86 protein-coding genes, 1 tRNA gene and 2 pseudogenes (1 of these 89 running past the window's edge) are annotated in these 115,343 nt (G+C 70.7%); 45 read left to right on the top strand and 44 right to left on the bottom strand.

Features of this window, described 5'->3' with window-relative positions:
• A protein-coding gene (trpD, locus tag OG519_RS14980; protein ID WP_405583459.1) for an anthranilate phosphoribosyltransferase crosses the window boundary here: on the bottom strand, window positions 1-9 show its 5' portion. It extends 1,251 nt beyond the left edge of the window; 9 of the gene's 1,260 nt are visible here — the first part of the coding sequence; the start codon lies at window positions 7-9; its stop codon lies beyond the left edge, outside the window.
• The gene (locus OG519_RS14975; RefSeq protein ID WP_405583457.1) at window positions 6-1,316 is read right to left on the bottom strand and encodes a nucleotide sugar dehydrogenase; all 1,311 of its coding nucleotides are present in this window, start codon (window positions 1,314-1,316) and stop codon (window positions 6-8) included. Before OG519_RS14975 ends, trpD begins: the two co-directional genes overlap by 4 nt.
• Window positions 1,317-1,793: 477 nt before the next feature.
• On the opposite strand from OG519_RS14975, the gene OG519_RS14970 reads away from it, so the two are divergent.
• Window positions 1,794-3,284, top strand: coding sequence for a PLP-dependent aminotransferase family protein (locus OG519_RS14970; protein WP_405583455.1), 1,491 nt, complete (start codon window positions 1,794-1,796; stop codon window positions 3,282-3,284).
• Between the two features lie 312 nt (window positions 3,285-3,596).
• On the opposite strand, the gene OG519_RS14965 is transcribed toward OG519_RS14970, so the two are convergent.
• The gene (locus tag OG519_RS14965) at window positions 3,597-4,220 is read right to left on the bottom strand and encodes a phosphoribosylanthranilate isomerase (RefSeq protein WP_405583453.1); all 624 of its coding nucleotides are present in this window, start codon (window positions 4,218-4,220) and stop codon (window positions 3,597-3,599) included.
• 247 nt (window positions 4,221-4,467) lie between these two features.
• On the opposite strand from OG519_RS14965, the gene OG519_RS14960 reads away from it, so the two are divergent.
• The gene (locus tag OG519_RS14960; RefSeq protein ID WP_405583451.1) at window positions 4,468-5,388 is read left to right on the top strand and encodes a DMT family transporter; all 921 of its coding nucleotides are present in this window, start codon (window positions 4,468-4,470) and stop codon (window positions 5,386-5,388) included.
• 72 nt (window positions 5,389-5,460) lie between these two features.
• On the opposite strand, the gene OG519_RS14955 is transcribed toward OG519_RS14960, so the two are convergent.
• The 8 genes and pseudogenes from OG519_RS14955 to OG519_RS14920 form a co-directional block, all read right to left on the bottom strand.
• Window positions 5,461-6,810, bottom strand: coding sequence for an MFS transporter (locus tag OG519_RS14955; protein WP_405583449.1), 1,350 nt, complete (start codon window positions 6,808-6,810; stop codon window positions 5,461-5,463).
• On the bottom strand, window positions 6,803-8,122 hold the full coding sequence (locus OG519_RS14950; RefSeq protein WP_405583447.1) for an acetyl-CoA carboxylase biotin carboxylase subunit family protein: 1,320 nt from the start codon (window positions 8,120-8,122) through the stop codon (window positions 6,803-6,805). Before OG519_RS14950 ends, OG519_RS14955 begins: the two co-directional genes overlap by 8 nt.
• A gap of 12 nt (window positions 8,123-8,134) precedes the next feature.
• The gene (locus OG519_RS14945; protein WP_405583445.1) at window positions 8,135-9,442 is read right to left on the bottom strand and encodes an ATP-grasp domain-containing protein; all 1,308 of its coding nucleotides are present in this window, start codon (window positions 9,440-9,442) and stop codon (window positions 8,135-8,137) included.
• Window positions 9,436-10,461: a hypothetical protein gene (locus tag OG519_RS14940; RefSeq protein ID WP_405583443.1), complete on the bottom strand. Its 1,026-nt coding sequence runs from the start codon at window positions 10,459-10,461 to the stop codon at window positions 9,436-9,438. The genes OG519_RS14945 and OG519_RS14940 overlap by 7 nt, the downstream gene beginning before the upstream one ends.
• 200 nt (window positions 10,462-10,661) lie before the next feature.
• Window positions 10,662-11,675 (bottom strand): aldo/keto reductase, encoded by a 1,014-nt coding sequence (locus OG519_RS14935; RefSeq protein WP_405583441.1) that lies wholly within the window; start codon window positions 11,673-11,675, stop codon window positions 10,662-10,664.
• Window positions 11,676-12,003: 328 nt separating this feature from the next.
• Window positions 12,004-13,932 (bottom strand): N-acetylmuramoyl-L-alanine amidase, encoded by a 1,929-nt coding sequence (locus tag OG519_RS14930; RefSeq protein ID WP_405583439.1) that lies wholly within the window; start codon window positions 13,930-13,932, stop codon window positions 12,004-12,006.
• Window positions 13,933-14,593: 661 nt separating this feature from the next.
• Window positions 14,594-14,863: pseudogene (locus tag OG519_RS14925) on the bottom strand (DoxX family protein); the annotation flags it as partial.
• A complete protein-coding gene (locus OG519_RS14920; RefSeq protein WP_405583437.1) occupies window positions 14,803-15,726 on the bottom strand; it encodes an ATP-grasp domain-containing protein in 924 nt (307 codons plus the stop codon). The gene OG519_RS14920 and the pseudogene OG519_RS14925, both read right to left, overlap by 61 nt.
• Before the next feature lie 296 nt (window positions 15,727-16,022).
• Here OG519_RS14920 and OG519_RS14915 point away from each other — a divergent pair, with 296 nt between their 5' ends.
• Both OG519_RS14915 and OG519_RS14910 read left to right on the top strand, forming a co-directional pair.
• Window positions 16,023-16,418, top strand: coding sequence for a hypothetical protein (locus OG519_RS14915; protein ID WP_405583435.1), 396 nt, complete (start codon window positions 16,023-16,025; stop codon window positions 16,416-16,418).
• A gap of 11 nt (window positions 16,419-16,429) precedes the next feature.
• Window positions 16,430-19,090 carry a caspase family protein gene (locus OG519_RS14910; protein ID WP_405583433.1) on the top strand — a complete coding sequence of 887 codons (2,661 nt, stop codon included), beginning with the start codon at window positions 16,430-16,432 and terminating at the stop codon, window positions 19,088-19,090.
• Between the two features lie 124 nt (window positions 19,091-19,214).
• On the opposite strand, the gene OG519_RS14905 is transcribed toward OG519_RS14910, so the two are convergent.
• Window positions 19,215-20,387, bottom strand: a complete 1,173-nt coding sequence (locus OG519_RS14905; RefSeq protein WP_405583431.1) for a serine hydrolase domain-containing protein — start codon at window positions 20,385-20,387, stop codon at window positions 19,215-19,217.
• 327 nt (window positions 20,388-20,714) lie between these two features.
• On the opposite strand from OG519_RS14905, the gene OG519_RS14900 reads away from it, so the two are divergent.
• Window positions 20,715-21,350 (top strand): hypothetical protein, encoded by a 636-nt coding sequence (locus tag OG519_RS14900; RefSeq protein ID WP_405583429.1) that lies wholly within the window; start codon window positions 20,715-20,717, stop codon window positions 21,348-21,350.
• 78 nt (window positions 21,351-21,428) lie between these two features.
• Here the strand turns inward: OG519_RS14900 and OG519_RS14895 are convergent, their stop codons facing one another.
• Window positions 21,429-22,571 (bottom strand): hypothetical protein, encoded by a 1,143-nt coding sequence (locus tag OG519_RS14895; protein WP_405583427.1) that lies wholly within the window; start codon window positions 22,569-22,571, stop codon window positions 21,429-21,431.
• A gap of 170 nt (window positions 22,572-22,741) precedes the next feature.
• On the bottom strand, window positions 22,742-23,617 hold the full coding sequence (locus OG519_RS14890) for a patatin-like phospholipase family protein (protein WP_405583425.1): 876 nt from the start codon (window positions 23,615-23,617) through the stop codon (window positions 22,742-22,744).
• Window positions 23,618-23,906: 289 nt separating this feature from the next.
• On the opposite strand from OG519_RS14890, the gene OG519_RS14885 reads away from it, so the two are divergent.
• The 16 genes from OG519_RS14885 to OG519_RS14810 all read left to right on the top strand — a co-directional run bounded on the left by OG519_RS14885 (window position 23,907) and on the right by OG519_RS14810 (window position 42,917).
• Entirely contained in the window at window positions 23,907-24,599 is a 693-nt protein-coding gene (locus OG519_RS14885; RefSeq protein WP_405583423.1) for a DUF4232 domain-containing protein, read from the top strand.
• A 247-nt stretch (window positions 24,600-24,846) separates the two neighbouring features.
• Window positions 24,847-26,442: a phage tail sheath family protein gene (locus tag OG519_RS14880; RefSeq protein WP_405583421.1), complete on the top strand. Its 1,596-nt coding sequence runs from the start codon at window positions 24,847-24,849 to the stop codon at window positions 26,440-26,442.
• A gap of 92 nt (window positions 26,443-26,534) precedes the next feature.
• Window positions 26,535-26,978, top strand: a complete 444-nt coding sequence (locus tag OG519_RS14875; protein WP_405583419.1) for a phage tail protein — start codon at window positions 26,535-26,537, stop codon at window positions 26,976-26,978.
• Window positions 26,978-27,490 carry a hypothetical protein gene (locus tag OG519_RS14870; protein ID WP_405583418.1) on the top strand — a complete coding sequence of 171 codons (513 nt, stop codon included), beginning with the start codon at window positions 26,978-26,980 and terminating at the stop codon, window positions 27,488-27,490. The genes OG519_RS14875 and OG519_RS14870 overlap by 1 nt, the downstream gene beginning before the upstream one ends.
• Window positions 27,487-27,645 (top strand): DUF6760 family protein, encoded by a 159-nt coding sequence (locus tag OG519_RS14865; protein ID WP_405583416.1) that lies wholly within the window; start codon window positions 27,487-27,489, stop codon window positions 27,643-27,645. Before OG519_RS14870 ends, OG519_RS14865 begins: the two co-directional genes overlap by 4 nt.
• A gap of 2,090 nt (window positions 27,646-29,735) precedes the next feature.
• A complete protein-coding gene (locus tag OG519_RS14860) occupies window positions 29,736-31,445 on the top strand; it encodes a hypothetical protein (protein ID WP_405583414.1) in 1,710 nt (569 codons plus the stop codon).
• Between the two features lie 167 nt (window positions 31,446-31,612).
• Entirely contained in the window at window positions 31,613-32,050 is a 438-nt protein-coding gene (locus OG519_RS14855) for a phage tail protein (RefSeq protein ID WP_405583412.1), read from the top strand.
• On the top strand, window positions 32,050-32,769 hold the full coding sequence (locus tag OG519_RS14850) for a LysM peptidoglycan-binding domain-containing protein (protein ID WP_405583410.1): 720 nt from the start codon (window positions 32,050-32,052) through the stop codon (window positions 32,767-32,769). Before OG519_RS14855 ends, OG519_RS14850 begins: the two co-directional genes overlap by 1 nt.
• On the top strand, window positions 32,769-34,646 hold the full coding sequence (locus tag OG519_RS14845; protein WP_405583408.1) for a VgrG-related protein: 1,878 nt from the start codon (window positions 32,769-32,771) through the stop codon (window positions 34,644-34,646). Before OG519_RS14850 ends, OG519_RS14845 begins: the two co-directional genes overlap by 1 nt.
• Entirely contained in the window at window positions 34,646-35,083 is a 438-nt protein-coding gene (locus OG519_RS14840) for a GPW/gp25 family protein (protein ID WP_405583406.1), read from the top strand. Before OG519_RS14845 ends, OG519_RS14840 begins: the two co-directional genes overlap by 1 nt.
• The gene (locus OG519_RS14835; protein ID WP_405583404.1) at window positions 35,083-37,041 is read left to right on the top strand and encodes a putative baseplate assembly protein; all 1,959 of its coding nucleotides are present in this window, start codon (window positions 35,083-35,085) and stop codon (window positions 37,039-37,041) included. The genes OG519_RS14840 and OG519_RS14835 overlap by 1 nt, the downstream gene beginning before the upstream one ends.
• Window positions 37,038-37,595: a phage tail protein gene (locus OG519_RS14830; protein ID WP_405583402.1), complete on the top strand. Its 558-nt coding sequence runs from the start codon at window positions 37,038-37,040 to the stop codon at window positions 37,593-37,595. The genes OG519_RS14835 and OG519_RS14830 overlap by 4 nt, the downstream gene beginning before the upstream one ends.
• A complete protein-coding gene (locus OG519_RS14825) occupies window positions 37,592-39,151 on the top strand; it encodes an NADase-type glycan-binding domain-containing protein (protein ID WP_405583400.1) in 1,560 nt (519 codons plus the stop codon). The genes OG519_RS14830 and OG519_RS14825 overlap by 4 nt, the downstream gene beginning before the upstream one ends.
• A gap of 108 nt (window positions 39,152-39,259) precedes the next feature.
• The gene (locus tag OG519_RS14820; RefSeq protein WP_405583398.1) at window positions 39,260-39,946 is read left to right on the top strand and encodes a response regulator transcription factor; all 687 of its coding nucleotides are present in this window, start codon (window positions 39,260-39,262) and stop codon (window positions 39,944-39,946) included.
• 143 nt (window positions 39,947-40,089) lie between these two features.
• Window positions 40,090-40,743 carry a DUF4255 domain-containing protein gene (locus tag OG519_RS14815; protein WP_405583396.1) on the top strand — a complete coding sequence of 218 codons (654 nt, stop codon included), beginning with the start codon at window positions 40,090-40,092 and terminating at the stop codon, window positions 40,741-40,743.
• Entirely contained in the window at window positions 40,740-42,917 is a 2,178-nt protein-coding gene (locus OG519_RS14810; RefSeq protein WP_405583394.1) for an ATP-binding protein, read from the top strand. Before OG519_RS14815 ends, OG519_RS14810 begins: the two co-directional genes overlap by 4 nt.
• Window positions 42,918-43,010: 93 nt before the next feature.
• On the opposite strand, the gene OG519_RS14805 is transcribed toward OG519_RS14810, so the two are convergent.
• Window positions 43,011-44,414: a hydrolase gene (locus OG519_RS14805; RefSeq protein WP_405583392.1), complete on the bottom strand. Its 1,404-nt coding sequence runs from the start codon at window positions 44,412-44,414 to the stop codon at window positions 43,011-43,013.
• A 183-nt stretch (window positions 44,415-44,597) separates the two neighbouring features.
• On the opposite strand from OG519_RS14805, the gene OG519_RS14800 reads away from it, so the two are divergent.
• On the top strand, window positions 44,598-45,311 hold the full coding sequence (locus tag OG519_RS14800; protein ID WP_405583390.1) for a DUF4157 domain-containing protein: 714 nt from the start codon (window positions 44,598-44,600) through the stop codon (window positions 45,309-45,311).
• A gap of 216 nt (window positions 45,312-45,527) precedes the next feature.
• On the opposite strand, the gene OG519_RS14795 is transcribed toward OG519_RS14800, so the two are convergent.
• Window positions 45,528-46,085 (bottom strand): hypothetical protein, encoded by a 558-nt coding sequence (locus tag OG519_RS14795; protein WP_405583388.1) that lies wholly within the window; start codon window positions 46,083-46,085, stop codon window positions 45,528-45,530.
• Window positions 46,086-46,403: 318 nt separating this feature from the next.
• Here OG519_RS14795 and OG519_RS14790 point away from each other — a divergent pair, with 318 nt between their 5' ends.
• Entirely contained in the window at window positions 46,404-47,129 is a 726-nt protein-coding gene (locus tag OG519_RS14790) for a TetR/AcrR family transcriptional regulator (protein ID WP_405592732.1), read from the top strand.
• Window positions 47,130-47,820: 691 nt separating this feature from the next.
• Window positions 47,821-48,954 carry a chitinase gene (locus OG519_RS14785; RefSeq protein ID WP_405583386.1) on the top strand — a complete coding sequence of 378 codons (1,134 nt, stop codon included), beginning with the start codon at window positions 47,821-47,823 and terminating at the stop codon, window positions 48,952-48,954.
• Window positions 48,955-49,347: 393 nt separating this feature from the next.
• On the opposite strand, the gene OG519_RS14780 is transcribed toward OG519_RS14785, so the two are convergent.
• Together OG519_RS14780 and OG519_RS14775 are read right to left on the bottom strand one after the other, a co-directional pair.
• Window positions 49,348-50,802, bottom strand: a complete 1,455-nt coding sequence (locus tag OG519_RS14780) for a glycosyl hydrolase family 8 (RefSeq protein WP_405583384.1) — start codon at window positions 50,800-50,802, stop codon at window positions 49,348-49,350.
• 816 nt (window positions 50,803-51,618) lie between these two features.
• Entirely contained in the window at window positions 51,619-52,251 is a 633-nt protein-coding gene (locus tag OG519_RS14775) for a class I SAM-dependent methyltransferase (RefSeq protein WP_405583382.1), read from the bottom strand.
• Between the two features lie 76 nt (window positions 52,252-52,327).
• Here OG519_RS14775 and OG519_RS14770 point away from each other — a divergent pair, with 76 nt between their 5' ends.
• Window positions 52,328-52,990: a TetR/AcrR family transcriptional regulator gene (locus tag OG519_RS14770; protein WP_405583380.1), complete on the top strand. Its 663-nt coding sequence runs from the start codon at window positions 52,328-52,330 to the stop codon at window positions 52,988-52,990.
• Window positions 52,991-53,043: 53 nt separating this feature from the next.
• Here the strand turns inward: OG519_RS14770 and OG519_RS14765 are convergent, their stop codons facing one another.
• From OG519_RS14765 to OG519_RS14740, 6 genes and pseudogenes are all read right to left on the bottom strand, one after another.
• A complete protein-coding gene (locus OG519_RS14765) occupies window positions 53,044-54,306 on the bottom strand; it encodes a TIGR02679 family protein (RefSeq protein WP_405583378.1) in 1,263 nt (420 codons plus the stop codon).
• On the bottom strand, window positions 54,303-58,538 hold the full coding sequence (locus OG519_RS14760) for a TIGR02680 family protein (RefSeq protein WP_405583376.1): 4,236 nt from the start codon (window positions 58,536-58,538) through the stop codon (window positions 54,303-54,305). Before OG519_RS14760 ends, OG519_RS14765 begins: the two co-directional genes overlap by 4 nt.
• Entirely contained in the window at window positions 58,535-59,860 is a 1,326-nt protein-coding gene (locus OG519_RS14755; protein WP_405583374.1) for a TIGR02678 family protein, read from the bottom strand. Before OG519_RS14755 ends, OG519_RS14760 begins: the two co-directional genes overlap by 4 nt.
• Window positions 59,857-61,485, bottom strand: coding sequence for a TIGR02677 family protein (locus OG519_RS14750; protein WP_405583372.1), 1,629 nt, complete (start codon window positions 61,483-61,485; stop codon window positions 59,857-59,859). Before OG519_RS14750 ends, OG519_RS14755 begins: the two co-directional genes overlap by 4 nt.
• 257 nt (window positions 61,486-61,742) lie before the next feature.
• Window positions 61,743-62,161, bottom strand: a pseudogene (locus tag OG519_RS14745) (ADP-ribosylglycohydrolase family protein); the annotation flags it as partial.
• Window positions 62,162-62,475: 314 nt separating this feature from the next.
• Window positions 62,476-64,047 carry a hypothetical protein gene (locus OG519_RS14740; RefSeq protein ID WP_405583370.1) on the bottom strand — a complete coding sequence of 524 codons (1,572 nt, stop codon included), beginning with the start codon at window positions 64,045-64,047 and terminating at the stop codon, window positions 62,476-62,478.
• A 187-nt stretch (window positions 64,048-64,234) separates the two neighbouring features.
• Between OG519_RS14740 and OG519_RS14735 the strand changes: the two genes are divergently transcribed.
• The gene (locus OG519_RS14735) at window positions 64,235-64,930 is read left to right on the top strand and encodes a DUF899 family protein (protein WP_405583368.1); all 696 of its coding nucleotides are present in this window, start codon (window positions 64,235-64,237) and stop codon (window positions 64,928-64,930) included.
• Window positions 64,931-65,049: 119 nt separating this feature from the next.
• Here the strand turns inward: OG519_RS14735 and OG519_RS14730 are convergent, their stop codons facing one another.
• On the bottom strand, window positions 65,050-66,450 hold the full coding sequence (locus tag OG519_RS14730) for a hypothetical protein (protein ID WP_405583366.1): 1,401 nt from the start codon (window positions 66,448-66,450) through the stop codon (window positions 65,050-65,052).
• Window positions 66,451-66,901: 451 nt separating this feature from the next.
• On the opposite strand from OG519_RS14730, the gene OG519_RS14725 reads away from it, so the two are divergent.
• Complete coding sequence (locus OG519_RS14725) at window positions 66,902-67,438, top strand: hypothetical protein (RefSeq protein ID WP_405583364.1); 537 nt, start codon at window positions 66,902-66,904, stop codon at window positions 67,436-67,438.
• 484 nt (window positions 67,439-67,922) lie between these two features.
• Here OG519_RS14725 and OG519_RS14720 read toward each other — a convergent pair whose 3' ends face one another.
• On the bottom strand, window positions 67,923-68,321 hold the full coding sequence (locus OG519_RS14720) for a hypothetical protein (protein WP_405583363.1): 399 nt from the start codon (window positions 68,319-68,321) through the stop codon (window positions 67,923-67,925).
• A complete protein-coding gene (locus tag OG519_RS14715; RefSeq protein ID WP_405583362.1) occupies window positions 68,318-68,605 on the bottom strand; it encodes a hypothetical protein in 288 nt (95 codons plus the stop codon). The genes OG519_RS14720 and OG519_RS14715 overlap by 4 nt, the downstream gene beginning before the upstream one ends.
• A 196-nt stretch (window positions 68,606-68,801) precedes the next feature.
• On the opposite strand from OG519_RS14715, the gene OG519_RS14710 reads away from it, so the two are divergent.
• From OG519_RS14710 to OG519_RS14680, 7 genes are all read left to right on the top strand, one after another.
• Window positions 68,802-70,268: an ATP-binding protein gene (locus OG519_RS14710; protein WP_405583360.1), complete on the top strand. Its 1,467-nt coding sequence runs from the start codon at window positions 68,802-68,804 to the stop codon at window positions 70,266-70,268.
• Between the two features lie 255 nt (window positions 70,269-70,523).
• Entirely contained in the window at window positions 70,524-73,517 is a 2,994-nt protein-coding gene (locus tag OG519_RS14705; RefSeq protein WP_405583358.1) for an SNF2-related protein, read from the top strand.
• Window positions 73,514-74,836 carry an SWIM zinc finger family protein gene (locus OG519_RS14700; protein ID WP_405583356.1) on the top strand — a complete coding sequence of 441 codons (1,323 nt, stop codon included), beginning with the start codon at window positions 73,514-73,516 and terminating at the stop codon, window positions 74,834-74,836. The genes OG519_RS14705 and OG519_RS14700 overlap by 4 nt, the downstream gene beginning before the upstream one ends.
• A gap of 203 nt (window positions 74,837-75,039) precedes the next feature.
• Window positions 75,040-76,590, top strand: coding sequence for a TIGR02677 family protein (locus OG519_RS14695; RefSeq protein ID WP_405583354.1), 1,551 nt, complete (start codon window positions 75,040-75,042; stop codon window positions 76,588-76,590).
• Window positions 76,587-77,888: a TIGR02678 family protein gene (locus tag OG519_RS14690; protein ID WP_405583352.1), complete on the top strand. Its 1,302-nt coding sequence runs from the start codon at window positions 76,587-76,589 to the stop codon at window positions 77,886-77,888. Before OG519_RS14695 ends, OG519_RS14690 begins: the two co-directional genes overlap by 4 nt.
• Window positions 77,885-82,123: a TIGR02680 family protein gene (locus OG519_RS14685; RefSeq protein WP_405583350.1), complete on the top strand. Its 4,239-nt coding sequence runs from the start codon at window positions 77,885-77,887 to the stop codon at window positions 82,121-82,123. Before OG519_RS14690 ends, OG519_RS14685 begins: the two co-directional genes overlap by 4 nt.
• Window positions 82,120-83,382: a TIGR02679 family protein gene (locus OG519_RS14680; protein WP_405583348.1), complete on the top strand. Its 1,263-nt coding sequence runs from the start codon at window positions 82,120-82,122 to the stop codon at window positions 83,380-83,382. Before OG519_RS14685 ends, OG519_RS14680 begins: the two co-directional genes overlap by 4 nt.
• Window positions 83,383-83,766: 384 nt before the next feature.
• Here OG519_RS14680 and OG519_RS14675 read toward each other — a convergent pair whose 3' ends face one another.
• Window positions 83,767-85,074, bottom strand: coding sequence for a hypothetical protein (locus OG519_RS14675; RefSeq protein ID WP_405583346.1), 1,308 nt, complete (start codon window positions 85,072-85,074; stop codon window positions 83,767-83,769).
• 802 nt (window positions 85,075-85,876) lie between these two features.
• On the opposite strand from OG519_RS14675, the gene OG519_RS14670 reads away from it, so the two are divergent.
• Window positions 85,877-86,005: a DUF6408 family protein gene (locus OG519_RS14670; RefSeq protein ID WP_405583344.1), complete on the top strand. Its 129-nt coding sequence runs from the start codon at window positions 85,877-85,879 to the stop codon at window positions 86,003-86,005.
• A 138-nt stretch (window positions 86,006-86,143) separates the two neighbouring features.
• On the opposite strand, the gene OG519_RS14665 is transcribed toward OG519_RS14670, so the two are convergent.
• The 7 genes from OG519_RS14665 to OG519_RS14635 form a co-directional block, all read right to left on the bottom strand.
• Entirely contained in the window at window positions 86,144-88,276 is a 2,133-nt protein-coding gene (locus OG519_RS14665) for a DUF2075 domain-containing protein (protein ID WP_405592730.1), read from the bottom strand.
• A 157-nt stretch (window positions 88,277-88,433) separates the two neighbouring features.
• Window positions 88,434-90,320: a DNA/RNA helicase domain-containing protein gene (locus OG519_RS14660; RefSeq protein ID WP_405583342.1), complete on the bottom strand. Its 1,887-nt coding sequence runs from the start codon at window positions 90,318-90,320 to the stop codon at window positions 88,434-88,436.
• Window positions 90,321-90,783: 463 nt separating this feature from the next.
• Complete coding sequence (locus OG519_RS14655; RefSeq protein WP_405583340.1) at window positions 90,784-94,173, bottom strand: DUF499 domain-containing protein; 3,390 nt, start codon at window positions 94,171-94,173, stop codon at window positions 90,784-90,786.
• Window positions 94,174-94,274: 101 nt separating this feature from the next.
• Window positions 94,275-95,777, bottom strand: a complete 1,503-nt coding sequence (locus OG519_RS14650) for a DEAD/DEAH box helicase family protein (protein ID WP_405583338.1) — start codon at window positions 95,775-95,777, stop codon at window positions 94,275-94,277.
• Between the two features lie 249 nt (window positions 95,778-96,026).
• Window positions 96,027-96,656 (bottom strand): MFS transporter, encoded by a 630-nt coding sequence (locus OG519_RS14645; protein WP_405583336.1) that lies wholly within the window; start codon window positions 96,654-96,656, stop codon window positions 96,027-96,029.
• A gap of 27 nt (window positions 96,657-96,683) precedes the next feature.
• A complete protein-coding gene (locus OG519_RS14640; protein WP_405583334.1) occupies window positions 96,684-97,226 on the bottom strand; it encodes an MFS transporter in 543 nt (180 codons plus the stop codon).
• Between the two features lie 32 nt (window positions 97,227-97,258).
• Complete coding sequence (locus tag OG519_RS14635) at window positions 97,259-97,468, bottom strand: DUF397 domain-containing protein (protein ID WP_405583332.1); 210 nt, start codon at window positions 97,466-97,468, stop codon at window positions 97,259-97,261.
• A gap of 227 nt (window positions 97,469-97,695) precedes the next feature.
• Between OG519_RS14635 and OG519_RS14630 the strand changes: the two genes are divergently transcribed.
• Both OG519_RS14630 and OG519_RS14625 read left to right on the top strand, forming a co-directional pair.
• Window positions 97,696-98,121 carry a hypothetical protein gene (locus OG519_RS14630; RefSeq protein WP_405583330.1) on the top strand — a complete coding sequence of 142 codons (426 nt, stop codon included), beginning with the start codon at window positions 97,696-97,698 and terminating at the stop codon, window positions 98,119-98,121.
• Window positions 98,122-98,363: 242 nt separating this feature from the next.
• Window positions 98,364-100,451 carry a tetratricopeptide repeat protein gene (locus OG519_RS14625; protein ID WP_405583329.1) on the top strand — a complete coding sequence of 696 codons (2,088 nt, stop codon included), beginning with the start codon at window positions 98,364-98,366 and terminating at the stop codon, window positions 100,449-100,451.
• A gap of 285 nt (window positions 100,452-100,736) precedes the next feature.
• Here the strand turns inward: OG519_RS14625 and OG519_RS14620 are convergent, their stop codons facing one another.
• Window positions 100,737-101,348, bottom strand: coding sequence for a DUF6879 family protein (locus tag OG519_RS14620; RefSeq protein ID WP_405583327.1), 612 nt, complete (start codon window positions 101,346-101,348; stop codon window positions 100,737-100,739).
• Window positions 101,341-101,610, bottom strand: coding sequence for a hypothetical protein (locus OG519_RS14615; RefSeq protein ID WP_405583325.1), 270 nt, complete (start codon window positions 101,608-101,610; stop codon window positions 101,341-101,343). Before OG519_RS14615 ends, OG519_RS14620 begins: the two co-directional genes overlap by 8 nt.
• 273 nt (window positions 101,611-101,883) lie before the next feature.
• On the opposite strand from OG519_RS14615, the gene OG519_RS14610 reads away from it, so the two are divergent.
• A complete protein-coding gene (locus OG519_RS14610; RefSeq protein WP_405583323.1) occupies window positions 101,884-102,297 on the top strand; it encodes a hypothetical protein in 414 nt (137 codons plus the stop codon).
• Complete coding sequence (locus OG519_RS14605) at window positions 102,294-104,456, top strand: tetratricopeptide repeat protein (protein ID WP_405583321.1); 2,163 nt, start codon at window positions 102,294-102,296, stop codon at window positions 104,454-104,456. Before OG519_RS14610 ends, OG519_RS14605 begins: the two co-directional genes overlap by 4 nt.
• Window positions 104,457-104,948: 492 nt before the next feature.
• Here OG519_RS14605 and OG519_RS14600 read toward each other — a convergent pair whose 3' ends face one another.
• Both OG519_RS14600 and OG519_RS14595 read right to left on the bottom strand, forming a co-directional pair.
• Window positions 104,949-105,563: a DUF6907 domain-containing protein gene (locus OG519_RS14600; protein ID WP_405583319.1), complete on the bottom strand. Its 615-nt coding sequence runs from the start codon at window positions 105,561-105,563 to the stop codon at window positions 104,949-104,951.
• A gap of 204 nt (window positions 105,564-105,767) precedes the next feature.
• Window positions 105,768-106,298, bottom strand: a complete 531-nt coding sequence (locus tag OG519_RS14595) for an ATP-binding protein (RefSeq protein WP_405583317.1) — start codon at window positions 106,296-106,298, stop codon at window positions 105,768-105,770.
• A gap of 106 nt (window positions 106,299-106,404) precedes the next feature.
• Between OG519_RS14595 and OG519_RS14590 the strand changes: the two genes are divergently transcribed.
• The 3 genes from OG519_RS14590 to OG519_RS14580 all read left to right on the top strand — a co-directional run bounded on the left by OG519_RS14590 (window position 106,405) and on the right by OG519_RS14580 (window position 107,901).
• Entirely contained in the window at window positions 106,405-107,232 is an 828-nt protein-coding gene (locus OG519_RS14590; RefSeq protein ID WP_405583315.1) for a helix-turn-helix domain-containing protein, read from the top strand.
• Window positions 107,229-107,438, top strand: coding sequence for a DUF397 domain-containing protein (locus OG519_RS14585; protein ID WP_405583314.1), 210 nt, complete (start codon window positions 107,229-107,231; stop codon window positions 107,436-107,438). The genes OG519_RS14590 and OG519_RS14585 overlap by 4 nt, the downstream gene beginning before the upstream one ends.
• A gap of 295 nt (window positions 107,439-107,733) precedes the next feature.
• Window positions 107,734-107,901 carry a hypothetical protein gene (locus OG519_RS14580; RefSeq protein WP_405583312.1) on the top strand — a complete coding sequence of 56 codons (168 nt, stop codon included), beginning with the start codon at window positions 107,734-107,736 and terminating at the stop codon, window positions 107,899-107,901.
• Between the two features lie 251 nt (window positions 107,902-108,152).
• Here the strand turns inward: OG519_RS14580 and OG519_RS14575 are convergent, their stop codons facing one another.
• Window positions 108,153-109,097, bottom strand: a complete 945-nt coding sequence (locus tag OG519_RS14575; RefSeq protein ID WP_405583310.1) for a hypothetical protein — start codon at window positions 109,095-109,097, stop codon at window positions 108,153-108,155.
• 480 nt (window positions 109,098-109,577) lie between these two features.
• Between OG519_RS14575 and OG519_RS14570 the strand changes: the two genes are divergently transcribed.
• Both OG519_RS14570 and OG519_RS14565 read left to right on the top strand, forming a co-directional pair.
• On the top strand, window positions 109,578-109,919 hold the full coding sequence (locus OG519_RS14570) for an immunity 53 family protein (RefSeq protein ID WP_405583307.1): 342 nt from the start codon (window positions 109,578-109,580) through the stop codon (window positions 109,917-109,919).
• 162 nt (window positions 109,920-110,081) lie between these two features.
• Complete coding sequence (locus OG519_RS14565; RefSeq protein WP_405583306.1) at window positions 110,082-110,969, top strand: hypothetical protein; 888 nt, start codon at window positions 110,082-110,084, stop codon at window positions 110,967-110,969.
• Window positions 110,970-111,182: 213 nt separating this feature from the next.
• On the opposite strand, the gene OG519_RS14560 is transcribed toward OG519_RS14565, so the two are convergent.
• From OG519_RS14560 to OG519_RS14545, 4 genes are all read right to left on the bottom strand, one after another.
• Entirely contained in the window at window positions 111,183-112,376 is a 1,194-nt protein-coding gene (locus OG519_RS14560; protein ID WP_405583305.1) for a serpin family protein, read from the bottom strand.
• A 168-nt stretch (window positions 112,377-112,544) separates the two neighbouring features.
• A complete protein-coding gene (locus OG519_RS14555; RefSeq protein ID WP_405583303.1) occupies window positions 112,545-113,207 on the bottom strand; it encodes a hypothetical protein in 663 nt (220 codons plus the stop codon).
• Window positions 113,208-113,448: 241 nt separating this feature from the next.
• A tRNA-Pro gene (locus tag OG519_RS14550) sits at window positions 113,449-113,522 on the bottom strand.
• Window positions 113,523-113,626: 104 nt separating this feature from the next.
• Complete coding sequence (locus OG519_RS14545; protein WP_405583301.1) at window positions 113,627-114,550, bottom strand: metallophosphoesterase; 924 nt, start codon at window positions 114,548-114,550, stop codon at window positions 113,627-113,629.
• A gap of 109 nt (window positions 114,551-114,659) precedes the next feature.
• On the opposite strand from OG519_RS14545, the gene OG519_RS14540 reads away from it, so the two are divergent.
• Window positions 114,660-115,124, top strand: coding sequence for a GatB/YqeY domain-containing protein (locus OG519_RS14540; protein WP_405583299.1), 465 nt, complete (start codon window positions 114,660-114,662; stop codon window positions 115,122-115,124).
• Window positions 115,125-115,343: the final 219 nt, after the last annotated feature.

Genomic DNA, 115,343 nt, shown 5'->3' with positions numbered 1-115,343 from the left:
CTCCGTCACAGCACGACCACCTTGGCCGCGGCCGGCAGCACCCCGTACGTGTCGATGACCAGCGGCGCCGCCGCCCAGACCGCCGCCGCCAGCAGCCCCGGGTGCGGGGTGACCAGCACCGCGACGTCGTGCGCCGCGAGCTGCTCCGCGCTGAACGGCACCTCGGCGACCGGCCGTCCGTCGACGGTCAGGCCGGGCACCATCGGGTCGGTGTACGACAGTTCGGCGCCGGCGGCCCGCAGGTCGCGCACGATGTCCAGCGCGGGCGCGTTGCGCAGATCGCCCACCCCGGGCTTGTAACTGACGCCGACCAGCAGCACCCGGGTGCCGGCCAGCTTCCCGCCCTGCCCGGCGAGGAGTTCGGCGAGCCGGCCGACGACCTGGTGCGGGCGGTCGGCGATCCGCCGGTGGGCGGCGCCCACCAGGGCCAGCTCGACGCCCTCCCGCTCGGCCCGCTCCAGCAGGAACAGCGGGTCGACGGGGATGCACTCGCCGCCGACGCCGGGGCCCGGGTAGTGCGCCAGGAAGCCGAACGGCTTGGTGGCCGCCGCGTCGATGACCTCGCGCGCCGGTACGCCGAGCGAGCGGCACAGATCGGCGAACTCCAGCGCCAGCGCGATGTTCACCAGCCGGAAGGTGTTCTCGTAGACCTTGGACAGCTCGGCCACCTCGGCGGCGGAGACCGCGGTGACGCGGGCGCAGACCTGCTCGAAGAGCAGCCGGGCCCGCCGGGTCGACTCGGCGTCGACACCGCCGACGAGCTTGGGGGTGTTGGCGAGGTTCCAGCCGTTGGTGTTGGCCGGGTCCACCCGCTCGGGGGCGGTGGCCAGGAAGTAGTCCCGGCCGGCCACCAGGCCGGTGCGCTCGGTCACCGTGCGGGCGATGCCCGCGGTGGTGCCCACCGGGACGGTGGACTGGAGCACCAGCAGTGCGCCGGTCCGCAGGTGCGGCAGCACGCTCTCCACCGCGGCCTGTACGTAGCTGAGATCGGCGGTCCCGCGCCTGGTGACCGGGGTGGGCACGCAGAGGATCACCACCTCGGCGCCGTCCAGCGCGGCCGGTTCCGTGACGGCGAAGAGCCGGTCGGTGCTGGCTTCCCGGACCTCGTGGTCGGTGAGGTCGGGCAGGTAGGACTCACCGCGGTTGACCGCGTCCACCTTGTCGGCGTCGAGGTCGACCCCGGTGACGCAGAAGCCGCTCGTCGCGAAGCCCATGGCCAGCGGCAGGCCGGTGTAGCCGAGCCCGACGACGCCGATCCGCATCGTACGGGCGGCCAGCCGCGCCTCGAAGGTCGCGAGCCCGTCGACCGTGCTCACCCGGGAAGGCGTCACGGCGGAAACGGCGGTAGCGGCGGCAAGGGCGGATGCCGCGGCAGCCAGGGAAGCTGCCGGAGCGGCTGAACCGGTCGAAGTGCTAGTGATCATGTCTCAGTTCCCCCAGTGTCAACTGACGGCTCGGGTGCCATGTCCCCAGTCGACCAGCCGGGCCCGGGGGCCCGCCCAGACCAATCGGGCGGTGACCGGACGGACCAGTCGGCGCGCCTCAGCGGGGCTTTACCGGGCAATGAGAGAGCACACCGTTAATGGGAAACTCTTAAAATGCGGATCCCCTTGGTCACATCCGTCTCTTTATTCACGGGAGTGTTTTCCGCAAAGAATGATGGCTGAAATTTGCACATGCACCGGAAATAGCGACAGAGAGCACAGTGACGAAGTGGCCACCGAAATGTGATGCTCTTCTCCGGCACCTGGCACCCGGCCAGGGCACGGGAGGGAAGCTGTTCCATGTGGCATATGTCGATCGACGTCGATCGCAACTCCAGCGAGTCGCTGACCAGCCAGATTCGGATGGCAATCAAGTGTCGAATCGTCGAGGGCATTCTCCATCCCGGCACCCGGCTCCCCTCCACCCGGCAGCTCGCCGCCGATCTCGGTGTCTCCCGGAGCGTGGCGGTCGAGGCGTACGAACAGCTCACCGCCGAGGGGTATCTCGACTGCCAGCAGGGCTCGGGCACCCGGGTCGCCAACGACCCCGTGGCCAGGGCCGGTCGGGCCGGCCTGGAACCGGATCTGGGCTGCCCCGACCCGTCCGGCGGCGTCACCTGGGACCTGCGCACCGGCCGCGCCGACGTGACGAACTTCCCCCGCGCCGAGTGGCTGGCCAGCTATCGCGCCGCCCTGGCGGGCGCCGGCCGGGAGGAGCTCGACTACCCGCCGGTCGCCGGACTGCCCGTGCTGCGCCGGGTGTTGGCGGGCTATCTGGGCCGGGTCCGTGGCGCGCGCGGTGTCGAGGAGACGGTGATGGTGACGGCCGGCTTCGCCCAGGGGCTCGCGCTGCTCTGCGCCACGCTGCCCCAACTCGGCATCCGTAAGCTCGCCATCGAGGATCCCGGCCACGCCGGCCAGCGGCGCTTCATCGAGCAGAGCGGCATGAACACCGTGCCGGTACCCGTCGACGAGGAGGGCATCGACGTGGACCGGCTCGCCGCCAGCGGCGCCCGCGCCGTCCTGGTCACGCCCGCCCACCAGTTCCCCACCGGCTACACCATGAGCCCGGCGCGGCGTGAGGCGCTGATCCGCTGGGCCGAGCGGATGGACGCCGTCATCATCGAGGACGACTACGACGGCGAGTTCTGGTTCGACCGCCGCGAGCGGCCCCCGGCCTTGCAGGGGTTGAGTCCGCAGCACGTTATCTACGCGGGTACGGCGAGCAAGACGCTGGTCCCGGGGATGCGGCTCGGCTGGCTGATGATGCCGGCCCATCTCAGCCGGCTGATGAGCCGGGTCCGGGCCCGGCACGACCTCGGCTCCGACGGCATCACCCAGCGGGCGTTCGCCGAACTCATCGAGGCCGGCACGCTCGACCGGCACCTGCGCCGGGCCAGGTCCCGCTACCGCTCCCGCCGGGAGGCGCTGGCCCAGGCGGTCCGACTGCACCTGCCGGAGGCCGAGATGGTCGGTTCCGCGGCCGGCCTGCACGGCTATCTGCGGCTGCCGCCCGGCACCGACGAGGCCGCGCTGGTCGCCGCCGCGCAGGACAGATCGGCGCTGGTGTACGGTGCGCAGCGCTTCCAGTTCCGGCCGGGGGCCCGGCCGCCCGGACTGGTCATCGGCTACTCCAGCCTGCCGCTGACCGGCATCGGCGAGTCCATGTTCGTGCTGGGGGACGCCCTGGCTGAGCAGGCGCGCCGGCCGGGCGTCCGTTCCCTCGGCACCCTGCTGGCCGACGCGGCCGGGCCGCGTGAACGGATCGCCCACCGGGCCCGGTTGGGCAGCGGCGTCTGACCGGGATATATCGTGGCGCGGCCCCGGGCCTGTTGCCCGGGGCCGCGTTCGGCGGACAAATACAGTTCAATATTTAATTTTTCGGCCGCCATGGAGGACCGATCGCCGATCCCCGTTTTCCGTGCCGTCACCGCGCGGTGGAATGGCCGCCGTTCGCGCGGCGCCGGGGCGGCCGGAATTGCCCGCCGCCGGGTCCAGGAATCGGGCCGGGGCCGGCCGTTACGGGGTGGCCGCGGCGAAATTCGCAGGTCAGTAGGGCGGCTGGCGGCTCCGGCAGCACCGGCGCCGCAGCCGGCTCAGGCAGCGGGCGGCTCACTCGGCTCCCGCCGCTTTGGCGCGCGCGACGAAGTCGGCGATCAGCCCGTGGTCCTTCACCCCGCGCCGCGACTCGACCCCGCTGGAGACGTCGACACCCCAGGGACGGGCCGCGGCGATCGCGTCCGCCACGTTGTGCGGCGCGAGTCCGCCGGCCAGCATCCAGTGGCCGCCCGGAGCCGACGTACCGAGCGCCGACCAGTCCCAGCTCTCCCCCGAGCCCGGCTTGGGCGCGTCCAGGATCAGCAGGTCCTCGCCGTGGCCGCCGGTCGGCCCGGCCCCCGCCGAGGCGGCGGAGGTGGCCCGGACGAGGACCAGCCCGGTGTCGTCGGGGTCCGTGCCGCGCAGCGCCGCGAACGCCTCCGGTGGGTGGTCGCCATGGAGTTGCACCGCCCGGACCCCGGCCGCACGGGCCTCCCGCCGTACCCGCTCCAGCGGCTCGGCGCCGAACACCGCGACCGTCAGCACCCCCGGCGGCACCGCCTCGACGAGCCGGCCCACCTCGGCCGGGGTGACCTGGCGGGGGCTGTCGGTGAGGACGAACCCCACCGCGTCGGCGCCCGCCCCGACCGCCGCCGCCACATCGGCGGGGGTGCGCAGACCACAGATCTTCACGAACACGGCGGAACGCCTCCTGACGGCACGTCACTCGATACGGCGACGGCGGGAATTGAAGGGGAACTGAACGGGCAAGGGAGTCGGCGGCTGAACGGGACAAGGGGGCAAGGGGCGGCTCGGAGGCCGGACCGGGCCCGTAGCGGCAGGCGCCGACGGCAGCGGTGGGGCCGAAGTGGTCCACTCGACGGGACCACAGGTGGTCCTGCGCCGGGTGGGTCCGCGGTGGTTGGCTGCTGCTGTGCCTCAGACCATGCGTACGTTACGCGGCAGCCTGTACGCCCTCGCCGCCATGGCCTCGGTCGGGAGTTCCGCCGCGGTCAGCCCGCTGATCAACCACTATCCGCTGCTGGCCGGACAGGCGTGGCGCTATCTGGTCGCCGGACTGCTGCTCGCCGCGGCGGGGCGTCGGGCGGGGCGCTCGGGGGACCCGTCGGCCGGCCCCCGGCCGACGCCCTGTACGGCCAGGCAATGGGGGCGCCTCGCGCTGCTCGCCGCCACCGGCATGGCCGGCTTCAACGTCTTCCTGCTGCACGCCGTGCGCCACACCGACCCGGCCACCGTGGGCGCGGTGGTCGGCGCGACCCCGGTGGTGCTCGCGCTGGCCGGGCCGCTGGGGGCCGGCCGCCGCCCGTCGGCGCGGATCGCGCTGTGCGCCGCGATCGCCACCGTCGGGGTGTGGGTGATCCAGGCCGCGGGACCGGTGTCGGGACCGGGCCTGCTGTACGCGTTCGGCGCACTGGTGTGCGAGTGCTGCTTCTCGCTTCTCGCCGTCGATCTGCTGCCCCGGCTCGGTCCGCGCCGGGTGTCGGCGCTGGCCTCGCTGCTGGCCGCGCCGATGCTGGGTGTGGTCTCCGCCGTCGTCGAGGGCCGCGGCGCGCTCGCCTGGCCCACCGGCACCGAGTGGCTGGCGCTGGGATATCTCACGCTCGTGGTCACCGCCCTCGCCTTCTTCCTCTGGTACGCGTCGATCGATCTGCTGGGCGTCGACCGGGCCGGGCTCTTCGCCGGCGTCATCCCGCTCAGCGCGGTGCTGCTCGGCCCGCTGCTGGGCACGGGCCACCTGACCGGGCCGATGCTGGTGGGCGCGGTCGCGGTCGCGGCGGCGGTGCTCCACGGGGTGAGCGCGCCGGCGGAGAGCGCCGTACGGCCCGGGGAACCGGTGGCGCCGTGACGCGACACCCGCGATCGCCGGCCGCAGCCGTAACGGGGCGCCAGCGACCGCCGGCCGCCCCGTACCGCCGCCTCACCCCGTCGCGTCGGCGGTCGCCCCGACCGCCACCGGCACCTTCAGCGGCGTCTCCGCCGCCGGGACCCCGGTGAGGCCGGCCCCCCGCACCGAGCGGGAGCCGAGGAAGAGCGCGGCGCCGGCCACCAGCCCGATCGCGGTCACCAGCAGCGCCGTACGGGGGCCGAGGTGCCCGGCGAGCTGGCCGCCGCCGAAACCGCCCACCGGGATCACCGCGAAGGCCGCGAACCGGTAGGTGGCGCTCACCCGGCCGGTCAGCTCCACCGGCACCAGGGCCTGCCGGAGCGCCACCGAGTGCACATTGAAGATGGTCAGCCCGAAACCGTTCCCGACGTAACCGGCGGTGAGCAGCGCCAGGGCCACGGTGCCGCGTCCGGAGGCGAGCGGCAGCAGGGCGAGCGCCGCGCTGCCGACGAACATGCCGACCGCCATCGCCCGGCCGGTGCCCAGCCTCCTGCCGAGCCGCCCGGCCACCAGGGACCCGCCGAAGGCGCCGACGCTGCCCGCCGCGATGACCAGGCCGAGTTGGGCGGTGCCCAGGTGCAGCACGCGGATGCCGTAGAGCGGCATCACCACCAGCACGACGTCCCACAGCAGGTTGAACCAGGCGGATTGCAGCATCACCACCCGCAGCACCGGATGGGCGAGCGTGACCCGCCAGCCCTCGGCGACCTCGGCCCGCACCTTGCGCCGGGGGGCCTTTCTGATCGGCTCGACGGTCCGGATGTTCAGCAGCGTGCCGACCGAGACCAGGTAGGCGAGCGAGTTCACCACCACCGCGACGGGCGCGGTGAGGAGTTGGATCAGCACGCCGCTGAGCCCCTGCCCCGCGGTCTGCGCGACGGACTGGCTCGACTGGAGTTTGCTGTTGCCCTCCACCAGCAGCCGGCGCTCGATCAGCGAGGGCAGATACGCCTGGTACGCCACGTCGAACTGGGCGGTGAAGATGCCGGTGACGAAGGCGACGGCGTAGAGCAGGCCGATGGACAGGTGGTCGAGCCAGTAGAAGAGCGGCACCATGCCGAGCACCAGCGACCGGCCGATGTTGGCCCCGATCAGCAGCCTGCGGCGGCGGACCCGGTCGGCCAGCACGCCCGCGAGCAGGGTGACGCAGGCGACGGGCAGGTACTCCAGCGCGTTGAGCAGGCCGAGTTGTCCCGCCGACGCGTCGAGCAGCTGCATGGCGGTGAGCGGCAGGGCCAGCAGCGTCACCTGGGCGCCGAAGAGGGCGACCGTCTGGCCGCCCCACAGGCGCAGGAAGTCGGCGTGCCCCCACAGTGATTGGCGCGGCCGGGGCGCGGGCGGCCCGGGAGCCGCCGCCGGCGCGGGGCCGAGTCGCTCAGACACCGCTGGCCACCTCGTCGGACAGCTCCTGGGGCAGCTCGTCGGACAGCTCCTGGGGGAGCCCGCCGGACAATTCCTCGGACAACTCCTCCGACAGCGGCGCCCAGTCGATGGTGTAGAGCTTGACCGCGGTCTCGATCGCCTGCCGTACCGCTTCCGACGAGCCGGCCCGGAAGCGGAAGGCGCCCGCGGTGTGCACCGCGCCGCCGTTGCCGTCGAGTACGGTGCCGGCCGGCGGCAGCGCCTCGGCGTACAACTCCGGGATGCGGCCCGCCAGTGAGGGCACCTCGCGCACCACGGCGGGGCGGACGGGCGGTTCCGGCATCATCAGGTAACCGGCGACCTCCCCGCCGGGATCGGCCGGCGGATAGTCGCGCGCCTCGCCGATCTGCACCTGGACGGAGGCCTCGATCAGGTCGAGGCCGTAGACCTCCTCCCAGACGAACCGCACCTGGCCGCCGCCGGCCCTGGCGCCTATCTCCAGGAAGACCAGCTCGTCGGTGCCGTTGGTCCGGAACACCTCCAGGTGGAAGACCTCGTCGGTGAGGTCGAGCGCGGCGAGCACCCCCTCGGTGAATGCGACGATCCGCTCCTCGAAGGCCGGGTCGTCGTTGGCGACGGAACCGAACGGCGTGCCGTTGGCGAAGTCCAGGCACGAGCCCACGCAGCGCCAGCTCCGTACGGTCCGCAGCACACCGCCGGAGACCACCCCGTCCACCTGGTAGAGGTTGCCGTCGATGAACTCCTCGCACTGGAAGGCGGCCAGGTCGGTGCCCTCGGGCAACTGGGTGAGCACCTGCTCCAGTTCGTCGGCCGCCGGGATCACGTACACGTCCTGGCTGTCCGCGCCGGTGCGCGGCTTGAGCACCAGGGGGAAGCCGTACTCGGCGACGAACTCCCGTACGTCCGAGGGGGATTCGACCGGGCGGTTGAACGGTACCCGCAGGCCGCGGGCGGCCACCGCCGCCTTCATGGCGACCTTGTCGCGGACCAGCCGCACCTCGTGCGTCCGCTTGCCTGGCACCCCGAGGCGCTCGCGCAGCTCGGCGCCGAGCTCCAGGTCGAACTCGGAGAGGGCGAGGACATGGGTGAACGGGCCGTGCCGCTCGGCGAGTCGCTCGGCGGCGCCGATCACCGCCGGGTGGTCGGCGAGATCGGCGACCACCGCGATCTCCTCGGCGAGTTCGGCGGCGAGCGGACCGGTCCCGGCCGCCGTCGTCAGGTAACTCACCCGGTCCGCCCGGTGGTCGAGATAACGGTGGTACTCGGCGAAGCGGTTGTTCCAGCGGTTGACGATCAGGACATGGCGTGCCATGGCGCTCTCCGATCAGTTGGTGGCGGATACCGCGGTCAGGGCCGGCTCGGACCGCTCGAAGCACACACCGCGCTCGGCCGCGTCCAGGGCGGCCGCGGTCGCCCGGTAGCCGGGACTCACGGCGATGGCGTAGCCGAGACGGCTCGCCGAACTGCCGGCCGCGGGCACCGGCTCACCGGGGCCGATCAGCGCGCCGACCTCGTGGATCCGAGGGTCGGCCGTGACACCGGGCGCCACCGTCATCGCGGCGTAGCCGGACACCTCCGGGCGCAGGAAGAAGCGGATACCGGCGTGGCGTACCGGGGCGCCGGAACCGTCGGGGGCCAACGGACCCGGGCCCGCGGCCGGGCCGGCCGCCGGGCCCGCCGGACGCACGCCGAGGAAGCAGCGCAGCGTCGTCTCGTAGAGGTCCGCGCCGGTCGCCAGGCGCAGCAGGTCCGGGATGCGGTCGCCGGGCAGCCGGGCGGCCACCTCCATCAGCAGCGGCCCGCGCGCCGACAGCCGCAACTCCGCGTGGAAGGGCCCGAGCCGCAGCCCCAGCGCCCGCACCACGCCGACCGTGTACGCCTCGACCGTCCGCGCGGTGTCCGCGTCGAGCGGGGCCGGCACCATGTGCCCGACCTCGACGAAGTACGGCTCGGGGCCCAGCAGCTTCTCGGTGATGCCGAGCACCACGACCTCGTCGTCGGCCGCGTACCCCTCGACGCTGAACTCCGGCCCCACGACGTACTCCTCGACCAGCACCAGCGGCAGCGAGGTGCGGTCCAGATACCCGGCCCCGTAGCCGTTGATCCGGCGGAACGCGTCGGCCGCCTCGGCCATGGTGCGGGCCTTGCGCACGTTGAGGCTGCCGGACTGGTCGACCGGCTTCAGTACGCACGGCAGGCCCACCTCCGCGATCGCCCCGGCCAACTCCGCCTCATCCGTGAGCAGTACGTGGCGCGGCTGGTCGATGCCGCTCGCCGCGAGGCGTTCGCGCATCAGGTGCTTCATGCGCAGCGCCGCCGCGGTCGCGGCGGGCAGGCCCGGCAGTCCGAGATCGGCGGCGGCGTCGGCGGCCAGCGGCACGTAGTGCTCGAAGCCGGGCAGCACGGCGGCGAACGGCCGCCGGGAGTGCAGTTCCCGCAGCCGCCGCCTGACCAGCCGGTCGTCGTTGGTGTCGATCACCTCCACCCGGGAGGCGTGCGCCAGATGCTCGTCCGGCACCCGGCGTTCGCCGTGGCCCGCGGTGAACACCACCATGTCGTGGCCGAGTTCACGTCCGCGGTCGATCAGGCCGTAGCCCGCCGAGCGCGGTTCTATGACCGCGATCCTCACCATCCGATCGCTCCCTTCAAGGAGTTCAAGGAGGAGCGGACCGCCCGATCCCTCGCCTCCTCCAGCAGGTGGATGCTCAGCCGGTGCAGTTCGAGGTCGGCGGGCGGTCGGGGGCCCAGGCCGGCGAAATACGCGTAGGCGGAGTCGATGAAGTGGGTCAGCGGCGCGTCGGCGACCACCGAACGGCCCACCCGTCCGGTCACCTTGACCTGTCCGTACGGGTCGTCCGAGCTGATCGGGTAGTCCGCCACCACCTCGCCGTGTGTCCCGGCGACCCGTAGCCGGCGCCTGCGCACCGGCGAGGTCAGATCGCTGAGCAGGGTGCTGACCATGCCGCCCGCGTGCTCCAGGCGCAGCAGGGCGCCGCCCATGGTGAGGATGGAACGGGCCGGCAGCGGCATCGGCCAGGTCTCGGCGGAGAGCAACCGGGCCCGCGGGCCCGCCAGATGAAGGGCGAGCAGCATCTGGTGCGGCAACTCCACCTCGAGCGCCGACTGATGCGAGGTGGAGGACAGGGTGCGGCCGAAGCGGGGCTTGCTCTGCTCCATGAAGAGCGAGACCGCCTCGCCGATCTCCCCCGACGCGACCACCTGGCGCACCTTCTCGGTGACCCGGCTGCTCGGCCAGACACTGACCGGCAGGATCTCCACGTCCGCGGCGATGGCCTCAAGACGGGCCGCCTCCTCGGCCGTGGGCGCCACCGGCTTCTCCAGAATCAGCCGGCGGCCGCCGAGTTCGGCGATCTCCTCGACACAGCAGAGGTGCGCCTGCGGGGGCGTCGTCACGTGCCACACCGCCTCGGCCACCGGCACCAGGCGCGCGGCGGCCCGCAGCGACGGCACCAGCCGGCATCCCCGCGGTACCTCCCGCCCCTCCGGTTCGACGACGAGTACGTCACCGCCGTCGACGAACAGGTTGCGCAGGGCTTGGTGATGCAGGTCGCGCCCGGCCCGTCCGTAGCCGACGATGACCGTCGGGAAGGGCCGTCTGCCGGGGCTCCCGGTGCTGATCGATGCGGTCATGGCGTCCTCAACCTTGAAGCAACCTTGAAGTGGGGTCCGCTGCGCCTCAGCGGACCGCCACACGGCGTGCATCCAAGTGTTGAAAAATCCTGCCCCCCGCCTCCAGACCACTGACCGCCCGCTGCGCCGGTCCACTCCACCGGGTCACGTCCCGGCGGGGCCCTGCCGGGTCCCCTCTTCCGGCGAGAGGGCCCCGGTCGTCAGCGGCGGCGGGCCGCCGGGTCGGTGAGGGCGGGGTGGGCGGCGAGGTAGTTGTCCGCGGGGTTGATCTCGGTGCCGGGCGGCACGATCGCGTCGATACGGTCGAGGACGTCAGCGGACAGGACGACGTCGGCGCCGGCCAGCAGTTCGTCGAGCTGGGCCGGGGTGCGCGGCCCGATGAGCACCGCGCTGACGGCCGGGTGGGACCGTACGAAGGCGAGTGCCAGGTGGGCCAGCGGCATTCCCGCGTCGGCGGCGAGGGCGGCGAGCCGGTGCACCGCGTCGAGCCGGGTCCGGTTGGCCGGCACGGACAGGTCGAACGCCTGCGGGGCCGTCGCCGCCCGGTGGCCGCGGGTCGGGTCGGCGCGCCCGGAGAGCCAGCCGCTGCTCAGCGGGCCGTAGGTGAGGACGCCCAGGCCGTGCCGCCGGGCGGCCGGCAGGACGTTGCCCTCGATGGTCCTGGTCAGCACCGAATACCGCGGCTGCTCGGTGCGGAAATGGTGGTGGCCGCCCTTCTCCGCCGCCCACTGGGCCGCCACGATCAGGTCGGCGGGAAAGGTCGAGGTGCCGATGGCCCGTACCTTGCCGGCCCGGACCAGGTCGGAGAGGGCGCCGAGCGTCTCGTCGAGATCGGTCGACCAGTCGGGCCGGTGCATCTGGTAGAGGTCGATGTGGTCGGTGCCGAGGCGGCGCAGGCTGCCGTCGACCGCGCGCTTGATCCATCGCGGTGAGCCGCCCGCCTCGTTGGGGTCCGACCCCATCGGCAGCGCGAACTTGGTGGCGAGCACCACCTCGTCGCGCCGCCCCTTGAGCGCTTTTCCGACGATCTCCTCCGACTCGCCCCGCGAGTAGACGTCGGCGGTGTCCACGAAGTTGATCCCCGCGTCGAGCGCGCGGCGGATCATCGCGGCCGACTCGTCGTGGTCCGGATTGCCCATCGCCCCGAACATCATCGTCCCGAGCGCGAACTCGCTCACCGACATGCCGGTGCCGCCCAGCATCCTGCGCTTCATCGCCGACCTCGCCTCTCGTTGTCCTGTCGTCGCACCTCAAGCCAACCACCGGCGGGGCGGTTCCCCGGGGACGAAGAGGGGGCCTGTCGGACCCCCGCTGGACGCCGCTGGTACGTCCGGGCGGGCGGGCGAACCCACGGAAACGCGGAAACGCGGAAACGGCACCGGCGGAGAAGGACGGTGGTCCTTCTCCGCCGGTGCCGCGTACCCGCGATGGGCGGGTACCTCGGCGATCCGGGTCGCGGATCGCGGCTTCATGGGCGGAGGGCCCGCGGCGGCGTGCCGGGCGCTGCGTGCCGGGCGCGGCCTCAGAGCGCGGTGCGCGGCCTCAGACCGCGGTGGCGGTCACGTCCGCGGCGTTCACGTACACATACCGGTGGTTGAACTGCACGGTGTAGTACTGCTTCGCACCGTTGACCACACCCTGCCGGCTCGGGAAGAAGTCCCGGCCGTTCACCGGGGGCTGGTCCGCCACGTACGCCTGACCGGCCGGGATCGCGTAGTCGGGCGCGGTCAGCGGGTTCTGCGGGTCCGGGCCCCAGCCGGTCGGGACCTCGGCGGGGTCGGGGAAGGCCGTGCCGTAGACGGGCGCGGCCGTGTCGCCGGCCGCCGTGATGATCCGCACGCCCTTGGCCGGGATGGTGTTCGCGCCCTGGGGGTTGTCGATCCACCCCTTCTGGCCGTCGAACCAGATGGCCGTCCAGTCGCCCTGCTGATCGGCGACGACGAACTGCTGGCCGGCCTGGACGGTGGTGCTCCAGTCGCTGACGTCGTTGGTGCCGCTGGTGCCGGTCGGGTGCATGTTCGCGTCGAGGATGAGCGGGGAGTCCTCGCTCGGACCCTGGTGCACGAAGAGCGAGCCGGCCGGGACCGTCACCGGGGTGCAGGCGGTGGTGCCGCCGGTCGGGTCGTCGGCCGGGCAGATGGTGAAGGTCTGGAGGTTCTTCTTGAAGGTGGGCGCGATGGTGACCGCGCTCCCGACCGGTCCGACACCGCTCGTCCTGTCGTCGAACGGCGCGCCGATCATCCGCATGAAGCGGGTCCAGTCCCACTCGTCGCCCTGGTCCCAGTGCTGGCCGGCCAGATCGGCCGTCTTGCCGCCGGGCACGTTGTCGTGGGCGAGGATGTGCTGCCGGTCGAGCGGAATGTCGTATCGCGCGACCAGGTACTTCACCAGCTTGGCCGTCTGCTGGTACGTGACGTCGGTGTACCAGTCCGCGCCGAAGGCGGAGAAGCCCTCGTGCTCGATCTGGATCGAGTGCAGATTGCTGTCGTAGTTGCCGTCACCGAAGGCGACGTCCTTGTCCGACACCATCTGGGTGACGGCGCCGTCCGAGGAGCGCATCACATAGTGCGCGGCCGCCGCGTTCGGCCCCTGGAAGGTCTGGATCGCGGAGTCGTACGAGCCCTCGGTGGTGTGCAGCACGATCTGGGTGATCTTGATGCCGTTGGCGGGCCGGTTGGAGACCTGCACCGCGGTGGACGACGCCTGGACGAACTGGCAGTCCAGGGCCTTGGGGCACTCGGCGGGCGTGGTGGGCGGCGCCGCCTTGGTGAGCTTCAGCTTGCCCAACTGGGCGGTGACCGGGGCGGCGGCCGGGTCGGCCGGCGCGGTGACGAGCTGGCCGTCCGAAGTCCGCTGCGAGATACCGGACTTGATGGCGGCGAGGACATCGTCGGTGAACGAGGAGGCGGCCTTCTCGTCCGACAGCTCGCTGTACTTGGCGATCGCCGCGGTCCAGTCGGACGGCTTGTCCGACGCGCCGGAGGTGTCGCCGGTCAACTGCTCCTGGTACGAGGCCAGCAGGGCGGCGCCGCCGCGCAGGTTGTCGAGCCGGTTGTGCCGGAGGCGGTCGGCGGGGATGCCGGTCAGCGTGGCGGCGGTGAGCAGCGTGTGCAGTTCGGGGTGCTTGGCCGCCGAGGTGAGGTCGGAGGGGGCCGTGATCCCCGAGGGGCCCTGCTGGAGCATGGCCGGCGTCGCGTCGGTGAGGTTCATCAGGCCCCAGCCGGCGTTGTCGCTGTAGCCGGCGTGGGATCGCAGCCCTGACTCCTGGCGGGCCACCCCGATCAGTACGGACACCGGGACGTCGTACTCGGCCGCCGCGGTGGCGAAGTCCGCCTGGGTGGCCGACTGATGGAGCGCCGGGCCGGGCTCACCGGCCTGCGCGGTGCCGGGCAGCAGGGCGAAGGCGCCGGCCGCCAGCGCACCGCCCGCGACGGCGGCCGACAGCCACCGTTTTCCATTGCGCTTGTGCAAGGTATTCCTTTCGAGAAACCGCGGGTAGCGGCGTGTGAGCGGGGCGCGACGGCCGCTTCCGTCAGTATTCCGTCAATGCCCATTCCGGGGGTGCCGGGTGCTGCCGGATACCGCCGGGCGCCGCCGAGGGCACTGCCGGGTGCCGCCGGGCGGCGCCACGGTCGCGGCAGCCGGCACTCGAAAAAGCGGGATTTCCGGAGAATTCAGCTCCGCGCAACCTGGTGGCCGCCGCGGCGCGGGACGGGGGTCCCGCTGCCCCTCCCGTGCCTTCTCGGCCTGTCCGGATCCCCTGGCGCGGGGAGCGGACCGCCGGGCCGATCGCCGGTCCGGACCGGCGGTCCGTGTTCCTCCGCGAGCGCACGGTGTCCGCGCGGCCTTTCCGCGAGGGAGCATCGCGTCATAACGGTCGTTCCCTTCGGCGGATCCAGAACGCCAAACAGCGTATGCATACGTCAAGAATCCGGTCAAGCCGACGCGTCAATTCGACGCTGACGACGCGTCGGATCGAATTCGGTTCACGAAATCTCGTGGAGATCGTGCGGAGAACCGCTGCCCGCTGCCGGGCGGCGAGGCGGCATTACGGCTCGGTCCGCGGCAACGCCGCCGGGGCCTCGCCTCCGGCGCTCCCCTCGTCCTGCCGGGCCTGCCGGCTTCGCCGGCATCACAGCCATGTCGTCGCCAGCCAGCCGGTCACCGCCCCCGCGAGGATGAGGCCGAGGTTGAGGGCGATCTGACGGTCGCCGCGCCTCAGGTGCACCCTGGTCGCGCCGATCTGCAACACCTCGAACCCGATGGCGGCAGCCAGGGCGAGCCAGGGCGCGATGCCGGTCAGCGCCGGGAGGATAAGCCCGACGGCGCCGAGCACTTCGATCACCCCGATGGTCCGTACGGCCGACATCGGCGTGCTGTCCACCCAGGCGGGGTGGGGGCGGCGGTGAGCAACGGGGCGAGCAGGATGGCTGGGTCGGTGTCGGTAGTGAGGTCGCTGACCTGGCCGTCGCCGACTTCGATGACACGCCAGGTGCCGTCGGTGCGTTGGGTGAGGTCGGTGGTGATGAAGCGGCAGCCCAGGGCGCGGACCAGCGGACGAAGCGCCTCCAGAGGAGGAGTTGGCCGCAGGCCCGGGGTGTCCGGGTGCCCGGTGGTCAGTACGGGGTCGGCGTCGAGCCACCAGATTCGGGCTTCGCCGACGTCCCGGCGGAAATGCTCGAAGGCGCGCAGCACGACACCGCCCGCCAGGGAGTCCTCCTGGAGTTCGACGAAACGGGACACCACGGCGTGGACGGCCGGGATGTCCGCGAGATCGGGCAGGTAACAGGCCTCGTCCCACTTGTGCTTGCGGGATTTGACGAAGTCCTTCACGATCCCCGCCCCCGGCGGGAGGCGCGCGGCGGCTCGAGCGAGCGCCTGCGGACCCGGCGGCCGACCGGGCGGACAAGGAATCCAGGCGCTCGCCGGAGTGACCCGGGCGAACGTTCCGTACCAACCCGGGAGTTCATGGGCCACCCGGTACGCCGTCGGCGAGGTCAGCAGATGAACGCCCCGCTCGGCCAGCGCGGCACCGAGTTCCGCGTAGGCGCCCGCCGGCACCATCCAGCCGCGATACCACACCGCCCCCATCCCGCGCGGCACCCGCCGCACCGCCCCCTCCGTATCCCCGCGAAGCAGCGCGTCATGATCCACCAGCGCCACCTCCGCCCCGGCCCGCCGCACGGCCGCCGCCTGCGCCGCGAAGTGCGGGTCACAACGGGCGTGCCCCAGAGGGTCGTTGCAGAGCAGCACGGAGATGGTCACCGCCCCACGGTAGAGCGCGACCGGTCGTCGGCAACGCCGAACAGTGTCAGTGCGGGCAGGCGCTTGCCCGACTCTGCGCGTGCCCCGGACCCGACTGCCCTGAAAGTCCACCCCGAGCGACCTGTCGTCCAGGTCGTCGTCCGCAAAGGCTGGGCGGACCGGGCCGTGAGCGGTGGGCCGGAGCCGCGACCGGCGTCTCCCGTACGGTGAGACCGCGTGCACCCCTGCGGCCCCCTATGGCACCATCTTTTCAGGCGGGCGGGGGCGGCAGTGTGCCAGGAGGCGGAGCATTCCCAATGCAGGTGGAGATCCGGGCGACGAACGAGGACGGTGTTCCGGCCTTATACGACTTCTTCCGCTGGCTGAGGGATGACCAGGACGGACCCGGAGACGTCCGTTTGGCGAACGCCGCTGCCGGCCGGCCGGGAGCGATGGGGGCCTTGGAGGTCATCCAGGTCGTCCTTTCCCAGTCGACGGCCATGGTGAGCCTGGCCATGCAGTATGTTTCCTGGCGCCATTCGAGAGGCGGCGGCCGACACGGTGCGGAGTTCACCTTCGCGCGGGCCTCAGACGGTCTGACCGTCGCTGTGCAGGGCGGCACCGACGACGATGTACGCCGGATGCTGGCGCTGCTCGCGGTACCGCCGGAACCCCCGTCCTCCGCTGATCAGAGCAGTCAGGCCCCCGAGTAGCCCCTGTGGATATGGAGCTGGCCGACCCGCACCGTTCGTACGCGGTCCTGATCGGATCCGCGATATACGGCGATGCGTCCCTCGAGGACCTCCCGGCGGTCGCGAACAACCTGACCAAGCTTGCGGAGTTGTTCGCCGACGCCACGATCTGGGGCTTGCCGCAGGGGAACTGCACTCTTGTGCCGCAGCCGGAGTCCCGGGAAGAAGTCCTCGACGCCATTCACGACGCCGCGCGAAAGGCGGAGGACACACTGCTGGTCTATTTCGCCGGGCACGGTCTGGCCCACCCCGACGTCAATGGCCTCCTGCTCGCCCTTCCTGGCACCGATCCCGAACGGACCTACACCGCACTGGATTTCGACGCTGTACGGGGCGAGGTGCTGAGCACCCGGCGTGAGGTCAACCGTATCGTCATCCTGGACTGCTGCTATGGCGGCCGGGCATTCGAGGGTGGCATGGGCGGCGCCGGCAAGGCGGTGCAGATGGCCGAGCAGACCCGCATCGCGGGCTCCTACCTCCTCACCGCGAGTTCCGCGACCCGGCAGTCGCAGTCGCCGCCCGGTGAGACGTACACCGCGTTCACCGGCGAGTTGATCCACCTGTTGGAGAACGGGCTGCCCGGTGCCGGGGAACTGATCGAAGCCACCCACGTCTACGAGCATCTGTACGGCGAACTGCGATCCAAGGGGCGTCCGTTGCCTCAGCAGAGGCTCAGCAACACCGGCCGCACCCTCGCCTTCGCCAGGAACAGACACCTGGCAGAGGTGACACCGCCGGACCCCCCGGACGGAGGAACGATCTCTCCCGGAACCCCCGATGTGATGACGGGACCGGGGCGGACGCCGCGCGAACTCGTCCGGGAAGTCGCGAGGTCAAGGGCCGCGAACGCCGACGATGCCGCCGGCGCATTGCTCCGGGAATGGGCCATACGCCGCCCGGTCCAGGAAGTTGCCACCTTGGCGGCACTCCTCAGCGCGGAGGGGAACCGGTTCGCGACCGACGTGGTGAACAGGGCCCTGTCCAATCGCGGCCCGCAGGCCGTCGCCGACTACCTTGACGCCCTGTACGCCGTGGATGACGAGCCTGAGGACGCCGAACGCGTACTGCACTATGCCGCTGATCAATCCGTCGATGTCGTCGCAGCCACCTACAAGCTCCTGTGCTCCGCAGGTCGCTCGGTCGAGGCCGACCGCCTTCTCTTCCTGCGGACCGAGCGTCTGCGGAGCACCGATGACGTCCTCGAACTCGCGGGTGCCCTCTGGTCCGCTGGGCTCGAGCCGGAAGCCGACAGGGTCCTCACCGCCGCTACCACGGATTCCGCGGAGGAATCTGGACGCCTGGCTGATGCCCTCCTGGCCATCGGCCAGCCGGACCGGGCCTTCGCGCTCTACCTTCGGACCCAGGAGACGGTGGTACGGCGTCCCGTGCCCGCGTTCGTGCGTCTCCTGAAGAAGATGCACGAGGCGGAGCACGACGATGATGCCACCACAATGCTCGAACGGTGGATCGATGATGCCGCTCCCTCCTCAGCGCCCTCAGCGCTTCCCGCTCGGCAGACCATCACGGATCTCTGCGCGGAATTGCGGTCGGCAGGTCTCAGCCCGTACGCGTCGACCGTTCTGCGGCGATCGGCCGCCGCGCTGCCTCCGGCGGACGTGATCGCACTCGCCGAGGCGCTGTACCGGCAGGGCCGTGGCGAGGATTCCGTCCTGCTGCTGCTGATGGCGACGCGTGCCGGGCCGATCGAGGCGGTGGTGGATTTTATGGACAGTCTGCGCGAGATAGGCCGACCCGTGGACGCGAACGCCCTGCTCGATGAGGTCGGCCGATTGCCCGCACATGACGTAGCGCGGTTGCTGGAGCGGTTGGAGTTGCAGGGCCGGACCCGTGATCGCGACCGGCTGCTGTCCGTGATCGCACGTCAGCCAGTTCCGGCGCAGCTTGCCGTGCTCAGAGAACCGTTCCTGGTGGACGGTCGTTACCACGAAGCCTTCACAGGTCTCGGCGCCGGGTCGGACAAGGAGTTCGCCGAGGTGCTGAAGCAACTGAGGGATACCGGAAGCCATCTGGACCTCATCGCCTTGTTCGCCTATGGCGCCCGCGAAAATACGGCAAATCTCACAGCGCGGCTCGCGTGGATGGAACGGAAGGGTATCCCCGAGGCCCTGGTGTTGCGGGCCTACCTGCTCGACCGCGGGATCTCGGCCGGCGGGCGTATCCCGACCCTGAACAAGAAGGACCTAGCGGCTGCGGCCGTCCGCTTCCCCTCCTCCGCCGGGGTGGCCTTCGCGCTCGCGGCTTTGCAGGCACTAGGCCACGAAGAAGCGGTCTCATACGTGGCACGGCGGTTGGCGTCGCTTTGGTTCGACTCGGCTCAGCGGGTGGAGTTGGCGGTATCTCTTCGCCGGAGGGGCCTGAACAATGTCGCGCGGACCGTGATCAAGGAGGGATCGTGGGATGAGATCAGGCACCTGACCGAAACGATCACCGAGCTGCACAGTGCCGGGTTTCCCGATGACGCCGCGTACGCGCTGCGCTGCTATGCCTTCCGGCTCGGCGGCAAGGCGAAGAAACTCGCGGCGTCGCTCGGCTTGGAGAATCCGCCCGGCACCGCGTATTTCCCGCTTCTCCGGCGCACCAGCCTTGACGATGGTCACGGCACGGCTAACTGATCGGCCGCCCGGCGCCAAGAACAGACGCGGGACGCCCCGTCGGCAGGACCGTCAAACGCCCCGAGCGCATCGAGGGTCGGCCGAGGCCGACGTCCACCCGACAGGGTCGCCTGGAAGCGGGCCGCTACGTCAGTGACGTCCGGACCGCCTCGACCAGTGATGACGCGCGCGTGTCGTCCGCGCCCTCGATGATGTTGTTCATCAGGTAGCCGAAGGCGACGCCGTGTTCGGGGTCGGCGAAGGCGAGGGAGCCGCCGCGGCCGGCGTGGCCGAAGGAGCGGGGGCCGGTCAGCGGCGCCTCGGCGGTGGGCAGCATGTAGCCGGAACCGAAGCGGCTAGGCAGCATCATGACCTGATCGATACCGGCGGCCTGCTCTTCGGTGGCGGACGCCACCGTCTCCGGGGTGAGGAGGCGTACGCCGTCCACCTCGCCGATCAGCGCGGCGTACATGCGGGCCAGCGCGCGGGCGGTGCCGATGCCGTTGGAAGCGGGGAGTTCCGCGGCCTGCGCCTCCGGGGAGTTGAAGTCGATGTCCGCGGGATCGGTGACGGCGAAAGCCCTGTTGATGAGGGAGTCAGGGTCGCGCATGGCGGCGACCACGCCGCGGAACTCCTCGGGGATCGCCGTGAGCGGCACGGTGGAGAGGTCGACGTCCGGCTGCCGGTAGGTCATCCGGCTGACCCGGCCGCGCTCACCGGCGGGCAGCCCGATGAAGAAGTCGAGGCCCAGCGGCTCGGCGATCTCCTCGGCGAGGAATTGGCCGGGCATACGGCCGGACACCCGGCGGATCACCTCGCCGACCAGCCAGCCCCAGGTCCGCCCGTGATAGCCGTGCGCGGTACCGGGAATCCACTGGGGACGCTGTGCCGCCAGCGCGGCCGTCATCGGCTGCCACGCCAACGCCTCCTCCAACGGCACCGGTTGATCCAGCGCGACCAGTCCGGCCCGGTGCGACAGGAGCCAGCGAACGGGAATGTCGGCCTTGCCGTTCGCGGCGAACTCCGGCCAGTAAGCGGCCACCGGGGCGTCCAGGTCCACGGCGCCGCGCTGAGCCAGCAGGTGCGCCGCGGTCGCGGTGGCCCCCTTCGTCGCCGAGTAGACCAGTTGCAGCGTGTCCCGCTCCCAGGGACGCCCGGTCTCCGGATCGGCCACCCCGCCCCACAGATCCACCACGGGCCGCCCGTCCCGGTAGACGCACACCGCCGCGCCAACGTCCCCGCGCCCCTCGAAGTTCGCCGCGAACGCTTCCCGTACGGCCTCGAATCCGGCCTCGACCAGACCGTCGATCGTCGTCATACCGTCCATCGTGGCACCGGGGGAATCAGGCGTCAGCCGACTTACCGGTCCCGGCGGCCAAGGGCCTCGGGGTCGCCGGGGCGGCCGGGGCGGCCGGGGTCGCCGCACCGGCGGCCGCACCGCGCCGATGAGCGGCGGGCCGGTGCGGCCGTGCGGTGTCCGTGTTCGGGGAACGGAGCGGTGTCAGACCCTTCGGATAGCGTCGAGAACGTCGAAGCGGCGGGCGTGAGAGGCGCGGCTCGGCCGTGTCAAAAGCAACGACGGCACCGTCACCGTGGCATGACCGATACCTCGACGAACGCGCGGCGCAGGGGGAGAGAGAAACACATGAGCGTCACCGGATTCTGGATCGTCGGCGTGATCGCGGACGCCGACATCGCCCGCGTCCGGCAGACGTTTCCCGGTTACGCGCCGGCGGGCCGGCCCGCCGCTCAGTCGCTCGGCGCTCTCGACTGGTGGCGGGGGCGGAGTCCGGCGGAGAGGTTCTTCGAACCGGCCTCGCACCGGCCGAGACCGACGGACGACGCCCCCCGATTACAGAGGTGCGTCGACGCGGTGCGGCCGGGGGACCAAGGGACGGAAAAGGCCGTGGACGAACTCATGGAGCTGATTCCGCGGCAGGTGGGGGCGGGCCTCTTCCTCGCCGCGGCCAGAAAGGGTGACCCGACCGCGGCTCTCGGTTACGCTCTCGGCCCGGAGCGGATGTCGCGGCTTCCGGGCCGGTGGGGCGACTTCCTGCTCCGGGCGGCGGAGGTGCGTTCCGCGTTGCCCGCGGCCGAAGCCGCGCTCCACCTCTCGGAGAAGCAGCGCTCGACGGTCACCGACCGCATCCGTGACTGGATGACGGGGATGGCCGACGCTCCCGGCCACGACGCCGACGAACTGGTCGACGGCCCGCTGCGGGTCCTCCGCCATGCCGCTCGGCAAGGGCTCGGCGCGATAGGCCTGACCCGGCGGTACTGAGGGGGGACCCGGCGCCGCACTCGGCACCCGGCGGCAGGCGGTGCCCCTTGCCCACGAGATGGCCCCACCTGTACGTGCCTATACGTGCGGGGTTTCGGCGACCGCCTGTGCGGCGGTCCAGCGGTCCATCCGTTCCCATTGGGCGAGGAGCCACTCGCCGCGGGCCTCGTCGCCCGGGGGAATGTCCGCCGCCGGGATCCGCCACCAGTGGACGCGGACCGGGCGGTGGAAGGGGAGGAAGGACCAGGCGGCGCGCGGGGAGGCTATGACGTCGAGGCCGGCGTGGGCGACGAAGACCACGTCGGCGGTGGGCGCCGCGGCCAGCGCGGCGAGGCTTCCGCCGTTCCGCGGGGGCAGGACGTAGTGCAGCCGGGCCGCGCGGGCGGCCCGGCGGTACTGGCCGAGGCGGCGCAGGCTGGCGACGGCGCGGTGGTGGCGGCCCGGCGTGAAGTTGCCGCCCTCGGGGAAGATCACCAGGCCGTCGCGGGGCCGCAGCCCGGCGGCCAGCGTCGCGATCGCGTCCTCGGCGGTGCCGCGGGCGGGCGGCAGGAAGCAGTGCGGCACCCGGCCGAGCAGGACATCGAGGCACGGATCGCCGCGCAGTGCGCCCTTCAGCACGGTGTGCGGCAGCAGCCCGGCCTCGGTGAGCAGGATCTGGAGGAGCAGGAAGGAGTCGCCAAGTCCCGCGTGCCGCACCAGGATCACCAGGGGTACGTCCGGCGGTCGGTCGGCCGGGGGCAGCGCCGGCGTCATCTCCACCCTGAGGCGGAACAGCCGCTCAGTCGCCCGGCGCAGGACGGCCAACAGCCGCGCCAGCAGCGCGAAGGCGTCGGCCGCCCGGCGGTCCCGCGCGGCCGGCCCGGCGAGGACGCCGCGCACGAACAGCGCCGTCGCGCCAAGCAGGCCGCCGAGGTCCACCACGAGGTACAGCAGCAGGAAGCAGGCCATCCGCGTGGGACGCCACGGGCCGTGTGCGGCGAGCGATACGGGGGCGCCGAGCACGGTGACGACCACCAGGACGGCCGCGGCCACCGGGATCAGGGCGAGCAGGAGCGCGGTGGTGAGGGTGCGGCGGCCGGCCGTGACGAGTGCCCTGGCGGCAGCGGTGCGCCGGGTGCGCGGTGCGACGGCCGGGTGGGCGGCACCGTCGTACGGTACGGGCCGGCCGCCTTGGGAAGGCATCGCGGGGCCGGTCACCGGGCCGCTCACCGCGCTGGTCACCGAGCCGGTCGTAGGCGCGTCCTGGCCGACACGCTCGGCCCGCCCGCCCTGGCCGACACGCTCGGCCCGCCCCCCTTGGCCGACCCGCTCGCCCCGCCCGCCCGACGCGGCCGGGACAGGCTCCTCGGTGACCGCCGTCGGCTCAGCGTGGTCGCCCGGCGCGGGGCCCGTCACTTCTTGCCGCCGTCCGCCGCGTCGAGGACCGACTCCAGGTACCGCGAAGAGGCGGCGTAGGCACGCTCGATACGGTCCGCCGTCTGCCCGAAGGCCCGGTAACGCAACTGGCTCAAGGTCCCGGCCACTTCGCCAGAGGCCGCCCCGCTGGGCAGTACGTGCACGGTGACGTCCGGCGGCAGATCGGCCATGTCGCGGGCGAAGCGGTGCCTGCGGGCGATCTCGAAGGCGACGGTGGCGACTTCCCACGGCAGCTTCGGCGGAGTCAGCGGCCGTTCGATCCGGCCCACCTGCAACACGTAGATCTCGCGCGCGCCCAGAGCGACGGCTCTGCCCACCGGGATGCTGTTGACCAGGCCGCCGTCCACGAAGTGCTCGCCGCCGAGGCCCACCGGCGGCAGCAGCCCCGGTACGGCGGAGGAGGCGAGCACCGCCTCGACCAGCGGACCGCTCTCGAACCAGTGCTCGGCGGCGTGCTCGATACTCGCCGCCACACACTGGAACGGCACGTTCAGCTCTTCGATGAGCGCCACCGGCAAGTGGTCACGCAGCAGGTCGAGCAACGGCGCCGGGGTATAGAGGTGGGTACGGCTGCGCACCGCGGTGGAGAGCCGGCCCACCAGAGAGCCGGCGAACACCCCTGCCCGGCCCAGCCCCGTCCACAGGTCGATCAGCCGGCTCACCGAGGTCTGCGACGGATCGGCCGCCACGGCCGCGCCGTTGATCGCACCGACGGAGGTGCCCAACACCAGCCCCGGCCGCACCCCGGCGGCGAACAGCGCCTTGAGCATGCCGACCTCGTACGCTCCCAGCGCCCCGCCGCCACCCAGCACGAACGCGGGGCCCGCCACATCACGCCCACTGCGGTCCATGGCTCAAGCGTGCCCGGGCTCCGCCGGCCCAACCCGAACGCCTCGGCGCGCCGAAGCGGCCGGCCCCCGAGCGGGGGTGGCCGTGCTCAGCGACGTCCTGCACCTTCCCAGCGACGTCCTCGACCTCTCGGCGACGGCTGATGAACGGTTCCGCGAATTCCGGGTCGGTGTGTAACAGAGCTCGTTCGGGACTGTCGTTCAGTCAGCATGCGGCGGTGACGGGTCTGTTGCGGTGCGCCTTCGATACTGGTCGTCACCTGGCCACCACATTCGATCACTGGGAGAAACCGTGTCTCGTGTCCTGCGCACCGCCGCCCTCGCCGCCACTGCCGCCGTTGTGGCGTTCGGGGCATCCGCCTGCGACTCGGGCACGTCCACGGACGCGTCGGCGAAGTCCTCCGCATCCACAACGGCGTCCGCACCGGCGTCCGCCACGGCGGGTACGGACGCTCCCGGGTCCGCTCCGACCACGGGCACACCGGTCACGTCGGAGGCGGCCGGTGCGAAGCCCGACCCGGCGAGCCCGCAGGCGCCGTCCACGGGCAACAAGCCGGCCGCCGCGACCGTCGGGCGGTGCCACACCGCCGGACTGAGGTTCTCCTTCGGCAACGGTGACGCCACGTACGGCAGTGCCGACGACCAGCAGCACCTCCAGGTGCTGATGACCAACACCAGCGGCTCGACCTGCACGGTCAAGGGCTTCCCGGGGGTGGACCTGAAGGCCGCCGACAGCTGGTCCCTGGTGCGTACCTCGAAGTCCCCCGCAACGGTCACGCTCACGTCCGGTGCGAGCGCGAGCTTCGTCATCACCTACCAGCCCTTCGAGGCGGGCTCCGGCGTGGAGTTCAAGGCCAAGAGCGTGGTCATCACCCCGCCCAGCGAGACCACCTCCGTCACCCTGACCTGGCCCGGCGGCAGTGTCCTGCGCCAGGACGGCGCCACCCACCCCGCCACCTACGTCGGCCCCGTCACCACCTCCTGACCCGGGCCGTGTGGCCGCCTCCGCGGCCCGAACCGAACGCACTGGGCAGCCGAGCACCGCGCAAGGAGCCGTTCGGGCAACCGGAATGGGATCGTCAACATCCCGTTCGGGCGCGCAAGGTTGCCCTTTCAGACGCGGGAACGGCATCCGCGCTGCCCCCGGTCAGGTACCTGAGGACGTTTCGGCGCCGGGGGCCGACCCGACATGTTGAACAGGTCTTGTCTCGTACCCCCGAGGAGAGCAGCGCATGCCGTCGTACTTGTCACCTGGCGTATACGTCGAGGAGGTGGCCAGCGGTGCGCGTCCCATCGAGGGAGTGGGCACCTCGGTGGCCGCCTTTGTCGGCCTCGCCCCGAAAGGACCGCTCAACGAACCGACGTTGGTGACCAACTGGTCCCAGTACGTCGCGTCCTTCGGTGACTTTACCGACGGGTATTTCCTGGCGCACTCCGTCTACGGATTCTTCAACAACGGCGGCTCCGCCGCGTTCATCGTCCGCGTCGGCGGCCTGCCGGGCGGGGTCGCCGGTACGGAGGCCCAGGGCCCGGCCGCCGTGACGGCCGGCCGCAGCGCGGCTCCGGGTGCGCTGACCGCCGGCGAGGCGAGGCAGCTCGGCGGGTTCACGGTGTCGGCGATCGCGCCCGGCGAGAGCGGCGGGCTCAGTGTCGAGGTCGCGGATGCCGAGGGCGAGGGCCCGGCCGACCGCTTCCGGCTGATCGTCAAGGACGGCGAGAAGGTGGCCGAGACCTTCGATGTGACCGCCAAGAAGGCCAACCGGAACTACGTCGTCACGCAGGTCAAGGAACGCTCCAAGCTGATCATCGTCACGGAGGCCGCCCCGGGCGGGCAGCTCGCCCGGCCGGAGAACCAGTCGGTCGCGCTCGCGGCACCGGCCGCCGCCTCCGCACCGGTCCGGGTGGACGAGGACGAGCAGGTCGGCATCCGCGAGTACGTGGGCGACTCCGCTGACCGGACCGGTTTCGGCGGTCTGGAAGCCGTCGACGAGATCTCGATGGTCGCCGTCCCGGACCTGATGGCCGCGTACCAGCGCGGCGCGATCGACCTGGAAGCCGTGAAGGCCGTGCAGCTCGGCCTGATCGCGCACTGCGAGCTGATGGGCGACCGGCTGGCCGTCATCGATCCGCCGCCCGGCCTCAACGCCCGCCAGATACAGGTCTGGCGCCAGGAGACCGCCGGTTACGACTCCAAGTACGCGGCCCTGTACTACCCCTGGATCAAGGTCTTCGACCCGGCCGGCGGCCAGACCCGGCTGATCCCGCCCAGCGGCCATGTGGCCGGCGTCTGGGCCCGCAACGACTTCGAGCGCGGTGTGCACAAGGCGCCGGCCAACGAGGTGGTCCGCGGCGCGGTGGACCTGGAGATGCAGATCACCCGGGGCGAGCACGACCTGCTCAACCCGCTGGGCATCAACTGCATCCGGGCCTTCCCCGGCCGGGGCATCCGGATCTGGGGTGCCCGTACCCTCTCCTCCGACCCGGCCTGGCGCTACCTCAACGTCCGCCGCTACTTCAACTACCTGGAGGAGTCGATCCTGATCGGCACCCAGTGGGTGGTCTTCGAGCCCAACGACCAGGCGTTGTGGGCCCGGATCAGGCGGAACATCTCGGCGTTCCTGGTGAACGAGTGGCGCAGCGGGGCCCTGTTCGGCGGTACGCCGGACGACGCCTACTACGTGAAGTGCGACGCCGAGACCAACCCGCCGGAGTCGGTGGACCTCGGACGGGTGATCTGCGAGATCGGTGTCTCGCCGGTCAAGCCGGCCGAGTTCGTGGTCTTCCGGCTGGCCCAGTTCTCCAGTGGCGGCGGCGAGTTGGACGAGTAGCCGGCGGTGCCGCGGACGGGCCGGGCCGGCCCGTCCGCCGTGGTGCGAGAAGTCGCGAGCAAGAGCGGTAACGAGGAGAAAGAGCAGGTCCCATGAGTCTTCAGCCGGGTGAGTCGCTCACCACCCATAATTTCGGTATCCAGATCGACGGCATCGGCCTGGAGTACCTGCAATCGATCAGCGGCTACAAGTCGACGCAGGACGTCATCGAGTTGAAGCAGAACTCGGCCAGCGGCCAGCCGATCATCCGGAAGATGCCCGGTGGCAGGCAGGCCGGTGAGGTGACCGTGGTCTACGGCGTCACCCAGAGCACCGCCTTCAACGACTGGCACAAGCTCTCCCAGAACGGCAACATGGGCGCGGCCCGCAAGAACGCCACCGTCATCTTCTACGACACCATGATGAACCCGGTGAAGCGGTACCACCTGACCAACGCCTGGTGCAGCAATGTCGTCCCCGGCGATGTGCGGGCGGGCGAGGCGAACGCCCTCACCGAGACGGCGACCATCGTCTACGAAGAACTGATACCTGAGTGATGCGTCGCGGAACAGCCGCCAAGACCTCGGTCTTCGCGGAGCAGGAGATCCTGGCGGGTTCCGCGGGTTCCGCCGGTTCGGTGGCCCCGGCCGCCGAACCGGCCCCCGCACCGGCGCCCGAACCCGCCCCCATACGGAGGCAGTTGCAGACCGAGTTCGCCTTCGAGCTGCCGCGCGGGTACGTGGACGACGCCGGCGTGGTGCACCGCGACGGGATCATGCGCCTGGCGACCGCGAGGGACGAGCTGATCCCGCTCCAGGACAGGCGGGTGCGGGACAACCCGGCGTTTTTGTCGGTGGTCCTGCTCGGCCTGGTGATCACCCGGCTCGGCACGGTGGAACACGTGCACGACGGTGTGGTGGAGAAGATGTTCGCCTCCGACCTCGCCTTCCTCCAGGACTTCTACCGCCAGATCAACGCCGAGGGCCACACCCGGGCCGGGGTCACCTGCCCGCACTGCGAGCAGCCGTTCGAGGTCGAGCTCGGCGGGAGCCGCCTGGGGGAATCGTGACGTACGCGACCGACCGTATCCACGAGGAGATCGCGTACATCGCCTACCACTTCCACTGGAGCCTGGAGGACATCCTGGACCTCGAACACCACGACCGTCGCCGGTACGCGGGGCAGATCGCCGCGCTCGTGACCCGCGCCACGGCCGAGCGGTGAGAGGACGGGCGTAGGCCATGGGAATCCTTGACCGACTGCGGGGACGTACGGGTTCGGCGAGTACGGCGCGTTCGGCGCGTCCGGCGGGCTCGGTTGGTATGGCGGGCTCGGTGGGTGCGTACGTGGGCGGCCCGTCAGCCGCGGTCCCTCCGGAGCCGGCCGCCGGGTCCGGAACGCCCGCCGCTCCGGACGAGCGGCAGGGCTGGTCGGCGCTGCCGCCGATCGAGCGCGTGCTGGCACAACCGGCCCGGCACACCGTCGCGGCACCGGACTTCGCGGGCACGCTCACGACCTGGCAGAACCCCTCCTTCACCGGGACGTTGTCGCACGCTGTGCTCGACGGCGCTCCTACCGGTCTGATCAGGAACGTACTGACGCCCGCGAGGGTCACCACGCCCCCCGGACGGCTGGGCGAACCCATGCTGACCCTTCCGGTCGCGGCGGAAGCGGCGGAAACCGGGGAGGGGGCGCAGGCGGCGGTCGGAGCCGACGCGGCGGCCGACGTCCCGGTCCAGACGGCCGTGTCGGCCGCGCGGCCGACCGGCACGCGGGTCGCACCGGTACGGCCCCAGTCCGCTCGGCCCCCGCTGACCACGGCGGTCGCCCCGCCCGCGATTGAGCGGCGGACCCTTCCGGCGGCGGTGTCCCGCCCGAGCGCGCGGGCAGGTGAGCTTCCCGCCAGGGAGGCGGCACCGGTACGGAGCACCCGGCCGGCCGGCGGTACGCCCGGTCCCGCCCGGGGCCAACGCGCCTCCGCGGCAGCGGACTTGGCGGCGGACTCGCGGCCCACCGTGGGCGGGGCGACACCCTCGCCGGCAGCCGGGCCGGAGCCGACGCCCGGGCCGGGACACGCGTCCAGGCCGACACCCGCACCAACACCTTCACCCATCGCCTCGGCGATGCCGGTCGTGCCGTCCTCCGGGGCGCAACTCTCCATTCCTCCGGGCGACTCCGGGGCCACGGGGTGGTCCGAGAGCGAGGCGGGCGCCGGGAGCTCGGTGGTGCCCTCGCGCACAGCCGCCGCCGGCCCGACTCCCCCGATTCGGCGCGGCCTTGGGGCACCCATCGCCCCTGCCACTCCCGCCTCCGTGGGCGGCGCGGTGCCCGTACAACGTCGGTTGCCGGAGCCGGGCGCGCCGAGCGGTGGCCCCGGAACGACCCGGGGTTCTTCGGACCCCGGGCCGAACTCCCCGTCCGTACGTGCCTCCGACACCGGGTCTTCCACCGGCCCGGCCACGGTTCCGGCGCCGCCTTCCACCGGCAGCGCCCGCCCCGGCAGTGCTCAGGCGGGGACCTCGACACCGCGCCGCCGTCCACTGCTCGGCGCCCCACTGACCGCTCCCCCCGCCGACGCGACCTCGCTCACCGGCGGCCCCGCGCGTCTCGCTCCCGGCGGACCGGCACCAGTGCAGAGGGCTGCGCCGCTGAGGCCGTCGGGCGCCTCCCCGTCAGGGCCCCCGCTTGCGGCTCACCGGACGCCACCCGATGCGTCACGCTCCAACCCCGACAACCGGCCCGACGGGAGGTCCGGTTCCCCGGTGCCCCAGTCACCCCTCGGGGTATCCGGGCCGCCCCCGGCCGAGTCGGTGGCCGACAGTCCCGGCAATCGGCCGGATGGCACGTCCGGCTTTTCGGTGTCCGGGGCGTCGCAGTCGCCGGCCGCGCTGTCCGGGCCGCGCCCCCTGACCGGTTCGGCGTCCGACGGTCCCGGCAACATGTCCGATGGCCCGTCCGGCCATTCGGCAACGGCCCCCTCGCCCCTCGGGGTGTCCGGGCTACGGCCCATGGCCGGTCCGGCGGCCGGTGGTCTGCCAACTGCCCCCGGCAACCGACCTGATGGCACGTCCGGTTCACCTGCCGCGCCGTCCGGCCCTCGGCCCATGGCCGGTTCGGCGTCCGGCGGTCTGCCAACTGTCCCCGTCAACTGGCCGGATGGGGCGTCCGGTTCCTCGGTGTCGGCTGCGTCGCAGTCGCCCGCCGCGCTGTCTGGGCTGCGGCCCCCGGCCGGTTCGGCGGCCGACGGTCCCGGCAACCGGTCCGACGGAACGCCCGGCTTTTCGGTGTCGGCAACGGCCTCCACGCCCCTCGGGGTGTCCGATCTGCGGCCCCTGGCCGGTTCGGTGGCCGACGGTCTCTCGAACGACCTCATCGTGCAGCGGCAGATTGCTGGTAGCTCCGCGCCAGCGGCAGCCGTGCCGTCGGCGCCGGAAGCCTCGCCGACCATCGGCGACCCCTTCAGCGGGACTTCTTCTTCGGCGACCGCAGCCGCTCCGGGTGCCGCCCCCGCGCCGACGCGGCGCACCGCCGATGCCATCCCGGCACGCGAGGCTTCGACCGAGGCGGTCGGCCGGGCGCGCCCGGCGGCAGCCGCCGCCCCTGACGTCCCGCTGGTGGGCTTCGAGCAGCCGGTGGCGGCCGTCGAGCCGAAGGCGGGCGGTACCGGGGGGCAGCCCCCGGCCGGGACCCTGCCGGTGCAACGGTCAGCCGTGGTGCCCGGCGGGTCCGCCCTGCCGGTCGTACAGGCCGTGGCCGTAGCCGCTCACGCTCAGCTCATACCGTCGGCCCCGGGCGCTCCCGGCGGCGAGTCGGCGCCCCCCGTGGTGCCGGTGCGGCGGTCCACCCCGGTCCACGGCGAGGTCGGTTCTGGCGCGTCCTTGACGACCTCGGATCCCGCCCCGCGGCCGGTCGGCCACAAGGGAGCGGCGGTTCCCGGCGCGGCAGGGCCTGGCCACCGGCCGCTGACCGTGGCGCAGTCCGCTCCTCACCACCTGCCCAGCGTCGTCCGCCCGTTGGCTCCGGCCCGCACGCTGACGCGGAACCAGCCGCTCCTGGCGGCCGGCGCCCCGCGACCGCCGAGCGGATCGCGAGCGGTGCCGCTGCGCGGCAGCGCGTCCGCGCCAAGCCAACCGCTGTCGCGGCTCACGAACCACGCCGCCGTGGCCGACACCGCCCGTCCGTCGGCACCGGCCGGCATCCCCGTACAGCGTCTGGTGGCCGCGCCCTCGACCGCCCGGGGATCGGGGACGGCCCCGGCGGCCGGTGCGTCGAGGTCGGTGACGCTGCCGAACCTCCATGGCCGTGGTGTGGCCGCCGCACCCACCGCCCCTCCGGCGCGGGCCGCCGGCCCCGGCACGTACCCGCCCGTCGTCCCACAGAACCTCGCCCCGCAGAACCTCGTCTCCCAGAGCCTCGCCCCGCAGGACCTCGTCTCCCAGAACACGGTCCAACGCAGCACCGACGGCGTGCGGTTCAGCCCCGTGCCGACAGCCTTCCCGGCCGGCAGCAGGCCGGTGGAGCCCGGAGCACCGTCCGCGTACCGGCGCGACCTGCCGGTTCCGCTGGTGGCCGCCGCGCCCGTGCCCCCCATGGTGCTGCCGGTGCAGCGGACACCCGCGACCCCCTCCGTGGCCGATCCGGCGATCGGGCCGCATTCCCCCGCCCACCGGGCCGACCCGTGGCCGCCGCCCGCCGTGCTCAAGCGAAGCGGCGGCGGCTCCGGCCACTCGACCGGCGATCCGACCGGTCACCGGAGCGGCGGAGGCGGCGGGAACGTTCGTAGGAACAGCTGGAGCGCCGGCGACGGCCGGAACGGACCGCCGTCCTCCGCCAGGGCGGCCACCGACCCGGCCGCACAGCGCGACAGCGTCCCCGCCGTCTCCGGGTTCGATCCCCGCAAGCTGAAGGACGAGCAGGTCGACGAGCTGACCCACAAGCTGATCGGCCCCCTCACCAGGATGCTCCGCACCGAGCTGCGACTCGACCGCGAGCGGATCGGGAGGCTGCGTGATCCCCGCCGCTGAGGTCGCCGCTGACAGCACCGCTGACGCCGCCGCTCATCCAAAAACCGCCGCTGGATCACCACTGACCGCCGCCTGAACCGCCGCACCGCCGCACCGCAGCAACTCCGCATCGCCGCACCGCCCGCATCGCCGCACCACCTCGACCCGCCCGCAGGAAGGCCGTACCGATGCCCCAGGAACTGGACCCCGGGTCCACCATCTACTTCGACCTGACCATCGACGGCCAGGGCCTGGGCCGCTTCAACACCTGCGAGGGGCTCGCCGCCTCGGTGGAGATCTACCAGCACCAGGAGGGGGGCAACAACGGGTTCGTATGGCAACTGCCCTCCCGGGTGACCTTCTCGAACATCACCCTGACCCGCCCCGTCACCCCCGAGACCGTCAAGGTCGGGATCTGGATCACGTCCATCACCACCGGCGTCACCCGCCCCACCGCGCAGATCGCCGCCAAGCGCGCCGACGGCTCGATCGTCGCCCGCTGGGGCCTCCTCGAAGTGCTCCCGGTGAACTGGGACGGGCCCTCGTTCAACCCGGAGAACCCGGCGGTCGCCACCGAGACCCTGGTCATCGCCCACCACGGCTTCACGGACGCGGGGGCGGCGTAGTGGCCGGCGTGGGCGGTGCGGGCAAGAGCCTGACGCGGGCCTCGCTGGCCATCCACGAACCCCCCATCGGCTTCAGCACCACGCCGGGCTCCCTGATCAGCACGCTGCGCTTCGACTACAACCCGTCCCAACTGACCCTGAGCCGCGAGGCCCAGTGGAAGACCACCCCGAGCGCCGCGGTGCGCTCCGGCGCGGTCCCGGAGTTCATGGGCCCGGTGCCCCGCAACATGACGGTGGAGATCCTGCTGGACCGCTCGGAGAAACCGGACAGTCACGACGTGCTCAAGAACGTCGAACTGCTCTTCTCCTGCTGCGAGACCACCACCGCCAGCATCGCGGCGAAGCAGCCCTCACCACCCTGGGTGGTATTCGACTGGGGCGGCAACTCCAGCGTCCGCTTCACCGCCTATGTCAGCTCGGTGAACGTGCAGCAGGTCCAGATCAGTCCCACCGGAGTGCCGACCCGCGCCCTCTGCCAGGTGCAGTTGAACGAGATCCCGAGCAAGACCGCGGGACAGAACCCCACCTCCGGCGCGCTCACCGCCCAGCGGGTGCACCGGGTCGTCGCGGGCGACTCGTTGCAGTTCCTCGCCTGGCGTGAGTACGGGGACGCCACCGCCTGGCGGACCATCGCCGAGGCCAACGGCATCGACGACCCGGCGCACCTGCGGCCAGGCACCGAACTCATGCTCCCCGCCGCCGAAGAGGTCGGTCTCTGATGGGCCAGATCAGTTACTCCAACATCTTCCATGTCACTTTCGACGGCCGGAAGTTGCCCGACGACCTCGCGCCGCTGCTGGTGTCGGGCTGGGTCGACTTCGGCGCCGGCGTGCCCGGCTCGTTCCAGCTCGACTTCCGGGACCCCGACCGGCTGGTGCTCGGCAAGGCCGGCATCAAGATCGGCACCAAGGTGATGCTGGCCCCGGTCGCGGCCGGCCAGGGCGCGCAGTACCCGCTGCTCACCGGCGAGGTCACCGGCCTGGAGAGCGACTACGACGGCACCGGCAGCTTCACCGTCGTGCGGGGTTACGACCTCGGCCACCGGATGCTGAGGCAGCGCCGGGTGACGGCGTACCGCAACATGACCGCCTCCGACATCGCCCGCCAGTTGGCGGGCCGGGACAAGGTCCCGATCGGCAGCATCCAACGGACCAAGACCGTCTACGAGTTCATCACCCAGGCCAACGTCACCGACTGGGACTTCCTGTGCCGCCTGGCCGACGAGAACGAGATGGTGATGTCCCTCAGCGCCCGGGGCACCTTCCAGTTCGTCAAGCGCGACCCCGCCTCCGGCGCGCCGGCGTCGAGCGCGCTGAGCGACAGCAGCCCGCAGGTCCTGGACCGCGAGAACATCCGGCGCTGCCGGGCCGCCGTCACCTCCGCCGACCAGGTGGCCGGGGTCCGGGCGCGCGGCTGGGACGTGACGGCCAAGAAGACCCTGGTCGGTGAGTCGCCCGCGGCCGCCAACCCGGGCATCGCGATCGGCGCCACGCCCGCCCAGACCGTGTCCGCGTTCGGGCCGGCCACGCTCGTCGAGACCGACACCCCCTACGACAAGCAGGGCGAGGTGAAGAACGCCGCCTCCGCGCTGGCCGACGATGTCACCGCCGCCTTCGCCGAGTTGGAGGTGACCGCCACCGGCAACCCCAAGCTCCGCCCCGGCGTCCCGGTCACCCTCACCGGGGTGGGCGACCCCTTCGAGGGCAAGTACACGGTGACCGGTGCCCGCCACAGCTTCGGACTGGGCGGTGGCGGCTACGAGACGTTCCTGACCGTGAGCGGACGCCAGTGGCGCTCCCTGTACGGGCTCACCTCGGGCGGCGCCGGCGGCATGCCCCGGCTGCCGAGCGTCGCCAACGCCCTGGTCACCGACATCAAGGACCCGCTCAGGCAGGGCCGGGTCAAGCTGCGGTTCCCCTGGCTCGACGACACCTATGTCAGCGACTGGACCAGGACCGTGCAGTTCGGCGGCGTCCAGGGCGGCGGTCTGATCGGCCTGGACGTCGACGACGAGGTGCTGGTGACCTTCGACCGCGGCGCGCTGGACCACCCGTTCGTCATCGGCGGCCTCTACAACGGCAAGGACAAGCCCGGTGTCGTCGATGTCCAGCCGTACGACGCCACCAGCGGCAAGACGGTCCGCCGTACCCTCGCCGACCGCAGCGGCAACCGTCTGGACCTGCTGGACCAGCGCAAAGGCGGCAAGCAGGGGGTACGGCTGAACACCGGCGACAACCGGCTGACCATCAACCTGGACCGCTCCCGTACCGAGATCACCATCGACAGCCAGGGCAGCGTCACCATCAAGGGCACCCGGAAGGTGTCCGTCGAGGCGGCCGACATCTCGCTGAACGGGCACCAGAAGGTGTCGATCCACAGCGGCGGCGCGCTGGCCATTGAGGGGAAGATCGTCACCGTCAAGGCGGGGACCGCGCTGCGGATGAACGCGGTCGAAGCGAGCCTTACCGGCAGCGGCCTCCTGGACCTCTCCTCGGCGATGGACGTCACCGTCAAGGGCCTCAACATCCAGCTCGCCGGCATCATCAAGATGCTGGGAGAGGCCACGCTCGACGGCGCCCAGGTCATGGTGATCTGATGCCCGAGCAATTCGTCGGCACCGGGTGGGCGTTCCCGATGCGCATCGGACCCACCGGCGGCATCGCCATGGTCAGCGGGGTGCGCGAGATCGAGGAGGCCATGCGGCTCGTGCTGGCCACCGCGCCGGGCGAGCGGCCGATGCGGCCCGAGTTCGGCTGCGCCATCCACGACATGGTCTTCGCCCCCGTCAACGAGGCCACCGCGGGCCGTATCCACCACGAGGTCCGCACCAGCCTGGACCGCTGGGAGCCGCGGATCGAGGTCGAGGACGTCGAGGTGACCGCGGGGGACGAGCAGGGGGTGCTCTTCATCGACATCCGCTACTCGGTCCGGGGCACCAACAACCCGCGCAGCCTGGTCTTCCCGTTCTACGTCATCCCCTCCCACGACGAGCCGTCCTCGGACCCCGGACCGGCCACCGAAAGCGACCGCTGATGGCACTTCCCTCGCCCAACCTCGACGACCGCCGCTTCCAGCAGTTCGTCGACGACGCCAAGCGCTACATACAGCAGCGCGCTCCCGAGTGGACCGACCACAACGTGTCCGACCCGGGCGTCACCCTCGTCGAGACCGTCGCCCACATGGCCGACCAGATCGTCTACCGGCTCAACCGGGTGCCGGAGAAGAACCACCTCGCCTTCCTCGACCTCATCGGGATCACCCTCTTTCCGCCGTCGGCCGCGCGCGCCGACGTCACCTTCTGGCTGTCCGCGCCGCTGGACGAAGCCGTACGGCTGCCGGTCGGCACCGAGGTCGCCACCTCGCGGACCGAGAGCGAGGATGCGGTGGTCTTCGCCACCGAGCGCGAACTCACCGTGGTGCCGTGCGAGTTGGCGGCCCTCGTCGTCCAGCACAGTGGGGCGGCGGTCACCGACCGGACCTCGGACCTCGCCGAGGGGAAGGATCTGCACTGCTTCGCCGAGTCGCCGCGGCCCGGTGACTGCCTGCTGTTCGGGCTCACCGCCGCCGTACCGCACTGCGCGGTGGCGCTCACGCTCGACAGCCGGGTCGACGGCGTCGGTGTCGACCCCCGGCAGCCGCCGCTGGTCTGGGAAGCCTGGACGGAGGACGGCTGGACCCCGTGCGAGGTCGACCGGGACGGCACCGGCGGGCTCAACCGGCCGGGTGAGGTGGTGCTGCACGTCCCCGGCGGCCACGTGCTGTCCCGCACCGGACGCCGCGAAGCGGGCTGGCTGCGCTGCCGCGTCACCGAGCCGCTGCCCGGCCAGCCCTTCTACGCCACCTCGCCCACCGTCCGGTCGGCCGAGGCGTTCACCATCGGCGGCACCACCGGGGCCGTCCACGCCGAGACGGTGCGCGACGAGGCCCTGGGGGAGTCGACCGGGCTGCCCGGCCAGCGGCTGCGGCTGGCCAACGCCCCGGTCGTCGGCGACGTACCGCCGCTGCACCTCCAGGTCGCGGGCGACGACGGCTGGACCGACTGGGAGGCCGTCCCGCACTTCGCCGCCTCAGGACCCGACGAGCGCCACTTCACCCTCGACGCGGCCACCGGCGAACTCGCCTTCGGCGCCGCCGTGCGCGAACCCGACGGCAGCCTGCGCCAGTACGGCGCCGTGCCGCCCAAGGGCGCCGTCATCCGGGCCCGCCAGTACCGCACCGGCGGGGGCCGGGCGGGGAACGTCGCCCGCGGCGCCATCCAGGTGGTGCGCAACTCCGTCCCGTACGTCTCCGAAGTGGTCAACCGCGAGGCCGCCACCGGTGGCGTGGACGCCGAGACCGTCGCCGAGGCGAAGGCCCGCGCCCCGATCACGCTGCGCGCCCAGGACCGCGCGGTGACCCTGCGCGACTACGAGGAACTCGCCCGGCGTGCCGCCCCGGAGACCGCCCGTATCACCTGCCTCGAAGGCGACCCGGACGAGCACGGCGCCCACGCCGTCAGGGTGCTGGTCGTCCCGCAGGCGGTGGCGGATCCCGGCGGGCGGCTGCGCTTCGAGCAACTCGTCCCCGGGGACGCGCTGCTGGAGCGGATCACCCGATACCTCGACGAACGCCGGCTGATCGGTACCCGGCTGGCCGTCGGCCCGCCCTACTACCAGGGCGTCACCGTCGTCGCCACCGTGCACGCCTTCCGCGGCGCCGACGCCGACCGGGTCAGGCGGCAGGCCCACGACGCGCTCTACCGCCATCTCGACCCCCTGATCGGGGGAAGCACCGGCACTGGCTGGCCCTTCGGCCGGCCGGTGCAGTCCGGCGAGATCTTCGCCGTCCTGCAACGGGTCCCCGGTGTCGAACTCGTCGACCAGGTGCTGCTCCACCCGGCCGACCCGCTCACCGGCCAGCGCGGCGAAGCGACCGACCGGATCGACCTCGCCCCGCCCGCCCTGGTCTTCTCCTTCGACCACCGGGTCCGCGTCGTCGGGGACCCGTCGTGAGGGGCTCCATCGACGGCCTGGGCTCCCCGACTCCACTGGGCCTGATGCTGCCCGCCGTCTTCGCCGACGACGATCTCGCGCAACGCTTCACCGCCGGGCTCGACGAGGTGCTCGCCCCCCTGCACAACGTCCTTGACTGCCTCGACGCGTACTTCACCCCGTCGCTGGCCCCCGTCGACTTCGTCCGCTGGCTCAGCAACTGGGTCGGTGCCGAGACCGACGGCACCGAGGACGAGGCGCTGCTGCGCGCGGCGGTCGCGGCCGCCGCGCGTCTGCACCGGATCCGCGGCACCCGCCGCGGCCTGGCCGAGGCGATACGGCTCGCCTTCGGGACGGAGCCGGAGATCACCGAGAGCGGCGGCGCCGCCTGGGACGCCAGGCCGCTCGGCCCGGTCCCCGGCGACCGCCGTCCGCGGCTGCACGTCGCCCTCGCGCTGCCCGACCCCTCACCCATGGACCGGCACCGGCTGGAAACGCTGGTCGCCGCCGCCCGCCCCGCCCATATGCCCTACACGGTCCAGGTGACCGCGGCCGAGAGGACCCCTGACAGGTGAAACCACAGGCAGCCGACATGGACCGGGGAGAGAGCGGCAGGCCGGCGTGTGCCCGGTGCGGTACGCCGCCGAGCCCCGGGCAGTCCTTCTGCGACAGTTGCGGCGAGGTCCTCGGCTGGACCCCGGAGCCGGGCCCCCGCCCGGGGCCGGCAGCGGCGCAGGGTGGCCAGACGCCACCGCGCGGGGCCGCGGTCACCGACCCGGCGAACAGCGCGGAGCCCGGCCACGGCGCGAAGTCTGGCCACGGCGCGGAGCCCGCGTACAGCGCCGAGGCCACCCACGGGGCCGAGCCCGCTCGCGCCGCTGAGGCCACGCGCGGCACCCAGCCCGCTCGCGCCGCCGAGCCCGTCTTCGACATCGCCGCCGCCTGCTCCGGCCGGGCGGCGGCTCGCCGGCAGAACGGGCCGCCCCCGGCGGAACCGGCCCTGTCGGCGGTCCCCTTCCCCGCCCCGGCCGGGAGCGGACCGCGGGCCGGCCACCCGGGCACACCACCCGACGCCGCCCACCGAGACAACGCGTCGACCGTACGGACGCCGGCGGCCACGCCTGATGGCGCACCCGGTGCCGCACCCGGGGCCGCACCCCTCGCCGGGCCGGGATCGGGGCCGGGATCCGGGCCAGGCGATCCGGCCGCCGCGCCCCCGGCCGCGGATGCGAGCGAACTCCTCGCCGCGGAACGGGCCAGGGCCCTGCTCATACCGGTCGCCGAGCCGCAGGCGGTGGCGGCGCCCTCGGTGGCGCCGGTGCAGCCGGGCCGGCCGATCACCGCGCGACCGCAGGTCCAGGGCCCTCGGGGCCAGGGCGACGACGGCGGCACCCCTTGTCCGTGGTGCGGCACCGGAAACCGGCCCGACCGCCACTTCTGCCGCCGCTGCGCCCTGACCATGGCCGGCCGGCCGCAGGACGCCGCCCGGCGGCCGTGGTGGCGCCGGCTGCCTGGCCTTGGCGACCGGCAGCCGCCGTGGGCCGGTGAACGGCCCCGCCTGCGCGGGGGACTGGGCCGCGTGCTGAGCTGGGTGGCCGGCGCCGCGGCGCTCGTACTGGTGGTGGTCGCCGCGCTCCACACCGGCAGCGCGGTGCAGGCGGTGCGCGACCACTTCGCCAAGCGGGCGCCGATCTCCGCCGACTCCTCCAAAGCGTCCCACTCCTACCCGGGACACGGCCCGGGGCTCGCCTTCGACAAGCTCAACAACACCTGGTGGGGGCCGGGCGTGACCCAGTCGGGTGCCGGGGAGTGGATCGAGGCCGACTTCGCCCGGCCGACCAGACTGCTCGACGTCGTCATCACCTCGGGCGAGTCGACCCAGCCGGCCGATCTCGCGAAGTCCGCGCTGCCGTACCGGATCGAAGCCGTCGCCACCACGGCGGACGGCAAGAAGCACAGCCGCTTCCTCACCCTGGACGGGGCAAGCGGCGGACAGACCCGTGCCTTCCGGGTCGGCGACGTCACCGCGGTCCGCTTCATCCTGCGCTCGGCCTACGGCGCCACGGCCGACAAGCAAGTGGCCATCGCCGAGGTCGAGTTCTTCGGGCCCTCCAGCGGAAACGGCTCATGACGGCACGCCGGCCGCCCTGCGGGGGCCGGTGGAATTAACCCCAATTGCCCATCGAACTAGGCGAGTTGACGAACGCCGCACAAATCCACGGGAGTACGCTTGCTCACCATGCACAGCACGGGGCATTCGGGTTCGGTCGTGCGAACGTCTGCCGGCGCGACGGAACCAGCCGTGACCATCCCGGTCGCGGTGCACGCGCCCGATCCGGTCTCGCTCGCCGGGGTGAAGAGTCAACTGTGCCAGCAGCCGTCGATCGAGCTGGTCGACGAGGTGAGCGGCCGGCCGGGCGCGGTGGCGGTCCTGGTGGCCGCCGACGCGCTCGACGAGCCCACCCTGTCGGCGCTCCGGCGGCTGGTACGCACCGGCGGCACCCGCGTCGTGCTGGTCGCGAGCACGATCCGGGAGGCGGATCTGCTCCAGGTGATCGAATGCGGGGTCGGCGCCATCGTCTGGCGGCACGAGGCAACCGGGCACCGGCTCCAGCAGGCGGTGGTGGCCGCCTCCCGTGGTGACGGTGACCTCCCCGCGGACCTGCTGGGCCGGCTGATCGTCCGGGTCGGCGCCATGCAGCGCGGCGTCGCGGGGCCGTCCGAGGCGCCCATGCACGGCCTCGGGCCGCGCGAGGTGGATGTGCTCCGGCTGGTCGCCGACGGCATGGACACCGGCGAGATCGCGACCAAGCTGTCGTACTCGGAGCGCACCGTCAAGAACGTGATGCACGGCCTCACCACCCGGCTGCGGCTGCGCAACCGGGCGCATGCCGTGGCGTACGCCCTGCGCGAGGGCTATATCTGACCGTCCCGACCGTCCCGACCGTCGCCGAGGCCTCGGGGTCGCGCGGTCGGTTGGCGGTCAGTGGCGATCGGGGGCTGGCAGTGGCTGTCGGGGGCAGTCGGCGGCAGTTGGTGACATTCGGGCGACAGGGTAAGGGTGCGACGGTGATCCACGAGGTGGACGAGGTCCTCAAGAAGCTGCTGTCCGGCGGCGCGCTGGCCGGGACCGGCGTCGAGATCGCCTTCGAGGCGCCGACCCGCGACTGGGCCGCCCGGCGCAACGCCCCGACCATCGACGCCTATCTGTACGACATCCGCGAGGACATCAAGCGGCGGGAGAGCGGGTCGTCCGAGGTCAGGGACGAGCGGGGCGTGGTGCTGCGCCGGCGGCTGCCGCCGCGCTGGTTCCGGCTGTCGTACCTCGTCACCGCGTGGACGAAGCGGCCGCAGGACGAGCACCGGATGCTCGCCGCGGTCCTCGCCACGCTGGTACCGCACGAGTTGCTGCGGCCGGAGGAGCTGACGGGGTCGCTGGCCGCGCTCGGCCTCACCGTGCCGCTCACGGTCGCGGGGAACCTCGACACCCGGTCGAGCGCCGAGGTCTGGTCGGCGCTCGGCGGCGAACTCAAGCCGTCCGTCGACGTCGTGGTCACCGTGCCCATCCCGTCCTACCCCGAATACGACGCCGGGCCGCCGGTCGAGGAACTCGGGGTGCGGGTGCGCGCGACCGGCGACACCCTGGCCGACTCCGCCGAGCGGTATCGCCCGCGACGGCCGGCCGGCGCGGTGGTCGAGGCGGATCAGGCGGCACGGAAGTGAGGACGCCGGCCGGCCCGCTGATCGACCGGCTCGGCCAACTGCGGTACGAGGTCGGGCGGTTGGTCGAGCAGCGCAGCGCCGACGATCCGACGGCCGACGACCCGCTGCGCGGCCTGTACCTGTCCGAGGAGGCCGTACAGCGCTTGCTGCGGCCCGTGGCCGCGACCGTAGGAGCGGACGACGACGCCGCGCCGGACGACGATGCCGCGCCGGACGACGATGCCGGGCCGGAACGCGACGACGCGGCGCCGGACGAGGGGCGCGCGGGTCCCGATGGGCGAGGCGGGCCGGACGGGCCGGAGGCGCCGGAGAGCGATGATCCGGTGGGAGACGACGATCGTCTGTACCGGCTCGCGGTCCGGCTCGGCCTCACCGCGCTCGACGCCCACCTCCTGCTGCTCGCGCTCGCGCCCGACCTCGATCGCACCTTCGAGCCCTTGTACGGCTACCTCAACGACGACGTCAGCCGCCGCCGGGCGACCATCGGCCTCGCCCTCGAACTGTCCGGTCTGCCCGCGCACGCCGCCTGGGCCCGGGCCCGTTTCCACCCGTCGGCGCCGCTGCCGGCGCTGGGCCTGATCCGGGTGGAGGAACCCGAACGCCCCTTCCTCAGCCGTTCGTTGTCCGTGCCCGACCGGGTCGCCGGCTATCTGCTCGGCGACGACACGCTGGACCCCGCACTCGACGGTCACGCGCTACCGCTCCAGGCGCCGCAAGCCCAGGCGCAGTTCGACACGTTGACGCAGCGGCTGGCCAAGCGCCTCGCTTCCGGCCCGCTCACGGTCTACCTCCGCCAAACCCGGGAGGGCGACGGCCTCGCCTGCGCCGCCGCCGCCCTGGAAGCGGCCGGCCTGGCGGCCCTGCGCTTCACCCCCGCCGGCCCTGGCGCCCCCGCCACCCTCACCGGCCCCGGCGGGCCGGTGGCCGCCGACGACCCCGGCAGCCGCGAGCACGACCACGGCCCGCTCGCCGAACTGCTCCGCGAGGCGCGGCTGCGCGGCTGCGCCGTCGTGGTGGACCCGCTGCCGGAGCGCCCAGGCCCCCTGGTGCGGGCGCTCGCGGTGCCCGACGTGCCCGTGCTGCTGGTCGGCTCCCGCCCGTACGACCCGGAGTGGTGCGACGGCCGGAGCGAGCCGCTCGTACTCGACGCGCCCCGGCAGCGCTCGGACGATCTGGACGCCTGGGCGGCCGCGATCGGCACGGGCGGGGAGCCCGGGTTCGACCTGGCGCCGGTGGTGGCGCCCTACCGGCTCGGCGGTGACCGGATCCGGCGCGCGGCCCGGGCGGCACGGGAGTTGGCGGCCTTCGAGGGCAGCCCGCTGTCCGGCGACCATCTGCGGCTGGCCGCCCGGCAGCAGTCCGCGTCGGGCCTCGAACGGCACGCCCGCCGGATCAGCCCCGCCGTGACCTGGGACGACCTGGTCCTGCCGGAAAAGCCCCTGGCGCACCTGCACGAACTGGCGCTGCGGGCCCGGCACCGCGACCAGGTCCTCGGCGACTGGCGGTTGAGCGCCGGCGGCGGGCGCGGCCGGGGCGTGCTGGCGCTCTTCGCCGGCGAGTCCGGCACCGGCAAGACGCTCTCCGCCGAGGTGGTCGCCGCCGAACTCGGCCTGGAACTCTACGTCGTACAGCTCTCGTCCATCGTCGACAAGTACGTCGGCGAGACCGAGAAGAACCTGGAACGGATCTTCACCGAGGCCGACCGCACCGACGCCGTCTTGCTCTTCGACGAGGCCGACGCCGTCTTCGGCAAGCGCTCGGAGGTGAAGGACTCCCACGACCGCTACGCCAACCTGGAGAGCGCCTACCTGCTCCAGCGGTTGGAGTCCTTCGACGGCATCGCGCTGCTGACGACCAACCTGCGGGCCAATATCGACGACGCCTTCACCCGGCGGCTCGACCTGGTGGTCGACTTCCCGTTCCCCGACGCCGCCCAGCGCCTGGCGCTGTGGCGGCACAGCCTGGCCTCGGTCCCCTGCGTGCCCGGCATCGACCCGGAGCCGTGCGCCCGGGACTTCGAACTGGCCGGCGGCTCCATCCGCAGCGCCGTGGTCACCGCGGCCTACGCCGCCGCCGGCCGCGGCGGCCCCGTCACCACCGCGGACCTGCTGGCGGGCGCCCAGCGGGAGTACCGGAAGGCCGGGCGCCTGGTGCTGGACGACGGCGGCTGGTGAACGGGGTTTTGGCCCCAGGGGATGACCGGGGAGCCGGCAAGCCGCTGAGCCGGTGACCGGCCGGCCCCGCAGGCCGGGGAGGCCGGCAACCGCCTACTTGTCCATGGTCAGTTCGAAGGCCTCAAGCCGCAGTGACTTGTCCGTGGTCCCGACGCTGATCCAACTGCGGGCGCCACCAGGGGTGTCACACCGCTTCCCCTGCCACTCGGTGTCCTGGAGATAGCCGTTGCCGCAGACCACCCCGTCGCTGAGGCTCATCACGAGCTGCTCGACCCGCTGCCCGGAACCGGGGTTCCCGATCGTCAGATCGGTCTTCTCGGCCGCGCTCTTCCAGGCGGGCGGCCAGCCGAGGTCGCCGATGTACACGTTGGCCGAGGTGCTCCTGCTGCCGGACACGGCGACGTTGATGGCCTCGATGGCGCGGGCCTGGTGCTCGGTGCCCGCGAGGGCGCCGTCGCACACCGAGTGCTGCCAGCCGAGGTCCGCCACGTAGGCGCGGTAGCAGACGTGCCGGCCGGGGCTCTTCTTGTCCGCCGCGGTGACCGCCGCCGCCGCGGTGTCCGGGACCTTCGGCTTGGGCTTCGGCTTCGGTTTGGCCGGCGCCCCGCCGCCTCCCTGCGCCTTGGCCGGCGGCGGGGACGGGCTCTCGGCCGGCGGCGTGGTCGGCGCCGGGCTCGGCGGCGCCGTGGGCAGCGCCGGGGGAGGCGCGGGGAGGGTGGCGACGACCGGCTGCTCGACCTGCGCGGTGGCGAGGCTGGTCACTTTGGCCGACTTGGTGAACCACAATGCGACGAAGACCAGCGCGAGACTGAGCAGCAGGGTCAGCACGGTGGCGAGCCAGCGGGGCAGGAACCCGCGCTGGACGTAGGTGCCGTCGACGTCGAGGGGCGCGCTGCCGGACCGGCGCACGGCGAGGCGGTAGGGCCGCTGCTGCTTGTGGCCGAACCAGATGAGCTGCCGGGGCCGCAGGGTGGCGTTGACGAAGGCGGCGCGCCCTGGCTCGATCTGGACGTTGGCCGGGTGCACGTCGTAGGAGAGCTGGTCGCCGTTGTCGTTGCCGGTGACGGAGGCGGTCAGGGTGGTGTTGCCCAAGTTGTCGATGGCCAGCTTGGGGCGTCCCCGGAAGCGTCCCTTTACCGTGTGCGGGACGAGTTCGGCCCGCATCTCGGTGAAGGGGGTGATCGTGAGGTTGCCCTCGGGGACCGTCGTGGCCTCGGGGTGCTCGGTCGGAACGATCTGGACGGCGTACGGATTGGGTCCCGCGGTGGCGTCGGGGGTGCGCGGCGGTGCGAAGGTGAGCTGGACGGTTCCGGTGGTGCCCGGGTAGAGCCGGATCGTCGGCGGCTCGACGGTGACATAGGGCGCGATGTCGCCGACGGGTATGAAGCGGTATTCGTCGACCACGTCTCCGGTGTTGCGAAGCCGCAGTCGTACGTCGGCCGTACCGCCCGCGTCCACGGTGGTCGATGCCGGCTCAAGGGAAGTCCATAGGCTCACCTTGCGAAACTACCGGCGGGGCGGGTGCCGGGTCAGCAGGCCGGGGGACATGGTCGGTGACCCGGCAGACGTGCCGGGCTGCCCCGAAGGAGCGGTGCGAGTGCCCTTGTTTCCCTTCCCGCCGCTCCGCCGGTCGCGTACGTATGGTGGGGAACCGTCACGCTCCTCGGAAAGGCTCGTCGCATGCGCGCGCAAGACCCGGGCAAGGCCACCGATCCGGCCGCGCCGCGCCGTTCCGCGCCCCGCGTCGCGCCGGTCACCGAGACCGCCCCGCCTGTCCCGGCTGCCCCGGGTCCGGCCCTGTTGGGCAGGGCCGGCACCACGCCGGCCGCGATGTACGCCCTCCAGCGGAGTGTCGGCAACGCGGCGGCGGCCCGCGTGGTGCGGCGGGAAGAACACCGGCACACCGCGGAGTGCGGGCACGGGCCGCAGGGGCGGCCTTCGGCCGGGCAGATCCAGCGTGACGCCGTCCGCGGCGTGCTCGGATCCCGTGGGCGCTCGCTGCCGGTGCCGGTCCAGCGCGAGGCGGAGGGCCGGTTGAAGGTCCCGGAAGGCAGCTACCGGTCCGTCGAGATCCACGACAGCCCCAAGGACCTGGCGGTGGCCAGGGCCCTCGGCGCGGTCGCGTTCACCTCGGGGAAGAAGATCGTCGGCGACGTCTCCAGCAAGAAGACGCTGCTGCACGAACTGATCCACGTAGGCCAGCAGCAGCGGGGGCCGGTGCCCGGAACCGACAGCGGAAACGGTCTGAAGGTCTCCGACGCGAACGACGAGAAGGAACGGGAGGCGGAGGCGGGCGCGATCCGGGCGCTGGCCGCTCCTCTTCCGGTCCGGCCCGGTGCGCTCGGTGCGCGGGGTGCGCTCGGTGGGCCCGGTGGGGGAACGCCCGCTCGCTGAGGGCCGGTTGTGACGAAGGGACGGCCCGGTACCGATACCCCGCGCGGCCGGCTTCGTCGGCCCCGGCCCCGGTGTCCGACCCGCCCGACTCGACCCCGGCCACCTCCGTACCCACCACTTCCGTACCGTCCGGCGCCAGCGAGCCCGCATGCTCGCCGGGTCATGGCGGCTCGATAGTGCTCGGCACGGCAGACGGGTCGTCGGGACCGCCGCGGGTCAGCTCGTACGGGTCGAGCGGTGGAGCCGGATCGCCGACACGAGAAAGAAGACTCCGCCGAGTGCGGCATACCCGGCGAGAGCGTTCAGTGACGGGTCGGCCTGCGAGGCGCTGTGGATGAAGGAAGCGCCGGCGAGGACGGAGATGCCGCCGCTGGCGATCATGGCCCACTGGCCGCCCATCGGTCGGCGGGCGACGCCCACGAGGAGCTGGACCAGGCCGGAGACGACGGCCCAGGCGCCCCAGATCCGCAGCACGTCCGCGGTGCCGGAGGCGCTGGCCACGGCCACACCGACGGCGGCGAGCGTGCTGATGGCCATATTGGCGTACAGGCCCTTGACCGGCCCACCGGCGCGCGCCGACCTCGCGTCGACGACGGCCGCGGCCACGTCGAAGGCGGGGTACAGGAAGAGCAGCACCTTGGTCCCGGCGGTGAGGTCCGAGCCGGCCACCAGCAGCAGTACCGCCCATGCGGCGGCGAAGACGAAGCGGATGAGGTACAGCCGGGGCAGGACAGCGGCGGGGCTCGCCTGCTCGGTGACGGCGGCGGATGCCATGGGGGTCCTCCAGTGGGCGTGGGGATGCGGGCGGGGATGGGTGCGGCGCCGGCTCGGTCGCCCGGGCCGGGCTGACGTAGGCGGCGAAGGTCTCCCGGGACGCGGCCGGATCCGGCGGCGAAGGTGAAACCCCGGGAATGCGGGCGGCCGGCCGGCTGGACGGGGCACGGGAAACCTCCTCTCGAAGCAGAGAGAACGGTCTCTCTTGTTTGCAGCCTGGCATATCTCGGCCGGCAAAACAAGAGAGAGCGTTCTACCCGCTACAATGGGGGCATGACGCGGACGGAAGCAGGTACGGGCAGCGGCGCAGGTGCCGGCGTGGGCGCGGGCGTCGGCACGGGCACAGGTGTCGGCGCGGGCACAGGCACGGGCGCCGCCGGCGACGGCAAGAGGGTCTCCGCGGCCCGGGAGCGACTCCTGGGCACCGCCGGCCGGCTCTTCTACGCGGAGGGCATCCACACCGTGGGCGTCGACCGCCTGGTCGCCGAGGCGAAGGTCACCAACGCCACCTTCTACCGCCACTTCCGCAGCAAAGAAGACCTGGCCGTCGCGTACATCGACAGCGTCGACCAGGCGATCCGCACCCAGCTCGGCTCCCTGACGGCAGCGGACGCGCCGACCGACGGCATCCTGCGGGGCATCGGCGCGTCCCTGGCCGAGCAGATCCGCTCACCCGGCTACCGCGGCTGTGCCTTCCTCAACGCGGCGGCGGAATTCCCCGCCCCCGACCACCCGGTCCATCAGGCCGTCGTGCGGCACCGCGCGTGGTTCCTGCGGACGATCACCGGACTTTTCGCGCAGATCGCGCCGGCCGAGGCCGAGCACGCCGGCCGGCACTTCGTCATGCTCCGCGACGGCGCGATGAGCGCCGGCTACCTCGGCGACCCCGACGTGGCCGGCCAGACGCTGCTGCGCGGCATCGATGGACTGCTGCGGGTCCTCACCGGCGACCTCGCCGAAGGCGCCGCCCCAGCGCCCGACCGGGCGCCGTCGGCCGTCACGACGGCCGTCCCCGGGATCGAGTGCTCGCCGCCCAGCGCGTAGCGGCGGTCGGGTGCGTCGGCCCGCTCGGGCCGGCGCGACTGCCCGGCACAGTCGCGGCGGAAGCCCGGGGACTCGTTCCGCCACAGACCGCCACCGCTGAACGGATCGCGCCGCAATTCCCCCCGGAAGGTCCGCACCAGGAATTCAACGCTGCCGCAGCCGTAGCGGCTCCCCGCCGGCTCGCTGGGACCGGTGCTGATGCTGTTGGGTCGGGGCCGTTCCGCGCGAGTCGGTCGAGCCGGACCGTCATCGCGTCCAGCGCGGATGGTGGTCGCGTTTCCCCCGCCGGGCTCCCCGTGCGTGTTTCCCCCGCCCAGGCTCCCCGCGCGGTCGGCGTATCGCGGGCCACCGCGCTCCTCGCCTTCTTCATCCGGTCCCGGCAGGCCACTTGGCGGCCCCTTCCCCTCCCAGCCCCCTCGGGTCAGGGGTTCTTCATCGGGGCCGGGGGGGCGGCGCGCGGGCCGGCCGGACCGGCCCCTTCCGACGCAAGATCGCACGGGCGCACGCAGTCCGCTCTTGACAGATCATTGGCCTAGACCAAATATGGGCGCAGTCACACGCGCCAGGTCAATTCTCCTGGCTCGCGGCGGCCTTGAGGCCCGACGGATCTCGCCCGGATGTCCGCCGGATGCCGGGTCCGATGCTGTTCCGCCGGTGTTCTGCTGCTCAATTTCCTTTGCTGGGAGCGTTGATGAAACGATCTGCACCTGTTCGCGCGTTGCTGGCCGCTTCGGCGGCCGCCGCTGTTTCCGCCGGACTGGTGGTCGCCGGGGGAGGCACCGCACAGGCCGCCCCGGCCTTCCGGGCGCCCATGCCGGCCCACGTGGTCGCGCCGTACTACGAGACGTACTCCGGTGGGAGCCCGGCCGCACTCGCGGCCCAGTCCCACAACAAGTACCTGACGCTGGCCTTCCTCCAGACGCCCGCGGCCGGGTCCTGCACCGCGACCTGGAACGGGGACGCCACGCAGCCGGTGTCCAGGTCGGTCTACGGCAAGGACATCACCGCCCTTCAGGCGCGCGGCGGCAACGCCATCCCGTCGTTCGGCGGTTACGCGGCGGACACCACCGGAACCGACATCGCCGACAGCTGCACCGACGTCACGTCGATCGCGTCGGTCTACGAAAGCCTGGTCACGACCTACGGCGTGACGCGGATCGACCTCGACGTCGAGGCAGACTCCCTCTCCGCCACGGCGGGGATCGACCGCCGCAACAAGGCGATAGCCCTGGTCCAGAAGTGGGCGCACCGCACCCACCGGAGCGTGGAGTTCTCGTACACGCTGCCGTCGACGACGACCGGCCTCGGCGCCACCGGCGTGGCCCTGCTGCAGAACGCCGTCGCGAACCACGCCCGGGTGGACGTCGTCAACATCATGACGTTCGACTACTACGACGGCGCGACGCACGAGATGGCGACCGACACCGAGACGGCCGCCGCCGGCGTGCACGACCAACTGGCCGCGCTCTACCCCGCGGAGAAGTCGTCGGAGCTGTGGAGCAGGATCGGCGTCACCGAGATGCCCGGGATCGACGACTTCGGCCCCGCGGAGACGTTCACCACGGCGGACGCCGCCACGGTGGAGCACTGGGCCGCCGCGAAGCGGATCAACACCCTCTCCTTCTGGGCGCTCCAGCGGGACAACGGTACGTGCCCCGGTACCACCGGCGCCGGTGCCTGCTCCGGTGTGGCACAGACCGACTGGTACTTCAGCCACGCCTTCGAGAAGTTCGCTCCCGCCAACTGCTTCTGGTTCGAAAGCCGTTCCGCTCACACGACCCCGAAGTCCGCTCCGCGGCACGCCGGTCGAGGCTCCCGCATGTGACCACCCCGGACCCCGGCCGGCTCCACCCGGCGCCGGCCGGCCCCCGGGCGCCGCGCCCGGGGGAGGAGTGGAAGCCCCGAATCAGTGCCGCGGCGCGGTACCAGCCGAGTGTGTCCGTACCGGTGCGGCGGGCGGCGTCACGGGCGACGGCGCGGACAAGCACAGACGTGTCGCCGAGGCAGGACGTGACCTCCGCCACGCCCTGCGAGGCGGGCGACTCGCGTCCGCTCGGGACGAAGGCCGGGGTGGTCCGGTACGGCGGGTCCGGCCGACCTGGCTGTCCGGCGCCCGGCGGCGGTCATGCCCGGCGCGGCGGACGGAGAGCGGCCGGACGGCCCGGCCCGCGAACAGCAAGCGGCCGAGCCGTCCAAGGAGGAGCGAACCGCGGACAGGTCAGTCGTGCGCGGGGGGAGCGGGGGGCACGGGGGGCGCCGGGGGCGCCGGGGGCGCCGGAGGTCCAGGATGTGCCGGGGGAGCCGGCGGTACAGGATGGGCCGGGGGCGCCGGAGGTGCCGGAGGCCCGCTGGGTCCCTCCTGCGAGACCGAGTACGTCCAGTCGCGGAACTGGCCGCTGTCGTAGAGCAGGCCCAGCAGGTAGAGCATGCCGTCGTAGTAACGCGCCTGGCCCGACGGGACGGCGGTGTTCCACAGATCCTGGACGAAGGCCCTGCTGTCGCTGTCCGTCGCCGAGATCGCGGCGGTGGAGTTCATCGCCACCAGGCCCTGGGCGTGGGCGGGTTCATACGTGTTCTGGCCGACCGTCAGCGGAGTGCCGTCCAAGTGGTAGCGGCTGACGTAGGTGGTGACGCCCTGGCCCTCGAAGAACCCTTCCAAGGTGTTGGAGTACTGGGTCTGCCAGGGCTTCACACCTTCCCAGGAGGCGTCCACGTTGGCGTTGGCGATGGCCCGCCACGCGTCTTCCTGGAAGTTGTGGCCATAGGCGTTGTCATTGACCGTCTCGCCGCGCCCGAAGTGGGGCGTGCCGTCGAAGTTGGCGTAGCAGGGTGCCAGGCCGGTCGTGGGATCGGCCGCCTTCTGCAGCAGTTGCTCGCCCGCGACGTAGGCCTTCTCCCACTGGACGTTGTCGGTCGGGTCGGCCTTCGCGAAGACCTTGTAGAAAGCCGGCAGCGCGTAGGAGGGGTCGCTGTAGGTGACCGCGCCGGGCGGCGAGAAGGTCGGCAGCGAGCTGGCCGCGTCGAAGATGTTGACGCCGCCGCTGTCGGAGGCGTGCCACATCGCGTGCAGGATCAGCTCGGCTTGGCTGCCGTAGTCGTACGTGCCCTCACCGTTGCCCCAGCGGCCCGCCGCCTCGGCGAGGGCGGCGGCGATCCATTGGTCGCCGTCGGGGGCGACACCGGTGGCGAGCACCTTGCCGCTGGTGTTGGTGTGCCAGGCGAAGTAGTACTTCTCGCCGCCGCTTTTGATCTGCATGTTGGTCTGAGCGAAGTTCCACAGCGAGTCGAACTCCTGCTTGTGTCCGAGCTGGACGGCGATCATCATCGCGTAGCCCATGCCCTCGCTGCGCACATCCTGGTTGCCGATGTCTTCGACGTAGGCCATGTCGGGGGTCATCTGGTAGTAGATGCTCTGCCCGTCGCCATGGGTCGGAGCGGTGCCCGGGTCGCCGTGGAACAGTTGCTGCCAGGTGGCCTCAAGCTTGTCGTTGACATCCTTGTTCTTGTAGCCGGCCCGCGCGAACACGTTGGTCAGGACGCGTGGCTGGTGTCCCGGGCCGCCAGGTCCGACCGGCCCGCCGGGGCCGCCGAGGGCGAGTGCGCTGGTCGGCGCGGACGCCGCCAGCGCGGCCGCGCACAGCACTGCTACGGTTAGCTTCCGTGTTCTGGTCACACGACACCTCCATGTGTCACGTGTGGAATGCGAGGATGTATGCGGGCGACAGCCCCGCCGGTGTGCGGGGAACCGTCGGATCGGGGGACCGCCTGTCAGACGCGGCGGGGCGCACCGAGCCGCCGGAGGTCCCGCTGAGCTGGGGACGAGGCCTCGGTAGGCAGACGGTGGGACAGTGCCGGCTCCCGGTGCGGGGATGACGCCGCTTTGGTCGACAGGTCCCTGAGGTGGTGCTGACGGATCCGTGCGGGCCTTAATCGGCTCCGGGCGCGTCCATGGGGGATGGTGCGGTCGGCTGAGCAACCGGCAGTAAAGACATCACGCCTCCACATCGGCTCGCCGGACCCACCGACCGCCCCAATGCGGTCAGCGACCTGCGAAGACGATGACAACGTAGTCGACGCCCCGTAATAACGTCAACACTTTGACAAATAGGGGGAGCTGCTCCTCCTGACCCCTCCTCACCGGGCCGCGAAGGTGCGCCGGCCAGGACTGACGTGCGTACGCGGACCCGGTCCGGCGCGGCGTCCCGGCCACAACTTCCCCGGGATCACCGGGACTCACTGCCCGCACCCTGTGGCTGCCCATCGCGGCTGAGCACGTCGGGGAGGCGATGGAATGGATCGCCGCCGAGGTGGCGCCCCAACTCGCCTGAGGTATAGCCGAAAAGAATGGCCGGGTCGCGGGAGAGATCACCAGGAACGTGACGAGAAACATCGAAGCCGCACGGGCAGAGCCCCTCGTCCTGCGCCTGCCTCGCCGCGGGCCCGGCAACGTCGCTGCGTGTCGGTGTCGTCGCCTCTGGTTGGCCGGCGGTCAGTGCCGTCCGGTCGCCGTGCGGCGGTGCAGCGTGAACCAGAAGGTCGGGAACGGGTTTGTGCCGGGCGTGACGTCGGCCAGCCGCCACCCGGGAAACCGGGCCCGGAGTTCGTCCGCGGTGACGCCGGCGATCCGGTCCTCCGGCGATTCGGGCCCGTACCCGAACATCAGCAGTCGTGCGCCGGAGGCGGCACGCTTCGTCAGGCCGGCGGCGTAGGCGTCGCGGCGGTGCGGCGGAATCCCGCAGTAGCAACTCAGGTCGAAGAACAGATCGTACGGGCCGGGTAGGCCCATGTTGTCGAGCCGGGTGGCGTCCCCGCACAGCACGGTGACGTCCACTCCGGCCGCGTCGGCCTTCTCCCGGGCTTGCCGGACCGCGCGGTCGACCAGGTCGACCGCCGTGACCCGCCAGCCGTGCCGGGCCAGGTACACCGCGTTGGTCCCGGTGCCGCAGCCGAGTTCGAGGACGTGGCCGGGTGTCAGCGCGCCGGGCCCCTCGATCAGGGCGATCAGTTCCGGCGGCGTGACGCCGCTGTCCCACGGTGGCTTGCCGTCCCGGTAGTAGTCCTCCAGCAGGCGGCGCACAGCCGCCTCGTGGGCGAGTTCCGCAGCCGTCCGGGTCTCACTCATCCCCACCCCTCAAAGAATATAGAGTTCAACTCTAGCGACTGACTCTAGCAACTGACTCTAGAGATAGACTCCATGCATGGACGCGGTCAAGGGATCCGGCAGCCAGAACGTCAAGCGCCCCGACAAGCGGGCCGAGCGTTCGCGGCGCACCCGCGAGAAGGTCATCGCGGCGGCGCGGGACTTGTTCGTCGCCCAGGGGTACGGGGCGACAAGCCTCCAGGAGGTCGCGGACCGCGCGGGTGTGGCCGTGCAGACCGTGTACTTCGTGTTCGGCAACAAGCGCGCCCTGTTCAAGGACGTCGTCGACACGTCCATCGCCGGCGACGCCGAACCGATTGCCACGATGGACCGCGACTGGTTCCGCGTCGCGTGCGCCGAGCCCACCGCGGCCGGACAACTGCGCTGCCACGTACGGGGTGTACGCGACATCCTCGGCCGCGTCGCTCCGATCATGCCGCTGATCGCGGCTGCCGCGGCCACCGACCCGGAGATCGCCGCGCAGTGGACCGCCGACCCGGATCCGCGCTACACCGTTCAGCACGCCGCGGCCAAGGCGCTGACCGCCAAGCCCGACGCCCGCCCCGACGTCGGTACCGTCCGCGCCGCGGACCTGCTGTACGCGCTGCTCAGCCCCGAGCTGTACCTGATCTTTGTCCGCGACCGCGGCTGGTCCCCCGAGGAATGGGAGGAGTGGGCCCGCGCGGCCCTCACCGCCCACCTCTGCACTGGCCGCGAGTAGAGCCCATGGGCCGGCTGCGGCACCCGTGCTGCGGGAGGCGGAGCCGTGGGGCATCAGCGCAGGTCGTCCACCAACAGGTCCAGGGTGGACTCCTCATGGAGGGCGATACTCAGGGCCTCCATGGCCGGCGCGAGGTCGGCATCCCAATCCGCGTCGACGGGCCGGCCTGTGAGCGGGAGTTGCGGGACACCCTGGGCCTGGGTGCGGGCGGCGAGTCGTTCGTAATCCTCGGCGCTCATCCGCCACGGGCGGGCGTCGTAGCGCCGGATGACCCGGTTGGCCAGCGCGAGCCCCGGCCAGTCGAAGTCACCGTGGTAGGCGAAGTGGCATCCCGTGGCGACGAGGGCGTCGAGGAGGGTGAGGACCGCGGTGGAGGCGCTGCCTGACGTGCAGACCAGCGGCTGCGTGCAGGCGGCGTCGGCCGCGGCCTCCAGCACGCGGGGATTCTCGCAGATGCGGACGAGCGTGCCCGGCGCCATGGTCAGGTCCAGGGTGTGCAGATCGCGCAGGGTGAGATGGGTCTCGGCATGGTGGTCGGCCCGGTCCAGCAGGGCTCGTTCGCGCCAGCCGGCGCCGTCCGGGCGCAGGCCGTGGACGAGGACGGTGCTGGAGACCTCGTCGGGGGTGACGCCGGCCAGCCGCCACAGTGCGCGTCGTCCTGCGGCGCTCTCCGGGAGTTCCGCGCCATGTGACAGTGCGATGCCGCGCTGCACGAGCCGGGCGAGCCACGTGCCGTCATCCAGGCCGTGCGCCGACCCGGTCGCCTCGGTGGCGATCTCGCCCCGGCCGCGTGCGGCGAACCTCGTCGGGCCGTGCAGCAGGACGAGGATCCGGATGGCTTGGTGGAGGCCGCGTACCGCCTCGTCGGCGGAAACGCCTCGGGGCACGCCCGAGCGTCGGAGCCCGTCGTACCACTGCTCCGCCCACACCTCCTCGGCAAGCGGGGATGTGTTGAGCGCGTCCGAGACCGACGACCACACCTGCTCACGTCGGGACAGGGCATCGGCTCGAACCGCCCGGCGGTCGATGAGCGGTTGCCCGAGGGCTTGGACGGTGGCCACCAGTCCGACCCCGGCAGCCGAGACGCGCAGCCGGGCGTCCAACTCGTCCAGTCGCACGGTCACGCTCGTACCTGTGAGTGTCCTTCTCAGCAGCTGTGACACGGCGATCCGTTCATCCGCATCGAGGCCGGTCAGCCTCAGGGCGCCGGTGGCTTGGAGTCCGTTGGCTTCCAGCCGCTTGCGCAAGCTGTCCCACAGCCGCTGGAGGCCGGGGCGGCCGAGCCAATCCCGCGTCTCCGCCGGCAGTGTGCTCATACGGACACCAGCCGCCGGTTCCGGCCGTTCCAGGTGTAGTGAAGGGTGGCCACGCCACGGACGTGGGGGTCGCGAAGGCATTCGTAAATGTGCAGCGACGGCACCTCGGCCCAATTGCCCATCAGCCGCTCACTCGTGAGTACGAAGTCGAGATCCAGATCGACCAGGATGCGGCCGAGCCGCCCATGGGTGGGTTCGTCGACCTTCGCGAAGGCGTCGTCGAGGAGGATCAATCGAGGAGCGTGCGGGGCCGATTCGCCGAGGGTGGTGAAGTGGGACGCGGCGGCGGCGAACAGGATGAGATAGGACAGCACACGTTGTTCGCCCTGGCTGAGTCCGGTACGACCGGTCAGTCGCCGCCTGCGCCCGGGGCGGGCGTCCTCGACGACGAAGGTGTGGAAGCGGAACCAGTCCCGGTAGTCGAGGGCGGTCCGCAGGTGTGCGGCGTAGCCGGCCGAGGGATCAGCCCGGCGGGCATCTTCGATCTGCCGTTGCAGTACCTCGCGAAGCTGCTCCGTCTGTTCGCGCGTCCGCAGTCCGGAGGGGCTTTTCAGCAACTCGACGGCCGCGCGCACATCGGCGTCCACGTCCTCGTTCAGCTTCCACTGCAGTTCCACCCCCAGGCCGTGGGAGGTGCGGACCGTCGTGAGCGTGTCGTTGAGCGCGGCGACGAGGTTGGCCGCGGCGATGACCTGGGTGGACAGGTGGTCACCGAGTTCGCCGGTGAGGAAGCGCTGGAACACCTCGCTCTCACGCTCGGTCAACCGGCCGCGTGCCTCGGTGGCTTGGGCGGCGATACGTTCTCCGACCATGGCGACATCGTGCGAACCGTGGTCGTCCAGAAGCCGGCAGACTTTGATTCTGTCGTCCTCGACGAGCTGCGCGTCGAACCCACCGGCCAGGGCATCGCGCAGTGTGGCGTGGCGTTTCATGAGCGTGTTGTCGGAGACATCGCCGGCGGATGGGTCGAGTCGCTTGTCGACGGCTTCGGCCAGCTCCCGCAGCATCCGGACTCTGCCGCGGACATCGGCGGCGGGAGCATCCTGGGTGCGGTCCGGAAGCGCTGCCCTGTCCAGCCCCGCACCGCGGAGGACTTCCGGGCGGTCGAGGGCCCTGCGCAATGTGGTGCCGGCGCTGACGACTGCCGACTCCTGGAGCGTCAGTTCTTCGCGGAGATGCTTCTCCGCCTCCTCGGCGCGGACTCGCGCCTCTTGTGCGCTGTCCATTTCGCTTCTCGCGTGCGGCAATGCACCGGCGGATGCCTCGATCAGTTTCTTCACGGCGTCCTCGCGCGCCAGGATCTCTTCCTCCCCGGAACCGATTGACGCCTCCAGCGTCGCCAGTTGCTGGCGGGCGGGTCCGAGTTCGTCGAGCCGGGAGCGGTAATTCGCTTCGGATCGCAGACGGCCCTGGTGAGCTCTCTCGTATGCGTCCCGGGTCGACCCGCCGTTGTCGAGTGCGGGGCGGCTGCGATGGACGGCCTTCGCCAGACGTACCAGCCCGGTGAGTACGGCGGTCAGGGAGGCAGCGATACCGGCGAGGGTTTCGGTGTCGGTGGGCAGGTCGTGGGCGGTGGCGGCGGCTTCCGCCACCTGACGGGCCGCTACGGCGGCAGTGCGCGCGTCAACCGCCGCCCTCGCGGCCGACGATGCTTTACCGGTCAGCTCCCTTACCGAGCTTTCCTTGCCGGTGCTCTCGGCCCAGGCGTGGGAGAGGAGCCGAGAGGTCGGGAACCGCCGCAGGGCGGCACTCAGGCCGTTCCGGCGGGTATCAAGGTCAACCAGCCTTGCCCGCTCGTCGGTGAGCCGCCCCCCGATGTCCGCCAGCCGCTCCTCCATTTCGCCCAGCTTCCGGCGCCTGGTCTCGGCGCGAACGGCAGCGCCCACGAATTCGGCGGTCGGCTTGATGCTCCGTCCTGTCAGCGCGCCAAGGCGCCAGCTGCCGTCGACCTGCACAGCGCTGGGGCTGTCGGTGTCCGTTCCTGGTGCCAGGGCGATGGACGACAGAACACGGTGGACCCGTTCGGTTGAGACAATTGCGCCGGCTCCGTCCACCGGGCGTAGGGCCGCTGCCAGCGTCCGGCCTTCCGGCGCGGCCGAGCCAGGGTCCAGCAGCGTGTCGAGCGTGCGCGGATCGAGAACGCTGCCATCAGCACTTACCCACGCGTCCAGCAGCCCACTGGCTTGCAGCGCCGCTTCGAGGTGGGCCCGCTGTGTGTCGGACAGGCCGTCCGCGAAGTCCACCAACTGGTAGAAGGGCGCCCCGGTTCCGGCGGAGCGCGCGGCCGAGCGGGAGGAAGGCGCCGGGGGTTCCGGATCGGTCCGCCCCTCCCACTCCTTCCGCTGCCGCCGCAGTTCGGCGAACGCCGTCTGGAGTTCCCGGACCGAGAGGGCGACATGGTCGCGCAGTGTCGACAACTCTTGCTCGTGCGGATTGAGGACAAGGTGTGCGGCCTGCGCTGCCTCGGCGTCGACGTCGGCGGGGAGCGTCCTCTCCGCCAGCGTCGCGTCGAGCCCAGGTTCAAGGGCGGCGACCACCAGGACCGGGGCCAGATCAGGACCGCCGGGGGCCAACATCGCCGTCACGCGCTTCACCCAGTCCGAGACGCTCGCCCCGTAGGAGGTGCTCTCTTCCACCACGCGGGCTCGGGCGGTCTCAAGGAGAGCCACCGCCTCCTCCAGGTCCAGCTCCAACCGCTCCCGCTCGGTGTCCGCGGCGACGGCATCCGTGAGCGCCTTGCGGGCGAGATCGGAGAGGCGCTGGACTTCAGCGACGGCGCGCGAGCGGTTCCTGACGACGCTCTGGCCGGCCTCCAACTGGCGGCCCCAGGATTCCAGCGCGTGCCCTGTCGCTGCGGTGTCAACGCTCACGACGTGGTGGTGGCGCACGGTGTGCGGCACGTCGTCCGGGTCCGGCACCTCACTGTCGCATGGGCCGGCGAGTTCGATCTGCTGCGCGATGACAGCATCACCGAGATGGGCCGTGGGCAGGCCGACTTGCTCGGCCTCCGATCGCAGGTCCCCGTGCTCTGCGGCCAGGCCGGCAAGGCGTTCTGCCACCTGCCCGAGGTCGCCGGACAGTCTCGCCGCCGCGCCTTGTTCGGCTTCGTGCGCGGTCAGGAGCGCCGAGTGGGCCGATACCGCCGCCTTGTGCAGCGCCTGGACGGTCGTGCGGCGTTCCGACAGCTCCTGCACCCCGCGGTAGCTGTCACTGACATGAAGGGCATTGAGTTCCGCACGGGCCGATTCGAGCGTCTCGGAGACAGTGGTGTGCCGCGCTCCGGCCTCCCCTTCGGCCTTCCGCAGGCGACTGACCTCCTTCGCGGCATCCCCGGTTCTCCTACGTACCTCGGTGAGCCGGCCCAGTTCGCCACCCACGCCAACTGACGCCCTGCGCAGGACTCCGGTCAGATAGTGGCGGTAGTCGACGAGGAAGTCGCGCAGCGCGCGGTCGGTCTGCTCCAGCCGGCCCAGTTCACCGCGGACCGCGTCCAGGTCGTGCAGGTTCCGGGCCACCTTGTCCACGACCTCGTCGTCCAGACCGGGCAGGGTTTCGCTCAACAGGCTGGCGAGACCGCCGGATTCGACACGGTCGCCGACGGTGGGCCGACGCAGCCGGTGGAGGAGCTGGGTGACGTTGCGGAAGCGGGTGACGTCGGTGATACCGAACAGCTCGCGGGCGACGCGAGCGCGGTGGTCCACGGCCCGTTCGGAGACGTTCGCTTCGCCGATCCTGTCCTTGAGTTTGTCCACGGACAAGGGGCGGCCCCCCTCGACGAGTTGCAGGTCCTCCCCGACCCGGAACGGGGTCACGAAGAACGCCGGCACCGCCCGGTTGGTGGACTTGGACGCCCGGATCGCGGCGCCGAGAGTGAGGTACCGGTACCCGCCTTCGTCCTCGGACGGCCGGCGGAACTCGACCCAGAGGTAGCCCAGCCGGTTGGTCTGCTCGAAGCCGTCCAGCATCAGCCAGACGAGCGTGGTGCGGCCGGTGCCTGTCGCGTCGAGCGCCCGCGAGTCCCCGTCGAGCAGATAGGGCAGCAGCATTTCCAGGGCCTTGGACTTGCCCGCCCCGTTCTTGCCGCGCAGCAGCAGGCGGCCGTCCCCGAAGGCGAACTCCTGCTCGTCGTACTGCCACACGTTGCGGATCCCTGCCCGGTGGAGTCGGAACCGGGTTGTGGCCGGTGCGGTGGCGCGCTGCAGCGGGATGGCGGTGGTGGACTCGGCGATCATGAGGGCAGCTCCTGCTGTTCGCCGCTTTCACTTGCGGGGCGTCGGGCGGTGCGTACGGTGACCTGTGTGGCGTATCTGGCCGCGGCGGCCAGCAGGACCAATCGGCTGCCGGTGGCTCGAGCCTCGGCGACGTCGGTGACGGTCCGCCCTTCGGGGGCTGCTCCGTCGTGGCCTTCGGGCAGCCCCGCGCCCTTGGACCGCAGAAGGCCGTCTCGGGCCACCAGGCGCATGCGAATGAGCAGGTCGATTGCGGCTTCCCTCAGGGCAGCCGGATCATCGACGAGTTCACGTTTCCAGTTGCTCCGATGCCCGTAGGCGGTGACGAGTTCCGCCAGGATTTCGTCCACCAGGCCGTCCGGGACGGGCACCCCGATCACGAGGCGTCCGCCGGTGGCGGGGTGTCCGGGATCGTCGGGCCGCAGGTGTTCCACCAAGCGCTCCAGCAGCAGGAGCGCGGCTTGTGCCAGCGTCCCGCTGCCGGGCACGTGCAGGTCCGACAGCTCGTCTTCCGGGTCGATCAGAGCGGCGCCCTCGGCTCGAATCTCCATGTCCAGGCCCAGAAGTTCGGAGAACGCCTGGGACTCGCGTCGCTGCCGGGTGCGGAGCCAGTCGCGTTCGGCGTCGGTCAGTTCATCGAGATAGAGGACCGGTGTCTCCACGAGCATCCGTCGTACGTAGATGCGCGGTCCGGCAAATCCCGGGTCGGCGGCGCGCCGCACGAGTTCGGCGCCGTTCATGCTCTGCGCGAGAGGACCGGCGACCACCGCGCGGGCGATTTCCCGGTCCACCGAGATCAGGGCCTCACCGCTGTCGTCCTGCTCGACGGCTGCCACACTTCCCTCGGTCTCGGTGAGCACCCCCCACTGGACGAGTTGCCGGAGTGCGGCACTCAGCGTCCGCTTCTGGGTCACCCTGCCGCCGGCCTCCCACTCCATACGGGCATCGGCCGCCGCTGCCTTGATGTCGGCGACCAGTTGGGAAAGCAGCACCTGCTCGGGCGCGGTCACCAGCACGGACAGGGCCAGGGCCAGGCATGCGTAGGTGCGTGGCGTGAAGGCGGCGCCACTCGAGCGCTCCAGGCGGCGCCCCGAGCCGACGCCCAGGCCGGCCTTGAACAGGCGTGCGTAGGAGGTGTCGACCAGGAGGCGGTATCCGAGGACCTGCTGGAACCGCCCGGTGAGCCAGTCGGCATGCCGGCGGATCAGCGGGAAGAGTTCGGCATAGGGGCCGTCCGAAGTCACCAGCGGGCGGGCGAGCAGCAGGCGGCCCGCGGCGCGGCGCTCCGCCGCAAGGGCGACGTCGTGGGCCGAGGGCAAGGTCACGACGCGCTCACCCTCGTCTCTTCGGCCGGGGCCTGTTCCCCGATACCTACCAGCGTGATCTCCAGGTCCTCCAATGTCAGGTCGCCGTCTGTTGAACGCAGCACGGTGGCGGTGCCTTCCACGCGCCGGACCGTCAGGCGGATCCCCAGCTCCAGTTCCTCGCTGGAGGCGGCCTCAACAGTGAAACCTGGACTGTGCTCGGGGTCACGATCCGCGGTGCGCCGAAGCTGCGCGTTGCCCAGGGCCGTGGCCAACAGCTCCAGCAGCAGTGACAGGGCGGCGGACGTCAGCCGTATCTGAGCGAAGCGGCCGGACGCGCTGCGCAGCTCGTCTGCGGCAGCTCTCCTGGCTTCCGCCTGAGCCCGGGCCGACTCCTGCAGCCGCCGCTTCTGCTCGGAGTGGTCCTCGACTGCGCTTGCCCTGCCTCGCTGGGCACGGCTGCCCCGCTCCCGGAGCGACACAGGCACTTCGACCACCGGACCTGTCCACCAACTGGTGTAGGCGGGAACGACCTCGTCCGTCGCCGGCGGGATGCCCACATGGCGTGCGCTGTACAGACCGAAGGCGGCCCGGGCGATGTCATGGGCGTCCTCAGGAGCAGCTTCATCGAACCACTGGGCGAGCCGCAGCAGGTCCTTCCGCCGTGACATCTCTCCCGATGCCGATCGCAGCATCCGCTTTGCGTTGGCCAGCAGCGACTGCAGCGCCCGCATGGTGGCGTCGCGCAGCTGATCGACCTGGCTGCCGCGGCCCTCGGTATCGGCGAACCAGCCACGCAGCCCTTCCCAGTCCGCGAGCTCGCGGCCGCGACTGCGTTGCACTCGCGTGGCCAACTGCCCGTCCGCGCCCAGTGGACCGCCGGACAGGCCCCGGCTGTGGGAGTCGAGGAGGTTCAGCAAGCCCGGCAGTTGGGGCCACAGGGTCTTCAGGACCGATGCGATCCGGGGAGCCCGGAAGGACACGTCCTCCGTGATCGCCTCGACGTAGTCGAGAAGAAGCTCTTTGAAGCCCTGGTACTCCGCGCTGTCCAGGTCGTACCGGGCCAGGACCTGTCCCAGGTAGGCGTAGAAGTCCCGGATGGAGTCGGCGAACTCGGTGAACTGGACGAAGACCGTACTGACCCGCTCCAGCGCATCCTGCGGCTCCGCCCCGCCCGGGCGGCCCACCAACTCGCCGAGCTCACGCAACCCGCGCTCGACCAGGGCCAGCAGCTCACTGCTCACCTCACGGGCCGCGTCCGCTCCGGCGAGCACCTCGTCCGCGTCGCGCTGGATGCGCTCACCCAGCTTGGACAGTTGGTACCGGGACCTGGCGCGCTGGTACTCGCTGATGCTCGACGCCTTCACGGTGTGCGTGCTGGGCAGCAGGTTCCCCCACTTCACCAACTGGTTCAGCCGCGCAGACAGCGTATCGGCGTCCAATCGCGCCGCCGGGCTATCCGAACCCGCAAGCTTGTCCAGCACGTCGGGCACGGCCAGGTCCGCCAGCAGAGTCCCGCAGAAGACGCGCATGATCGCTATGTGCTCGAGCCGCTCCGGTGCGCTGAGGTAGGCGTAGGCGGTCAGCCGCTGCCAGGACGCGTCGCGTTCGGCCTGCATCGAGGGCTCTTGTGGCGATTCCTCCATGGAGACGAGGCTACGCAGGACCACTGACAAGGGTGGCCGGTTCGGGAAGGCCCCGCGCCTCCTGCGCCTCCTGCGGAACGGGAACCCGGGATGCGGGCCGGCCTGATGGAGGCGCCCTGCGCATCTAGGTGTCCGGCAGCCGCATCGAGTGCCGGACCGCCCGCACCGGGTCGAGGACGCTCGCCGCCCCGTCTCGTGGTGGTCGACGACAGCGGCCTGCGCGTGCTTCGCCGCCACGCACACCCCGATGCCCGGGATCAGGCGTCCCAGGCGGCGCCCAGGGACAACAGGCGGTCCCGGTCGTCGATGTCGCGTACCCATTCGTTGGGCCAGGCGACGGCGCCGCGATGGGCGCCGGTGAAGGCTCCGGCGAGAGCGGCGATGGAGTCGGAGCCGCCGGAGGAGTACGCGGCCCGCCGGACCACGGCGGCGGATCGTCGGGCAGCAGCAGGAAGCAGAACAGGCCGGTGGCGAAAGCCTCTTCGGCGATCCAGCCCGCTCCGGTGGCCGTGCAGGGGTCGGCCTCCGGGTCGGGAGAGCGGAGCTCGGTCTCCAGGCGTTCCAGTACGGCCAGGCACTCGTCCCAACCGCGGGCGGTGAAGGACGCCCGATCCGGGTCCTGCGCGTTGTCGGCCAAGTCGCCCAGCCAGTCGGCGCGATAGTGGCTTCGGCTTGCGCAAACGTCTGCGGGATGGTGGAGCGGGCCCGTCCGGTCGTCTTGTCCCGACCGTGGTCCGGGTCGTCGACGTCCGGGACGGCGGGCAGAACCGAAAGGTCTCCCGTGAGGGTGGCTCCGCACTTGGCGCAGACGAAGACGGTCACCGTCGGTTTCTCTCCTTGTGGCTCGCCGGCACGCGGGATGACGTTGTCCGGTCGGGTGAGACCGGCGAAGCCAGGAGCCGACGACCCACCTCGATCAATCCGCCTGCACGGGCGAGTTGATGACGGCGACGATCGTCGGCATTGCCGGTGACGCCCGCGCTCGGTGGGTCAGCCGATGGCGTAGGCCTGGTTGGAGTAGGTCTGGACGCTGTTGCCGGCGGCGTCGGTGACCTTCGCGCTCAGCGAGACCTTGCCGGTGGCGGGGTTGGGGACGGTGGTCGACCAGGTCGAACCGGTGTGGGTGACGTGCAGGCCGCGCCAGCTCTTGCCGTTGTCGGTGGAGTACCAGGCCTGCACGGTCTTCGCGGTGTCGGCCTTGTACGGCACGCCCGCGTGCGGGTCGGCGCGGTCCATGAACAGGCCCACCGGAGTTGCGCTGTTCGGCTTCGCCTTGCTCTGCGCGCTGAGTCCGCTGATGAGGAAGCGGCCGAGCACGCCCGGGACGACCTGCGGCGTCTTCGGGTTGGCGTAGAAGCGGAAGACCGCGCGGCTGGAAGGCGTCAGCATGCTCGCGGGGTAGGTGACACCCGGGTAGGAGCGGACAGCGGAGGCGTCCAGCGTGTACCAGGCGGCGCCGCTCAGGGTGGCGTCGAACAACGCCCCGTCGTTGAAACGGTCATTGCCGACCACCGTCTTCCGGGCGAGCACCTTGCCGGGCTTGCTGAACGTCGCGGTGGTCTTGGAGCCGACCTCGAAGCCGGTGGTGTACGGGTCCTGGAACATGTTGTTCACGCTGAACAGAACCCGGCCCGGCGCGACGACGTACGGCAGGACCCGCGCCGGCCCCCAGCCCGCCCGGTAGAAGGTCTGGCTGGACGACGTACCGGCGGCGTACGCCTGGACGTGGCGAAACACACCCTGGCTGCCCTGTTGGCCGTACTCGTCGGAACGTACGTCCCAGGTGCCCGCCGTGAGGTGGGCGGTGTAGCCGTACGGCGTGCCGGAGCCGAAGTTCGTGAAGCTGTTCCGCACCAGCCCCGCCTGGCAGGGCGAGCCCTGCGGGACGAAGTACAGCCCCTGCGACGAGGCGCCGTTCGGGCCCACGTTGGACCGGACGTGCTCGGTGACCATCGACTTCGCCTGGAAGGCGCCGCCCGGGGCGGTGGGGACACCTGTGCCGGCGCCGGTGGCGAGGTAGGAGTCGAGCGGGGAGGAGCCGTCCCAGCGGGACAGGTACGCGAAGCGGAGCACTGACGACGCGTTGGGGATCACATACGTGTGGCCCGCGGGACCGCCGCCGGAGAAGTTGCCGTACGGATCGGCGGCGGCGCCGTTCACACAGATGGCGGTGGCGATGTCCTGCGGCCCGAGGCCCGCCGCGTCCAGCGACACCCGTACCGGCTTGCCCTTCCGGGCGTCGAGGGTGACGGAGGTCGCGCCGGAGACGGTCACCACCGCGGCGCCGAGCGTGTCGTCGTCGGCTTCCTGGATGTCGGAAATGACGGCGTACTGGCCGGCGGGCAACGCGATGGCACCGCCGCTCACGTGCGGACCGCCCACCGCCTTGTGGGTACGGACGTCCATGATCTGGAGGGCCGACGGCACCGCGGAGCCGTTCCGGCCGATCGTGGTGACCTTGAGCGAGGTGGCTGCCGCGGCGGCGGGGCCTGCGGTGGAGGCGACGAGCAGCGGGGCCAGGACGGCACCGGACGCCAGCGCCACCCGCACATGGGGTCGCATGTATTTCCCCCCGGGGAAGGTGGCCGCGATCAAGAGCGGCACACATGATGAGATCTTGAGCGTAACAGCGCACGTGCGGACGATCGTTAGCCCCTCGGGACCGTGACCAGCGGGTTCAGGACCGATGAGTTGTGCCCGGACGGGGAGTCGGTAATTCCGTAAAGGCACCCGACCGTCCGGAGGCACCATGTCCACCCGTAGCAACGCCTTGCCGCCCGTCGTCGACGCGTCCACCTGGGAGAAGGAGCTGGCCGCTCTGCGCGTGCGGGAGAAGGCCGCCACCCGTGAGCTCGACGCCATCGCGGCCCAGCGCCGCCGGCTGCCGATGGTGGAGATGCCCGACTACGAACTGGAGGGCGAGGAGGGCCCGGTCCGGCTCGCGGAGATCTTCGGCGACCACCCGCAACTGATCGTCTACAGCCACATGTGGCACGAGGGCGCCGAGTGGCAGTGCGCGGGCTGCACCGGGTTCACCTCGCAGTTCACCCGGCTCGGGGGCCTGGAGAAGTTCGACGCCCGATTCGTGATCGTCACCCAGGGCCCGATCGGTGAGGCGCTCGCGTACAAGCGCAAGGTGGGCAACGCGATGGCGTGGTACTCGACGGCGGACAGTCCGTTCGGCAGCGATGTCGGCGCGCCGCCGAAGGGCGGCTTCGCAGTCAACGTGTTCCTGCGCGACGGTGACACGGTCTACCGCACGTGGCACACCGACGGCCGCGGCACCGAGCAACTGAGCCACCTGTTCGCCCTGGTCGACCTCCTGCCCTACGGCCGCCAGGAGGAATGGCAGGACTCCCCCGAAGGCTGGCCCCAGTCCCCGACCTACAGCCGATGGGCGTCGTCGCAAGAGATCGCGGCGGCGTACGGCGAGGGCGGTAGCTGAGGGTATTGCGTCCAGAAGGGCTTCCGGAGGTGGGTGCTCAACGCCGGAGGGCCGGTTCCCGTCGCGGGAACCGGCCCTCCGGAAGCGGGGCGGGTGCGGGTGCGGGTGCGGGGACGGGCTCAGTTGACGGTGAGCGCGGCCGTGTCGTTCGACGTGTTCGTGTCGAACGCCGGCTGCCCGGCCGGGCCCCAGTCCATGGACACGGAGCCTTGGGCGCCCGGGATCACCTGGTCGACGCGTACGGTGAGGGAGAAGTCCGTTACGGCGCCGGCCTTTGAGACGATGCTCTGACTCGAGCAGTAGTACCCACCGCCCTGCTGACGGCAGTTGGCGGAGGAGCCGACGGGCGACGTACCCGGCGGCAACCGGACGCCGACGCTGCCGACGACGTCGCCGCTGCGGTAGAAGATGGTCGCGGGACCGTTGTTGGTCATGGCGAAGTCCAGCGTCACGGTGTCGCCCTCGGCCGCGGTCGCGCTTGCGCCGGTCACCGAGAAGTCCGCCGTGTTGGCGGCCCGCAGGCTGGTGATGCGGTAGTCGCCGTGCCTGCCGCGCTCGGATAGCGACACGACCCCGGACGGCGCGCCGTCGGCGGTTCCGGGTGTGATGACCTTCAGCGTCAGCTGGCCGCCGGCGCCCTGCGTCCACTGGTGCCCCGCGGCCATCTGCTGGATGCCCGGGTCACCGGCCGGCGCGATCATCGAGTCCAGGTAGGTGTAGTACGCGGTCGACTCGACGTTCAGCCGGACCGCCGGTGCCAGCGCGGCCTTCTCCCCCGGCAGCACCTGACCGGGGATGGTGCACAGCGCCACCTCCTCCACCATGGGGCCGCCATCGGTGCTGTATTCGCAGTTGGCGAAGTGCTTGGCGAACCCGATCCCGGGTGACGCCCACAGCAGCACCTGCGTGCCGTCGGCGGCGCGGTCGCCGATGTTGGTGAAGCGCACCGGCTCGTTGACGGTCGACCCCACCGCCAGGTCGATCCGGTTTGTCGGCTGAAGTTGGTCGTACGCCGGCCCGCCGATGTCCACCGCGCCCCGGCCGCCGACGATCGCCGCGTTGTCGGCGGTGCCGCTGACCGTGTAGCCGCCGGACGACCCGACCGGCGCGCCGGCCTTCGCCTTCACGGTCATCTGGGTCTCGGCGCCGATCGAGCCGACCCCGGTCAGGTCGTCGTAGTAGAACGACTCCCCGCAGCTGGCGACGTGCTGGACCACCGTGCAGTTGCCCGAGAACGTCACGTTCGCGATCTCGGAGAGCTGCGTCACGTCGATCGTCAGCGTGGCGCTGGTGCTCAGGCTCTTCGCCGTGGTCGTGAACGAGAGGGAGGGCATCGCGGTCTTCGATACCCCGGCCAGGGTGGCCGGGGAGACCGCGACCGGCGCGATCGGCTGGAGGGCGATGACCGGTTGGTCGGCTGCCTGCGCCGGGACGACGGCGACCCCGGTGAGCGCGAGGCCCACCGCCGCGCCGATGACCGCGGTCAGCGCGATGGCACGGCGATTCGGGCTGTGTTTCATGCGGTTCCCCCCACAGAGTGTGCACAGGTGTGCGCGGGACAGACTAGGCACCGGCAGCCGGCGGAGACCATGCCGGTCTCCCAGCCGGCTGGGGCCAAATCCGGCTGATCCAGCACGAACACGCTGGTTCTTTGCGGACATTTGACGAGCGCACAAGAGTGCCCTGACCTGAGGTCTTCACCCCGACGGCCCGGCCGATCCGGTCCAGTGCGTCGTGAAGGACGTGAACTCGATGGCTGTGCGGGCTGCGGGCTGCGGGGCCGCTGGCCGCGAAGTTCTCCCGCGACGGCGGGTGGACGACCTCACTCCGACCGCCTGGCCGGATATGTGTGGGCGATGCACGGCTGTGAACACGCTGTATTGACCCTGTGAAGGAACAGTGCGCACACTTGCCGGGCACCGCCACTGGTTGTCGCATTCGTGCCAATCCCATGGATGGAGGGAGTGACCCATGCGTGCTTCACCGATGACGGCATTCGCCGGCGCCCTGCTCGTGATCGCCTGGTCGCTCGTCGGAGCCGGCACAGCCGGGGCCGCCGGAGCCGTAGAGAGCGGAAAAGCTGCTGCGGGCCCGCACCAGGCCGCGGCCAACCGGGTCATCTGCTACCAGGCACACGTGTCGGGCATCGGCTGGCAGGAACCGAACTCCTGCAACGGGGCCATGGCTGGAACCACCGGCGAGAACAGGTCCGTCGAGGCCCTGAGGATCGCCACCTCGGGCATGTCCGGCCTGTGCGCCCGTGCCCACGTCTCCACGATCGGCTGGCAGTCCTGGGTCTGCGTCGCGGACAACACCCCCCTGGAGATCGGCACCACCGGTCAGTCCCTCGCGATCGAAGCCGTCGAATTCCAGACGCAGAGCGGGAGCATCACCGTCAACGCCCATCTGGCCGGCTACGGCTGGCAGGGCTGGAGGTCCGGCGCACACGTCACCGTCCGCACCACCGGTGAGAACCGCGCCATCGAAGCCATCATGATCACCGCCTGATCCCCGACCTCCACCGAGCAGCAGGCGTCACTAGCCGGAACCGGTGCGGCCCATGCCGTCGATGTACAGGCCGGTCGCGCCCGGCCTGGCGCAGTACGGTGACACCAACGGCGCCAATCAGCAATGGCGGATCACTGCCGCCGACCCGTAGTCACGCAATTGGACACGCAGCACGCATCAGGGCCACCTACTCAATTGAGTACGCGGCCCTGACCTGCTGCTATACCGTCGGGGTGGCGGGATTTGAACCATCGGCCTCTTCGTCCCGAATGCCGTCGGGGCAAGATCGTTAGCTGGGCTTTTGGCATTGTTGCTGGTCAGGGGGGTTGGGCTGGGTGGGCCTCGGGTGGCCTCGCGGGGGCTCGGGGAGCGGTTCGGCTCCCAGATGGCTCCCAGGGAATCCGGGTCCTGACCTGCTCGGTCGGGCCGACCTCGGAGGTGCGTCCTGGCGATTTCGCGAGGGGGCGCCGGCGCGCGCGAGGCGTCAGAGCTTCACGACCACGACGCGGTCTCCGCAGAGCTTGCGCATGTCATCCTCGTCCGAGGTGAAGATCGTGACCCGGCCGGGCTGTCGCAGGGCCACCGCGGCCAAGGCGGCGTCGATCGCGTACTTGTGGCCGTGCAGTCCGGCGTCCTGGAGAAGGTCGATGGCGTCGTTGGCGATCTGCTCAGTTACGGATTCCACCCTCAGCCGCGACAGTGCCCAGCGCCACGCCGGCCGGTAGAGCTTGGAGTGGTAAGCCTCGACGAGGGTCATCGACGTCGTGACCACGGGGATGTCCGATCGGTCGGCGTCCTTGAGGCGCAGGCCCATGCGCCGGTCGCCGCGTACCCACTGCGACAGACCCTCGCTGTCGAGCAGGTAGATCTGTCCATCGCTCACGCGGCCGCTCCGGGCGGATTGGCCGTATGACGAACTCGCTCCTCGCGCTCGGCGTGGGCGCGCTCGATGTCCCTGCGCTCAGCCTCCGCCTCGGCCAGCTCCTCCGCAGTGACGGGACTGTATTCGGACTCCCACCAGTCGACGCCCTCGTGCAGCCGCTCCCGCTCGCGCTGGCGCTCGACGGCTTGCGTGACGTACCGGCTGAAGCCGCCGGGGCCGACCTCGGAGCGGATCTCCTCGGCGAGCTCCTCTGGCAAGGTCACGGTGTACTTCTTCGTTGTCATACCATCGACCATACCGTCTCGGTGGCTGCTTCACCACCGTGAGGCCCTCCCGTCCGGCTAGGGAGAGCAGCCGCTCAGTCCTGCCCCTGACCGGCGGGGCGTGTCGCCTGACGACAAACAGTTCCAGTAAAGATAGTATCGGAAACGATACTATCTTTGATTACGAAAATGACCTGTCGCGACGGGATCTCTTCTCATGCACCGCTTCATCGGCAGGGACCAGGAACTCCGCACGTTGCGGCGCACGCTCGACCAGGTGCGCGCAGACGCAGAGGCAGGCGCGGCCCAGCCAGGTCAGTGCGTGCTCATGCGGGGCCGGCGGCGGGTGGGAAAGTCCACTTTGGTCGAGGAGTTCCTTGGCCGGGCGGGCGTTCCCCACCTGTTCTTCACCGCCGCCGGCGGTTCTGCGGAAGATGAGCTGGCAGAGCTGCTCGATGCTGCGGCCGGCTCCACTCTGCCAGGGCGTTCGCTCTTCGCGGAGGAGACGCCGAGCCAGTGGAACGCGGCCTTCCGGCTCTTGGCGGAGATCCTGCCTGACGACACCCCGAGCGTGGTCGTGATCGATGAGGTGCCTTACCTCATCGAGCGCCTCGACGCTTTCGAGGGCATGCTCCAGCGCGCCTGGGACCGGTTGCTCAGTCGCAAGCCGGTCCTGTTGCTGCTGGTCGGTTCGGACCTCTCGATGATGGAGGCGCTCAACAGCTACGACCATCCGTTCCACCAGCGCGGGCGGGAGATGGTCGTGGGGCCGCTGACCCCGGCGGACATCGGCGAGATGCTCGACCTGGAGCCGGCCGCTGCTTTCGACGCCGCACTCATCACCGGCGGACTACCGCTGATCTGCCGGGAATGGCAGGCCGGAGCCTCCATGTGGGACTTCCTGGACGCGGCGCTGGAAAACCCGATCTCGGCTCTCCTGGTCTCGGCCGAGCGGTCGCTCGCCGCCGAGTTCCCGCCGCAGGCGATGGGCAGGGAGGTGCTGCGGGCGATCGGATCGGGTGAGCGGACCTTCACCAACATCGCGCGGGCCGCCGGCGGCATCGCCCACAGCACCCTCACCAGGGCAGCTGACCTGCTGATCGACAAGCGTGTCGTGGCGGCCGAACTTCCGATCTCCCTGCACCCCTCGAAAGAGCGTCGCTACCGAGTGGCGGACCCCTACCTCCGCTTCTGGCTGGCGTTCCTCGATCCGCACATGGCAGAGATCGAGCGCATGCGCGGCGACCTCACCTTGGCCCGAATCCGGGAGCAGTGGAGCAGCTGGCGGGGACGTGCTGTCGAGCCCCTGGTCCGTGAGTCTCTCGCCCGGATCCTGCCGGACGGCGAACTGCCTGCCGCCCCCGCTGTCGGTGGTTACTGGACGCGCAGTAACGACGTCGAGATCGACCTGGTGGGCGCGGACCGGCAGCCCGTGGCGAAGCGGCTGCTGTTCCTGGGATCGGTCAAGTGGCTTGAGACGGCCCCGTTCGACGCCCATGACCTGGCCGCCCTGCACAAGCACCGGGCCGCGCTCACCGACGAACCGGTCCCGCTTGTCGCGGTTTCCCGAAGCGGCGTCACCTGTTCCGGCCTTCAGGCAGCCTTTGGTCCGGAGGAACTTCTCAGGGCCTGGCGCCCCGCTGATCCGAAGCCTGCCCCGGGCCGACGGCCGGCCCGGCGATGATGGTCCGGCGACAGAGCCGACCGGGACATGGGCGAGGTGGGTGATCGCGTGGCGGGTGGCCCGTCGCGCGATCACCCACCTCGCCTTTGTCGGGACCCACGGGCCGGGTGACGGAAGCCGTTCCCGTCTCATCGCGTCCGAGCGGATGGTTAGCCTGGATCCGCCGCGGGCTTCCCGGGGACCTCGCGGGCCGGACGTACGAGGAATTGATCGGGCCCGGACGTACAGAAAGAACGGGTTCCAGGAGTGGGTGTGATGGCGAGGGTTCATCCGTCAGCGGGGGGCGTCCCCTCCGACCTGGCCGCGGCCGACCATGCGCCCGCACTCGGGGCGGGCGTCCCGGACCGGCGGCGGTTGCTCGCGTCGCTGCCGGAGCTGGCCCGGGCTGAGGCCGTGTTCCTGCCGGCGGATCCGCCCCGGCTGGGGCACGTCGCCTTCTGGACGTCCGGTGGTGAACCGCCGGCCGTCGGGGTGGAACCCGAGGAGATCACGGTGGTCCGCCCGCACGGATCGTCCGTGCGAAGGACGCGGGTGCCGGCGGTCGCGGTGCCTGTGGAGCAGGCGCTGCCGCTGCTGACGCGGTGCCGCGCTCTCGGTGCGGACGGCAGCGGGCGGGCATCGGCCGCCACGGCTTTCTGGGGTGCCGCGGGAGTGCTGGCTCTGAGCCTGCTCGCCCGGGGACGGATCCTGCCCGGAGTCTCCCCGGAGGGCTTCGACGCTTGGCGCGTCGGACCTTTGGACGCCGGAGATCTCGAGCGGCTGCGCGTGCTGGTGGCCGCTATGCCGCCGGAGGCCCGCGCCGTTCCGGTCCCCGGCCGGACACCTCTCGTCCTTCCGGCGGCCGAGCCGCTCCTGCGGGCGTTCCTGGACGCGTTGGCCGACTCGCTCACCCGCACCCCCGCCGCTCGCCACCTGGCCGGCGGACCGGCGTTCGCCGTCCGCGCACCGCAGGCCGTGCCGGAGCAGCGGGCCTGGGCGGCCGGGGTCGCGGCCGGCCGCGACGCGGGACTCCAGGTGTCGCTGCGCCTGGAGTTGGCCGGCGGGTCAGCCGGCGGGCTGTGGGACGAGGAAGTCACGGGTGATGCGGACAGGACCGGTGAGGGTTCCTTTCGGGCCGTGGTCCAACTGCGCAGTCTGGCCGATCCGACGGTGCTCGCCGACGCCGCGGACCTGTGGGCGGGAACGGCCGCGGCGCCCGAACTGTTCGGCCCGCGGGCCCGGGTGGACACGCTGCTGACGTTGCGCCGTGCCGCGCGTGCCTGGCCGCCGGCCGGCCGCCTGCTGGACGCCGCCGCGCCGACCGGCCTGGAGTTGTCCGACGACGAGGCTCTGGCGCTGCTGGGCGAGGCCGCAGAGAGCCTTTCCTCGGCCGGGCTGGCTGTCCACTGGCCCAAGGAGCTGGTCCGTGGACTGACCTCGGCCGGGGTACTGGAACCCGCCCGCAAGGGGACGACGTCCTCCGCCGCGTCCCTCCTGACCTCCGGTGGCCTGCTGGACTTCCGCTGGCGGGTCGCGCTCGGGGACGAGGAGCTCACCGCCGAGGAGTTGGAACGACTGGTCGAGGCGCACCGGCCGATCGTGCGGCTGCGTGATCAGTGGGTGGTCGTCGACCCCGAACTGGTCCGCCGCGTGCGCCGGGCCGCGCGGTCCGGCGCACCGAAGCTGACCGCGATCGACGGCCTGGGCGCCGCGCTGACCGGCGTCGTCGAGGTGGACGGCGAACGGGTCCCCGTCGTCGCGGGCGGTGTGCTGGAGGAGTTGCGAGCCCGGATCGCCGATCCCGAGGCCCGCGCCGCCCGCGAGCCCCAGGGACCGCCCAAGGCACTGGCGGCGACCCTGCGGGACTACCAGGTGCGCGGCCTGAACTGGCTGCACCGGATGACCTCGCTCGGTCTGGGCGGCTGCCTCGCGGACGACATGGGACTGGGCAAGACCGTGACGCTGATCGCCCTGCACCTGCGCCGCCAGGAGCGGAAAGCCACCGCGGGACCGACGCTGGTGGTCTGCCCGGCCTCGCTGCTCGGCAACTGGGAGCGCGAGATCCGGCGTTTCGCCCCTGCCGCCGAGGTCCGCCGCTTCCACGGCTCCGGCCGTGACCTGGCCGACCTCGACGAGGGAGCCGGCGCCTTCGTGCTGACCACGTACGGGACGATGCGCCGCGACGCCGAGCGGCTGGCGGAGCGGTCCTGGGGGCTGCTGGTCGCCGACGAGGCCCAGCACGTCAAGAATCCGCACGCGCACACCGCGAAGGCGCTGCGGACGATTCCGTCGCGGGGGCGGGTGGCGCTGACCGGTACCCCGGTGGAGAACAACCTGTCCGAGCTGTGGGCACTGCTCGACTGGACCACCCCAGGGCTGCTTGGCACGCTCTCGGCTTTCCGGAACCGCTACGCCAAGGCCGTCGAGGGCGACCGCGACGAGCAGACGGCCCGCCGACTGGCAGCCCTCGTCCGCCCCTTCCTGCTCCGACGGCGCAAGTCCGACCCGGGCATCGCGCCCGAACTGCCGCCCAAGACCGAGACCGACCAGCGGGTGTCCCTGACCAAGGAGCAGGTCTCGCTCTACGAGACGCTGGTCCGCGAACTGATGGGGGAGATCGAGTTGGCGGACGGCATGGCCCGGCGCGGCCTGGTGATGAAGCTGCTCACCGGCCTGAAGCAGGTCTGCAACCACCCGGCGCAGTATCTGAAGGAGCCGGACACCGCGAAGCTGCCCGGCCGGTCGGGAAAGCTGGAACTGCTCGACGAACTCCTTGGCACCGTGATCGCCGAGGAGGGGTCCGCGCTGGTCTTCACGCAGTACGTGGCGATGGGCCGGCTGATCGAACGCCACCTCGCCGACCGAGGAGTGGAGACGCTGTTCCTGCACGGAGGGACCGCGGTCAAGCGCCGGGAGGAGATGGTCGACGCCTTCCAGAGCGGCGAGAGGAGAGTCTTCCTGCTGTCCCTCAAGGCGGCAGGGACCGGCCTGAACCTGACCCGGGCCGGGCACGTCATCCACTACGACCGCTGGTGGAACCCGGCCGTGGAGGACCAGGCGACCGATCGCGCCTACCGGATCGGGCAGACCCAGCCGGTCCAGGTCCACAAACTGATCGCTGAGGGGACGGTTGAGGAGAAGGTCGCCGACATGCTCCGGCAGAAGCGGGAGCTGGCCGATTCGGTACTCGGGGCAGGCGAGGCCGCGTTCAGTGAACTGAGCGACCGCGAACTGGCGGACCTGGTCGCCCTGCGCGGAGCGCGGCGATGACCGCGCCGGCCCGCAGACGCGGCCCGGCGCACAGGCAAAGCGCGCGTACCTTCGACGCGCTCCCTCCCGCCAAGGGCAGTCGCGCGCCGTTCGCCGAGTCCTGGTGGGGTCGGGCGTGGCTGCACGCCCTGGAAGACTCCTCGCTGGACTCCGGCCGCCTCCAGCGCGGCCGGACCTACGCGCGGCGTGGCGCCGTCGACCAGGTCACCATCGTCCCCGGATCGGCCACCGCCCGGGTGCAGGGCAGCCGCCGCACTCCCTACCGTGCGGCGGTCCGGGTGCGGCAGCTCACCGACCAGGAGTGGGACCACCTCCTCGACGTGATCGCCGAGCGGGCCGCCAACATCGCGGCCCTCCTCGACCGTGAGATGCCGGCTGGCCTCGCCGACGACGCGGAAGCGGCGGGCGTCGCGCTGCTTCCCGGCCCACAGGATCTCGACCCGGACTGCGACTGCCCCGACTGGGGCCTTCCCTGCAAGCACGCCGCCGCACTCTGCTACCAGATCGCCCGACTGCTGGACCGCGACGCGTTCGTGCTGCTGCTCCTGCGAGGCCGCGGCGAGCGGGAGCTGATCGACGAGCTCAGCCGCCGCAACGTGGTACGCGCCGCCGCTGAAGCCGCTGCGCCCACGGGGGCCGGTATGCCGCTGCCGCGCGCCCGCGGCGGAGATCCAGCCGGCTCCGTCTTCTCCTCCCGCGCCGAGGTGCCGCCGCTGCCGGCCATGCCGCCCCTGCCCGACGGGGCCGGCCGTGGTCCGGCGCTCGCGGAGGCGGCCGCTCCCGAGCCAGGTGTGGACCCGGGCGGACTCGAACTGCTGGCCGCGGATGTCGCGCTGCGCGCCCACCACTTGCTCGCCGAGGCCCTGGACACCTCCCGCCACGCCAGCACCGCCCCACCCGCTCCGCTCACTGAGTGGCAGGACGCCGTCCGGCTCGCCGCCGCCCACCCCACCATGGAGGTCTTCGCCCGTATCGCGGCGACCTGCGGCCGTTCCCCGACCGAACTCGCAGCCGCCACCCGTGCCTGGCGCTACGGCGGCGCCCGGTCCCTCGATGTGCTGGAAAACGCCTGGAGTCCGCCCGCCGGACGTCTGGAGCACGACGGTGACGCCTTGCGGGCGGACTGGGCCGAGGGCGCACCGCCTCGGCTGCGCTCCTGGCGCAACCGCTGGACCATCGAGGGCCGCGACGCCCAACTGCGCCTGGGCCGGGACGGGCTGTGGTACCCGTACAGCAAAGATCGAGGCACCTGGTGGCCGTCCGGCTCACCGGACGCCGATCCCGCTGTCGTGCTGGCAGCCGTCCTCGGAGGGCCGTGACGGGGGCGCCGAGAAACGAGCCTGAAGACGCCCTGGGCCCGCCGTCAGGGCGGGCCTGTTCGCGGATTACGCCCGTCCACCGGTCGGCCTCGCGGTCGACTGGCCGAGTCCGTCATTTCCGACTCGGTTGTCGGCGGCTGCCCCTACCGTTGGGTCAGGCTGGGGAGCCGAGATCATGACAGCGGAGTCGGGAGGGAGAAGCCATGCGCAGGGTTCCGCCGGAGATGTTCCGGTTCACCGCGGGGGAGCGGGCGGATCTCTACTCGGCGATCCTGACAGTGTTCGGGGATGCCAACGAGCGCCTTGAGACGGCCCTGGTGCTGGACGACATCCGTGGGCGCCTTCGCGGCGTCGGCTGGCTGGACGCCATCTCCGACGAGGACTTGTACGAGGCGCTGAAGGCACTGCGCGGATGGGGCCTACTGGACGTTGTCCAGAATCATGCCGAGAACTACCGCACCGCCGAGGAGTACGAGCGGCGCAACCTTCAGTACTCGCTGACCCGGCTCGGGGAGGCCGCCCTGGCCGGGGTTCAGCACGCGCTGGCGGTGCTCGCCTCGACGGGAGCGCTGCAGACCGCGGTGCTCGAGGCGATCACCGACCGGCTGGACGAGCTGTACGTTCTGGTGCGGGAGCCGCCGTCGGCGGACCGCCGGATCTTCAGCGCGGTACAGGAGCTGGAGGGGCACCTCGAGGCATTGCTGGACAACACCAAGGCCTTCAACGGCGAGTTGCAGCGGTTGCTGCGGGCCGAGGGTGCCGATCTCGGTGTGTTCCGGGAGGTGAAGGCCGCCACCGTCGCGTACCTCCAGGAGTTCCTGGTCAACCTCGACCGACGCGGTCATGGTGTCGCTTCGGCTGTGGCCAGGGTGGAGGAGCGCGGGGTCGCCGTCCTGCATGGACGGGCGCTGCGCGGGGCGGAGTTGCCGCCGGTCGCCGGTGAGGACGCGGGCCCGGAATGGCTTGAGCGGCGCCGGGCGCGCTGGGCCGGCCTGCGGGCGTGGTTCCTGCCCGAGGACGGTGCCCGACCGCGGGCGGACCAGCTGCACGATGTCGCCCGGCGGGCCATCGTCTCTCTGCTCCAGGCGCTCGACCGGATCACCGAGTCGCGTCGGCGCTCGTCCAGTGCGGCTCAGGACTTCAGAGAGCTGGCGCGGTGGTTCGCAGCCGCCCCCGGGGAGGAGGATCTGCACCGCCTGTGGATGGCGGCCTTCGGTCTCGGACCGTCCCGCCACGCACACTTGGCGCATCACGACCCGGAGCTGGTCTCGTCCTCGCTGTCCTGGGCGGAGGCACCGCCCGTCGAGGTCTCCGCGCTGCTGCGGACGAGCGGTCGCACGGAGCGCTTCACCCGAACGGGCAGGGTGCGGGATGTCGCGTCCGTCAAGGCGGCGCGGGCGGAGAGGGCGCGACAGGAGCGTGCTGAGCTCCAGCAGGCCTGGTACGCCTTGAGGACGGACGGCCCGCTGCGGTTGTCCGACTTCGGCGAGCTGGACGAGCCCGCGTTCGAGCGGTTGCTCGACCTGCTCGGCAGGGCACTGTCGGCGCGGCCGGACGCCGTGGGACTCCGGCGCGCGGGTACGGCTGACGGGCGAGTGGAGATCATCCTGTCCGCGCCCGCCGACGGCCGGACCGCTGAGCTGAAGACGTCCAAGGGCGTCCTGAGGGGGCCGGATTACGTCGTGAACATTGTCCCCGCCGGTGCGGCGGAGCCCCGTCACGCACGCATCGGACGGCAGGAGGCCCTGGGATGAGCACCCTCGCCAACCAGTTGGTCATTGCCGAAAGGGAAGAGGTGGCCCGGGGGATCCGCCTGCTGCTGGCCCGTCCGCTGATCACCGAGCGAACGGATGCGGCGGCCTTCGACCTCGTCCGGCGGCGCAAGGAGCCTCTGCTGAAATGGTTCGACTACACCTGCGGCTGGAGCCTCGTGGTGGAACCCCGACGGGGCTACGCACGGCTGGCCAAGGTGCGCACCACGGCGGATGGTTCCCGCCCTGCCAGGCGACAGCGCTCCGGCCGGGCCCCCTTCGATCGTCGGCGCTATGTGCTGCTCTGTGTCGCCGCGGCCGAGTTGCTGGCCGTGCCGGTGACGACCGTCGGTCTGCTTGCCGACCGTGTCGCCCGGGCCACCGCCGCGGACCCGGCGCTGCCGTCGCTCGACTCCGCCAGTCGCCCGGAGCGGATGGCGTTCGTCGACGTGCTGAAACTGCTGGAGTCGTTCGGGGTACTGCTGGCGTTGGACGGGGCGACTGATTCCTACGTGGAGTCCGCCGACGCGAAGGTTCTCTACCGAGTGGACACCACCCTGCTCATGCGACTGCCGACCGCGCCGATCGGACCGTCACGGCTGTCCGTACCGCCCGATGAAGTGCCCCTGCGCTTCGAGGAACTGCTGGCCGGACTCGTCCGTGAACGGCGTTACGGAGCCACGACCGCCGACGGAACCACGGACGAGCCTGCTGCGGCGTCCGATGCCCAACGCAACCTCTGGCTCCGCCACTCCGTGCTGCGCCGCCTCTTCGACGACCCCGTCCTCTACCGCGACGACCTCTCCGAGGATGAACTCGCCTATCTGAACTCCCCAACAGGGCGCCAGATTCTGCGCCGGTCGGTCGACCAGGCGGGATTCATCCTGGAGGAGCGCGCCGAGGGATTCCTCCTGGTGGACCCGGACGCCATCGCCACCGATGCCACGTTCCCCGACGACTCCTCCACCGCCAAAGTCGCCGCACTCCTTCTGCTGGAGCAGATCCAGGACGCACCCGGTGGGACGACCCCCGAACAGCTGGTGGCGATCGCCGCCGGGCAGCTGCGCCGTTTCCCGCGGTGGGCGAAGGCCTACCAGTCCGAGGACGGCGCCGTGCGGCTGGCCGACGACGCCCTGTCCGTGCTGCGCGATGCCGGCCTGGTCCACAGAGCCGGCGACCGCACGGTCCTGCTGCCGGCCGCGTTCCGGTACCGCGTGGTGGGAGCTTCGGCAAAGGTCTCGGACAGCGCCGAGCACGTCGCTGGCCCGGCGGCAGACACCGACGAAGCGGGGTTGCTGTGAGCGTCACGGATCTGCCGGTGCGGACCCCGGACTCTTGGCCGGATCCCGGCGAGGAGTTCGCGGAAACATCACCGCGCCCCCGCTGGCAGCCGTCCCGAGCCGGCATCATCAACGTCTGGCGCTACTACGACGAGACCTTCGCCTTCCACCAGGGACGGCTGCTGCTGCGCGGCCAGAACGGCACGGGCAAGTCGAAGGCCCTGGAGCTGCTGCTTCCCTTCCTCTTCGACGCCAGCCTGCGGCCGAACCGGCTCTCCACCTTCGGTGGCTCCGAACGCACCATGCACTGGAATCTCATGGGGGAGGGAGCGCGCGGCAAGACACGCGTGGGCTACGTATGGATGGAGTTCGGCAGGCCCACGGACGGCGGTGGCATGCGGTGGTTCACCTGCGGCGCCCGCCTCCAGGCCAGCACCCACACCGGCAGTGCCCACGCCGACTACTTCACTACCCCCCGGCGAGTCGCCCGGCCCGGCGGCGTTCTTCTGGTCAACGAGTCGGGCCAGCCCCTGACCAGGGCCGCGCTCGCGGACGCGCTGGAAGGCCACGGTGAGGTACACGCCTCGGCCGACGCCTACCGGACCGCGGTCCGCCGCGCCCTCTTCACCGGGATGAGCGAGCAGCGGTACGAGGCGCTGATCACCGCACTGCTGCAACTGCGGCAACCCAAGCTCTCCGAGCGGCTCGACCCCTCCCTGCTGTCCACGCTGCTGTCGCGAGCACTGCCTCCGCTGGGTGAGGGCGAGATCTCCGAACTCGCCGAGGGCTTCGAGCGGCTGGACCGCCAGCGCGAGTATCTGACGCACCTCGACGAGGAGGTCACGCAGGCCGGCGCCATCGCCACTCAGCAGCGCGGCTACGCCCAGCGGGTGCTGCGCGCCCACGCCGCCACCTTGATCTCGGCCACCACCGACATGGACAACCTCACCCGGGTCGCGCGGGAGAGCGCCGACGAGCACGCTCAAGCCGTGCTGGCCAGGGAGGCGGCCGTACAGCAGCGCGACGGTTACGAGCGGCAAGCGCGCGAACTGGAGGCGGGCATCGAGGGCCTGATCGACAGCGATGCGTACAAGAAGGGCCAAGAACTCGACAAGCTCCGCCGGCGGACCGACAGCGCCCAGCAGAACGCGCGTCGTCTGCGCGTCGGCGCCGACGCCAAACGTCAACGGGCGGAGGAGGACAGGGGGCGGGCAGATGCCGCCGACGATCGGGCCCGCGCGGCTGCCGCACTGACCGGGGAAGCCGCCCAGGACGCCCGGCATGCGGCACGCGCCGCTGGGATGGAGTCGGTGTACGGCGAGGCGGAGACGATGGTCGGCGCCGACACCGAGGGCGCACCGAGCGGGGACGGCTCCTCTCCCGCCGCGAGCGAACGGGTCCGGCCTGCTCGTCAACTGCTGCGTGGTGCCGTCCGGGCGCGCAGGGACCAGATCGCCGAGGTGGTCACCGCTGTCGTAGGGCACGAGCGGAGCATCAGCGAGCGGACCGCCGCCGAATCGGCCCTGGAGCAGGCTCGAAGTGCCTTCGCGGAAGCGGTCGCACGACGTGACGACGCCGCCGCTGCCTACGAGGAATCCCTGGCCGGGCAAGCGGACCTGCTACGGGAATGGGCCGCCGGATGCGTCGAACTGCGTCTTGACGACCCCGATGAGCTGGTGGCGCGCGCAGCGGTCGAAGCCGATGTCATGGCCGTGGTGGAATCCGCCGTCCGTACGGTCGACCGCGACATCACCGCGGCCCGGACACGTACCGAGGCGGCCCGCGAGGCGGCGCGTGGCGAGCGCTCCGCACTGACTCGCACGCTCGACGCCCTCCGTCGCGAAGCGGACCTGCCGCCGCCGCCCTCGCGAACCCGTACCACGGATCGCTCCTCCTTGATCGGCGCGCCATTGTGGCGGCTCGTGGCGTTCCATGACGGGGTGCCGGCCGGCGTGCAGGCGGGCGTCGAGGCCGCGCTGGAGGCATGCGGTCTGCTGGACGCCTGGGTGAGCCCGTACGGCGCGGTCGCGCTGCCGGGCCACGACACCCTCGCCGACCCTGATTGGGCGGTGCCCGCGCCGGGACTGTCGCTGCTGGACGTGCTGCGCCCCGAACTCGGCATTTCGGTGCCCGCGGACACCCTGTCCCGGCTGCTCGGTGGGATCGCCTTCGGCCCCAAGCTTCCCGCCGAACACGTGGCCGCCGTCGGCGCCGACGGCAGTTGGCGCCTGTCCGCGGCCACCGGCACGTGGAGCAAACCCGAACCCGCACACATCGGCGCCGTCGCCCGGGAGCGTGCAAGGCAAGCCCGCATCGCGGAACTTGCCGCGAACCTCGACGAACTGAACGTCTCCATCACCGTCCTCGATGCCGAACTGACGGGGCTCCGCGAGCGCCGGTCCCGCCTCGACGCCGATCTCGCGACCCGCCCCCGCTACCCGGACCTGGACGCCAAACGGCGGGCCTGGGACCGGGCCGAGGAAGGTGTCGGAGTCCGGGACGACGCCCTGCATGGGGCCGTCGGCCGCCTGACCGAGCGGGAGGCCGACGTCACGGCGTCCCTGCGCGGTCTCAGCCGGCTCGCGGCGGAGCGCGGTCTGCCCACCGGCCGAGGCCACTTGAGCGAGCTGTCCTCCGCCCTGGACACGTTCCACGACGCCGCCACCGCCTGGATGGACGCCTACCTGCTCTGGGCCGGCACCGCCGAGCGGGCAGGCGCGATGAGGAGTCAGGCCGCCCGCTCCTCCGAAATCGCCGTCGAGCACGCATCCGGGGCCGAAACGGCCGAGGAGGAGGCGCAGGCGCTCGCCGTCACCCTGGAAGCGGTGGAGAGCACGGTGGGCGCGGATTTCCGGGCCATCGCCGCCCGCATCGGCGAGCTGCGAACACAACTCGACAGCAGCCGGGCGGAGATGAAGGCCAGCGGTGCCCAACTGGAACGACTCGCTGAGCGGATAGGACAGCTGAACGCGACGACCGCGCAGGATGCCGAGAGGCGGGACAAGGCCGTCGGTGCCCGGGACGAGGCCGCGCGAAGGTTCCGGCACCTATGCCTTCTCGGCCTTCCCGAGGACGCGGGCCTCGCCGTTGAGCTGAGCGCACACGACGGCACCCGCGCCACCCTGGAGGCAGCACGCGAGGCCGCGGCCAAATGGCCGACCATGTCCCATGGACCCCGCATCCTCGGCGAGGCCGTCAACCGGCTCTCCGAGGCAATTCACAAAGCGCGCCAGTTCCTCGGCCGCCGCGCCGACCTGGACCTCGAATCCGACGAGGACGTGCAGGTCTTCAGCGCCTCGATGGACGGCGTCCGGCTCGGAGCGGCCGGGCTGCTCAAAGCCCTTACGGCAGAGCGCGACAGTAGCCGGGACGACATCACGGCGGCTGAGCGGAAGCTTTTCGACCAGACCCTCACCGGGGACACCCGGCGCCACCTCGCGGCCCGCATCCGGCAGGCCAACGAACTCGTCGACCGCATGAACGGCCACCTCCAGCGCGTCCGCACGGCCTCCAAAGTCGCCGTCCAACTGGTCTGGCAGATTCATCCCGACCTCCCGCCCGGGACCCGCACCGCCCGTGAACTCCTTCTGAAGGACCCCAGCCGAATCACCGACGGCGATCGAGAGGCACTGCACGCCTTCTTCCGAGCCCGCATCGAGGAGGCCAAGGCCAAGAACACGGCTGCCAGTTGGGAGGAGCAGCTCGCGGAGGTCCTCGACTACACGGCCTGGCACCAGTTCGTCGTCAAGCTGGACCGCGCGAACGGAGCGGGATGGCAGATGCTGACCAAGAAGCTGCACGGAGCCCTGTCAGGAGGCGAGAAGGCGATCGCCCTGCACCTCCCGCTCTTCGCGGCGGTCGCCTCCCACTACGAGGCGGTGCCGGACGCACCTCGGCCCATTTTGTTGGACGAGGTCTTCGTCGGCGTCGACACCACTAACCGCGGCCAGGTGTTCGCCCTGCTCAGCGCCCTGGACCTGGACCTCATCCTTACCTCGGACCACGAGTGGTGCACGTACCGAGAGCTCTCCGGTATCGCTGTCCACCAGCTGATCACCGGGGTCGACGACGGGGACGACGCCGTGACCAGTGCGCGCTTCGTCTGGAACGGCGTCGGTCTGGAGGCACAGGAGACGGTGGGATCGGACGTGCCGCAGAAGACAGCCGACGTGTCAGCGGAGCCCGCACAGGGCGGCTCGGGGGCACCGATCGGCCCCGATGGACTGATAGAGCCGACGGGGGAGCACTTGGCGTGAGCGACCAGAGGGCTTTCGCCGACATAGACCGCCCTGCTCTGCGCCCCCTGTGGCGGGCCGTTCACGAGCGTCTGTCGTCGGGGCGTCCCGTGAGCCGGGTGCGGATCGGCCCGTTGGACGACGACCAGCGGGAGGCGCTCGCCGACCTGCTGGGTATGGAGCGGCTTCCCGACCGCCGGCCCTCCATTGCGCTCGCCCGGTTGGAGGAGGCGATCGCCGATCCGGGCGGACGGACGCTGCGGGAGGTCGTTGGCGCCATCGTGGGCCCCCTTGACGACCGTGCCGCAGCGCGAGCGCATCGCGAAGGTGAACGAACCGAACTCTGGGCGTGGTTGGAGGCTCATGAGACGGTGCGATCGCAGCCCGCCCTCAACGAATGGGTCGCTCATTGCCGCGGCAGCGGCCTGATCGACGGATCGGTCCACCGCACGCGGGATCTGCTCGGTTCCGCGCTGACCGTCCTTGCGGCGCTACCAGCAGAAGGAGAACCCCTCCCCGTCTTTTCGGCCCGCCGTCTCCAGGGAGACTCGCACGCTCTCGATGACGGCGGCCGCCTGTCGTCACTCGTCCTGCGAGCCATGTCGGCTCAGTACGGCGTTGAGATGCCGGCCAACGCTGAGCAGCGGCGCGCGATGTGGGCCCGAGCAGGCGTCGCCGATGACGAACTCTCCGCCACTGTCCTGGCCGCCGGCCTCCGCCCCCTCGGCGAGGGCGTGCTGAGCCGGGTCACGGGCGTCTGCACGGAGGCCGGACACGCGGCCTCGCTCACCCTCGCCCAACTTCGGAACCCGGGGGAGCTCCGTTTCCCGGCGGGACCGGTGCATGTCACTGAGAACCCGAGCGTGATGGCCCTCGCACTCCGTCGCTTCGGCCCCCGCTGCCCGCCCCTCGTCTGCAGCTCCGGCTGGCCCAACAGCGCGGCGATCCACCTCCTGCGCTTGCTCGCCGATAACGGCGCCGACCTCCGCTACCACGGAGACTTCGACGGCGAAGGCATACGCATCGCGGCCTACGTCCTGGACAAGACCTCTGCCACCCCGTGGCGCATGACGGCCGCCGACTACGGCGAGGCCCTGTCCCGCACCCCGGACGGCCCCGACGTCGGACGGCTCACGGACGCCCCCTGGGACCCGGCGCTCACTCCGGCGATGGCCGAGCACGGTACGGCCGTGCTTGAGGAGACGGTGTCCGGCCAGCTCCTGGAGGACTTGGCCGTGGCCCGCGCCGCGGATTGGGAGCCCCACCCGACACGCTCCTGAGGTCCGGGCCGTCGAGGCGGAGACGTGAGCGATTCGCTGGGACGCCGCCCGCGCGTGTTGCCCTGCGGTAACCAGTGCCCCCTCGCCGATGGTGACCCGCGACGCCCCCTGCCACCGGCTGTCACTAACCCGCCTCACGATGCAGCTCGCACGCCGTCCCTTCTCACCCGTCCTGAAGCGACGGACCCTTCGTCCCGAATCCAGTGGGGGTCGCCCGTCGACCTGCGGGGATTGAGGAACCGCAGGTCAGGGGGTTGGTTGGGGTTGGTCTGCGCGGGTCTCGGGAGGCGGTTCTTTCGTGATCGTCTCCCAATTTTCTCCCAGAGATCCGGGTTCTAACCTGCTCGGCAGCGCTTCCCCCAGAGGCGTCCTGTGGGGGTGCGCCTACGCGGGCAGCGCGGGGAACACGACCACCGAGCCGTCATTGCCGCGGGCAATCTCGATCGCCACGTCTGTTGTACGGCTGTTGACCATGTCGCTGTCGCCCAGCTTGTGAATCCGGTTTGCCGCGCGCATCAGGCGGTCGACTTCACCGGTTGTGAAGACGGGCCGCAAGCCGTGCGGGCGTGCCAGCTCCAGTGCTGACAGGCGTTCTAGGACACCGGCGATGCTCGACTCCAACGTGCCCAGGCGCTGCTGGTCGGTCTTGAGTGCGCGGGCGAAGTTCTCGAACAGGTTGCCAGGGTCAGCCTGGGCATGCTCGACGGCCTGCAGGACGATGACCCGCCGCTTCAGTGCAATGGCCAAGGCAGCGAGTTCGAGGTGAGTGCGGAACGTGCCGCCATGGTCATCGATGCCCGGGAACGACTTGGTCAGCGTGTCTATCTCGACGGCCTTGCCGTCGGGCAGCTTGTCGAGTGCGCTTTGCCACTGGGCAAGGCGGCGGTCAGCGGCACCCAGCGCCGTGTTGATGGCATGCACTGCCGAGTCCAGTCCTAGCGAGGCACCGAGTTTGCCCTGGTCAAGCAGAATGGCAGTGGCTTTGTCGATGGCATCGCGGCAACCGTCGAGTTCGCCGTGCTCATCTTCGAGCTTCTGCTCGTGCAGTTGCTCCAGCAGTTCTGTGATGTGTTCGATAGCCTCCTGGCGCTTGCAGTCGGCATTCGCGCTCACTCCTACCGCTACGGCCATGAGCACGAGCGGCGCGGCCACGGTGAGCGCTGCGCTTCCGGCGACCGCGACGCCGGCTGTTGCACCGGCTCCACCGACCGCGCCTGCTGCCGCTGCTTTACCGGCCGGCACGAACGTCGCGTGGGCGGCGATGCCTGTTGAGTTCACGAGCGCACTGTGGATGCCACCGGCCGCCCCCTTCGACGCCATCGGGCGAATGATGCCCTGACCGAACTGGGCGGCGACCTTCGCCGGAACCACCATGCGATACAGGCCCTCGCCAGCAGCGGTCGCCGTGGCCGCCGCAGAGGAACTTCGCGCTGATTGGGTGACGAGCTGCGACAGGTGCTGTGCCAGGGGACTCGCGGCATCGAGCGGGATGCCTCGACTGCGGTCGAGCCTGTCGGGCAGCGGATGTACCTCAAGTGTGGCAATCGGCTCGTCGGCCAAGGCCGCCAGCACGCTGCGCAGTTCAGCTAAGCGCTCAGCCGTCATCGGCCCGTCGCCGGTCAATGCGGGCACCCGGACGTCACTGGTCGCCAGCGTCCACACCGGAACGATTGCCTTGCGGTCGTCAGTCATCGTCTCCCCCTGTTTCCCACAACAGCCTACGGCTGACTTCCGACCAGAACGGCATGAAACCTCGTAGCCGGATCACGCTGCTGGCACCACCCGGCCGTGCTCGTCGCCTGGAAGACCGGGGCCACCCTGGATGCTCCGCGGAACTGCCGAAGAGGGTCGCAATGTTCAGCGTGGGGGGCGTTGACCGCTGCTGCCGGTCGCCATGGCGCACGTACGCGCATAGATCACGAACTCGGATGTCGGCGGCCGAGACGCCCAGCAGCTCTCCGGTCGTCCGAGGCTTCATATGCGGTCGTCATCACAAGCTCGCGCCTGGTCGGCGGTGAGACGTTGAGCTTACGCTCGGTGATAATGGTCCCGTGGTGGGGAATATGACGCGTACAGCGATTATCGGCGAGCAAAGGATCACGCGGCTGTCGATCGATCTGATCGCCGAACCCGCGGTCGAGGTGCAGCCGTTACGGCATGCGCGGCACAAGGCCGTGCGGGTGTCCAGGTTACGGAAGCGGGCACGAGGGCCGGCGCGAGTACCAGCTGTTGTTCGTCGACCGGCTCCTGGCCGTTCGGCTGGGAACCCTGGCTGGCCTGTGCCGAGACGAGTCGACCCCCGAAGCTTGCTGTGGAGTAGGGTATTTGGCGCTGCGCACCTTCCCGGAGGGTACGAGCGCAGAGTTCACGGTCCGGTTCAGCGGCCGTGGGTGACGAACGGCGATCCACCTCGTGGACCTCACCTTGCGTGAGGGCGGATGCCCGGTAGGGCGGTCCCTGCCATTCCGAGTTCACGTCCGAGGAGTGGTCCCGTATGAACCCTGTGAAGTACAAGCCTGCGCGCCGTGTCTGGGTCCGTGAGGTCCTGGTTGGCGCCGCCGCCGGAATCGTCTCCAGCCTCGTGCTGGAGGTGCTGGCGGCGGCAGCGCGTCTGCTCGGCTGAGCAGAAAGTGGCGGGCCCGGCGAGCCCGCCACGCCAAACGGTTTGGTCCGGCAGGGACTGCCACTGGCTCGCTCCAGCACGGTTCACTGCCGTACGGCTCCGGCTCTCGCCCGTGCGACATCCGCAGCCCCGCTTGCTTCAGAACAGCGCCCGCTGTCCGTTCTGCTCGGTGGTGCCGCGCTTGTGCTTGCGCTTTCTGTTCCGTCCGGGTCGGCTCTGGTGCTGCACGCGTGCCGATGGCGGGAGGTTCTCCCATGTGGGGCGGAGCCCGTGTAGGTGGACCTCGCCGACGAGCTTCTTCAGGTAGGCCCGGGTTTCGTCATCCGTGGAGTAGAGCACTGTGGCCCGACTCGCGCGAGTCATCAGCACGTGGTAGGCGTTGCGGACGCATCGGGCAAATTCGTCGTCGATGAGGCTGCTTGTGCGCACCTTCGGGTCAAATGACCCTGGCACGCGGACGCGCTCGATTTTCGTCTCTGCGTCCTTCTTCCCCTTTCCACGTTGGAACACCCAGCCGCTGTCACGCCAGACCATGTCCTCTCCCATGATCACCCCGCACCAGTCCCATTCGAGGCCCTGAGCTGTATAGACGCAGCCGATCTGATCCAGCCCGCCCGGATGCACGGACCAGATCTTGGACGGGGGCACAGTCTTGTTCTCACAGAAACTTTCACTGAACGCGTTCCAGGGGCGGTGCCAGTCGCCAATGCGGACATCCGCTTCGAGCCGCCTGTCCTTTCCCCGGGGCTTCGTCCAGGGCCAGCAGTACCCGGCGACCATGCGTGCCGATGCACCTGCGAGGGACTCCGTGCGGATGATCCGCTCCATCTCCTCCGGGCTGTCGGCGACCTCTATGTGCATCAGTCCGTCGGGGGTCCACTCCTCCGGCTCGTTCCCGGACAGCCCGAGTGCATCCCGCACCCAGCGCACATATGCGTCACTGCCCCCGCATCTGAACTGCTCCTGCAGCCGGTACCGGGTGACGGGAACACCCCGACGTTCTGCGGCGTCCTCGATCAGCTGTACCGTGCCCACTTCCTTCGGCCGCACGGACTGGCTCTCGTCCAGGAAGAACACGGTGAGGCGCGAGGCATCCAGCAACTCGTCCACCTGAGGCTGAGTACCCTGTTTTTCCGCAGGGAGGTAGTGGTTGGTGGATCGGTCCCGAAGCCGATGCGCCTCGTCACAGATCAGCATGTCCAGCGGAGGGTCGGGCGGAGTGACGAAGCCGCTGAAGTAACCGAAGCTCTCTCTGAATTCCTTGTCGCCGTAACCCACGTGCTCCTGCATCGCCCCGTTGAAAGCCCTCGAGCCGCTGGAGTACTTGACCGTTCGCCCGGCGGCCTCGAAGTCTGCTTTGAGCTGCAGGCCGATCGCGCTCTTCCCGGTGCCGGCACCACCGGTGACCAGGAAGACCGCACGCCTCGGGTCGAGTACGACCGCTCCCTGCGCCGGGTCGCCGAGAAAACGTGCAGCGGTGTCGAGTACATCCTCCGCCACCTTCTTCTGCCGTCCCCGTAGAGTGAACACGGTGTCCTCACCACGTGACTTGATCATGGCGTCGAGCAGAGGTGTGTTCCGCAGATTCATCCGCTCCAGCAGCATTTCCGCTGCGGATTCGCTGCCGTCCTGCGTGAAGTGCTTCTGGAGGTCTCGAAGAAGCCTGGCACGGCTGTCCTTCGTGTACGTGCGCGCGTAGGGTCCGGTGGGTGCATCGACATCGAGTAGCGGTCGAACAGATTCGTCCGTGGCGTTGTGCAGATAGGCGAAGCCGCCGCATTCGAAGGTTATGCCCCTCAGCGGACCTGACTTGCCGGTGAACAGCTCGAAGTTCTCGCGCAGCTGCAACGTTGGGTGCTTCTTCGGACCCATACCGGGCACGTGGACCATACCTTGCGTACCAACGAACTCGGCCGTGCCGGCTTCCAGCCTCGTCACGGTGGACCACTGCTTCAGTTCGACGAGTTGCACCGACAAGTGCTGGGACTCCGGGTGTCGGCCGATCAGGACGACGTCGATCAGCCGGGGCTCGACGCCATTGTCCGGCTCGTCCGCCGTGGCAGCACACTCCACGATCATCTCGATCTCGCCGCGGTCTGCCTCTACCAGGTCCTTCGCGAGTTCGAGGAGACTCACCGCCCATGCGGACCGTTCCGAGAGCGATGCCTGGGACCCCCGGAAATGTGCCCAGCGAGCCGCCAGATGAGGCACCATCCGGCGCCGTGAGCTCAGGGTGAGCAGGTCCCTTGCCGAGAGTTTCAGCAGGAGCATGGACACGAAGGGATCCCCCCAGGCACGAGTGACTCGTGCGGGTGGGGGCATGTCCACGTAGGGAAGCCCGTCGGGCCGCGACCGGTAGGGACGATCCTAGAGAGTCGAACGTCTGGCTGACGAGTTACCCAGGGGCATCAGCGGTCCGGAGGCGGGGTCAGGTCGAATCGACGCTCCGCATCGCCCCGGCCAGCTCGCGCAGCTTCTCCCTGCTCTCCGGGTCCGTCGAGCAGACCACCGTGCCGACCATACCGCGCGTCAGCAGCACCTTGTAGGTGTTGCGAATCAGGCGGTCTACGTCGGCATCGGGAGTGGCCTTTTTGAAGACCGGGTCCTTGGACTTCGTGCGGTCGGTGACCCAGCGATCGCTGCGCCAGACCAGGTCGGGGCCGATAATGACGCCGGACCAGTCGTATTCAAAGCCCTGCGCGGTGTAGACGCAGCCGATCTGCCCGAAGCCGGCCGGGTCGGTCGCCCACAAGGCGGATGGGGGCGCGCCGGAGATGGCTCGCTCCCCCCGGAGGTTCCAGGGGCGCGCCCAATCGCCGATCACCACGTCCGCTGCGAGCGGATTCCCAGGTTTGGGCTCAGGCGACCAGTGCCAGCAGTAACCCGCGGACATGCGAGCGCTGTAGCGGTCGTTGACCCGTTGGGCGGCGAGGAACGCTTCCATCTCCTGCGGACTCTCCGCGACGAGGAGTTGCATGCGATCGTCAGGTTCCCACGCAATGGGGCCTCCTGGCTCCAGGCCGAGGAGCCGCACCACCCACCGCAGATACGCGTCGCTCCCGCCGCAACGGAACTGGCTGTCCAGCCCAACGACGTGGCAGGCGATCCCCTTGCGCGCAGCAGCCGCCTTGATCTCGGCGACCGTGCCCATCTCGCCGGGGCGCACCACCTGGTGCTCGTCGAGCAGGAAGACGGGAACGCGGGCGACGTCGATGAGTTCGTCGATCTGCGGCCGGCCCGTGCGGTGGGCGGCCGAGGTGTAACGGTTCGCCGAGGTCTCACGGATACGGTGGGCCTCGTCGCATACCAGCACATCGAGGCTGTTCTTCTCCGCCGTCATGAAGCTGTTGAAGTACTTGAAGAGGTCCTGCACCTCGCGCTTGCGGGTGCCGGCCACCTTGCGCATGGTCTTGGTGAACGACTGGGACCCAGTGGCGTGCAGAGCCGGAACGCCTTGCCGGTACAGCTCGCCGAGTACCGACAGCGCGATGACGCTCTTGCCGGTTCCCGGACCGCCCGTGACGACCACGACTTCCTTGTGGTCGGACTGCTTCGCCTTTCGGACGGCATTGAGCACCATCCGGTAGGCGACCTGCTGCTCGTCCAGCAGGACGAACTGCTCGCGCTCGCGTACCTCCTGAGCGGCCAGCGCCATCAACTGCTGAGAAGGAACCAGCTTGCCGGCCTGGAGTTCGTCGGCCGCACGAGCCCCGGGGTGCCTGTCGCTCAGCCTGGTACGGAGGTGATCGAGGAATGCCCCCCTGCCCTCGGCGGTGAACATCTGTCCCCGCTCGTCGAGCTCGATCTCACGCAGGCCGCTCACGCCGAATTCGGTGGCGTTGTGGAGGTAGGCCACCCCGCTGACACGCTTCGGGTGTTCGGCGAGGGCTCCATTGAAGTTGACCAGGTACTCGCAGTAGCGGCGCACCTGCTCTATGGGGTTGAGCACAGGCTGCGTGTAGGCGTCCACGAGACACAGCTCGGGATCATCGTCATGGGGGTCGGCCTTACTCCACTGCTTCAGCTCGACGACGACGTAGGACGGCTCCCCGGTGACCGGGTGGATTCCGGCGAGTATGGCGTCGGCCCGCTTGCTGTTCAGGGGCAGCGCGTACTCCAGCATGACCTCCACGTCACTGAGCCCGGCATCGTTGAGCGCCGCGGCCAGTATCGGAAGGCTGCGCTCCCAGGAGCGGGCTTCGGCAGGCCCGGGGCGGTACCCGTGCGTGTCGAGAAACCGCTCGATGAGACGTTCGAGGAGCGAACCGTCACTGGCCATGGCTCCAACGGTCCTGGCCGATGCGCGGAACAGCAAGGAGGTCCCCCAGGCAGCACGAAGTGACTCGTGCGGGTGGGGGCATGTCCTTCGAGACTCCACCGGGGTGGAGCGGAAGCCCGTCGGGCCGCGATGACGATGGGACTAAGAGTACCCAGGTGCCGGATCTCGAAAAAGATCACCAATCAGACAGCGGTCTTGTGACTCGACGAGAGCCACCTCCCCTTGATCACCATCGCCTCGACGCTGGGACCCCACCATCAGAAGGATCAGGCCATGACCTGCTGCTATACCGTGGTGGTGGGATTTGCATGCGTGACCTCTTCGTCCCGAATGAGGCGCGACCTGCCGACCGACCTGCGGGGATAGCCCTCACCACCCACCATCTCGACGGCAAGCGCAGGCAGGCTTTTCCAGCAACTCACGCCACAGGCCGCTCGCGGATACTGACATCGACTCGTCGGCACCCTCGACGCTCTCCCAGGCCAAATGCTGATCGGAACTACTCCGACTCGAACTCGGCTTGCAGCTTCAAGGTGTTCGCGTTCTCGGTGAGGATGCGCACCTTGTCGTCGCCGAAACCTTCTGGCCGCTTTGCGTGGATCTCTACGGTGATCTCGACCTCGGAGTCGACGAGGTCGAGGTGCGGGAGGATCTCGATGGCGTACTTGCTGGCGTTCTTGCTGTACTGCTCGGGGGTGAGCACCGCGCGGGCATAGAAGCGGGTGTTGCGCGGGATGTTGAGCTGATTGGGCTGCTCCTGGCTGGCTTCGACCGGGAGCATCACGCCGAGTCCTGAGGCGGTCTCGGCTGCGATAGCGTGTGCGGGCGTCGTCTCGATGTCCTGGCCGGCCCGCTGTGCAGGTACCGCGGCTGCGGCTGCGATCGCTGCATCCGTCTGTCGTTGCCGAATTGCGGCTTCAGGGCGTACCAGGAGAGTGGAGTTGGTGATTTGTCCGAAGCGGGTGTCCCCGCCGGGCAGTACCAGTCCCTCGTACCGGGCGGCGGTCTGGTCGTAGCCTGTGGCCAGGGCGAAGCCTTCCGTCTCCCAGCCGATCATGTGTAGCACGTCCTCGATGCCCTGTTCGAGCACCGCGCGGTCCCGTAGGCGGTTCATGTACGGGTAGCGGGTGTGCAGCTCCCACAGCTGACCTACGCTGATGTGCCCGTCGCGCTGCCATATGGAGGCGAGCGGGCCGGTCAGCTTCTGGTGCAGCAGTGCTGGCGCCTGCTGTAGCCACAGCAGGGCCTCGCGCTTGAGCCGCTCCGAGCTGCGCACGGCCAGATCCGGCTTGCCGGTCTCGACTTTGATGGCCTCCCACTGCACGGGACGCGCCGGGTCCTCGCGCTGCTCGGGTACGAGCGCCCAGTGGTAGGTCTCGGCGATGCGCAGCTGGACCTTCTCGTCCGCTCCCTTGATACGGCTTTCGGCCTGGCGGCGCTGGCTGGGGTTGAGGTCGAGTTCGTCGGCACGGTCCAGGACCCTGCGCCAGCCGATGTACTCGCGTGCGGCCTCCATCAAGTCATCGAGCCGCTTCTTGTCGGGGGCGAGGAAGACCAGCATGTTCCGGTGCGCACGCTGGGAGGGCCCTCGGGAGTTCAGCGCCTCGGCGGCGAAGAGCATCGCCGGGCTGTCGTCCCTGTTCTTGGTGTGGTGATGCTGCGGGTGCAGCAGGACGAGCCGCACCTCGTCGGTGTCGGGGATGTCTGCGGTGTGCTGCGGGGCTACGTGGATCCCGGAGAAGTCGCCGGAACGGCGCTGGGCGGGCGCCAGCCGGCGGACGAGTTCGGCCCAGACGTCCTCTGGGCGCTCGACCAGCCGGTCCGCCTCGTCCTTGGCGATCCGGGAGACGCTGGCCTGGGTGTCGTACCAGTAGCGCTCCCCCTCGGAGTAGAGGTAGGTTGAGCGGTCGGCCAGGGTGTTCAGGGCGGTGCGGAAGTTGCCCATGCTGTCGCCTGGCATGGCCATCCCGAGGCGGACGTGCGGCTCGTCCAGGCCCTTCGTCGCGGCCTTCAGCGTGGCGGCCGAGCCCATGAACAGCGTGCGGGCGATGCGCCGGGTCATGGCGCGCTCCCCGAGGAAGGTCTTCTCCTGGTCGATCTGGAGCGGGGTTGAGTTCACACCGTCCACATCGGTGTCCAGGATGGGCTTCCAGCGGTCCTCAAGGTAGTGAGTCAGTTCGCCGGCCACGCGCTGGTCGTTGAGCGGGATGTCGCCCGGCATGATCATTGCGCTCTGGTTGCCATCCCGCCACAGCGCGTGGATGACGGCGCTCATCAGCCGCAGCACACCGCGCGTGCGCTGGAAACGCTCGAGGGTGGACCAGTCCTCATACAACCGGGCGAACAGCTCGGGGTGGATCGGGTAGGTGGACTTCAGGCGGTTTTCGTACTCGGTGCCGTCCACACCGGAGGGGAAGTCCGCTTTCTGCCCGGCATAGAACTGGGTGAACAGCCGAGCCACCTTGTTGATCTCGGCCTGCGCGCCGCCGCTCGGCGACTCGAACAGGCGGCGGCGCACGATCTCGAAGGACTCATCGGCCTTCGCGGGCCGCCACGGCTCGGCCTTGCGGTGGATGACGCGCTGCAGCCGGTCCAGTGCCTGCTGTCCGGCCGGGCCGCCCACCTCGTTCTCGTCAGCGGCGACGGTGCCGTCGTCGGAAGCCGGGATGGAGACGACCAGCTGCGCCCCCGAGACGGCCTCCACGACCTCGGTGAGGGCCTGCGCAAAAGTGAAGTGGGTCTCGAACGACCCCCCGGACAGACCCTCGGCGTCGAAGAGCTGCCGAGCGTAAGCGACCCACTCGTCGATGAGGATCAGGCACGGGGCATATGCGGCGATGAGGTCGTGGAGGGCGGCGCCCGGATTGGTTCCGGTGCGGTCGGCCTCGGCCACGATGTCGTACCCGGTACGCCCGCCGAGCTGCCAGGCCAGCTCGCCCCACAGAGTGCTGACCCGGGTGCCGTCGGCCTTGACATCCGGCTGCCCGGGACTGATGTAGGTGCCGACCAGGACCACGCGGCGCACCGGCTCCTTCGGCAGGCCCGAGGCAGTCCCGGCGATCAGCTCGTGCATCTCCTGCGGCAGCTGCTGCGGCTGCACCCCCGGGGCGAACAGGTGGTACAGGGCGAGCATCGAGTGGGTCTTGCCGCCACCGAAGTTGGTCTGCAGGTTGAACGTCGGCGGGGCGTTGTCGTCGCCGGATATCCGGCGGATCGACTTGCCGAGAAGCTCGCGTAGACCCTCGGTGAGGTAGGTGCGCTGGAAGAACTCGACCGGGTCGGTGTACTCCGGGGCGCCCTCGCCCTGGGCGACCTGGGCGAGGTTGGCGGCGAACTCGGAGGCGTTGAAGTCCCCTCGGGCGACGTCCTCGTGCGGTGTGAGGATGGAGCGCCAGGGCTTGAGGCCCTCCGCCGCCACGGCCGGGGCAGTGGCGGCCTCGCGGGTGGCGCGCTTGGTCTCCGCCTCGATCACCGCACGCTGGTGCTCCAGGCGGGAGCGGCGCACCTGCTCGATGAGGTCCTTGTGGGCGCCGACCGCCGTGAGCAGCCGCTCGGCGGTGTCCAGGGCGCGGCCGCTGTCGTCGGAGTTGAAGGGCTCGTTGTGCGCCCACTTGTTGCGGGTGTCGTTCAACTCGCCGACGTAGTTGCGGGCGGCCGGCGGCAGGACATGGCGGAAGTAGGACGGCCAGTTCCGCATCATGGTCTGCAGGAGGAACTGCGGATCCTGCTTGGAGGCCAGGCTGAAGCCTCCCTCCCGGGCCGATGCGACGGCGTCGTCGAACCAGCCCTCGCCCTGCCGCCGGGTCATCTCCCGCTCCACCAGCGGGAGCAGCCCTTCCGGGAGCAGCTCAATCATCCGGCCGATCCGGTCGCGGTTGCTCAATGCCATGGTGCTTGCCGTCCTGCCTGTCCTGTCCGTCGCGTCCGGTGCTCCGCCGCGCGCGGTGTCGTCGTTCTGCACATGCCCCTCCCCCCGCCTTGCGGCGGTCGTCAGAACAACTGGTCCTCTTCGTCGTCATTGCTGCTGCGGAAAGACAACTGCGACGGAGAAGCTGCGCCGCCTCGCTTCTCCGCCGCGCGCCCTGCGATCTGCAGGTCGGGCCAAGAGCTGACGAGGTTGTTGAACCGCCGCCCGCTCTCCGACCAGCCGTTACGCTCGCAGATGCTGTAGAGCAGGTAGGTGAGCTCCTTCATCGCGTCGTCGTCGACCCTGGTACGGGCACGAGCGAGCAGTTCTCCCGCCGCATCAATGCCAGAGCCCGCGCCCTTGCCGTCGAGCACGCGCGACAGATGCATAGTCGCTTCCCAGACGGAGCTGCGGTGGTCGGTCTCGGGGTCGTAGGAGGCGGGCATCGCCTCGGGCTTGAGGAGCTCGGCCTGGTTGGCACGGGCCTTGACCACGCCGACGTCTTCCAAGCCGGACAGAGAAGTATTGAGCGCGTTGGCGAGAAGTTCCGCCTCACCGAAGGGACCTTGTTCCCACTGCCGCTGCTCGAACCACTTGAGACACCAGCGAGTGTCCGTGTCGAAATCGCCCTCCTGTTCGGAGAGCACTTCGCCGAGGACCTCATTGATCATCGAGAGGGCGGTCCGTACCCGCATAGGGGTGCCATCCGATTCGGTGACCTTTGCGTAGCGGGAGAAGATCGCCATGCCCGGGCCGATCGCAGCCTGGGCCAGGTCCACGGCGGGTATGGAACTCTGCCGGAGTGGCTTGAGCGCATCCGGCAGCTCCCGGCGAAGGGCAGATAGGAAGCTGCGGCGGTCGGTCGACGCGGCGTTCCGGGTGACCCGGCCAAGGAGGCGGCCTAGCTCGTAGCGCTTGGTGGTCTTCAGCTCGGCACCGAAGTAATGGGCGCTCATGCGGTGCGCCTCGTCCACGACCACCAGGTCCCAGCTGGACTCGGTCAGGCGACGCTGCAGCTCCTCGGACCGGGAAAGGGCATCCATGCGGGCGATGAGGCGGGGGTGCTTGTCGAAGACGTTTGCGTCGACGGTGGCGTCCACCAACTGCTTGGAGAGCAGTGCGAAGTCCAGGCCGAACTTCTCCAGTAGTTCGTCCTGCCACTGCTCGACCAGGCCGCCCGGGGCGACGATCAGGCAGCGTTCCAGGTCGCCGCGCAGGGCCAGTTCCTTGATGTAGAGCCCCGCCATGATCGTCTTTCCGGCGCCGGGGTCATCGGCGAGCAGAAAACGCAGCGGGGTACGGGGCAGCAGTTCGTTGTAAACGGCCTGTATCTGGTGGGGAAGGGGGTCGAGCAGGCTCGTCGAGACTGCGAGCATCGCGTCGCTGCGGGCGGCCATGCGGATCCGCACCGCCTCCGCAGCGAGACGGAACAACTCAGGATCGGCATCGAAACCGCGGCTGTCTGCCGCGGCACCTACGGTCAGCTCGGTGTCCCGATCGCCGTAGAGGATCGTCTCCTCAACTGCTCCATCCGAGCGACGGTAAGTGAGGCGGGCCGCAGAATCCCCATGCAACTGCAGCGCCACCACAGTGACATCAGCCCCAGGTACTACCCCGCCGACCGTCATCCCCGGAGTCAAGTCCCCAAGAAGGAGACTGCGAGCATGCGTCACGACGGGCCCCCCTTGGCCAACACCAGCTGCTGCCAAGGGCGTTGATCACCCACAAGATCGGAACACGTCAAGCATCGTAGACCGGAGTCCGCAGCCTTGGAGGCCGGAAACGGTGGAACCACCGGGAGCTGTTGTTCCCACCCGGAATCGGAGCGGGCCGGATCAGCCGTGTTGTGGCCGTTCGGTGGTGGGCCAGGGCCGTAGGGCGCCAGCGGAGAGGATCAAGACCGCCGCAGCCGCCCACAGCGGCACGTGCAGGGTGAATTCGCTGGCGATCAGGCCCCCCGTAAGTGCTCCGAGGCCGGCGGCGCCTACGCCGAAGAGGCGGAAGGCGGAGGTGACGCGGCCCAGGAGGTGGTCCGGGGTCAGGGCGGGGCGGGCGGAGCTCGCGGCGACGCTGGTGAGGGTGGAGGCGGCGCCGATCAGGGCGAGGAAGGCTCCGGTGGCGTAGACGTTGGGGACTGCGGCGATGCCAGCCCAGGCCAGAGCCTGGAGGGCGCACGCGATGGCCATCATCTGGCGGTAGGTGAGGCGGCGGGTCAAGGGTGCCGCGCGCCAGCCGGTGACGATGCCGCCGATGGCGGCGACGGCCAGCAGAATCCCGTAGCCGGCGTCCGCGACGTGCAGTGTGCTCGTCGCGTAGAGGACGAAGGTGGCCATGGAGATGTTGAAGGCGAAGTTGTACGTCGCCATCGCAGCCGCCAACATGCGGAGTTCCGGTGTCGCTCGCAGGTGGGCGAGGCCGACACGGATGGCTGCGATGAGGGGCTGGTTGCTCCCGGCGAGGGGCATCGCGGGGAGGCGGCTGATGCAGGCCGCCTACAGTACGAACGAGGCAGCGTCGCCCGCGAAGGGCAGCATCCGGCTGGCAGCGAACGTCGCTGAACCGATCGGCGGCCCGGCCAGCGAGCGGCCGACGGTATCGATGGCCCAGTAGCGGCCGTTCGTCTTGGTCAACGTCTCCTTGTCCCGTCCGACGATGACCGGGATGACCGACTGGGAGGCGGCGTCGAAGAAGCACTGGGCGATGCCGACAACCAGGATCGCTGCCACCAGCGGAGCCAGAGCAGCATGGCCCGTAGCCACGAGGATGGCCAGGCCGGCCAGGATTCCCGCCCGTATCAGGTCGGCTGTGATCATGACGAGTCGCCGTGGCCACCGGTCGACCAGCGCGCCGGCGGGCAGTCCGACCAGGAGCCAGGGGATGTAGAAGGCCGCGGTCACGGTGGAGACCGCCAGCGGGTCCCGGGTGAGGGAGGCCGCGAGCAGCGGCGCGGCAGCGAGGAAGGCGCCGTCGCCGGTGACGGAGATGCCGGTGGCCGCCAGCAGCGGAGCGACCCGCCCGGTAGCGGGCCGTTGCACCGCTTCTGGAGCTTTCTCGTCCTGGTCAGTGCTCAGCTGGGCATCCGATCTGGCCTGAAGTCACCGCTGGCCAGCCCCTGAAGGAAGGATGTCCACGCGACGGGAGAGAAGGCGAGGATCGGGCCGGAGCCGTTCTCCTTGGTGTCCCGGACGCCGACCATGGGCAGATTGAGGGCCACCTCGACGCATCCGGTTTCCCCGCTCACGTTGCTCTTGCGCCAGCGGGCGGAGCTGAAGTCCACGTGAGCCACTGGTTCCTCCGGAGTCGGTGGTACTGGGCAGGTACTGGATGGTGATGGGTCCGGCCACTTAACCGGTCAGGCGGAGAACGCGCAAGAAGACTTCATCGGTTCTGAGCCAACCTGCGGCGTAGAAAGATCACGGCGTGTTCCGACCCGTGTCGTTGGGTAACCTTTCTGCTGTTTGTCGCGTCGGTCACCTGGTATGTCGCGGGAGGGGAGGGGGAGGAATGGATCCGGAGATCGCGGCCCTTGCGGGTTCGGCGAGCACGACGCTCGTCACGCTGATGGCCACCGACGCGTGGCAGCGTATGCGGGAGGGCGTCGTCGCTCTGTGGCGCCGCGCCTCCCCGGAACGAGCCGAATCGGTCGGCGCCGAACTCGATGCCAGCCGCGCCGACCTGTTGGCGGCCCGCTCTGCCAATGACGTCGAGTCTGAGCAGGAGTTGCACACCGAATGGCAAGGCAGGCTGCGCCGGTTGATGGTCGCCGACCCGTCGGTCGCCGAAGACCTGCTGCGTCTCCTCGACGAACTCGCTTCGGTGGAGGCTGCGGACGTACCTGCCTCCGCACCACGGATCCGGATGAGGGCGAGTGCCTCCGGGCACGGCCGCGTCTATCAGGCCGGTCGCGACCAGCACATCACCGAGACGTGACGGAGGACGCCGGCACGCGCGCCCCGGCACCCCATCTCCCGCCGCAGGGGCAGGCGTTCGGGCAGGGCCGTGTCTTTCAGGCGTCCGGCGATCAGGTGATCACCGAGACCCACCATCACTACCCTCCCGCGCCTGCCGGCGGAGGCCCGGGGCACGCCCGCCCGTTCCCCTGGCCGGCTCCCGATTCGGTCCGAACCGCGCTGGCCGAACGACCCCCTCGGATCCTGCGTGACCGCCGTGAGGTGCGGGCCGCCCTGTCGGCCGACTTGGTCCGGGGCGGTGGCATCCACGTCATCCACGGTATGGGCGGGTCCGGCAAGACGTCCCTGGCGTTCTGGGCCTTCCACGAAGCCGTACGCGACGGCATGGTCGGACTGTGGGTGACCGCGTCGGAAAGGATGTCGCTGCGCGCCGCGATGCTCGCTGTCGCGGCCGACCGCGGCGCCGATCCGGGCGAACTGACCGCTGCCTACAACGGCCAGCGGGCCGCGGCCGATCTGGTCTGGCACTACCTGAACCAGTCCGCGCAGCGCTGGCTGCTGGTCATCGACAACGCCGACGACCCCCGGCTTCTTGACGAGGGGGCTTGGCTGCGTGCCAGCCCCAGGGGCACCGTCGTTGTCACCACTCGACGGGCCGCGGCCCCGCTGTGGCCCGGCGCCACCCTGCACCGGCTGGATGTCCTCCCCATCGAGGACGCCGCCCAGGTGCTGTGCGATCTGGCCCCGGACGCCGGCGATCTCCGGCAGGCCGAAGCCGTCGCAAGCCGCCTGGGGTGCCTGCCGTTGGCATTGAGCCTCGCCGGCACCTACCTGTCCCGCCAACTCCTGGAATCGTGGACGATGTCCGACTACCACGAACACCTGCAGGACGACGTCCCCGGTCTGATCGATCAGGGCGCCGATTCCCGTACGAGCGATGCGCGCCACTTGGTCTCCCGGACCTGGCAGATCACCTTGGACGCCCTCACCGCCCAGGGCGTCCCCGAGGCCACGAGCCTGCTGCGCCTGTTGTCCTGTTTCAGCCCCGAACCGCTGCCGCTGAACGTCCTCGCGCCCGCCGCTGTCACGGCCACGGTGCCGGATACCCTCGACCCGCCCCTGCACGGAAATCAGGTGGAGGCGGCTCTTCGCGCGCTGCTCGACCACTCCCTCGCCGTGCTCCAGCAGGAGTCGAGCGGACCGACCGACAAGGCCATACGCTGCGTCCAAGTCCACGGTCTGATCCTGGACAGTGTTCACGCTGGCATCCCCCTCGATCAGCGTCCTCACTACCTGCGAGCAGCCGTCGACCTGCTTCGGGTCGTTCTCTCGGCATCAGCCGAACCAGCCGCCGTGTCGACGCAACTGCTGCGCCTCATCGCGCCCCACATCACGGCCCTGGTCCACCGCGCTGACCCGGACACGACCGCACCCGTCGTAGAGCTGGCCGTACGGGTTGTCCGGAGCATCCGTGAGGCAGGCGACTACGAGGCAGCCCTGGCGTTGGTAGCGCTGGCCGCCGCCACGTCCGAGCGATCCCAGGGGCCAGAGCACCCCGACACCCTCGCGGCACGCCACGAACAGGGCGACCTGCTGCGCCGCCTGGGCAAACTCGCCGCAGCCGAACAGCTTCTGCGCGACGTCCATAGCCAACGAGCCCACGTCCTGGGACCTGACCACCCAGACACCCTGCAAACCGCGGCGGTCCTCAGCCAGCCCCTCTACCTCTTGGGCAGGCACGACGACAGCCTCACCTGGCTGAACGGGGCGATCGACGGACAGCGGCGAGTCCTCGGCGAGGACCACGAAGAGACCCTGCGCAGTCGGGCACTCATCCTCGAATTCCTCGTCGACTCCGGTCGCACCGGGGAGTTCACCCGAGAGGGCCCGGCCACCGTCGACGCATGCGAACGCCACCTGGGTCCCGACCATCCGGTCACGGTCATCGCGTACAGCAACTACGCCTACGGCCTCCTCCACACCGGAAGTCCCGAAGACGCGGAAGCCGCGGCCCGCACCGCGCTGGACGCCCGAGTCCGCCTCCACGGCGCCGATCACCCGCTGGTCTACTCCGCGACGCTCGTGCTGAGTTGGGCGCTGATGCTCCGCGGCACTTACGACGAAGCCGTTGTGATGATGCGGAAGGCCGTCAGCGGACGCGAGCGTCTCCTCGGACACGATCATCCGCTGGCCGTAAAGGCTCGGGTATTGCTCGCCGAGAGACTGATCGCGGCGGGCCAGAACGACGAAGCCCGGCAACTGCTGCACGAGCACTACGCGGCTGCCGAACGGATCTACGGCAGGGGAGACCCGGACCTCACGCGGATTCGTGCGCTCGACACAGACTGAGCTTCGACGTGGGAAGTCGGGCTGGGGCAAGTCGGGATCAGCCGGTGTGGTTGGCCTGTGCGGCATGTCAGATGTGTGCCATCACCTGACGTACGGGGTGTCCCAGCACGTCCGCGAGCGCTGTCAGCTCGTCGTCGGTGAACCAGGCACGCCCGGGGTTCCAGACGGCGATCTTGAGGCGCGCGAAGCCGCATAGCCAGTCATAATCCAGCGCGTCAAGGGTTAGCTGGAGGCCGCAGCAGGGGACTTGGGCAGCCAGGCACCGTCATCGCCAAGATCAAGGGATCAGGGAGTAGCGGCCGGCGGCGGGAGCGGGGCGATCTCCCGGTCGAAGAAGGCGGCGTACTCCTCGCCCTGTGCGTACAGCTCGTCGAAGCCCGCCGAGGTCTCCGCGATCAACTCCGGGTCCGTGTAGTGGTTGGCGCCCGCCGCGTTTCCGTCGTCGTCGTACTGAACCTCGAACATCGCGATGTCGCCAAGGATCACCACCTCGGGGACGGGGCGGTGCTTCTCGATGTCCCTGATCGTCCGTGCGTCGAGCAGGCGGATCCGGTCTCCCACCTCGACCCGCAGGCGAAGTACGTGCAGTTCCCACTGCACGTAGGGGGTCACGGGAAACTCCACCACCCGGAGGCGGCGCTGCAGCACCCCGAGGCGGTCCACTTCCTCGACCTGCTGGGCGTAGGCGTCGCGTCTCTCCTCGATGAGCGAAAGCGCCTTGTCCCAGTGGCCGGAGGCGAACGCCTCCCAGCTCGCGAAGCCGCGCTCCTTGAAATGCTGCCCGCGCTCCAGCTTGTTGAGGTGCCCGATTCCGCTCTTGAGGGTCCGGTAGTACTCCTCGTGGTAGCGCGGGCGGGCGAGGCGGGTCGAGACTCCCTGGGGGAATGAGTCAAACACTGGGAATGTCCGGTTTCGCCGCGATGAGCATGCTCCTGGGGATCACCACGAGGCGCTCGTCAGGACCGATCGACACTCCGGCGGGCAGCTTCGCACCGAGGGAGCTCGACAAGTCCCGTCCGATGACGGCGACGTCGCCGTTTCCCAGCTCCCACATGTCGGGGCAGTCGGGGGTGTCCGAGGTAACTCCCAGCTCTTGCGGCGATTTACCGATGCGCCGCAAGAATGTCGTGTCCGGATCGGCTTCCCATGACCTTGCCACAGCATCCTCCCGCTGTTCGGGGACCGAGCGCCGCAACGCTAACACCGTGCGTGACCGGGGAGATCGGATTTCGCACGGGCTTCGAAAGGAACAGGCCATCCCCTCCACATCGCTGTCCGGATCGGAGTCGGCCCCTCCGGCCCGTACGGATGTCGGCGTGCCCTTCGCCGCCCGGATCCCGTGAGCGGGGGTGGTGACGCGGAATCGCGGTGTCGACGCGCATGTGCTCCCTACATAATGTGGTGGTGAGTCGCCTGGTTCGGGGGGAGAACCATGGATCCGGAGATCACTTCGCTCGCCCAGAGCGGCGGAGCCGCACTGGTCACCTTGATGGCGACTGACGCCTGGCAGGCCGCCCGCGAAGGATTCGTGCAGTTGTGGCGACGCACGCAACCCCACCGTGCCGGAGCAGTCACCGCCGAACTGGACGCGGTGCAGGCCGAGGTAGCGACAGCCGTCGTGGCTGACGACCAAGAGGTGCTGAGCGAGGTGCGCGCCGAATGGCAGGGCAGGCTCCGGCGATTGCTCGTCGCGCATCCCGAGGCCGCCGCTGAGCTGCGCCGGCTACTGGACGAGATCGCTCCGCGCGAGTCGGAGGCACCCTCCGCAATCACGCAGCGTGCCAACGCCTCCGGGGATGCCCGGGTCTACCAGGCCGGGCGAGACCAGCACATCAACGAACGATGAGCGGCGCCATGGACGGCCGCGCCCAGGACAACGGCCGCGTGTACCAGGCGACGGGCGACCAACACATCACCGAGCACCACCACTACGCGGGCAGCGGCCCCGCCGCAGTTGGAGGACCCGACTCCGTCCGCCGCCCGGCGGTCGGCCGCACGCCCTTGGCCTTACGCGACCGTAGTGAGGTCCTGGCCCGCTTACGGGACGGTCTCACCTCGGGGCGAGGCGCCGAGGTGTACGTGCTGCACGGTATGGGTGGCTGCGGCAAGACGGCCGTCGCGCAGGCGTTCTTCGACATCGCCACGGTGGAATACCTCCGTGTGGGCCTGTGGGTCAATGCCGCCGATCGAGCCGGTCTGCGGGCCGGCATGCTCGCGGCCGCCGCCGACCGAGGTGCCCGTGACGGCGAACTGCTAGCCGCCCACCAGGGACACCGTCCCGCGGCGGATCTCGTGTGGCACTACCTGGACCGCTCGGCCGAGCCGTGGTTCCTGGTGCTCGACAATGCCGACGACCCGGCGATCCTCCGGGACGGCAGTTGGCTGCGCGGCAGCGCGCGTGGCACCGTCCTGGTCACCACCCGCCGTGCGGCGGCCCGCTGGTGGCCCGGCGCGGAGTTGCAGCACATCGGCGTACTTCCGCGCGAGGACGCCGCTCGCGTGCTGTGCGACCTCGCCCCGCACAGCGGCACCATGGAGCAGGCAGCGCAGGTCGCGGACCGGTTGGGACGGCTGCCCCTGGCGCTCACTCTCGCGGGCGGTTTCCTGGCCCACCAGGTCATCGATCCCTGGACGATGGACCTCTATGGACGTCGACTCGAAGAAGACCGAGCGGTGGAGCTCATCGACCAGGGAGCGGATGTCTTGACCGAGGAGGACCCGCGGCATCTTGTCGGCCGGACCTGGCAGTTGACGCTCGACTCGTTCGAGGAGCGCGGACTGCCCCAGGCGGTGTCGCTGTTGAGGCTGCTTGCCCGACTGGCGCCTGAGCCGTTGCCGCTGTCCGTGCTGAACCGTCCGGAGATCGCCGCGGTTCTCCCCCAGGCCCGAACCGAGACCGCCCTGGCGGCCCTGCTCGACCACTCGCTGACGCAACTGGTCGACCTCGGCGAGCTGAGGTGCGTACACAGTCACGGCGTGCTCCTCGACACCGTCGCCGCCGCGACACCTCCGGCGGACCTTGCCGTACTCAACGCGACAGCGGTCCGATTGCTGGATGCGGCCGTGCCGGCGGTGCCGGCCGCCGGACCGTACGACCCCCGGCTACGGCTGCTCGCGCCGCACGTCCTTGCCCTGTTGCGCACGACGGCCGAGCCATCCGGCGTCGGAGACGCACTGGACGTCGGCACACGCCTGGCCACGGCCCTGCACCGCACAGGGGACTACTTGTCCGCCTGGGAGACCGCCAGTGTGGCGGCCGCCCTCGCGGCAAGGACGCTCGGCGATGAACACCGCCTCGTACTGGCCGCCTACGGCAGGACCGGACGTGCGCTCTTCCGGCTGGGGAGATACGAGGAAGCGGAGCCGTTGCTCCGCCGCGTCCGGTCCACTCAGATGAGGCTTTTCGGCGATGACGACCCTGACACCCTGGACACAGGGCAAGGGCTACAACTCGTTCTTGGCAACCACGGCAAACGTGCGGAGGCCGTCACACTCCTCCGGTCAGTCGCAGCGGGCCGACAGGTGGCGCTGGGGCTCTGGCACCCCGCAACTCTGCGTTCGCGCGTCAGCCTGCTGGCGATGCTCACAGCAAGTGAGATCGCGATCGAAGCTGAGATGGACGAGACACTCCTGTCACTGCCGCAGACCTGCGCCCGGCACTTGGGACCAGACCACGCGGTCACCTTGAGCGCGCGGCACAATCACGCCCGCGCCCAGTTCGTACTCGGCCACTATCAGGCTGCCGATGACGAGATCAGCCAGGTGGTCGAGGACTACCGACGGGTGCTGGGGCCCGCTTACCCCGCCGTCCTCGCTGCCTGCCAGCTACACGCCCAAACGCAGGCGGCACTTGGGCACATGGACGCGGGGGTCGAGCTGATGACCGAGGTCGTCGCCGGCCGCGAGCGCGACCTGGGCGTGGGCCACCACTTCACCGGCGTGAGCCGGGCCTTGCTGGAGGAGCTGAGATCCGGGCGATGGGAGCCACCCCCACCGCCGCGATGACGCCGGGAGAGCCTGGCTCGGCTACGCGGGAGGGGGCCCTGGTCAGCGCCCACGACCCGCATCCCCAGAAGGCGGGTGGGGGCTGATCGATCCGGTGGGAGGAGGCGCTGGAACTGGTTGGGTCCCGGTGGATGCACGGCGGTGGTGGTCACCTCTTTCGGGTGGCTGCCTGGGTTGGCACCGGAGAAAACGCGGCGGCAGCCAGAAGGCCCCGTCACGCCGACGGATATGCCGGTGGTGGCCAGCGGTGACCCGCCGGCGTACACCCCAGGTCATTTTCCGGTTGCGAGAGCCCGGCCGATCGCGATCGCGCGTCGCACCGGATGTGGTCCTGGCCGGCAAGGCGTATTCGTCCCGGGCGATCCGCACCCATCTCCGTCGTCCTCGCCCGAGGTGAAAATGGTGACCGGCCGGGCTGCCGCAGGGCTACGGCGGCCAGGGTGGCGTCGATCGCGTACTTGTGGTCGTGTGCGGCCCGGCGTCCTGGTGCTCCTACGGTCGCGGAGCTATGCGCGGGTGAGGCGTGACCGCCGTGGGCGGTCGGTGTGGTTGGTGGGTGGCCCAGTCGTCGCGGGCGGCGATGAGGGCGGGCAGGACTTCGTCGTGGAGCCGGTCGGCTTGGGCGCGTAACTTCAAGGCGATGTCGGTGAGTTCCCGGGGGTTCAGGCCGAGAATCCAGCGGCCCAGGCAGACCTGGATGTTCACCACCGGCGCGCGCAGGTGAGTGTCCGCGTCGTACGGGTTGCAGTCGATGCTTCCCTCGAAGACCGCGTCTTCTTCGGCGTCGGATCTGCGGTCTGTGGCGGTGAGGGGCATCATCGCGCCTTCGAAGAGGTTCCGGTGGTTGATGGCGGCCAGCCGGGCCGGCAGCAGGTCCGGGGGTACGGCGGCCTCGCTGGGGTCGTCCTCTGCCCATTCGGGCAGATAGCCGGACGTGGCGAGCCCGGTCGTGGTGGTGATCGTCCACGAACCCGGTGTGCTCCACGGTTTCGGCTGCTCGACCGGGGGCTGTGGTTGTGGTGCCTGGGTGGTGTGCTGCTTGTTGATCTCGGTCTCCTTCTCCGTGCGGCGAATGTGTGGGGTGGCTGCCGGCCCGGCTCCGGTCATGCGGCGGCCCCCACTCGTCGAGGCCAGGAGGGAGGCCCGACAGGTGTGCGGTGCGGGCGGCGTGACCGGCGCGGGGACGAGGGGAACTGCGGCTTCCGGGGCGGCCGGGCGGCAGGGCGGGGAGCGGTCCCGGGGGCGTTGGCGTGGGCCGCTGGTGGAGGCGTCGTCCACGGAGCTGAGCCGCTTTACGTGCCAGGTCGGTCTTCATGCGACCGCGCCCGCGCGCCGCCGCGTCGACGGCGGCGTGTGGTGGGGGAGCGGAAGCTGGGCCCATACGAGTTTTCCCGGCTGGGAAGGCTGGACGGTGTAGCCCCAGGCGCCGTTGCACAGCCCCGCCACGATCTGGATGCCGCGGCCGTTCTCCGCGTCCAGGGACACCTCCCGGAGAATCGGTACCTGGTCGGTCTCGTCGTGGACGCCGATCAACAGATGGCCGCAGCATGTCCACAACCCCAGACCGCAATTGCCGGCCCTTAGCCGGTCTCCCTCCAGCTCGAACGGCTCGGTAGAGGCTCCTGCGTGCCGTACGGCGTTGGTGACCAACTCGTCGACGATGAGGAGGGCATCGGCTGCCACGTCGCGGGGCACGTCCCAAGCGCGGAGTACGTTGGAGGCGTAGGCAACGGCGTGCCGAGTGGCCGACGGGTCGCAGGCCAGGTCCAGCCTGCTGTGGAAGCTAAGACCGGGGGCATGAATGGGTTCCCGCTCGTCCGGGGGGACGTTCTGCGCAGACATCGCCGCTCCTCTCCGTAGTGGTTTCACTACCAGGGGGATTCAGCGTGTCCTAGGCTTCAGAAGTCCTCAACTTGCACCATTTGAACGGGGAGTCGGGTGATCGCCGTTGTACCGCAAAGAACTGGATCCTGAGAGTTCGCCAGTCGCAGCGTTCGGTGAGCGTTTGCGCACGTTGAGGGACGAGCGAGGGTGGACGCAGGATGAACTCGGCGAGCGCCTGGGCTACTCGGGAACGCATATTTCTGCCGTCGAAACTGGTCGGCGACCCCCAACTCGCCACTTCGCGAACAGCGCTGACAAGGTGTTCGGAACGGGCGACCGACTCGAGCGTCAGAGCACAGCCGTGCGTACGACCGCCCTGCTGGAGGGATTCCCGGAGTTCGTTTCCCGCGAAGAGAAGGCAGCGGAGATCAGGCTGTACGAGGTCGGCGTAGTCCCCGGACTGCTCCAGACTCCGCAGTACGCGGCAGCTCTCACCGCGGCCACCGTCAAGCGCGGTGCGATCACCCCTGAGCAGGGAGACGAGCGCATCGCGCTCGTTGCGCGCCGCCAGGCATCCTTGAACCGCACACCGCTCCCGATGGTCTTCGTGGTGCTCGACGAGAGCTGCCTACGGCGACCCGTTGGGGATGACGCGGTCATGGACGCCCAGTTTGCGCGGCTGATCGAGTTCGCTGATCAGCCGAACACGGTTGTCCAGGTTGCCCCTTTCGACATGGGGGTCCGCCGACCGCTCAGCCTGCCGGTCTACGTCTTGACCCTGCCGGATCGCTCGCTCATGTCCTACGCCGAGTCGGCACAGCGAGGCCACCTTGAAAGGGAAAGCACGTTCGTGCTACCCGTGTTGACGGCCTACCATCAGCTACAGGCCGAAGCGCTGTCGCAGGCGGCCTCCGTGGCCATGATCGAAGAGCTTCGAAAGGGTAGACCGTGACGACTGATGACCCGGGTTGGTTCACGTCCTCGTACAGTGAGAACGGTGGCGCCTGCGTCGAGGTCGCCGCCAATCTCGTCGAGTCGCGCGGTGTGGTCCCGGTCCGTGACTCAAAGGATCCGGAAGGTCCGGCGCTCGTCTTCGCGGCGTCGAGCTGGTCCGCGTTCGTCACCGATGTGAAGTCCGGACACCTGCCTATCGTTTGATCGCCAACCGCAGACGGCCCCGCCCCTCTTGACTGGGTTGCGGGGCTGTCTCGCGTTCCTGGGCGGGCCAGCGTCGAACTCGGGGGCCTACGCGCGGGCTGTGCGGGGTTGCGTGGCTAGGGGTGTGATGGTGTAGGCGCGCGGGCGTTCCTCGTAGCACCCCTTCTCAACAGGGAAAACTAACGACTTGCAGGTCTAACCCCCGGCTCCTCCAGGATCTGCGGCATCCCCCCGGCCGGGGCGTCATCATCACCCGCACACTGCCTGCGGTGTGCCCTCAGATCCTGGAGAACCCTTGTATACCGACATCCAGATCGTTGCGGCTGTCTGGCTCGTCCGCGTCGTTGGCTTCACCCTCTTGGCCACCGTGGCCGTGTGTCGCGCCGAATCGGCGGCCGTCTCCGACGTCCTGCGCGAACTTGCCGCGCTGGCGGCCATCGTGCTGCGCCGCCGACGCCGGTAGGGCGGTCCCGGCCCGCCGCCGACTGACGGCGGCGGGCACTGGGCGTTTGGGCGGACGGCCTCGCCCAGTCCGCTGGAGGAGGTGACGCCAGGTGTCGGCCGACGGGTGAAAGCACGCTTGGGCGCCTCAGGGCGGCGGCGTGGGGCTGATCGCTATCCCTTGCGAGGGGCGGGCCGAGGCGGGCACGTGGGCGAACACCGGCCTGTCAGCGGCTATGAGCGACCGGTGGGAGGCGCGCAGGCAGAGGGGGTTCAGGCGAGGGCAGGTTGGGCAGGGCCGGCCAGGACTGCGGCGCGGACTCTGGCTCTGCCGCGGGCGGCGACCCGCGCCCGTTCCCGCTCGTCGCGAGGAGCGTCGGCGAGACCCGCGCAGGCGCGGCAGATGCCCTCGTGCTGGATGGGGCGGGCGCACCGTCCGCACTCGCGCCATGACGGCCCGGACGGTGCGGCCGGGTCAGGCGGCGGTGGGAGTTTCCGTACGAGCCGGTCGCGGAGGAGGGCCGGGGCGCAGTGGACCGGGTTGGGCAGACCGCCGAGGAGGGCTTCGGCAAGGTCGCCCTGGCCGTAACCCCGGTCAAGCCAGGTGGTGACCAGCGGGGCGAGCGCGAGGGCTTCGACCGCGCCGAGCCGCAGGCGCGGTTCAGGGCGGATCACCCGGTACAGCGTGGCGACGGCCTCGCGCACCGCCTCGTCGACCGGACCGGTGGGGTGGTCCGCGTCGGTTCGGATCGAGGTGATCTGCTTCCGCCCCTCCTCTCCGGTGCTGGGCAGGTTGGCAGGCGCGTCGAGCAGGCTCGGTCGCTGGGCAGGGAGGGTGGGTACTTTCCCCCTGCCCTTTACGGGGTTGGTGCCACGGCCCCCGGCTGGCGCGGCACCGGATCCCGGACGGGTGAGATCCGGAGTCGGCTGCGGGAGGTCGTAGACGTGGGACTCGCTGATGAACGTGCCGTCGGCGCGGCGGATCTTGTCCACGCGGTAGTAGCCGAAGGCGGCCAGCTCGCGCAGGGCCTTGGCGACGGCGAGGCGGCCCTGCGGGCTGGTGTCGGCCATGCGCCGGCCGTCCTCGGACCAGCCGTCGGGGCGCGAGAGCAGGTCCGCGAGCAGGCCCCGGGCGGTGTAGGACAGCCGCCGGTCTTGCAGCAGGGTGTTGGGCAGGACGGTGAAGCCGCGCGTATGGCGGCTACGATGAATCTGCATGGGGAGTGCTAGCTCCTTGTGCCGGACCCCGGAGCGTTCCAGCGCTGCCGGGGTCACTTTATTAAGTTCGTCGGTGACAGAACGTACCACGCAATGCATGCCCAACCGCCGCACCCATGGCGAGATTGATCGCCCATCAGGGGTTGATCAACGTAGGGGCTCTCCTTCTGGAAGGGTGGTTGTGGGCACCGGAGTCGCTCAAGCCGGGTAGGCCCGTGCTTTCGGACGGCTCGATCAGGGAATCAGAGAGCCCGTCGAAGCGGCTCCGGTTCACGGCGCCTGGGGTTTGTCCCCACAGGATGGGCTTCGAGCCGACCGCACTTGACGCACATGTCTCTGCCCCGGCGCACGATCTGTTGCGGTCGTTGCCGCTCGTGGGAGGTCAGTCTGCATACGTACCGGTTCCGCCATCGCTTCTGCCGTGCAGGAGGGACCAGCCACGCCTGAACCCGGCGCGTGACTCGCCTAGCATCTCCTGCCATGAGCGACTCGGAGCCACTCCTCGACTGGCTGCAGAACTGGTACACGCAACAGTGCGACGGCGACTGGGAGCACGAGTGGGGCGTGAAGATCGCCACGCTCGACAACCCCGGCTGGACCATCGAGATCGATCTGGAGGAGACGGACCTGAAGGGACGCGACTACCCCCGCCAGGACGTCAACCGCAGCACACAGGACTGGATCTGGGCATGGACCGCTGAGAAGAAATTCCACGCAGCGTGCGGTCCCGGAAACCTCGCCGAGGCCCTGACCCTGTTCCGGACCTGGGCGACCCAGGCCACTCCCCGAGCCGGGGCAGAGCCGGAGACGTCAACCAGGTGAACCAATCCGGTCAGAGCACTACATCACCGAAGCGGTCGAGGTCTCGGCCTCCGCCGCCTCGGACCTCGCCGCAGCCAGAGGGACCGCCGCACCCGGCCACGTACCCCACCGGTCGGCACGATTCGCTCTGAACACCGGAAGCCCGCGGGGCGGCCAAAACGGATGGTCGACGGCTTCGGTCCGGGCGATCCTGACCTCATGGGAGACAGAGCCAATGTCGTCGTGGTCCGCGAGAACGGCGCGCATGAGCTGTACCGGACCGGCTGGGCGGTCGGGCTTGACCTCGACCTGCTGGACGGCCCGGCGGCGGTTCTCACCATGATCCCTGAACTCCGCCAGGACGGATGGTGGTTGGACGACGGCATGGCCCAGGGCGGGGTGCTGCTCGACCTAGGCCGAAAGATCTTGCTGTTCTACGCCTGGGAGGGCCCGAGCACGGAACTCCGTCACCGCGCGGCCATGTTCGAGCTGATCCGGGAGGCCTGGTTGGGCTGGGAGGTCCGCTGGCTATACGACGGCGCGGCCGAAATGCGCGATCACGTCGGGCTGGACCCGGAGTACGTACGCTGCCACGACTCGGACCTGTTCCCGGCCCCGTTCCTCGCCCCCGACGACGAGGACCTGACCCGGCCCGACCCGGGCGGTGTAGTGGTCACGGTCGGCACTGACCGTTGCCACGTCGCTTCCGAATCCTTCGATCACCCCGTCCGCGAGGGCGTCTCTCTGCTTGACCGCCTGGTCGACGCTCCCGGGCACGGAGTCTGCCGCCTGCACGTCAACTCCGGCATCCACCTTGATCCGGAGCGCCGCCGCCTCGGCTGGTGGTCTCTCTTTTCCTCCCCGCGGGCTTTCCAGGCGCCGGAGTTGTGGCCGGGCTGGACGGTGGAGTTCTGGCAGGACGACTGGGAACGGCACACCAGTGCCTACGAACGCTTCTCCCCGGCGCCGTTCGACGCCGGAGAGGAAGCCAGGGTCGCCGTGATTGCCGAGGCCGAACAGCGCAGGGCCGCGCGGGCCGCCCACCGCGCCCGGAGCAAGCTCGGGGGATGAACTGGGTGCCCTACGTGGGCCGCTGAAGCATGCTCTCAACCGGGAAGCGGGCAGTGAACTTCTCCCACGCCGGGATCCGAGCCGTCAGCGGCGGGAAGGCCCTTGAACCGTCGGGCACCGCCCAGACGACGACCGCGGTACGACTTGCAGCAGGTTGGAAACGGCTCACGGTGCCTGGCCAAACTCTCTGCGGCCCCGCGTCTCACGGGGTGTTCACCAGTGGTGGGAGGTTTCCTCGAAGGTTTCGGGGTCGGTGACCCAGCCCGTGTTGAGGACGAGTCGCGAGGTGCGGTGCAGGGCGAGGAAGGCGAAGGGGCGGTCGAAGCGGACGCTGATCTCGCGGGCTCGGAAGGGGTAGCGCGGGATGCCGGCAGCGGCTGCGGAGAAGGCGGTGACGGCCGCCGAGTGGAAGCCGCGCGCGCCGAAGGTCGCCGTCATCGCCTGCGCGGCTTGCTGGATGGCCAGGGGTTCGGTACTGATGCCGGGGAAGTGGCCCTGTGAGGTGTTCGTCGCCGTGCGCAGGCCCAACAGGTCGGGATGGTCGAGCAGGTTGTGGCGGGCATTGACGGTGAAAGGCACGGTGGACACGTGGAGTGTGCGTTCGCCGTCGACGCTGGGGACGCGGCTTACGGATAGCCCGGGCCCTGGGGCGCCGTACGGGAGTTGATCACCGGGGATCACGGTGCGGCGGTTGTGGACTGTCCCGACGGCGGCGGTCAGTACCTGGCCCGCGGTGGCTTCGGGTGTGCCGAGGTACAGGTGGACGTCGATGCCGTGGGCGCCGATGACCTGAAGTTCGGTGAGGGGGCCGGCTGTTGTGTCCGCGACGCCGACTCGGTTCTGGAGGCGGGTAGTTCGGCGGAGGGCGGCCAGGTCCTTGCCGCGCCAGGGTCCTGTCTCGGCTTCCATTGTGCCTGGGGTGAAGGGCCGGACCCAGTCGGTGCGGAGGGCCAGGGCGCTGGCCAGTACGAGCAGGGTCTCGTCGTTCACGGTGATCGGCATCGCGTCGATCTGCCCGTCCGTGCTCCGGGCCGCCCAGGCGTCGAGGCGTAACTGGTCGCTGACGGGGTCGCCGGTGAACTGCTCGTGCACGCCGGCGGGCAGTTGGTCCAGCCAGGCCGGTTGGATGGGCAGGGTGGCCCGGGTCCACAGGCCCAGGGCCGCGCTCAGGCCAGGCGTCGTCCCGAGGGTGGCGAGCAGCTCTCGTGCCGCCGCTGCGGCGCCGTCCGCCGGGATGCCGAGTGCGGCCGCGAGTTCCTGCCGGGCCGGACCTGCGGCACCCTCGGCGAGGAAGCCGAGCAGCGGCCACACTCCGGGGGCGGCGAATACCGTGCCGTCGCTGGGCAGGGCTGCGGCCCAACGCGAGGTCAGCCCGTTGACCGATGCGACGATGCCGTGACTGGCCATGCTTGCCCCTTCGTTGCTCCCGGATCCTGGCGAGAGTAGGGCCGGAAGTATCGACTGGCGAGCGAGTTGAACGTTTGGCGGCTTGCTTGGGCATACCGATCTGCGGCGGTCCCAATCGAAAGGTGGGGCAGGTCGAAATTCGCGCAGACATGATGTGCAAGGGCACGGTCAGTTCTGGTTGGGCTGCGGGTCGGTGAATACGGCGAGGTAGCGGAACTCGCCCCGCAGTCCGTCGTTCAGGTAGTACGGCTGCCAGTTGAGGGAGTAGGAGCCGCGGAGGGTTCGCGTGTTTCGCGGGTAGTCGCCGCCGCTCCAGAGGAGTTGGCCTGTGAGGGTGCGGCCCTCGTGAAGGCGGAAGTCGCGGTCCCGGGTGTCGTCCTGCTTCGGTGGCATCCACAGGCCAACGGCATTGGTGATGAGGAGGGCCAGGCCGTTCTGGTCGGGGCGGTTGCCGAAGCGCTCGAGCCTGGCGATGTCGGAGACGAAGCCCAGCCGGGCCAGGTCGTCGGCGGCGTGCGACTTCAGCGCGTACTCCTCTGGAGGCCGCCCGAGTGTTCCGGTCCACTCCGCTGTGAAGTACTTGAACTCGATGGCCGTGCGAGTCGAGGGGCCGATGCACAGCAGGTCCAGGTACTCGCGGCCAGTTGCGTCGAGTGCGTTCTGTCGTACTTCCAGCCTGGACTGGATCTTGGGGGCAAGCTCCCACAGCACGCGCGCGAAGCTGTGCTGAAGGTCTGCCTCGGAGTGGAAGACGGGTCGGTCTTGTCGCAGCCGGGCTATGACCTCGGTCAGCGGTACCTCTCCGGCGATGAGAGGTCCGGACGTCGTCACGGCCCCCGGACCCTGGTCCGCTGATCTGTCCTGCATGCGGCTCCCCCGGCCGGCAACGAATCCGTGGAGGCGACCGTAGCGCCGTTACGCGGGCCGTCTCAGGCGTTCCGCCCACCCGCTCCGCTTCCGCCTGGGAGCCGGATGTCGAGGTTGGCTCCCAAACGGCTCCCAAGACGGCCCCGGGAACGGCTCAGGGCCCCGATCCTGTGAAGGATCAGGGCCCTGACCTGCTGCTATACCGTCGGGGTGGCGGGATTTGAACCCACGGCCTCTTCGTCCCGAACGAAGCGCGCTACCAAGCTGCGCCACACCCCGGTGCAACGGGGTTTACTTTAGCGGAACCGGGGCCGGAGGAGAAATCAGGTTTCGTGGGGGGCGGGGGAGGGGGCCGGGCGGGGGGAGAGGGAGTTCAGGTCGGGTCAGGTCAAGGTCAGGAGGGTCGCTTCGGGGGGGCAGGCGAAGCGGACCGGGGTGAAGCGGTTGGCGCCGCAGCCGGCGGAGACGTGGAGGTAGGAGGTCGAGCCGGTGGCGGTGTGGGTCGACAGGCCCTTCACGCGGTCGGTGTCGAGGTCGCAGTTGGTGACCAGGGCACCGTAGAGGGGGATGCAGATCTGGCCGCCGTGGGTGTGGCCGGCCAGGATCAGGGGGTAGCGGTCGGCGGTGAAGGCGTCCAGGACCCGCAGGTAGGGAGCGTGGACCAGGGCCAGGTTGAAATCGGTGTCCGGGTCGGGGCCGCCGGCCACCGCCGCGTAGCGGTCCCGCTTGATGTGCGGGTCGTCCAGGCCGGTCAGGCCGAGGACGGGGCCGTGGTCGAGCTTCACCCGCCCCCGCGAATTGCTCAGGCCGACCCAGCCGGCCGCGTCGAAGGCGTCCCGCAGGTCCCCCCAGGGGTTGCGGATCACGCCGTGCGCGCTGTGGGTCTTGCCGTTCAGACCGTGCTGGCTGCGGGCCTTCTCCACGAGGTAGCGGGCCGGATTGCGGAAACGCGGCCCGTAGTAGTCGTTGGAGCCGAAGACGTACGTGCCGGGAAACTTCATCAACGGCCCCAGCGCGTCCAGGACTTCGGGGACGGCGGTGGGGTCGGAGAGGTTGTCGCCGGTGTTGACGACCAGGTCCGGGCGCAGGCCGGCCAGTGACTGGATCCAGCGCCGCTTCTTCGTCTGGCCGGACACCATGTGGATGTCCGAGAGCTGGAGGATGCGGATCGGTCGCATGCCCGGCGGCAGTACGGGGACCTGTACGCGGCGCAGGCGGAAGGACCGCGCCTCGAAACCGGCCGCATACGCCACGCAGGCCGCGCCGGCCGCCGTCACACCCAGGGGGATTCCGTATCGCGCGAGCATGCGCCCATGGTGTCAGAGTCCGTACGGCGCGGGCGCGGTAGGCCGCCGTCGCGGTCGTACGAGCGCTTAATGCGACGCATGGGGGCGGCCGGGGTGCGAAAATCCAGTTATGACCACGACCAGCCTCAAGCAGCGCCTTCAGAACGACCTCACCGCGGCGATGAAGAGCCGGGACGAGCTGCGCTCGGCCACCATCCGCCTGACGCTCACCGCGATCACCAAGGAGGAGGTGGCCGGTACGAGCGCCCGGCAGCTCTCCGACGACGAGGTGCTCGCGGTGATCACCCGCGAGGCGAAGAAGCGGCGTGAGGCGGCGGAGGCGTTCGCGCAGGGCGGCCGTACGGAGTCGGCCGAGCGGGAGAAGGCGGAGGGTGTGCTGCTGGCGGAGTATCTGCCGAAGCAGCTCACCGACGAGGAGCTGGCGGAGATCGTCCGGGCCGCGATCGCGGAGAGCGGGGCGGAGGGGCCGCGGGCGATGGGCGCGGTGATGAAGGTCGCCGGGCCCAAGGTGGCCGGGCTCGCGGAGGGCGGCCGGGTCGCCGCCGAGGTCAAGCGGCAGCTCGCCGCGGGCTGAGCCGCGACCCCCGCCGCAAATGTAAGGGGCACCCCACCTGGTGGGGTGCCCCTTACCGCTCAACGGAGGCGATCCAATGGGATCCGGGCTGACCGCGGCCGATCCGGGCCGGGCCGACCGCCTCGGGTCGGTCGACCCGCGCCGATCACCCTGGGCCGGCTGACCCACGCGTACCCGCGCCGATCACCCTGGGGCGGCCGATCCGGGCCGACCACTCCG

Origin of the sequence: Streptomyces sp. NBC_01190 (genome assembly GCF_045039895.1) — a bacterium.
In the GTDB taxonomy this organism is placed as follows: Bacteria; Actinomycetota; Actinomycetes; order Streptomycetales; family Streptomycetaceae; genus Actinacidiphila.
Note: the sequence above shows the minus strand (reverse complement) of the source record. Positions and strands in the feature narration are given on the sequence as shown.

What these genes read in the sequence shown, in the direction of transcription:
- OG519_RS14970 (WP_405583455.1), top strand. Translation starts at nt 1,794, where the DNA reads ATGTCGATCGACGTCGATCGCAACTCCAGCGAGTCGCTGACCAGCCAG.
- OG519_RS14960 (WP_405583451.1), top strand. Translation starts at nt 4,468, where the DNA reads ATGCGTACGTTACGCGGCAGCCTGTACGCCCTCGCCGCCATGGCCTCG.
- OG519_RS14950 (WP_405583447.1), bottom strand. Translation starts at nt 8,122, where the DNA reads ATGGCACGCCATGTCCTGATCGTCAACCGCTGGAACAACCGCTTCGCC.
- OG519_RS14945 (WP_405583445.1), bottom strand. Translation starts at nt 9,442, where the DNA reads ATGGTGAGGATCGCGGTCATAGAACCGCGCTCGGCGGGCTACGGCCTG.
- OG519_RS14940 (WP_405583443.1), bottom strand. Translation starts at nt 10,461, where the DNA reads ATGACCGCATCGATCAGCACCGGGAGCCCCGGCAGACGGCCCTTCCCG.
- OG519_RS14935 (WP_405583441.1), bottom strand. Translation starts at nt 11,675, where the DNA reads ATGAAGCGCAGGATGCTGGGCGGCACCGGCATGTCGGTGAGCGAGTTC.
- OG519_RS14915 (WP_405583435.1), top strand. Translation starts at nt 16,023, where the DNA reads ATGCAGGTGGAGATCCGGGCGACGAACGAGGACGGTGTTCCGGCCTTA.
- OG519_RS14910 (WP_405583433.1), top strand. Translation starts at nt 16,430, where the DNA reads ATGGAGCTGGCCGACCCGCACCGTTCGTACGCGGTCCTGATCGGATCC.
- OG519_RS14905 (WP_405583431.1), bottom strand. Translation starts at nt 20,387, where the DNA reads ATGACGACGATCGACGGTCTGGTCGAGGCCGGATTCGAGGCCGTACGG.
- OG519_RS14900 (WP_405583429.1), top strand. Translation starts at nt 20,715, where the DNA reads ATGAGCGTCACCGGATTCTGGATCGTCGGCGTGATCGCGGACGCCGAC.
- OG519_RS14890 (WP_405583425.1), bottom strand. Translation starts at nt 23,617, where the DNA reads ATGGACCGCAGTGGGCGTGATGTGGCGGGCCCCGCGTTCGTGCTGGGT.
- OG519_RS14880 (WP_405583421.1), top strand. Translation starts at nt 24,847, where the DNA reads ATGCCGTCGTACTTGTCACCTGGCGTATACGTCGAGGAGGTGGCCAGC.
- OG519_RS14875 (WP_405583419.1), top strand. Translation starts at nt 26,535, where the DNA reads ATGAGTCTTCAGCCGGGTGAGTCGCTCACCACCCATAATTTCGGTATC.
- OG519_RS14870 (WP_405583418.1), top strand. Translation starts at nt 26,978, where the DNA reads ATGCGTCGCGGAACAGCCGCCAAGACCTCGGTCTTCGCGGAGCAGGAG.
- OG519_RS14855 (WP_405583412.1), top strand. Translation starts at nt 31,613, where the DNA reads ATGCCCCAGGAACTGGACCCCGGGTCCACCATCTACTTCGACCTGACC.
- OG519_RS14845 (WP_405583408.1), top strand. Translation starts at nt 32,769, where the DNA reads ATGGGCCAGATCAGTTACTCCAACATCTTCCATGTCACTTTCGACGGC.
- OG519_RS14840 (WP_405583406.1), top strand. Translation starts at nt 34,646, where the DNA reads ATGCCCGAGCAATTCGTCGGCACCGGGTGGGCGTTCCCGATGCGCATC.
- OG519_RS14835 (WP_405583404.1), top strand. Translation starts at nt 35,083, where the DNA reads ATGGCACTTCCCTCGCCCAACCTCGACGACCGCCGCTTCCAGCAGTTC.
- OG519_RS14820 (WP_405583398.1), top strand. Translation starts at nt 39,260, where the DNA reads ATGCACAGCACGGGGCATTCGGGTTCGGTCGTGCGAACGTCTGCCGGC.
- OG519_RS14800 (WP_405583390.1), top strand. Translation starts at nt 44,598, where the DNA reads ATGCGCGCGCAAGACCCGGGCAAGGCCACCGATCCGGCCGCGCCGCGC.
- OG519_RS14795 (WP_405583388.1), bottom strand. Translation starts at nt 46,085, where the DNA reads ATGGCATCCGCCGCCGTCACCGAGCAGGCGAGCCCCGCCGCTGTCCTG.
- OG519_RS14785 (WP_405583386.1), top strand. Translation starts at nt 47,821, where the DNA reads ATGAAACGATCTGCACCTGTTCGCGCGTTGCTGGCCGCTTCGGCGGCC.
- OG519_RS14775 (WP_405583382.1), bottom strand. Translation starts at nt 52,251, where the DNA reads ATGAGTGAGACCCGGACGGCTGCGGAACTCGCCCACGAGGCGGCTGTG.
- OG519_RS14770 (WP_405583380.1), top strand. Translation starts at nt 52,328, where the DNA reads ATGGACGCGGTCAAGGGATCCGGCAGCCAGAACGTCAAGCGCCCCGAC.
- OG519_RS14765 (WP_405583378.1), bottom strand. Translation starts at nt 54,306, where the DNA reads ATGAGCACACTGCCGGCGGAGACGCGGGATTGGCTCGGCCGCCCCGGC.
- OG519_RS14760 (WP_405583376.1), bottom strand. Translation starts at nt 58,538, where the DNA reads ATGATCGCCGAGTCCACCACCGCCATCCCGCTGCAGCGCGCCACCGCA.
- OG519_RS14750 (WP_405583372.1), bottom strand. Translation starts at nt 61,485, where the DNA reads ATGGAGGAATCGCCACAAGAGCCCTCGATGCAGGCCGAACGCGACGCG.
- OG519_RS14740 (WP_405583370.1), bottom strand. Translation starts at nt 64,047, where the DNA reads ATGCGACCCCATGTGCGGGTGGCGCTGGCGTCCGGTGCCGTCCTGGCC.
- OG519_RS14735 (WP_405583368.1), top strand. Translation starts at nt 64,235, where the DNA reads ATGTCCACCCGTAGCAACGCCTTGCCGCCCGTCGTCGACGCGTCCACC.
- OG519_RS14730 (WP_405583366.1), bottom strand. Translation starts at nt 66,450, where the DNA reads ATGAAACACAGCCCGAATCGCCGTGCCATCGCGCTGACCGCGGTCATC.
- OG519_RS14725 (WP_405583364.1), top strand. Translation starts at nt 66,902, where the DNA reads ATGCGTGCTTCACCGATGACGGCATTCGCCGGCGCCCTGCTCGTGATC.
- OG519_RS14715 (WP_405583362.1), bottom strand. Translation starts at nt 68,605, where the DNA reads ATGACAACGAAGAAGTACACCGTGACCTTGCCAGAGGAGCTCGCCGAG.
- OG519_RS14710 (WP_405583360.1), top strand. Translation starts at nt 68,802, where the DNA reads ATGCACCGCTTCATCGGCAGGGACCAGGAACTCCGCACGTTGCGGCGC.
- OG519_RS14705 (WP_405583358.1), top strand. Translation starts at nt 70,524, where the DNA reads ATGGCGAGGGTTCATCCGTCAGCGGGGGGCGTCCCCTCCGACCTGGCC.
- OG519_RS14700 (WP_405583356.1), top strand. Translation starts at nt 73,514, where the DNA reads ATGACCGCGCCGGCCCGCAGACGCGGCCCGGCGCACAGGCAAAGCGCG.
- OG519_RS14695 (WP_405583354.1), top strand. Translation starts at nt 75,040, where the DNA reads ATGCGCAGGGTTCCGCCGGAGATGTTCCGGTTCACCGCGGGGGAGCGG.
- OG519_RS14690 (WP_405583352.1), top strand. Translation starts at nt 76,587, where the DNA reads ATGAGCACCCTCGCCAACCAGTTGGTCATTGCCGAAAGGGAAGAGGTG.
- OG519_RS14675 (WP_405583346.1), bottom strand. Translation starts at nt 85,074, where the DNA reads ATGACTGACGACCGCAAGGCAATCGTTCCGGTGTGGACGCTGGCGACC.
- OG519_RS14670 (WP_405583344.1), top strand. Translation starts at nt 85,877, where the DNA reads ATGAACCCTGTGAAGTACAAGCCTGCGCGCCGTGTCTGGGTCCGTGAG.
- OG519_RS14665 (WP_405592730.1), bottom strand. Translation starts at nt 88,276, where the DNA reads ATGCTCCTGCTGAAACTCTCGGCAAGGGACCTGCTCACCCTGAGCTCA.
- OG519_RS14655 (WP_405583340.1), bottom strand. Translation starts at nt 94,173, where the DNA reads ATGGCATTGAGCAACCGCGACCGGATCGGCCGGATGATTGAGCTGCTC.
- OG519_RS14645 (WP_405583336.1), bottom strand. Translation starts at nt 96,656, where the DNA reads ATGCCCCTCGCCGGGAGCAACCAGCCCCTCATCGCAGCCATCCGTGTC.
- OG519_RS14630 (WP_405583330.1), top strand. Translation starts at nt 97,696, where the DNA reads ATGGATCCGGAGATCGCGGCCCTTGCGGGTTCGGCGAGCACGACGCTC.
- OG519_RS14610 (WP_405583323.1), top strand. Translation starts at nt 101,884, where the DNA reads ATGGATCCGGAGATCACTTCGCTCGCCCAGAGCGGCGGAGCCGCACTG.
- OG519_RS14605 (WP_405583321.1), top strand. Translation starts at nt 102,294, where the DNA reads ATGAGCGGCGCCATGGACGGCCGCGCCCAGGACAACGGCCGCGTGTAC.
- OG519_RS14600 (WP_405583319.1), bottom strand. Translation starts at nt 105,563, where the DNA reads ATGACCGGAGCCGGGCCGGCAGCCACCCCACACATTCGCCGCACGGAG.
- OG519_RS14595 (WP_405583317.1), bottom strand. Translation starts at nt 106,298, where the DNA reads ATGTCTGCGCAGAACGTCCCCCCGGACGAGCGGGAACCCATTCATGCC.
- OG519_RS14575 (WP_405583310.1), bottom strand. Translation starts at nt 109,097, where the DNA reads ATGCAGATTCATCGTAGCCGCCATACGCGCGGCTTCACCGTCCTGCCC.
- OG519_RS14570 (WP_405583307.1), top strand. Translation starts at nt 109,578, where the DNA reads ATGAGCGACTCGGAGCCACTCCTCGACTGGCTGCAGAACTGGTACACG.
- OG519_RS14565 (WP_405583306.1), top strand. Translation starts at nt 110,082, where the DNA reads ATGGTCGACGGCTTCGGTCCGGGCGATCCTGACCTCATGGGAGACAGA.
- OG519_RS14560 (WP_405583305.1), bottom strand. Translation starts at nt 112,376, where the DNA reads ATGGCCAGTCACGGCATCGTCGCATCGGTCAACGGGCTGACCTCGCGT.
- OG519_RS14545 (WP_405583301.1), bottom strand. Translation starts at nt 114,550, where the DNA reads ATGCTCGCGCGATACGGAATCCCCCTGGGTGTGACGGCGGCCGGCGCG.
- OG519_RS14540 (WP_405583299.1), top strand. Translation starts at nt 114,660, where the DNA reads ATGACCACGACCAGCCTCAAGCAGCGCCTTCAGAACGACCTCACCGCG.